The sequence below is a fragment of the uncultured Parabacteroides sp. genome, assembly GCF_905196875.1.
Classification (GTDB): Bacteria; Bacteroidota; Bacteroidia; order Bacteroidales; family Tannerellaceae; genus Parabacteroides.
Genome location: NZ_CAJJWO010000009.1, coordinates 1 through 115,343 on the forward strand (window position 1 = coordinate 1; position 115,343 = coordinate 115,343).

A 115,343-nucleotide genomic window follows, 5' to 3' on the forward strand; every position below is an offset into this window, starting at 1 on the left:
GAAAAGGGAAGTACACATTAGTCGATTTCTGGGCTAGCTGGTGCGGCCCCTGCCGGGCAGAAACGCCTGTTTTAGCCGAAGTATATAACCAATATAAAAACAAAGGGCTGGAAGTACTAGGTGTCGCCGTATGGGATAGTCCCGAAAACACAAAGAAAGCCATTGAAGAGCTGAAAATTAGCTGGCCACAAATTACTAACGCTAGCGATAGCCCAACAACACTATATGGCATCAACGGTATTCCCCATATCATCCTGTTTGGTCCGGACGGCACAATCATAGCCCGCGACCTGCGTGGTGATGGATTAAAGGCAAAGGTAAAAGAAGTAATCGAAACTAAATAAACATAAATGCCACGCAGTATTTCAGCTTCCCGCGCGTTTTTTAAATAAAATGCGGGAAGCTGAACGATTTTAGATGAGCAAAAGATTAATTATATGGATGTTGATATGCCTGAACGGTACGGAATATGTATACGGACAATGGACAGAAAAGGATTCGGTATGGCTTCAAAAGGTTATTTCCGGCAAAGAAAAGATAGAACTGAACCCCGAAGCATTGAAAGCAATAGAATCCGGAACACTCATCAACACAGATAAACCGGCGTCAAACATGATCATGGCACCATCCACCTCTCCTGCTTCATGCGTACTGAAAGATTTCTCCGAATATGTACGCCCGGAGGATGTGGAAGAGCACAATCCAAACCGAAAAGTGGCACTGAAAGACTTACCTCCTGCCGTTTTCATGCGCTATGGACTCGACAAGCCCCTACCCCGGATCAAAATGTTCGGTTCCTTCTACGTCTCCCCCGATATCAGGGCTAACGCTCAAAAACCTTCAGGCATCTCATTCGACGATATGCTTCAACAAGTTTTTATGCCTAGCGCACGCTCCAAAAGAAGAAATGCACAACGCTGGCAAACACAGAAATACTACAACAATTATCCGTAATTTTTTCATACATTTGTTGCCTCATTTACGCGGCTGCTTGTCGTTTTATGTTTAACACACTTGAATGATAAAATGGAAAAAATTATTTCGTACCTGCTTTCGGCCATCTATTATGTGTTATTTGGATTTACACTGGCTTTCTTTCATGTAGTACAGTGGATATGTTTCAACCTGTTTGGCTACAAGTCACACAAAAAAAGCGTGGATATTTTGAGTTTTTTCCTGGTTGCCAACACTTATGTACTAGGCACAAGATACAAAGTTACCGGACTGGAAAAACTTCCGGCCAACCAACCCCTGATTATTGCATCAAACCATCAAAGCCTGTATGATATTACTTCTATCTGTTGGTTCATGCGCAAAGTGCACCCTAAATTTATCAGTAAAATAGAATTGGGAAAAGGTATCCCCAGCATCTCATACAACCTCAATCACGGTGGTTCCGTACTTATCGACCGGAAAGACCCGAAACAAGCATTGTCTGCTATCCGTGTAATGGCTGAATATATCGAACAAAACAAACGTTCAGCCGTGATTTTCCCGGAAGGGACACGAAGCAAAACAGGAAAGCCCCGTCCTTTTGCTGAAAACGGACTGAAAATCCTCTGTAAATATGCACCATCGGCCTACATGGTACCGGTCACCATCAACAACTCATGGAAGATGACGAAATGGGGGTCCTTCCCTCTGGGACTCGGCAACCGTATCGAACTCATCATACACGACCCTGTTCCTGTGAAATCTAAACCCTTCGCTGAACTCTTTACCGAAACAGAACAGATTGTTATCGGAAGTATCACAGTATAAAGACTATCAAAAAGCCCCCCGAAAGTATAACTCCCAGGGGGCATTTCATTTCTACCAGAGGTATTTTACCCGATGGATACTTAGCTGTTACTTCACAATCACTTTAGTACGAATCACATTCGAACCATCTTCCAGTATAACACCATACACACCACTTGCCAACTGAATACGGCCATCACCACTGATCTGTTGACGCTGCATACGACCATCCATGCTGACAATGGTTACTTTACCTTGTGTAACACCTTCGATCACGAGGTAACCTTGAGTACCATATATCCTTGCAGTTACAACAGACTCAATACCTGTCGGTATGCCGCTAAAGAGAGGCTTAATAGTTACATCCTGTGTAAGTTTCAGCGTACGCAACTGGCTCTTCACTTCTTTATCATCCGACCAGCCGTTGAACATCACCCCACTTTCCGGATATGCAACCAATGTAATCACATCGTTGAAATAGCATACACCGTCTGCCGGACCATCCACCTGTACTTTACCCATCACATATCCATTGTCATTCTTCGTAATCGTTTCCACTGAAACTTTCAATGGAGTAGGATTAGCCAACGAGATCTGAACTGTTGTATTTTCGCTTACTTTTGCAATGGTATAGGTTCCGTCTGTCGATTTCAGCTCGGTTCCGTTTACTTTTACAACGATATTGCCAAAATCCGCAGCCAACGCACCAAGTGTAAAACTAAAAGATTTATTTTTAAGAACGGCATTTACTCCCGGTTTACTGATTACAACACCACGCACTTCTCCTGCTTTCGGCAAAGTTACTGCGTATTGACTGTCCGGATCCACCGGATCACCTGGCTTTGGCTCTATCACCTTAGGCTGGAAAGTCGCTTCAATAGCGACAGAGGAAGTTCCCACTGTATAAACGCCTGTATTATTCGAGCCGTTTACTATCAGCGATTTCAGTTCCAGACCTTCACGAGGTTCAACCTTAATAGTAAGCACATCTCCTTTTGTTACAGCACTACCGGTAGGTAATGTTTGTCCCAACTGGTTAGTTACGGTTATTGTTCCTTCCGTCTGTACAAAAGTGACTATTTGCAGATCGGAAACACTAACGGAAACATAATCGACTTGTGCAGTAGTTCCTTCCCCTCCGGTTTCCACAGTCAGATAATTCTTATCATATCCGGTTTCCGGTGTAAATACCACCGGCTGTTTATAAGATCCGGCAACAGAGAAAGATTTCGTACCATCTTTCCAGGAAAATTTACCAGGAATATTGGCAGCACCTCCTGTCAGGTCAGACAAGGAAAGGACCTGTCCTTTCGCAATCACGGAAGCCTTCGGCATTGTGTAAATAACCGGTTTAATCTTGTTGACAATAAAAGCGGCACTTTCAGCAGTAGTCTCCACGTACCCTGTGGCCTTATCTGCTGCAATCGACACACAAACAGTATATGTACCTGCATCGACCGGCTGAGCAACGACTTTACCGGAAGCATCTTTATAAGTTACCGATACAGAAGAGCCAATGGTTACCCAGGAAACAGGCTGGTCATTCTTATCAGAGATCGCCAATCCCGTTTCAGAGTTATATGCAAGCGGTTCGCCCGTGAAATCGGTTTTCTGACTTCCTATTTCAATATTATACGTATCACCGGAGCCCTTGACAACACTAAAGTTTGTATTTTCTTTTATTGTAACAGTATAAACCAACATTCCATCTTCTGTGGTGGTAGGAGTAACCACAGTTGGACTAATATCAGATGTTTTCTTCAACTCAACACCTTTTGTTCCTTTTGGATAAGTAACAATAGCTGTCAATTCTGTATCATCAGCAAAAGTATCCGTCGAAATATCCACCGGTTTATTACCATTCAGCCATTGAATACTGTACAAGGTTGGCAACTCATTCATCGTAATCTTATACAGATCGAGGGAACTTCCCGGAACCATCACATTTACGGTTGCTTCTGCATTTTCAAAGTTTGCATCATCAGCAGGCAAGGTCGGAGTGAAAGTTACTTTTACGGAATGAGATTTACCCGGAGTTGAAGTTGAAGGAGACGATGTTTCAAATGTACCCTTTATCTCAGCATTATTAAAAATTACTTTACCACCGGTTATTTTGTACGTTTTGTCCTTTTCAACCGTTACAGTCGGTAAAGTCTCGATGGTCAATGGAGCTTTCGTTATTTCCAATCCAAAATCCTCAACACCAGCCACTACTTTTGGAATATAAGAATCATTCTCTTCAAATACCAAAGTTGCTTTATATTTACCGGCATTGATAGGAGTATCAACTGGAGTAGAATTTGCATCATCCGTTTTATAAGTAATCTTCACATGTTCATTCAAATTAGCCGGAACGGTACTGAATAAAACAGGTTTCACTTTGCCATCATAAGTCTGTAACTGACCAGTACTACCATCATTAATTACGGGTTTAATATCCACTTCCTGCATGGTCTTTGTTGTGATAGAAATAGTCACATCTGAGGTTTTTACTGTAAATGCAACTGTATATTTCATATCCTGACCAGACTTATCTTTCTCAACAGTCTTCAATTCACCCCCGTTGATAGTTATATCTTTTAAGCGATAAACTCCATCAGGGGCAGTTCCACCGGATAATTTTTTAGTTGTAAAAATAGCCTGATACGTTGTATTCGGTTGTAAATCAACAGCAGTTCCATCAGTAACATCTTGTGAAGAGCCATCCGACTTTTGAATAATCACCTTATTATCAGCGATATAATCGGCCGAAGCTGCAAGTTCCAGTCCATTCACTTTAACTAAAGCCTTTATTGAAGGATTTATAAAAGTAACAGAAACCGTAATAGATGTATTATCTGCATAATTAGCATTAGTAATATCCTCGCTATATGTATAATTTACAACATCGGCTGGATCCGTCTTAACATCAGATGTTTTATCAGTTCCATTTACTGTTAGCTTAAAATCATATCCTGTATTCGGTTTGATCTTAACCAACAGCTTTTCGCCGGTTGCAATCGTTTTACCTGAAGCCAGATCAGATGTTGTTGTACCGGATACTTTCTGAACTGTAAAACTTCCACCTTCCTGCGTTTTGTTTTCGTAAGAAACAGGATGTTCCTTGCCTAAAACAACTGCTGTAATCTGAGGAGCAACAGTTATTGTCTTTGCATCATAAAGCCCCTTAACTATAAATTCAATCGATTTACCTTTATATGGTTCCTGTTGACCGAAGATAGCAGGAACCATGCCTTTTACCGTGTAAACAGCTGTTTCGTAACCATCTTCAGGGTCTAATGTGAAAAGAAGCTTATCCCCTTGCTTTACATTTTGAGGAGTAGTGACAAAATCAGCCGAAGCAACACCATTTATTGATACTTTAAACGAATTCGCTTTCGCATTTACAGGTAACACACCTCCCAGTTTAAACTCAGCAGGCTTCACTTCCAGATCAGTAAGTTTATATTGGCGATCACCCGCTGTCAATGAACATTGGTAAGTGCCTTGAACAAACTCTTTCGTTGTTGCATCGTAGAAACGGTATTCGCCATCCCAGGCATCCGGTTGATGAACGGTTTTATTATTATCTTCTTCGTAAACATTATTCTTCTTTATTTGCCAGGTAACTTTTGAATATTCAGGCTTACCAGTTGAAGGAATATTAGCCTGGGTAATTAATGCTGAAATACGAACCCCGGTATGAGCTTTACAATCACTTATCGAAGATACTGATAATGTCTGTACTCCCCAGGTAATTACACAAGCTGGATTACCAGGATTAGCCGATAATGTCAAAATGTTATTGTCTGAAATATCCAATTTAGCTAATGCAGTCAAAGCTCCAAGATTTGTCAAAGCAGTTAATTTATTCTTAGAGACATTTAACTCAGTTAATACAGTATAGCCAGAAACATCCAAAGCTGCATTTAATGCATTACCGGATAAATTAAGGCTTGTCAACTTTGTTTTAACAGTAGGCAAAGTGACCTTACTAAACACCAACTTATTATCAGAAGCATTCAGCGTTTTCAAAACAGATGCATCAGTTAAAGTCAACGTTTCCAGTCCTAAGCCGGAACAAGTAAGAGATTCCAGAACAGAACCGGAAACAACCAGTTCCTTTACATAATTATCTTTACTCAAATTGAGAGTTTTCAGTTTATCTTCACCTGCTATTTCCAATTTATCCATCCGTCCGGTCACAGTAGCAATTGTAGCAGAAGTTGAAGTTATTTCAACTTCTGCTGTGTACCCTTGCGCAAGGGTAACTGTCTTTTTATCGGCACTCAGTGTGACTTTTCCACTGTGTGTCGTTGATAAATCTGTCACTGTAGCCATCTGATCCAACGTAACCGTTACCGGCATGCCACCGGTAGAAGTCACTTTTATATTTACATCCGCCGCTCTCGCCATTCCCAACACTGCAAATAGCATCAGAACCGCATAAAGTAATCGTTGTTTCATAATCATGATATTTTTAGTTTATAATCTATTTTATGAAAGAAATTTGTGATTTTGTAATAAGGATTTTACCCTGTTAGTTGAAAAAAGCCCCTGCCGGTCAACGACCTGCCGGGGCTTTGTCTTGTGTCTGCTTCCTCGCTTCACAGCGATACCGGCAGATGAACTTTATTTTATTACTTTAGTATTAATAACTACCACTTGTTCGCCCTCACGGGGTAATTGGTTGGTTTAGAAGAGAGACGCACCACCGTGCGCCTCTACCACCACGTGATAATTTAGAATTATTTGATTATAAAAAATCCTTTATTATTTAACCACTGCCTTTACAGCTGCTTCGCCCTCAACAGCTACAACTACGATACCGGCTGGTACTGCGATTGTTGCGTCGTCGGAAGAAAGAACTGTAGAAGCAAGAGTCTGGCCAAGTACGTTGCATACTGTAACTTTCTTAGCAGCTGCACCCTTGATCGTTACGATACCGTTACCACCTTCAACTGTTACGCTGCTTGCAGTAATACCTTCGTTAGCTGTCGGAGCACCTTCAGACTTCTTAGCCTGGAATACTTCAGCTTCCTGAATTTCCGGAGTTACAACCAATACATGGTTAATAGTCTTCAACCAACCGCGAGTGTTCTTATCGTACATTGTTTCGATATAGAAGTTTTCACGTGCTGCATCGCAATAACGGAAGGCGAATGTAGCATAGTTCAAGTTATTTGCTCCCAGAGCTGCATCGCTCAGGTCGTAAACAGCACCACTCTTATCGAATGTCAACTTAGAACCTTCGTGTCTTGCGTTAACGAAGCCCAGACGATAGTACTTAGTAGTGTTCTGATCGATGTTCTTGTACATATAAACAGGATTTGCACTGACAGAGTCGATCATGTTCACCAGATAAGCAGCATCTGTATAAAGATGACGGTTGTGTGAAGCAATGCTTGAATTCTGTTCATAAGTATCAACATTACGCAGACCCAATAAGAAGCGAGGACATTCCGGACGAGATACGTTAGCTGTATCCAGGAAGATAGCATTGTTCTTATTCAGATTCTTATCCAGGCTTTCCAGCAAACCAACGTTAGCACCTTTGACTGTGTTTTCGCTCAACAGGTAGTTACCTGCTGCATCGTCAGCCTTGAAGAATTCCAAAGTATCACGGCTGAATTCGCCACGAAGATCTTTGTAATTGAATGCCTGCTGTTTTTCAACACTGAAAATACTTGAAGCATAGCTGTTAGCATATCCATCAGAGATAAGGCTGCTTGGCTGTACTTCGGCTGTCATCTGGTTAACAAACAAACGTGCACCATAAGCAACCTTTGTAGAAGTACCGTTACCAGTCTGAGTTACAACAAGCGGATCAACCAATACAAACTGAGTAGGATCTTCAGTAGAGATCTGTTTTACATAGAATGCACGACGGTTCTTCACATTTTCTGTTCCAGACATTTCATCTGCATCCAGATTAGTAGAGAACAAGTTATCATCAAACTTAACCTGAATTGAAGTCAAGCGATATTTACCGCTTTCCAGTGTGATATACTGACGAGTCTTTATACTTGAAGGTTCAATACCTGAATTAGCATTTACTTCATCTTTATAGATATAGTATTTAGCGCGAACCAACATTTTAGCAGTATCAACAGCATTTCCTTTTGTAGGAACATAACCATAGATCAACTCATCTGTACCCATAGTTTTCTGAGAATAGATATCTTTATCTTTCACCAGAACTCTTTCCATCTTATATTCGCCCTTAGCATCCTGAACCAGCTTCAATACGCCATCCACGCTAGTCAGGGAGAAATGAGTATCACCCAGGTTCTTCATACCGATAGCATATACACTCGTATCAGCAATAGCTTCAGCCTGTGTCATATCCAGATAACCCATAGTACGGTTAGTCAGTTCTGCCTGCGGGATCATTTCGATACGGATAGTATCACGATATGTCTGCATCAAACCAGCTGCATCGTAATAAGTAGCCATGTTTGCATAAGTATTCGGTTCAGAAGTCTTCCACCAGTAGCTAGTACCCCAGGTACGTCCTGACTCACGGTTGATGATTGTGTAGTAACCACCGTTACCCTTAACATACCACTGAGCAGAAGGAATAACTTTCTTATCTTCAGAGTAAACCAGGTTACCGATATTGCTCAGATCGTTTTTGTGCATATCAGCATTGATACCAGTATTGTTCGGATTATTACCGTTTTGAACATCACCTCTATCCCATTTCTGAGTCATTGCATTCCAATAAGTAAATGTAGCATTGGTAGCAGCTAAATCTTCATAACGATAGTCACCTTCTTTTGTCAGATCAGAAGAAAGTTTCTTCGCATTCCGGATATAATAGAAACCTTCTGCGATATCAGCTACTTCGTTCAAATCCGATTCTGTCTTAGTTGTCTTAATTGTGATGTAAGTCAACAGACCGTTGTATTTATCATCGTTTACATCATGAGGACCAGCTGTCAATACAACATGAGTCGGAGTCAAAGTAACCAGACGAGTCAAGTTGCTATGAGCAGTTGCATACTGAGGTGCATAGATCATCAGACCAGTATAAGTTGCAGAAGTTATCGTATTAGCATTAGCTTTATCAAGCACTGCCATATCACCTGTAAGTACGGCTGCAGCAGCAGGATCTGCGACCCATACATTCAGATCGGTTCCGGCAGCAGTAAATGCAGTTCCCAATGCAAGAGCAGCTGCTTTATTCATCTGCAATACATTACCTACAGCATTCCATAATAAGAAATTATCTGTATTGACATCTGTCAAACCATGTGGTGCATAACCATTACGTTTTTTAGCATCGGTAAGATCTGTTACACTCCACGGAGAAGCATAATGCAACAAACGAGCACCCTGTTTAAATCCGGCTAATTCCTGAGCATAAGAAGGATAATAACCTCTGGCGGCGCCACGTGAAAGAGTCGGGTCAATCGTTGGATTAGCAGCACATTGAGCAATACGCATAACGTTATTAGTACCTACTGTTGCAGCAGTACCATTCCAAGGTGTCGCGTCTGAATTAGAAGCACCAGCAGCATCAATAGCCATCTGTGCCCACCAAGAAGCTGCATCATTCTTATCTGCCTTATACAACATTTCAGCCTGCAAGCGTAAGCTCTGAGTAGACGGATAGAAGATAGGACGGAAGTTTGACTGACGTTTCAACTGCGTATAAGTAGTCATTGTATTAGGAGCAATGCTATTTGAGGAAGCAGACAAATTACCATACATTTCAGCTTCTGTCAACTTAGCACCACTCGCTTTGATCAATTCGCCATTTCCATCAACGTTCAGCCTGTCGGTAGCAACAGCATATCTCGGATACAAGATCTGTCCTATTGTCAACTTCAAATCGTAACGACCATTAGGGTTCGGATCGTAATAAGCAGTATCCACACGCAGATATTCTTTCTTGAATTCCGATGTTTCATCCTTTGTTGCATTAGTTACGAAACGTACGAAACCATCAGGAGCATCACCCGGAACACGGTTGACACCATCCTTAGCAGCTTCTGCTTTGAAAGAGCCTGACAACATAATGTTTGTATCGCCCTGAACGTCCGGATCAAATACGAAGTTGAACTGATTCGGAGTTTTCTTATCCTCAGTTAAGAGTGCTTCATTTCCTAATTCTGCATTAATCTGTTCGGCAGTCAGGATGATAGGGTTAGCTTCCCAACCTTCGAAAGTAATAGGCGTAAAAGTAGTGCCATTTACAGTTTTAGTAGTAAACACCTCATTACTATTCAACAAGATACCAGCCAAAGTAGTTTTACCACTTACAACTTTCTTAGCCAAATACAAAGTCTTACCATTGCTATACTGAGCACGCAACTGATTCTGCAAAACATTACCAGCAGCAGCTTCTACTATAGAAGTTTGTGCGGCAAACTGTCCATCAGCCCAACGCCAAGTAGTCTGACCGTCTACAACAGTCAAAGCAACTTCTGCAGCATCGGCAGTAGGAGTACCTACTATGTTTTCCGGAGAGAATTGCAGAATAGCTTCAGTAGCCTTGTTCTGCAATTGATAATACAATACAGTACCGGCAGCATCTTTCTGAGCTGTAACTTTCCATAAAGTACGATCCAATGTGATACGGTTAGTAGGAACGTTAGCGTTCTGTACGTTCTCAACCTGAACCATATACTTTCCGTTAATATTGGCTTCACCAGTAATCGCTTCGCCATTACCCATCACACCTTCTTTATTCACCCAAACCATTGTCAATACTTCTGTACCTTCCGTATCAGCACCTCCGACAACAAATTGGAAATAACGTCCATCAGCAGTACCGTTAACTTTTGCCAAACTAGAGATAGGCTTTGCACCATATACCGTAGACAATTTGAAAGGAGATACGGCAGGGAATCGGCTATCTCCGCGGCTTGAAGCATTATCCTGAATAAAACGACTAAACTGTCCACCTGCTGCTGCAGCTTGAACCTTGTAAGCGTTATTTCCAGGAAGCGTGACATCCTTGTCAATTGTTACCTGTGCCCATCCGTTTGCTCCCGTGGCCAACATCGCGATGGCCATCAAAGTAGAAAACTTTCTGTTCATAAATCTAAATTTTAATATTAATAATAGTGTTAATGAAATTAGTTCTTATAAACTCTTTATATTATCCTAGTCAGACATGAATGACTAGCTAAAACGATCGTTTATTTTAGTCATGGTTTTTTACTTCCGAAGAGTTGGTATCGGAAATACCCAATTTTGTACAGACTTTGTTATTATCTTGATAAGAAAGAAGATAACAGCATAAAAAATATTTGCAAAATAATTGCAGTTTCAAAACTTATATCTAATTTTGTTGACGAGAATAAACGATCGTTTTCTCTAGCCAGACAGTTTATGATCAAACTAATTGATTTTCATATCATATAATTACTTATATACTCATAATACATTCTCTTTATAATATAATAATGTACGTGCGTACATTAATTATATCTCAGTATTATTCAAACTTACACAGATGCTAAAACAGCCACATAAAACCCTATATACCAAAATATTGCAAGTAGAACAACTGTACTTAACCGAAACCATTCAGCACTTTTCCACGTCACTGACCCAGACACCAAGTAACTAAGTATTTTGATTAGGAATACTAAAAAGAAAAGATAGGATAATTTAGGGTTCTCCTTCAATATTTTAATAAAGTAAGGCTAGCCTTACGTAAAAGAAAAGCATATATTACATATATGTAAGGTAAGCCTTTCATATATAAAACAGACACTATACTTTTTTATAATTAGTATCTTTCAGATATAAAATAGTAGAGGAAAAAAGTTATAATACAGGCTTTCAGATTTAGATAATCGAATAAAGACTCTTACAGAAAGGAATAACTTCACTCCAAAGGTTCGTGCATAAGAAAAATAAATATTTTTTGTTTGTTATGCAGTATTTTTATTTTTTATCCGTTTTATTAATAAAGACAGATAAAACGTGGTAAGTGCAGCTTTTCGCTGTGGTATTGCGTCTTATGATTAAGAAATAAAATAAAAATATACAGACATTTATGACTAAATTGCAAATATTGGCACTTCTGCTTGCCTCAATCGCTCTGATATTCTTTACATCCTGTGATGGTGAAGACTTTCAGGAGCCGGATGTCTATAAAGTCACGCCCGACCTACGGGCCAGGATTAATATGGGGATGAAACTCCCTTCCAAATCTGAAAAGAAACAATTTAATGAGAAATTCGATCTGTTCCTGATAAAATGTGAAGAAATGGCTTATGTAAGCAACCCTCATGTATATATGGAGACTCCCGAATATCAGGAGTTCAAAGACTTCGTATTATCAGCTTCCCCCAACATCTATTACCTGGTGATGGATAAGTTTCTAAAAGGTAATCCGGGCTTTTTTTCATATATCATTTATGACCTGCTTATCGACTCCAAACCAGCTATTGCCGATCAGATATCCGAAAGGATGCAAGCAGTAGGAACTCTTGAAGAAAGTTTTTATCTATATCCGCAGTTATGCCTGGATATATGGGTAGACGCACTGGAAAATCAATAAAAGAATAATGAAGAGTAGCTGCATATATATATGGCCTCTTATTAGTTGCTTCCTGCTAATTCTGGCAGGAACAGTTGGCTGTGACTCTTCTAATCTGGATAAACTTCCCTTCAATGACGATCCGGAAGTAATATTCGTGAACGATGACGTGCCTCAAAGACTTTCTTTGAATAATGCACGGCTGAAACGAATTCATCCTCCTACACTCGATTCCACCTATTCCGGTCAAATTTACGAATATAACAGCGAGGGACGATTATCTAAAATATCCGATTGTATATATAATTATGATCAAGTGACCGACACGATCGGATATAAAATACATCAGTATAACCAGGAAGGACAATTGGTACTGACGTCCAATTTTACGGCGAATAAAAGTATGCCTTCGGGATTTATAAACCTGCAAACAGAGGTATATATCTATTCGGATAATGGCAAACTCGAAAAAGTAATTACCCATTATCCGGTCATTTCCCAATCGGAATACACGTTGTACAAATACAAAAACAACCTGCTCGACAGGAAAGAATATTATGGTAATTCAGGTGCTTTGGAAAGTTATACGACCTACTCTTACGACAAAGTCGGCAAACTGATCCTGGAATGTATTTATGTACCTAATAATCAACTGATCCGTTATACGCAACATTCTTTTATCGACGGGCTGAATACCCGGTCGGTAACCTTCTTATCTACGGGAGAAGCAGAAAGGAAAGTGATTAATACCTTTGATAGCAATTATAACCCCATTCGTTCCGAATCGAAAGAACTTTTGATATACAGTTCAAGAGCGGATTTTACGGCACAATATGAATACGATTAACACTCGGTATTCATATTGTGCCAGTTTTATTTTATTCCCACTCGGGAGGTTCCTGGTTCAATAAATTCTTAACAAAGAAATCGTGGATACGATGCATTTCGTACGGGCCGCCCAAAGAATGGCCTTTACCCGGTAGATAGAGTTGTTCAAACTTTTTATTCGCTTTCATCAAGGCATTGACAACCTGCAACGTGGAGGCCGGATCTACATTGTCATCCAGTTCGCCGTTAATCAGCAACAATTTACCTTTCAGCCGATAAGCATTATCCACATTCGATGAAGCACTATAAGATTCGTCGATAGGATATCCCATCCATTGCTCATTCCACCAAATCTTATCCATACGATTGTCATGGCAACCGCATAAAGCAACTGCCGCCTTGTAAAAGTCATTATGAAACAACAAGGCAGCCATGGCATTCTGTCCGCCTGCCGACCAGCCGTAAATACCGACCCGCGAGGTATCCAACGACGGATATTTCTCAGCCGCCGCTTTTATCCAGGCAATACGATCCGGAAAACCGGCATCTTTCAGGTTCTTCCAACAAACATCATGGAAAGCTTTAGAACGGTTGGATGTACCCATTCCGTCGATCGAAACCACGACAAAGCCTAATTCAACCAAACGGGAAATCAGGTGGTGAGCCGGCTTAAAGTCTTTATCCACATGCGAGTCGTGCGGCCCGGCATAGATCATTTCGACCACCGGATAGGAGCGGGACGGATCAAAACCGGTCGGACGGTAAATATTTCCCCATATATCTGTTTTTCCGTCTCTTCCTTTCGCAGAAAACACCTCAGGCATCTGCCAGCCTTCAGCCACCAGGTCGCTGACATCACATTTTTCAAGTACGGTTACAACCGAAGCATCTTCCGTCTTTTTCAACTGACTGACAGCAGGAAAATCCGGTCGTGAATAAGTATCCACAAAATAAGCCCGGTCTTTAGAGAAAGATATCCGGTGATTCCCGTTTTCAGGTGTCATATCAGTAAATCCTGTTCCATCCAGATTGATACGGCAATAATGCAAGTTATAAGGATCTTCTCCTTTATTGAAACCGGAAGCAAAGAAATAAACCGTACGGTTGGCCTCGTCTACAAAATCAACCTGGCGGACTACCCATTCTCCTTTGGTCACCTGTTGTTTTACGTTTCCTGTATTCCCATCCATCAGGTAAAGATGCCGCCAACCGTCGCGTTCCGAACTCCAAAGCATTTCTTTTCCATCGTTCAGATCGTGACGATAGTTCTGATAATAATGGATAAAAGTATTCGACTGTTCGTCGGCCAGATGACGGATCGTTCCATCGGTAGCATTTACCTCACCCACGATATAACGTTGATGTCCACGTTGATTAAACTCAAAAGTGAAAGCACGGCTATCCTTGCGCCAACCAGTCAGATATAATGTAAACTGATTTGCATAAGGTTCCACATCCAACGGGATCTGCTTACGCGACTCTATATCGAACAAGGCAGGCAGGCATACTTCGATCACATCACCGGGTTTGGCATAATCGCGCCATTGCAGAATTGGCTGACGCTGACTTTCCGGACTCGACTCGATCAGAGGAATACGGCGTTCCTGCACACCACGTACCTTGACAGTGGCCAGTTTACGGGAATCGGGCGACCAGATCATATAAGAACTATAAAACAGGTTTGTTGTCCCGTCGGTTGTCAAGGCAATCGCTTCTTTCTTTTTATCTTTTTCATCCCCGGCAGGACGGATATATACATTGTTATCCCGGATATAGGCTTCCCATTTAGCATCAGGCGATACAACCGGCTTGGCTTCTTCTCCGTTTCTCCGGTAGTTTGTATTCTTCTCTTCCTCCTCCTTCAACAGGATCTCGGCCAACGGCTTCTGCTTGCCAGTCAAGAAAGCGGCAAGTTGCTTTTTATCCGCACCTCGCTGTTTTTTACCGGTTTTTGCATTTACCAGATAATAGAAATCACCGCTCCGTTCATGGTTTTTATACCAGAAATAATGCGAACTGTCAAGCCATGCAGGTATTACTGCAGAAGAATACATTTTACCGGAGCACTTTAGGAAAGTATCCGCACGCAGATAATCCGCCGTGGTAACCTGTGCCGTGACGGTCGCTGCCGGCAATGCCAACAGTAGAAGTCCCAAACAGCAAAAAAAGATAAGTTTTTTACACATAATACTATTTTTTAGGTTGTACAATTATCATTATCAGGGCTGTTCCAGCCACCAGTCGATCATCTTACGGGCCAAACTGAGCTTTCGGGGAAGTTCGGGCAGGTTCTCTTTCGTAAAGAACGCTCCTTCACTCAATTCCTCGTCCTGTAAACGGATCGTCCCTCCGGCATAATCAGCAATAAAGCCGACCATCAGGTTACTCGGATAAGGCCAGGGCTGGTTTCCGAAATAAGTTATATTACTGATTTCGAGTCCGGTTTCTTCCATCACTTCGCGCCTTACACACTCCTCCAAAGTCTCCCCTGTTTCCAGGAAACCGGCTACTAATCCATGAAAAGATCCCCGGAAATTCCGGGCATGTACTAAAAGAATCGAATCTTCTTTACGGATTAAAACCAGAATTGCTGCGGAAACAGCGGGGTAAATCTCATATTTACAAGCAGGACATTGTTTGGAAATAGCCGTTTGCATCACTGTTTTCGTGCCGCATGAAGGACAAAAACGACTGTGCAGATCCCAGTAAACCAGTTCGTATGCTTTCCCTGCCATCTTATGCAAAGCGCCATCCAGAAAATCATACGAAGCACGCAATCCCATCGGCAGACAACCGTCAGTCTCCTCCAAGGGTGTATCTACAGAGGCTGTACGACAGGGTATATCCTGAAGCATACCGACTTCCAACACATTTCCGACTTGAACAGGGGGGTCGATACTATAAGGGATCGTATAAGTTTCACCTTTTTTCTGAAGCAATAACTGGTCGTTAAAGAAAATAAACCAATATGCTGGCGTATTATTTATATTGTTCATCACTTTTTTCGTTTGAATGATACAAATATACAGACTAATGTAAAATATACATCAAAAAAAAGATTCCTATTTAAAATATTCTTCCGCCCCAATCGTCTACCAAAATAGAAGGCATGTCTTACTAAGCAATTTTAATTATTAAATGGAAACAGAAAATGTTCGGAAGAAAGAGAAAAGAAGTAATATCTTTACAAGTCTTTGCATACGAGTGTAGCGGATGCGGGCATTGTGTAAAGAGATGCCGGAGAGATGTATTGAAGATGGTGAACAACGGTAACTGTAGCTACGCTACCGTTATCAATCCGGATAATTGCGTAGGATGTGGCAACTGTGTAAATGTTTGCAATACCCATGCTATCGAATTAATAACAGAGTAAAAAACAACATTAAAAATCAAATCACAATGAGAAATTCAGGAAAACTAAGAGGAGCATTAGCCATATTATTTTTTATCGCCCTGTTTACACTAGCCGGTCTGGCTGTTATGTACCTGTGGAACCTTTTGATCCCAGCTGTTATCGGCTGGTCGGTTATCAACTACTGGCAGGCGCTGGGCTTCATGGTGCTGACCCGCATCTTGTTCGGTGGCTTCGGGAAGTTCGGCCCTTTCGGACACTTCAGACATCACCCGGGTGCATTTTGGGGTAGCCGGGAAGAGCATGAACGCTTCCATGAGCAAATGAGAAATATGCCGTGGGAAGAACGCCGGGAACATATACGCCGCCACATGGCAGAATTCCGCAACGGCAGGAACGGAATGCAGCACCCCGGTTCCGACAATAAACCGGAATGATGGAGCATTCAAACAAGCCCCTCCCGAATGAGGAACGGAGTGTACGCATTGCGGATATCTTCAAGAAATACCAGGCACAGCTGCGAGGTTTTATAGCCCGGCGTGTCTCATCCAAAGAAGACAGCGAAGATATCCTGCAAAACGTATTTTACCAGTTTATGAAGAACGACCAGGCAGACAATCCGATCGAACAAATCTCCGCCTGGCTCTATTCCGTTGCCCGTAACCAAATCATCGATCGCAGTCGCAAGCACCGGGAGGAAGAAATGCCTTATCTTTCGGGATATGATGAGGATGGTACCTTCCTGAAGGAACTGTCCGAACTGATGCCGGATGAAGATCAGTCGCCGGAAATGGATTATCTCCGTGCGATGGTTTGGGAAGAACTGGAAAACGCCCTACTCGAATTACCGGATGAGCAAAGAACCGTTTTCGAACTGACAGAATTGGAAGGCATACCGTTCAAAGAGATCTCCGAATCGACCGGAATACCGGTCAACACGTTGATATCCCGGAAAAGATATGCGGTATTATTCCTTCGGAAAAGGTTATATAATTTGTATGAGGATATATTATAAATGCCCTGTTACCATTTAAAAGTAACAGGGACAATATATTTAGTCCGAAAAAACACACGATAGCCTTTTCCGCCGGAATAGATTCCGCTGATCCATCTTTTTCTAACTATCAAAATGATATTAGTATAGCGACTAATAGGGATTAATATTAAGACTAAAAACAATTAGTCGCAATAGTAATATATTTTAACACATCAAAAGTAATACAAAACATCTGTTTATCTTTACATTCTGATATTTTCACTTATTAAACTTATTCGATATTATTTATGTGCGTTTCCGAACTGAATTCGTGCGGATATGCACAAACACCAATAAGACAAAAGCATACATCTTATTATATACCAATATTTTACAAACGTGGCACAACATTTGTTCTTTCTCTGGCAAATTAAATATCTTTTACTCATGATAAGAACAGTAGCATTAGAGAAAATTTTCCGCACAGAAGAAGTGGAAACATGGGCCTTGAATAAAGTGAATATTGAAGTGAAGGAGGGAGAGTTTGTTGCAATCATGGGGCCTTCCGGTTGCGGTAAGTCTACACTATTGAACATTCTCGGCCTGCTGGATAACCCGACAGCCGGTGAGTATTACCTGAACGGAACGGAAGTATCCAAATATACCGAAGTACAGCGAACTAAACTTCGTAAAGGAATTATCGGTTTCGTATTCCAGAGTTTCAACCTGATAGACGAACTTAACGTATACGAAAATATCGAACTTCCATTGCTTTATATGGGCGTATCGGCCACCGAAAGAAAACAAAAGGTAAGAGAGGCGATGGAACGTATGGCTATCGTTCACCGCGAGAAACATTTTCCCCAGCAGTTATCCGGCGGTCAGCAACAACGTGTGGCCATTGCCCGCGCCGTAGTAGCCAACCCTAAACTGATCCTTGCCGATGAACCTACCGGTAACCTGGATAGTAAGAATGGCCAGGAAGTAATGAACCTGCTTAGTGAGTTGAATAAAGAAGGAACTACTATTGTAATGGTAACCCACAGTCAGCACGATGCCGGATATGCTTCACGCATCATTAATCTGTTCGACGGACAGGTTGTAACGGAATCTGTTGTATAATCCCTCGATATAAGAAAAATAGTGCCGGTATGTATAAAATATATCGACACTATCTTTCTAAAATAAAATCAGCATATTTATCTATGATATTTTTTCTACAAAAATCCGTTTTGCATGAAGAAAATTATATTCTTACTAATCTTATGTATCTATTTCATAAGTAACCTGCAAGCACAGAAAACAAACAGTTCGGCAACGCCTAATTTTGGTCCTCCGATCGTTACTATTGGAGAATATATGCCAGATACCTTTTTACAGGATACTCTTAAGCAATACCATATGATCTCGGAATACCTGGGAAAATATCTGTTAATCAATTTTTGGGCTGGAGACTGTGGCCCATGTGTCAGATCGATGCCGGAGTTAAAAGATATCTATGAAAGATATAGCGACCGGTTTACTATTGTCAGTATCAATCTGGATATTCACAGATACTCTTTTCGAAAAGGAACGGAAGTAAAAGGGTTTACCTGGCCTAGCCTTTGGGATGGCGGCGAAGAGTATAACAGTGGAAAAAGATTTCAAGGATTTGCTGCCCGATATAATGTGAGAGGTATTCCTGCTTATATATGGATATCACCGGAAGGTATTGTTTTAAAGCAGTGGAGCGGATACGGCCCGGGGTCCCTGAAAAAAGCAATAGAAACATTACTGGATAAAAAATAGGTGGAAAAGTTTCCAAATATTAAAATTCGGAGATACTCTGACAACAAACGTTATTTATCTACGATTTTATCGTAATTATTATGATTTACAGTTTTATATACATATATTTCCGATCAAAAAACATTAAACATACTATTTTAAACACAAATTAAATTCTACAGGTATGAAGCAAATCCTATCATTACTCATTGTACTCCTTTATTGTACAACGATACAAGCTAAAGAAAGAGTAGTAGAATTACCGGCATTTGACGCATGGAGTTCCACTTCTATCGAAATTCAAAAGATCGTATTAAACGACACGGCTACAACAGTCTATATCGACGCATTTTATCGTCCCCACAACTGGATAAAGATCGCTAAAGACAGCTATCTGCAAGCAGATGGGAAACAATACAAAATCCTGTCGGGCGTCGGCATGGAACCGGACAAAGAAATATGGATGCCGGAATCGGGTACGTATTCTTTCCAGATGATCTTCCCACCGCTACCTGAAAATACAACGACTGTCGATTTCACCGAAGGAGATTTCGAAGGCTCATTCAGCATCTGGGGAATCCATTTGGATGGAAAACCGGCTTTTTCACCTCTTGCAGGTAAAAAGAACCCGAAAGAGTCTCCTGTTCTGGAGACTCCGGAACTGAAATCCGGTATCGCCACACTAAAAGGCCAAATCGCAGGCTTCCGGCCGGAAATGAAATTACAGGGATCTACATGGGCTTATAACCCGGTGACCGGTGATGTGGATGAAAATAAAATATCGGTAGACAATAAGGGAGATTTCACATTGGAACTACCTCTTAACCATATCTCAGTGGTTAATATATCAGCCAATTTCATGCAGGTTCCGGTCTACTTGAAACCGGGAGAAACGACTTCTGTCGAAATAAACTTCCCTGAGATATGCCGGGCACAATCAAAACTACAGAAAGATAAACCGTCATTGGGAGAGAAATATTATTTCAGTGGTGCTTTGGCTGCATTAAACAATGAAGTATGCAATGGGCCGCTACATGGTCTGCCGGTAGGCATCAGTTCACAGGAAGATTACGATCAAATGTTTAAGGATGTAGCCACCATGAACATCGATCAGTTCAAACAGTACTGGCTGGACCGTAGAGAAAAAGGTCTGAAAGAGCTCGATAAATATCCGCATATCAGTGATGCATATCGTAAAATTCTGGTGTTGAATGCCGATATGGAGACAGCAATGCAATTAATGGGTTACTATGTATTGGAATATGCCTACCGGAAAGCCAACAATATTCCGCGTGACTCGGCAGCGGTTGGATTCGTACAACCGGTTATCACTGCCGGGTATTATGACTTTGTTCCGCGCCTGGTTCCTAACGATCCCATCGGATTATACGCTCCTTATTACAGTAACATTATAAGAAGCCTCCAATATGCAAATATCTCCGGACAGCCTCTTCCGGAAGGAATAAAAGAATTCCCGGACAATACAGCAGATCTTGCCCAATTAATGGGCACAGACAAAGGCAGCCTGTTCGACCTGATAGCAGCTCAAAGACTGGCACGTCCTATCCAGGAATTCAAACCGCTTACCGACAAAGAACTGGCTCAGGCGGATAAAATATCGCCTGTCATTAAAAACATACTGACAACGATGAATAACAAACTTAAGCAGACTATCGAAGAAAATAAAAAGAAATCCGGCTATACGGTCGACCGGGTTAATATCGCAGATATCCCTGCAGAAGAACTATTCAATGCCATTACAACCCCTTACCGTGGAAAAGTTGTATTCGTTGATTTCTGGGCAACGTGGTGCGGCCCTTGTCGTATGGCTATGCAACAATCAGAGCCTGTAAAGAAAGAGTTTGAAGGAAAAGACGTGGTATTCCTTTATCTTGCCGGAGAAAACTCGCCTAAAGGTGCTTGGGAGCAGATGATCCCGGATATTAAAGGTGAACACTATCGCGTAACTTCCGACCAATGGGATTTCTGGGGAAAGAAATTCGGCATCAATGGCGTACCTTCTTATATGCTCCTGTCAAAAGACGGAACACCGGTTCATTTCCAGGTAGGTTTTATGGGAGTAGAGAAGATGAAAGAGATGATCGAAGATGAATTGAAAAAATAAAATTCGGAATATCACATTTTATGAAGGCGGAGACCCGGTAAAGGTCCCCGCTTTTTTTGTAGTAAAACTAAAAACTCGTAATATTGCATTCATAAACATAACATACTTAATCGATCATATGAGGAATCTGAAACAATTGGCATTTTTAATCTGCCTGAGTGCTTATTGCACACTCTCTGCGCAGCAGGCCAAAAAGGCAATGACATTCGACGAGATGGTTAGCTGGAAGCGGATCACTGAACAGACTATTTCACACGATGGGAAATGGGTTGCCTGCAAAATGGAACCCTGGAGAGGGGATGCCAGTATACTGGTTTATAACGCCAAAGGAGAAATGACCGCATCTTTTCGTCCTGCCGGACACGCCGAATTCTCTGCTTCTTCCCGTTATCTGCTGGTCACCAAAAAGCCGGAACTGGAAACTGTAGAAGCATTAAAACTAAAGAAAGTAAAAGAGGAAGAGATGCCCGCCGACGAATTGATTATCTTTAACCTTCCGGATAAGAAGGAGTCGATCGATTCTTTAAAATCATACAAATTATCTGAGACAGCAGACTGGATCGCTTACAAAAGGAGCAGTAAATCTGATAGCGTATTGCACGTCCGTCCACTAGATGGAGCCAAAGAGATACTGCTGGCCGACGTCAAAGAGTTCGGTTTCGCTAAAAAAGGAAATATCTTATATTATACAACCGACTCCACCCTGTCCACTTTTACTCCCGACAAAGGTAGCTCATTGATCTTCGAAGGAAAAGGAGTCATCAAAAAAGTAACATTTGATGAAGCTGGAAGCAAAATCGCTTTCCTGCATAGTCCGGACAAAGATTCCATCAGCACACAATGTTCCCTGTATCTGTCCGAGAACAATATACCTGCCCGCCTGGTTGCAGACCGCAAACAAAGTTTTATTCCTGACGGTTGGGTAATCAGCGAGAATGGCGACCTCCGCTTTTCAAAAAATGCCGAACGGCTTTTTTTCGGTACTGCACCGGCTCCCCAACAGAAAGACACGACTATACTGGCTGAAAACCGTCCTGATGTACAGATATGGAAATGGGATGAAGCGGTACAGTACACCCAACAGGTATATAACAAGCAAAAGGACCTGAAAAAAACGTATGCAGCCGTATATAACATCAACGATAACAAATCGATCCAACTGGCAAACATAGAAATACCTGATCTTCAGATCGCAGCAGAAGGAGATGCCCCAATTGCATTACTGTCGACCAATCTGCCTTATGGCACCGAACAGATGTGGGAAGGAAGAAGCCGTTACGATATCTATACGGTGAACCTAGAAACGGGAAACCGCCAACAGATCAAACAAGCGGCAAATACCAGTATGCGTCTTTCGCCGGAAGGAGCATTTGCTTACTGGTATTGTGCCCAGGATAGTTCATGGTATACGCGTTCGATAAACGATGGTAAAGAATACCGTCTGACAACTCCCAAATCTTTTGCGGCCTGGGATGAAGATAATGATGTTCCCGACTATCCCTCCCCACACGGACTGGCAGGATGGACAGCCGGCGACCGCTTTCTGCTGATCTATGATCGTTACGACATCTGGAAATTCGATCCTACAGCCCTGACTTCTCCTGTCAACCTCACTGTAAACGGACGCAAAGAACAGTTATCCTACCGAGTAGTCCGATTGGATAAGGAAAAGAAATTCATCGATTTAGCCGAATCTCAGTTATTACTGGCTTTCAACGAAAAGACCAAAGGTACAGGATACTACAATGCCCGCTTTTCGACTCCGGCCATTCCCAAAACATTGCTGGCCGGTAACTTCATGTTGAAAACTCCGGTAAAAGCGAAAGAAGCCGATGCCGTGATCTACACCTCTGAAACATTCGAACAATATCCAGATGTCCGCCTGTCTGACCTGACCTTCAAGAAGTCTGTCCGACTGACGAACGGAGGCGAGCAGCAAGCTCAAATAAACTGGGGTACAGCGGAACTGGTTTCATGGATATCACTGGACGGTATACCGTTAGAAGGCGTTGTCTACAAACCTGAAAATTTTGACCCTAACAAGAAATATCCGGTAATCGTAAATTTCTACGAACGTAATTCGGAAACCCTTTACGCTTATCACATGCCGGAGCCACATCGTTCGACGATCGATTATCATTTCTATACCAGCAACGGATATATCATTTTCAACCCGGACGTACGTTATGTAGACGGTTATCCCGGAGAAAGCTGTTTCAACTGCGTTATGCCGGGTATCACCTCTCTGATTGCCAAAGGTTATGTAAACGAGAAAGCAATCGGTGCACAGGGACATAGCTGGGGTGGCTATCAGGTTGCTTATCTGGCCACCCGCACAAACCTGTTCTCTGCCATAGAATCAGGTGCACCGGTAGTCAATATGTTCAGTGCCTACGGTGGAATCCGCTGGGGATCAGGACTGAACCGTTCTTTCCAATACGAGCACGGACAAAGTCGTATCGGAGGTACCTTATGGGATTCTCCGTTGCAATACATGGAAAACTCTCCCCTCTTCAATATGGATAAGGTAACGACTCCTATCCTGATCATGCACAATGACAACGACGGTCATGTGCCCTGGTATCAGGGGATCGAGTATTTTGTAGCACTCAAGCGTTTGCAAAAACCGGTATGGATGCTCAATTATACAGGAGAAATACACTGGCCGCTACGCCTGGCTAACCGTATCGATTTCCAAAAACGTATGTTCCAGTTCTTCCAGCACTACTTAAACAGCCAACCGATGCCTCAATGGATGAGCGAAGGTGTTCCGGCTGTCGATCAGGAGTTTAAATTAGGATATTAATCAAAAGGGGGGATATTTTAATCCCCCCAATATTCCTGCTGTTTCTTTTTTGACAACTTTGCAATCACTTGTTCTATAGAGTGATCGATCAGTTCTTTTATCAATTCATCCGGTACATCACTCTCTAAATAGACAGTTATCCAATGTTTCTTATCTGAATACGGCCCAAACCAGATACCGTTATACCGTTCCATCAACTCGGCCGATTTATCCGGATCACATTTCATATCTGCCCAAAACTTTCCCTCTTTCGGATTTAGGGGAGCAAACGAAGGGAGAACACCCTATTTTCAGTAAAAATCTAACCAACAAGGCATTTACTATTTTTTCGTAAAAATATGAATCTTCCGTACTTCTATAATTGCTTTAGAAATAAATAATATTTACTTTTGAAGCGATCATAATAAACGATACCATGAAAAATTATCTTACCATTATCTGTATCTGTCTTGCATACATCAGTGTGTTAAGTAGTTGTAAAGAAAAAAGTGAGACAAATATCCGTCCGGTCACTCCTCCTAAGTATGAAGGTAAGGTCGATAATTCAGTTATTCCAACCCATATAGACCTCGAAGAAGCACTCAACAAAGATAGGAATCCATTAAAACTCAGTCAGATTGCTTCAGAGATAGATTATTATATTGTGGGAGACGGCAATTATACAGTCACACAAGCTATTGCAATACCGGATAGCAATGCCTTTCTGACATTCAATAATCCGCGTATTTACTACCGGAAAAACGGAAAACCGAGCAAACGTTATGGGTTCAAAGCATTGGCCTATAAATGGAATAATGAAATGAACGGACATAACCTGTTCTACGACAAAAAAACCTCCCGCATGTATTGTGCATTGAGTGGTAAAGATCAGAATAACAGGGGAACCAAAGATCCTTTTTATCCGCAGATCGTCGAACTACCGCCTCTGGATACGATGTTAACAATCAGCAGGTATATTTTCCCGGAAACAGTAGAAAAGAAATATTTAATCAACCAGGGGAACGATAAACTGGTCGGATTCTCTTCTTCCGGATATATGTTAAGCCATTATGAAGATTCAAATGGTATGCCGAATTGTTTACTGACATTTAATATGGAAGGAGAAACACTCTGCAAATTCAAGCTAAAAGAACAATCGGCACTCTCGAGAAAAGAGACGAATAACATTCCGTTTTTCCAGACCTCCTATTGGAATGAAGCACAGGATCAAATGACATTCATGATTCCTTTCTGCGATACGATATATCAGTTACGCGATCCGCGAACAGTCGTTCCGTTATATAATATCCACTTCGGAAAATCTGGTATTTTTTCAGAGTACACGGAAGGGCAAGGCGTGAAAGATGAAAAAATGTGGCTACGTACATTATACGAAAACCCTAAAGGCTTATTCATGGGTATATACCAGAAAAAAGGCCCGAAGATCCTCTCCTGGCTGAATTTCGAATATGAATATAAACCGACACTAAGCTACCAGGCCGTTTACCTGAAAGATAAGGGAGAAACGTATGTACTTCCACGTAGGGAACAAGGCTTTACCAACGATCTCGACGGCGGAATGACTTTCTGGCCGGACGGTCAAACAGACGGTTATCTCTATATGATCCGTACCCTGACGGAAATGCGTGAAAGTGTGGAACGGACCGGTTCTCCGAAGCAACAAAAATTACTGGATATCCTCGATAACAAAAGAATACAGGAAAACCAATATGTAATGATCGTAGTAAAGTGAACAAAAGATCTTTTCAATAAGAAAGATCATATTTCTTCATCTTATTGTAAAGCGTTTGCCGGCTTATATTCAGCTGTTGGGCACAAAGGGTCAGGTTTCCTTTTTTATCAGCCAGCACTTCACGGATAAACTGCTTCTCCATCTCTTCCAACGTAACCGGATGGAAAGCCGGAACCGGATCTTCCATATAGAAATCATCGCAATCCAACAAAGAGGAGTTGGATAGGAGAACGGCACGCTCTATGGTCTGCTGCAAAAGAGCGAGATCTCCATTGAGAATTATATCGGACAATTTATGCAATGCATCGGATGTAATACCGGGAAATGGTTTTCCATAGGCTGTCGCATATTTCCGAAGAAGGGAGTTGACAAGCAGAGTAACCACAGGATCAGTTTCTTCCGAGAGAAATTCGGATTCCTTTCGAGAGGAATTTTGTTTTCTCCCGGAACGAGCGTTCCAGGCCGCTACGACGGTAGATAATAATTTCTCATTATCCCAGGGTTTCACGATAAAATCTGCCGCACCTCTCTTCAATGAGGCAACGGCTAGTTCTATATCGCCAAAAGCAGTGATCAATATCACTTCCGGCGGATTAGCTTGTTCACGGATACGATCCAGCCAAAACAATCCCTCTCCCCCGCTCTGTTTTCCTGTACCGAAATTCATATCCAGCAAAACAACATCCACATCTTCCTCCCGGAGCAAAGCGGGCAACAAAGTGGGCACCGAGACACAGACAACCGTCTTAAACTCACGCGAAAGAATCACCCGCAACGTTTTAAGCACTGCCTCATTATCATCCACTACTATAATTTTACCGTTTATCATACCAACAAAGATACATTTAACCTTCAAATATGTAAAAGTTACCGGATAATACTTTTACCGGCTATGATCCATTGTCAAATATTTAGACAATTTTACCATGAACCCTGATTATTTCGGATTATTCCTTGCCCCGCAAAAAGAAAGAGAATAGATTTGAAATGCCATTCTGAAAGGAACAGCATGAAATACACAATATAAAATCTATGAAACCAGTCGCATTAAAACTTGTATTTCGCAGTTGGTGGCGGAATAAGACATTCTCCATCATTTCTATTGCCAGCCTGGCGATAGGCATTGCCTGTACAAACCTGTTAACCGTCTTTACCATCCATGAATACGGCATAGAAAACGGGAATCCTAATAAAGAACGTATCTGGATGCTTAACCAGAATTCGCCGATGGCATCCGGAGAAAAGGTGCAGTATGCCGACAGATCCATCCCACCTATGCTTAAAGAAAATTACACGGAAGTAGAAAGCATCCTGCAAATGGTAGCAGAATCACCTAAATATATTTCTATCGATCATGTCAAGTATGCACCAATCCACCTTCTATCCGTTGATTCATCCCTACCGGATTTTTTCTCTTACAAAGTGTTGAACGGAAACCTGAAAGAGGTATTAACGCAACCGAATAAGTTGGCCCTCACGGAACAGACAGCCCGGAAACTTTTCGGGAAAACCAATCCGATCGGTAAAATTATTTATTTCAATCTTCCGGATAAAGCCACTAGTACAGAAAGCAGTACAAACAATGAATATGCTTATCAGGTGGCAGCCGTCATAGCCGATAGGGAACAGTCTTTTCTGAATGTGGAAGCTATCACTAAACTATCCGATTCTTTTTATGGTGGCCCCTGTTTGTTACTCATGAACAAAGCCATCGACAGGAAAACTTTTGAAGCCCAATTAAAGAAAGATAAAATTCCTACTTTACAAGGAGATATAGGGAACTATTATCTGCAAACTTTACAGGAAAGCTATTTCCAAACTTCAGAACAACAGACACTACGTTTCATCAATTACCGGCAGCCGACATTACTCTATGTAGGGTTAATTTCTGCCATCCTGATCCTATTGATCGCCTGCTTCAACTATATCAATCTCAACTTCTCCCGCCTGCTTCAACAAGTGCGGATGATTCATACGCAAAAGCTAATGGGGGCCAGCCGGCAGGAGATCAACCGGCAGCTTTTCCTGGATACGTTCTTGACAGTCATCATTGCCTTCTTTTGTTCTTTACTGATTACACATGACTTGCTTCCGGTATTCAACTCGATAGTGAACAGCCGATTACACACTTCTTTCTTCTTCAACTGGCAGACATTACCCGTTATCTGCAGCTTTATCCTATTATTATCCATCGTTCCGGCGGCCTATATGGGACGGAAGATATCCGGATTATCCGGTTCCGGCTATCGTGAGTTTTTTACCGGAAACAAGAAGAGAAAGATCGTGACTTCTTTATCCATAATACAATACGTTATCTCTATCGGACTGATCATCGCGACATTGACGGTAAACGACCAGCTCCATTTTATCCGCCAAGGAGGAGATAACTACAAGAACCTGATCGAGATAGGCGACTGGATGGAAGACGGTTCGTACATACGACCTTTTGCCCGCGAACTGAAAAAACATCCGGAAATAGCCCAGGCATCGATTGCCGGAGGTTCTATCCTGAACAGCTGGATACAACAAGTTGTCCTTACCAATGAAAACGGCAACGAGAAATACACCTCGCAAATCAATTATTTCGGTGAATCCGATTTTCTGGATGCATTGCAACTGAAATTGAAAAGAGGGCTTCCTTCCGACAAGGCGGTAGAGAAATATGCACGTCCGGTCTACGTCAACGAAAAATTTGTCGAGCTATTGGTCACAAAAGGCGAAGACCCTATCGGCAAACCCCTGAATACCATCGATAAAGATCTCAACAAAAGCTACACAGACACTGACAATCTGCCGGTCTCCATCATTGCCGGTATTGTCGATAATCTATACACCAATACGCTCGAACAGGAAGTGAACCCGTTCACTATCCAGATCAACAACAGTCCGGACAATGCCTTCAATTATATCTACATACGCCTCAACGGTAATCAGGAAAAGGCTCTCGCCACCGTACGGGAAGTATGGAACAAGGTAAATCCGGGTCAATATTTCACCTATCGGGATGTGTACAAGACTTTCCTGCAACGGAACGAAAAAACAACCGAACTCTCCCGGCTATTGTTGATGTATTCTGTTATCAGTATCTTTCTGACTTGCTTCGGCCTGTTCGGAATGGCACTCTATGCAACCGAACAGCGTACCAAAGAGATCGGCGTACGAAAAGTGAACGGAGCAACTAGCCCGCAGATCATGCTGTTGCTCAACCGTCAGTTTATCACCTGGATAAGTTCCGCTTTTATCATTGCCATCCCTATCACCTGGTTACTCTTGAACCGTTGGCTGGAAAACTTTGTCTACCGTACGGATATAAGTATCGGGATCTATCTGATAAGCGGGCTTTTTGTCCTGTTCATCACACTGCTTACTGTCAGCTGGCACAGTTACAAAGCTGCATCGAGCAATCCCGTCAAAGTATTAAGGAGCGAATAAACCGATTACAAAATGAAAGCAGTCGCATTCAAACTCGTCCTGCGAAGCTGGTGGCGGAACAAGACATTTTCCCTTATATCGATCGTCAGCCTAGCAATCGGCATTGCCTGTACTAACCTGTTGGCTGTCTTTGTCATCCATGAATATAACCTGGAGGCGGATAATCCGAAACGGAAAACTATTTATATGATGGACCAGGATTCGCCTATCCAACCCGGTGAACGGGTCTGCTACACAGTCGGCAGTATTCCGGGCGAATTAAAAGAAAAATATCCGGAAGTGACGGATTATCTGCGCCTCAATAATATGGGAATGGACTATATAATGGTGGGAAACACCCGCTTCGCCCCTATCACGATAGTAACAGCAGATGCCTCCTTCCCCCGTTTCTTCCCTTACAAAGTATTGTACGGCAATCTGAATGAGGCACTGACCCAACCGAATAAGATCGCCTTGTCGGAAGAGTGCGCCCGAAAATATTTCGGAAAAGAGAATCCGATCGGCCAAACGATCACAACCGGTATGAATAATACAACGGTCCGTGTGCAGAATGATGGTACGGTTGTAGAGGAAAAGAACGAAACGACCTATCAGGTTGCCGCCGTCCTGAAATCGCGTGACCAATCTTATCTCGGATTCGAAGCAGTGACCGGAACCGGCGAATCATTCGGCGGAGGCTTATGCCTCCTGATGACCGACCGGTCTGTCGACACGGAAAAGTTCAGCCGGCAAATGAAAAAAGATGGGATACAAACATTCGTCCCCGAAGGAAAATACCAGTTATATCCTTTACAGGAAAGCTATTTCCGGAAATATACGCAAGAAAGTTTCCTGTTTATGAACAGCCGCCAGAAAACATTGCTTTACGTCGGACTGATTTCTGCCATCCTGATCCTGCTGATCGCCTGTTTCAACTACATCAATCTGAACTTTTCCCGCTTGCTGCAACAAGTACGGATGATCCATACGGAGAAACTGATGGGGGCGACAAAAGGAGATATCAACCGCCAGCTGTTCATCGATACATTCATGACCGTTATCACGGCATTCCTTTTATCCCTGCTGATCACGCACGACCTGATCCCGGTATTCAACTCGATCGTTTCCGGTAACATCCAGACCTCTTTCTTTTTTAATAAACAGGCATTGCCGGTTATCGTCCTGTTCATACTCCTGTTATCTATTATTCCATCCTTCTATATAAGCCGAAAAATATCCAAATTATCGGCCTCCGATTACCGCGAGTTTTTCACCGGAAACAAGAAAAGAAGGATCGTAACCGCACTCTCCATCGCCCAATACACTGTTTCCATCGGTTTGATCATCGCGACACTCACAGTAAACAGCCAGCTCCGTTTTATACAAAAAGGAGGAGAAGGCTATCGCGGACTGATCGAAGTGGGCAATTGGGGAAGTGATAATTCTTATTTGCCCGCCTTTGCACATGAAATCAAAAAAATACCCGGAGTAAAGAATGTTACGCTTGCAGGAGGCCCTCTGCTGAACATGGGGATAACTCCTATGGATATCAAGAACCCGGATGGAAGCGAAAGTCATTATATGAAAGCACAATATCTGGGAGGACGCGATTATCTGAAAACATTAAAAATAAAGATCATACAGGGAATCGATCCTGACAAAGCCCTCGAACAATACCAGAATCCGGTTTATATCACTCAGAAATATGTCGATCTTCTGGTTCCGCCGGGCGAAAACCCTGTCGACCGACAACTAAGCAAATACGATGAAACCCAGAAGGAGTATGAGGCAAACCGAAAGGAACCGGTAGCCATCATAGCCGGTATTGTCGGGAACTTGTATGCCAATTCACTGGAGGAAGAAGTTTTCCCCAGCATCATTTACATTATTCAGGATGATGACAAGAGATATGCTTTTGCAGAGATCAAAACAGGGAAAGAACAGCAACAAACAATCACTGCCGTCAAAAAAATATGGGAAAAGATGAACCCGGGTAAATATTTCACTTACCAGGATGTCTATAAAGAGTTTATGCAGCGTAACAGCCGTACAACCGAGCTGGCGGAACTGATGATCATGTATTCGCTGATCAGTATATTCCTGACTTGTTTCGGTCTGTTCGGGATGGCACTCTACGCAACGGAGCAGCGCACGAAAGAGATAGGCATACGGAAAGTGAACGGGGCCAACACACTAAAGATCATGTTGCTGTTGAACAAACAGTTCGTAATCTGGATCGGAATAGCCTTTGTCATAGCTATTCCTATCACCTGGCTTCTGCTTAACCGATGGCTGGAGAATTTTGTATATCATACAGATATTTCTGTCTTCCATTTCCTTCTTGGTGGGATTACCGTACTGTTCATCACATTGCTAACCGTCAGCTGGCATACCTACAAGGCCGCATCAGGTAATCCGGTTAAGGTATTAAGGAGTGAATAAGCACAAAACAACATGAACAGCCGGCTTTGTTCCGATGAATATACCTTTGCCATTGGAATGGCAAGAGTTTGTCATCATAATGGCAGAGGACTGCCATCCTAATGACAAGACAGTGCCAACAGGGTGGCAAAGTTCTGACATAAGGATGGCAAATATCTGGCAAAAGCAAATCTAGCCGTTCACCTTCTTATAATCAGCCAGGAAAGTCGCCAGACCGCTATCGGTAAGCGGGTGTTTCAACAGGCCTTTAATTGCAGCCAGCGGACAGGTTGCAACATCGGCTCCTGCCTCAATACACTGAATAATATGCTGTGTACTACGGATCGAAGCAGCAAGCACCTGCGTTTCGTAAGCATAATAGGAAAACATGTCGACAATACCTTTCACCAGTTCAATACCGTCACTGGAAATATCATCCAGACGCCCTACAAACGGAGAAACATAACTCGCTCCTGCTTTTGCTGCCAAAAGAGCCTGTCCACGGGAAAAAACCAATGTACAATTAGTGCGGATCCCTTCATCACTGAAATATTTGATCGCTTTGATTCCTGCTTCGATACAAGGGACCTTCACAACGATATGCGGATTCAGAGCAGCAAGCTCCTTACCCTCTTTTATCATCCCTTCATAATCGGTCGCTATCACTTCCGCACTGACATCACCGTCCACAATCTCACAAATCTTCAAATAATGTGCACGCTGGTTCTCTACTCCCTTAATTCCTTCTTTGGCCATTAACGACGGATTGGTCGTCACGCCATCCAATACGCCTAAATCGTTTGCTTCCCGAATCTGATCCAGGTTCGCTGTGTCGATAAAAAATTTCATTGTCTTATATGTTTATAAATGGTTCTATTTAGATAACATATTCACATTCGTATAGTTTATTTTCAGACGAGCTATTTAGAATGTTGAAAAATATTAATATAGAAAACTGTAAACAGCCAAAACATAGAGAAAGAATATGAAGAAATAAATAATACTATAACTATTACCTAAACAACAACTATTTACATAAGGCAAATAAATAACCCAAACATAAACAAATTGCATTAGTTCTATAAGAACTATGTACCACAGGATGCAAATATAGTCTATTTTTGATATAATAGGTTAAATGTTGAAGAATAATCCCACTTTATAATATTCTTTTGTTAACGATCATGTATACTAACAAGTTTCATTCGACAGCCGTTTTCCTCACCGATTAAAGAAACGCTGGTTATCAAATAGTTACATTCAAGCAAAAACATTAGTTCTTATAGAACTAATGCATATAACATAAAAATACACACAATTAAAGTACAAGAAAAGTTTACGATTTCAATAGAAATTCAAAGCAGCAGTGCTAAAGATTGTAGCTAAGACTTACAGATTATTACACAATTTATTAGAGAACAAATTATTTATGCGAATAGCAGACGGACAAATTTTTGAAAAATTATTCCGGGAATATTATTCTCATCTTTGCAATTATGCCGGCAAATATATTGCCGACAGCCAGGTCAGGGAAGATATTGTTCAGGTATTTTTCATTTCTGTCTGGGAGAAAAAACATCTCTCGATATCCCAGGAAACCTTTCTTCCATACGCTTACCGTTCTATAAAGAACAGCTGTATAAACTACTACAAATCAGAGATCATCAAAGAAGATTTCATTGCGACTCTGACGGATGAATGGAGTGAGCAGCTAAATGAAGAAGAGGACTTTTTATATCAGAAAGAGGTACAGCTGGCTTTACAGAAACTTCCTGATAAATGCCGGAAAGTATTCCTCTTGAAATGTGTCGGCGGACTACGTTATAAAGAGATAGCCGAAGTTTCCGAAATATCTGTAAACACTGTAAAATACCACTTAGGGGAAGCTTTCCGCATCATGCGTGAAGAATTGAAACATCTCACTTTTTTATTTTTTCTAATTTTTTTCTGATTCTTCCTACCCATTTCTTCTTCTCCGATTGTCAATAATGAAAAAGAAGAAAAATGAAGTCTGAAACAATATATCAAATCATCCTTTCTGTCTTGGCAGATGAAGCCACTGACACAGAACATCGTATACTCACCCAATGGCTTGAGAAATCGGGAGAGAACCGAAAGGAATATACTAAGTTCAAACAATTGTTTCAGATCACATCACTGCATCCCAAAGAGACGGAAGTCGACACAGAGCTCGCCTGGCAAATAGTGGGCAGTCAGACTGTTTACAAAAAGAGAACAGTCAAGTTCCCGGTATGGATAAGTTATGCGGCAATGATCGTAATTATCGTTTCCATCGGTATAAGCCTGTATAACACAGAACCGGCTCAGAATAACCTGAGTCGAATGGAGAAAGTAGACATTAAAGAGTTTGATGAGCCGACCTTACTCCTTGAAAACGGAGAGAAGATTGCATTAAGCGAAGAGTCTTTTTCAATCGAGCAAGAGCAAGTCACCATTAAAAATGATAAAGACAACAAACTCGTTTATGAATCTCAAAAGGAGACCAATAAAAAGACAGTGTTAAAGAATCACCTGGTTATTCCCAAGGGCAGGACATACCAGTTACATCTTGAAGACGGAAGCCGTATCTGGCTGAATTCCGAGTCGGAACTTATTTATCCGGAACAATTCATCGGAGACAAGCGTGAAGTGACTCTTAGCGGAGAAGCTTTTTTTGAAGTCGCCCAAAATACGGAAAAACCATTTCTTGTAAAAACAAAAGGCATAGAAATAAAAGTCCTGGGCACCTCATTCAATGTTTCTTGTTATGGAAAGGACAATACAATCAATACAACGCTTGTAGAGGGCTCCGTATCCATACATACGGAACAGGGAGAGGAACAAACCATTACCCCTTCCGAACAATTCACATATAACAAGGATAATCACTCGACGAACATTCAAACAGTGAATACAGAACTTTATACTTCCTGGATAGACGGTAAATACATCTTTAAAGATGCGCCCCTGGAAGAGATCATCGACAAATTACAACGTTGGTATGAAATCCATCCGAATTATAAAGAAGAAGACCTGAAATACAGACGATTCTCAATAATAATAGACAGACAATCGACATTAGACCAAATACTGGAAGTGATCAGTTTCACTTCTGATGTAAAATTAGAGAAAGCAGGAAATAGTATTAACATCAAAAAGCAAAGGAGGGAAGAATGACGTAAATCACACAATGGAAAAACAGAAGAGGTAGTATGGATCAGATACTACCCCTGCACAGATCAAAAAATTAAAATCATTTGTTTAACCTGTAAATTACAAATTTATGGAAAAAAGAATATCGGAAGGCTTTTGTAAGACACAAAAAGTCTTAAAACGATTCTTATTTTTAATTTCACTTATTTGTTCATTATCAACTATTTCGTTAGATATATTTGCTTACGAATCTATATTTGAACAAAACTACACCTTAAGTCTATCATTTAAGAATGCCCGGATGGAGCAAATACTCGATGCCATATCGAAGCAGTCCGGAATCAAGTTAGCCTATAGTAACGAAGAACTGGCTTCTAATAAAAAAGTATCTGTCAACCTGAAAACGTCCAATATAGAAGAGGCTTTAAAAGCCGTTCTGGGTAGTGAATATACATTCAGGCAGATTGACGATTATATTGCCATTGCCAAAAAGGCAATAAGTACTAATACCCCGGCAGTACCCAGTGTGAATGACGAGCGTTCATGGACAATTCAGGGACAAACCCTTGAACAAAGCGAACCACCACTCCCCCTTCCCGGCGTAAATATCTCCATCAAAGGGACTCAGTTGGGTACGATCTCAGACATGGGAGGATATTTCTCTCTCAAAGCTAAAAAGGGAGATATCATTGTCTTCTCATACCTGGGTTTTAAAAATTACGAATACGTAGTATCCCGTGCAATCAGTAACCTGAGTGTATCCCTGACGGAAGATATCGAATCATTGGAAGAGGTTATCGTTACCGGTTTCTCGGAAGAAAAGAAACTGAACTCGATATCTTCTATTTCCTCATTGAATGTATCCTCCAACCTGATCAGCAAACCGGTAACTTCCATGTCACAAGCTTTACAGGGAGGGATTACCGGCCTTTCCGTTTCACAGGGTTCCGGTTTACCGGGTGCAGATGCAGCAACCATCAAGATCAGAGGTGTTTCATCCTTACAGACCAATAATGATCCGTTGGTATTGGTAGACGGCGTTCCGATGGATATGAATAACCTCGATCCTAATACGATCGAAAGTGTAACCGTACTGAAAGATGCTGCCGCAGCTGCCATTTATGGAGCACGTGCAGCAAACGGTGTAATCGTAGTAAAAACCAAACGAGGAACACCCGGTAAAGTAAACGTTTCTTACAACGGATATTATGGTATTCAAAAGGCGACATATCTACCGGAGTTCATTGACGGTGCCGGATATATGGAAATGGTAAACGCTGCGAATATAAACATCGGAGGAAACCCGGTTTATTCACAGGAAGCAATCAACAAAACCAGAGATGGCTCCGACCCTGTAAACTATCCTGATACGGACTGGACTGACTTCCTGTTTAAAAACGGTTCTGTTCAAAGCCATTCTGTTTCTGTATCCGGTGGTGGTAACCTGGCACGTTTCGCATTAACGGCCAACTATCTGAAAAATGACGGTCTGGTCGAAAACACAAATTCAGACCGTCTGAATATCCGTGCCAATACTTCCGTCAGCCTGTTGGATAATCTCTCTGTAAACATGGACTTCAACTCATACCGGACAAACAGGGAAAAACCTTTATTCGATAATGGTGGCGATATTTTTACTTATATCTATTCTACGCCACCTAATACCGTTATCCGCTATCCGATGAAAGAAGGTAACGATATCGTGTATTACGGGAACCGCCCGGAACAACGTAATCCGGCCGCCATTCTCGACCGGGGAGGTATTCGTACGAACCTGGAAGACAATATCAGTATCAATATAGCCCCTCGCTGGGAGGTGATCCCGAAGTTGATCCTCAGAGGACAATATTCGTATCGCATCAGCAGTAGCGCACAACGGGATGAGCGCAAAGCCTATAACTTCTTCGATTATAACTCCGAAGCATTTCTTCAAACCTGGGGAGCCTCTTATTCAGCCTCCAAAGACAGGTCCAGCTATTATTATATCGGCGCGACAGCTGAATATACCTGGGAGAAAAAGAAACACCGCTTATTCGGTATCGGAGGTTACAATCAGGAGTTAACCAACCAAGGGGACTGGGACCGCTGGTCGATGACTTCTATCTTTGCAAAAGTGAACTATACATTCGACCGTCGCTATCTGCTGGAGGGAACTATCCGTCGTGACGGTTCTTCCCGATTCGGCAAAGGAAATAAATTCGGAGTATTCCCCTCCATTGCAGCCGGTTGGAACCTACACGAGGAGAATTTTATGAAGTCGTTAAAAAATCAGATCAACGAATTCAAGGTACGAGGTTCATACGGATTATTGGGTAATGAGAATATCGGATTATACAAATATCAGACATTGATCGATGCAGGAAACGGGAACGAAACAGTTTTCGGTAATCCGGATATCACCTGGGAAACAGTCAATATGTTGAATATCGGAGCTGACATCCGCCTGTTTAGGGACTGGACCATCACTTTCGACTATTACGACAAACTGACCAAAGACATGATCATCATTCCACCTATTTCTTTCATTGGAGGAATAAGCGCTGCACCGCTGAACTCAGGAGAAGTAAGAAACCGGGGATGGGAATTCGATGTAAATTATGGCAAACAGTATAAGACATTCGGATTTAATGTTCATGCCGGTTTATCACAAAATAAAAATAAAATCGAAGCTCTTTTCGGAGCTCCTTACGACAATGGAGACCGTATCCATGAGGTTGGCCATGCGTTGAACAGTTATTATGTCTATCCGACAGATGGCCTGCTACAGGAAAGTGACTTTACGAAAGATGCCAATGGAAAATGGATTCCAAAGGAAGGAGTCACGATCTTTGACGGACAACAGCCCGGAGATATAAAATACAAAGATGTATCCGGTCCCGACGGTACACCGGACGGCAAAATCACAACGGACGACCGTGTGATACGTGGAGACGATCAACCGGATCTGAACTATTTTGCCAATCTGTCATTGACTTACAGGAACTGGGATTTTGAAATATTATTCCAGGGTGTTACCGGTGTAGATGCTTACTATAATGAGCCCTATTCATTCGGCCTGAATGTGTCCGGTGACGGGCAAACACCATTAGCAGTACAAACAGATTACTGGACTCCGGAAAACACAGGTGCACGCTATCCGAGAATGGCTCCGAATTCAACTTACGGCAGCAACTATCACACATCCGATTTCTGGCATTTCAATGCAAGTTATTGCCGTGTGAAATATATCCAACTAGGGTATACATTCGATCAACTGGGATTGAAGAAAATAGGTATTTCAAACATCAGGTTATATCTGAATGCGCAAAACCCGTTCACCTTTGCAAAAGAAAAACTGACAGACCCGGAAAGCCGTGGACAGAGAGGTTCTTATCCGCTGATAAAGACTTATTCTGCGGGTATCAGCCTGAATTTCTAATTATAAACCTTAAAAACAGAATATATGAAACTGGATAATCAAATAAGCCCAAAGGTATTCCTGCTTGTGTGTATCTTATTTATATGTAGCAGTTGTTCCGATTTCCTGACGAAAGACCATCCGACAGGAGTCACCGACGAAGACTTTTGGAAAACAATGAATGAATGCGAAAACGCATTAGGACAATGCAAATTATGGGTAAAAGGTGCATACGGAGGTGAAGAACTGGGGCTGGTATTCCTAGAAGGGGCCACCGACAATATGTATTTTCAATCGAACTTTGAACAACGCATTGTAAGTATGGGAAACGGCTCACTCGTTCCCCCTACCGATAACAACAGGCCATCCAGCTGGGAAGCGACTTTGGACAGTTGGAAAAACTACTACGTTCGCATCCGCAGGTGTAACCGTTTCCTCAAGTTTGTCGATAATGCTTATTTTGCAGACGAGAAAGAGAGATTACGTATGAAAGCTGAAGTAAGAGTTTGGAGAGCCTGGTATCACATACGTCTACTGTGTTGGTACGGGCGCAACGATGGTATACCTATTGTCGACACCGAACTGACTCCGACTGAGATCTATAAGCCCCGTAATACCGTTGAAGAATGTCTTGACTTCATCAATAAGGAACTGGACATGGTAATCAATTCCAACGACCTTGAATTCCTGTGGGATGAAGGACGCCGCGACCGTATGTCGATTTCTTCAGCCCTGGCTCTTAAAATGGACGTGAACCTACAATTCAAAAAGTATGATCTGGCCAAAGATGCCGCTAAAAAGCTTATGGATTCAGGCAAGTTTGAGCTATATTATTCAACTGCAACGGATGACGATCCGGGCAAAAACTATCGTGACCTGTTCCGCTATGTAGGTGAACAGAATAAAGAACGGATCATGTTCAAATCTAACGGACTGGATAACATCTGGTTCCGTAACATGGGGACACCGTTAGGAGGACAAGGGGTATCTGCCATCCTAAAATCCTTCGTCGACTGTTACGAAACCATAGATGGTAAAACCATTCAATCTTTATCCGCCGAAGAAAAAAACAACTTCGAAAAGAATCCGTTGTATAAGCCGAGAGATCCACGTTTATACGCAACAGTTTTCTTACCGGGAGACAACACCACTATTTCTAATTATACCTACGAGCCATTCAATGAGAGTGGTAGCGACTATGTTGGAAAGAATGGTGCAGTCCGCTCCGGATATATGATGAAGAAGTTCATCGATGAGCAGGATCGTGCCACAGGCAACGGTAGTCTCGATTATCCGCTTTATCGTTATGCAGAAGTACTGCTCGATTATGTAGAATGTCTGGTTGAATCCGGTGACTGGCAAAATCCGGATGTTGAGAAATACATCAATATGATCCGTCATCGTGCCGGTATGCCGAATATGGACAAGAGCGTTTATAATACGCAGGAAAAAGTACGAGAATTATATCGTCGTGAAAGACGTGTGGAACTTTGCTTCGAAGGAAAACGTTATGACGATATCCGTCGTTGGGGAATAGGTTCGCAAGTAATGACCGGTCCGATCCAAGGTGCATGGAATCCGAATGATAATGCATTCGTTACGATCGAAAACCGTAATTGTACATTCCCGAAATACGATTCATGGCCACTTCCTCAGACAGAAGTTACATCGAATCCGAATATCAGCCAACCGACCGGTTGGTAATAAATACAAAAGAGGAAATCTTTTAACTGGATTTCCTCTTTTCCTTTTGCTACCTACTTATTCCTATAATCTTTAGGAGATACACCATACTGCTTTAAAAACTCACGATAAAAATAAGACTTATTGGAAAAACCGGATTTAAACATAATTTCGGATACGGTAAACTTTGTACTCCGTAATAATTTAGCAGCATATTCCAATCGGATATTTCTAATAAACTCACTGGGAGTTTTATCCATTATTTCCTTGAACTTACGATATAAAGTAGCTTTGCTTACTCCGATGAAATCGGCAACAGCAGAAGGGCTAAGCGCCTCATCATCTATATTTTTATTGATAAAATCAGTTACATTTTGGATAAGAGCCTCGTCTTCCGGATGAAGAATAAATCCGTCTTTAACCTTCAGAGACGACAGACTTGAATTGAAATAGTCTTTCAAAAGCGCCTGCCTTGACAGCAGATTCTCTATAGTCGATATGATTTGTCGCGGATGGAAAGGCTTTCCTATATAGGCATCCGCCCCATGATTATAAGCATTGACCTGATCGCTGACTGATGCTTTCGCCGATATTCCAATAATCGGGATATAGCTTGTCTTTACATCTGATTTCAGGTGATCGATCAAAGTGATCCCGTCCATATCAGGCATAACCATATCACTAATAATGATGTCCGGATGATTTTTTTCTATTTCCCTAAGGGCTTCCAGGCCATTGTTTGCCTCCCGTATAGTATAGTCCGATAAAATATCCCTCAACAAACTCCGGATATTTTTCTCGTCTTCTACGATCAGGACCTTCACTTCCTTATGAAGTTCCGGCTCTTTTCCCGTTTTTTGCTCTTTTTGTATGACTTCTTCATCAATTATAATAGAAGAACTATCCACAGATAAAGATGGAATACTTACCTGGAATTCGACATACTTACCCAATTCGCTATTTACTTTTATTTCTCCTCCCAATAATTCGGTCAGGCTTTTGGTCAGATTCAGACCGATCCCGTTACTGACTGAATTATTCAAACGCGGCATATCAAAGATTTTGAACTTATCGAAAATTTCGGCCATCTGCTGTTCGGTTAACCCTTTCCCCGAATTTCGAATAATCAAATGCAGTCTATTGTTTTGAGTCGCATCCTGAAATACTTCCAACCGGATATATCCATAACCCGGAGTATATTTAAAAGCATTGGATAAAAGATTGAAAACAATCTTCTCCAAAGCATTCCGGTCTGAATAGATCTGAGTAGTATCATGTATATCTATCTTGAAATCAATCTTGTTTTCCTTCAGTATATCTACATAATTGCCGGATACAGACTCTATAAATGACTCGACTTCCATATTTTCCGGATGCAAATCCATATTACCGGACTTAGTCTTACGGAATTCCATAAGTTCACTAATCAGCTTTTGCATCCGCTCTGCGTTATTTTTTATAATCAACAAATATTTCTCCGTCTCTTTATCCAGTCCCGACTGCTCCAACAAATACTGGACAGGAGTATAGATCAATGTTAACGGGGTAAAGAATTCATGAGCCACATTGGTAAAGAAATTCAGTCTCGATTCGTAGAACTTTTGTTCATGCTGTTTCTCTATCTGTGCAATCAACACCTGGCGGTTTAAGCGGATGCGATTCTTTACCACAGACCTGGTAATGAAGAATAGAATTAAACACAAAACCCCATAGACAACCAAAGCCGGAATACTGAACCACCACGGATACCCCATCTTTATAATCAGCTTATAAGTATTGTCACCCCAAACTTTATCGCCATTGGTACTCTTCACTTCAAGCTGATATTTACCCGGTGGAAGTTGGGTAAAAACAATATTGGGGTTATTACCTACATAAATCCAGTTATCCGAATGATTTTTCAACCGATAGGCATATTCACAATTATCATTATTAATAAAGTCTTTAGCGATAAACGTAAAGGTCACGAACTTCTCCTCATAATTGAGTTTCAAGACATCCTGTTTTATCCTGTCATGGATATTCTGGACACTATCGTAAATCTTCAGACTACTGAGAACGAGCGGAGGTGTAAACTCACGTAAATGCATATTTTGCGGATTGAAGTAACTTAATCCACTTACGCCTCCAAAATATAAAAATCCTCTACTGTCTTTAAAATAAGCACCATCCGAAAATTCATCGTTTTGCAGTCCGTTCCTAAATGTATAATTTTCAATCTTATTATCCGGGATATTCAGGTTGGATAATCCCTGATTCGTACTAAACCAGATATTCCCGTCATCGCCCTTCAATATACCATGGATTGTCTTGTTGTTCAGCTGTTCATTGGCATATTGGAAAAGTTGAAGATCACCAGCCCGATTATCCAGCCTGTTCAACCCATAACTAGTTCCTATCCAGATATTATTCTCATCATATAATAAAGACAATACGTCATTATTGGTCAGTAAAATATTCGTATCGATATCTTCCAGTGAACAGATTCCGTTGTTGGGAATATCGATCCGGTTCAATCCGCCACCCCGTGTACCAAACCATAGAAAACGGTCATCGGGGCTTGAGGTTACAGCATAAACCACATCATTATTCAACGAACTGTTTTTATCGGATGAATTATATTGCCGGAAGCCATCTACCTTATATACACCATTTTCCTTCGAAATATTCATTTTAATTAATCCATAACCGGAAGTTCCTATCCAGAGCAGCGAGTCGTTATTCGTAAAACAAATACTGTAAACGGCTTTAAATGCCGGATACTTATCCGGGACTTTCAGTTTCAATAATCGACCGGTTCCAGCCTCCAGGATATTAATACCCGCCCCTTCCGTACCGATAAATACATCATCCGATCCGTTCTTCCTCATCGTGTACACAGAATTGGATATCAACCCTCTACTCTCATCCAGAAAATCAGACAGTTGCTTTGTCTCCGTATTCAGTAATTTTACTCCGCTACCCTTTGTTCCTACCAGTATATTATCATCGACTTCACAGAAACTTCTTACGGGATGGAGCGTGTGAACCGTCCGGAAGATAGAATTATACGAGTACAGTTGTGCTAATCCCTGCCCGTCGGTACCGATCCATAATATATCCTGGCTACCCGGATAAATAGTAAACACAGATAGCTGCCTGGGCAGTTCATCCAGATATGAATAGGTCTTTCCATCCAGATCATAGACGACACATCCTCCTTCTATAAAACTAATATAAAGCTTCTTACCCAATAAGACCGTTTGTGAAACTGAATTACGAATATCCAGTTCTACACGATGAGAAACAGTAAAGTCAGGATTGAGCAGATACAGGATATTCCCCTCGTTCAAAATGAGGGTGCCGTTCGATCTGAATATCTTATTTACAGGGCCACCCGTGGAGACAGACTGTAAATCCGCCTCTTTCAGCTCACCTTGTATCCAGTTGTAATTCAAATATTTTACATTTCCATTCTCAAACAAGAATATAATATTTCCGGCATCATCCGTACAATAATCCTTTACCGTACCCGTAAAAGTCGTTTTTACCGGATCGAATTCATCTGTCTGTTCATCATAACGAAACAAATATTTCCCCCTGACAAAACAAATGATCTCTTTTCCTCCTATGTTTCCCAGAATAAATGATTTTTCCTGATTGGGTATTTTATTATCCGCTTGCAGATAATAGCGGGTTATTTGATGTGTCTTCTTATTCAAGCGGTTTATACCATTATCTGTTGCAATCCACAAATAATCTTCTTTTTCTATAAGCTGCCTGATAATATTATTACTGATCGAGTTCAGATTACTCTTACTATATCTGAAAGTGAGTATATCTCTCCCATTGAACGCATTCAGTCCATCCCATGTTCCTACCCAGATGGTATGCTCATTATCCTCTAAAATACAATTAACCGAATTATTTGTCAACCCGTCTATGTTTGAAATGTATTTCAAAAGGTTAGAAGCACTGATATTTTCCGGGGAGAAACATGAAACAAAAAGAATGAAACATATTTTTATTACCAGCGAACTTTTCATGCAAGTGTATCTTATTTATGGCACTTAGAACAGTGACAAATATAAAGAATATATTTAGAATAAATATGCTAAATACGTTACAGAGAATAATCGATCACATCCTGACCGATCATCAACTTTCCTTTTTTCTTTGTCCTGACAGCCGAAGAAGGGAGGCAAACAATCGTTGCCGCTTGATCGGCCTGTAAGCGAACAGCCACTTTTCCCTGACAATTTTTCCGGAGATACTGCTTCGACACCAGATCATACAGATCGACAGGTGCTTCGACATGCAGGTTCAAAGTAACAGTCTTGTCTTCAAAATAAGGATTGAAGATTAAATAGGTCGGATATTTTCTGTCGGAATAGAAATCGGTGGCATTACAATCCAATTGAAGAATACCTTCCACATCGGTCGTGTCGACAATAGCCGCCAGCATTCCTACCCAGGCCGAACCATACAGACAGATATCTGTCGCAGATGACATCGTTTTTACCTGGTCGCCTATCGCATAAGGACCTTCTTCAGCCAATAATCCCTGAAAAGGTTCGAAATGATTACCATGTTCCAGATCCTTCCTCAAACCTTCATAACATATTACATGTTGTGGGTCTCCCTGCCAGATAGAACTCGACTGACGGTTACGTGGGTGTTCATCCGAATAAAACAAACGACATGCATTAGCCAGGTTCAAGACCCATTTACCGATTGTTGCAGAATAAGCCGGATTATATTTGACAATAGGAACGAGTGCTGCTGCCTGTGAGAAAGTATTCATGGCAAAAGCATACTGTTCTTCTTTCTTTTGCCCTACCAGTCCATGCACATCATATTTATTCCAACGTTCACACATTACTCCCCACCCATCGCGATCGGAATTGTTTCCGTCAAAACACCAATTCAACATTTTCAACTCATCATAATGGGTACCCAGTTCTGCATTCATTCTGACAGCCAGGTATGCACCATAAGGCATCATGATCTCATAAAAGGTTCCTTCCGCTTCCTGACGGTTCTGTAGAAAAGCCATACATTGACGAGCAGCATTCAAATACTTCTGATCACCGTATTTTATCCAGGAAATATATTGCAGCCATGCAAGTCCGGCTGCTGCATCGGGTTCACGCCATACATTATTATGATACCCTTTACGGTTCTTAAAGTCAAATGCCGTAAAGTTAAAATCAGGGTATTCTCTTCCCCGGCTTAAATCATTGATTGCTTCGAGCCAGTTATCCACAGTTATCTTCATCGGCTCCTGCATTTCTTCTTTTGCCGGATATAAATCGACCAGCATGGAATAAGCCATTGCGGGCCATATCTCATACCAGAAACTTTCACCGGCCTTCCTATTTAATCCGTTTAGAATAAGGTTTGTCCCGTTCTTCTTATTAAAGAACTGACGTATCATTGTCACATAATCTTCTCCCTGATAGTTACTTTTATCTATATTGAGCAAGCTCGCGCTAATCAGGGACCCCATTGTCGGCAACGATTCATAAGTATTTCCTCCCAAACGCCTTTTATCCACATAACTGGGAAGCCCGAATGTTCGGAAAGGGAAATTGACCCGTGAGTCATCCCACCAGATAAGAGGAAGGTTTTGCCCTTTAGCATTGAAATCATAGAATAACTTATCCTGCTGTGTAGCAATCTCTTTCCAGTTTTTCATCTTATAAGGGGAAGGCATATTCGGCATATACTGCACAAGACGAATATCTTTTTGCTTCACCTGACTTTGAACGGATGTGCCGGTCGACAAGATTCCGGCCAATAAAATCAATACAATCTTTTTCATGATTAGAAGGTTAAAAAAAGGGCGAATATAATCCGCCCTTCTATTTATAATTAGATTTAATATCCCGGATTTTGTGAAAGAACATTCTGACTCTTATCTCTTTCCCCTTGTGGTATCGGTAAGAGATAGTCTCTTGAATCCTGGAAGTTCGCACCTTTGTCCGTACTGTACTTGGCAGCATATCCGCGCATAACCTCTCCGAAACGTTTCTGCCTCATCAGGTCATCACGTCGCCATCCTTCCATTGCCAACTCACAACGGCGTTCATGCCAGATAATCTCTTTCAGCTTTTCTTTGTTGGTCTCCGTAATATCCGGCAGAGAGGATGATGTAACAGCCGGTACGTAAGCCTGTTTATCTCTACGAGGGTCCAAAGGATTCGTTTCACGGGCTCTTCTTCTTACATCGTTCAGGTAAGTCAATGCCTGCATCGATTTGCCATTTTCATTCAAAACTTCGGCATACATTAAAAGAACATCCGAATAACGGATCAACCGGATATTGTAACTGATCATCCACACATCAAATCCTGTTTTCTCAACCATAGGAACAGTCATCTTATAGTCGTGATATCCGCTCTGTGATTCCGCATTATCCTGATCTTCCGTATCGCCCACATAGCGGTCACCGGTTTGAGTAAAGACATAAGTAATACGAGGATCATCTGCATCGAATGCATCATAGAGGTCTTGTGTCGGAACATGGAAACCATATCCCTGATAACCGCTTACACGACGGCTGGTGAAGAAATGAGGAACATTTGTCCCGGTAGCAATCGTCTTGTCATATACCTTGTTAGATATCTCAAATACAGATTCCGTACCATTTTCATACTCCTGGCGCCAATTCATTCCATAATCTGAAAGCAGGCTATAATCCTTATCTACCTCGACAATATCATGCAATACAGCTTCTGCCAAACTAAAATCACCTTTAAACATATAAGTCTTTGCAAGCATAGTCTTAGCAAAACCACGCGTCACCCGATAAGCATCTTCCGCCCCATAAAATCCCTTTGCTGGAAGTTCAGATGCTGCATTCAGGTCCTCGATAATAAATTCGTATACTTTTTCTACCGAAGAACGGGGAACCATCAAAATTTCAGCGGGCAGCATAGGTTCTGTCAACAAAGGGACTTCACCAAATGTAGTGACAAGGCAATAATAACCAAATGCTCTCAATGCTTTCGCCTCATTTGCATAACGAGTCAACGTCTCTTTGTCACCTATTGCATTCGGGGCATAATAAATAACATCGTTACAGCGATTAATCAACCTATATAAAATTTCCCAGCGGCGACCTACTTCGCCATTGGTTGTATAAACCGTAAAATTCGCCAGATCGCGTACTTCACCACGGTCACCGTCACCACCGCCACCTTTTAATGCATCATCAGTTGTACAATCTCCTATAAAATAATGATTCAATGCATATTCGTTCCAGGTTGTGCGCAATTGCAGGTAAGCCCCGGTCAACGCCTGTTCAATATCACTTTCTTTCTGGTAATAATTATCACTTGTCGTTTTACCATAACTTGGTTCATCAAGAGAGCAGCTGTATAATCCTAACCCTACTAGTGCCCAACAGATTATTAATATTATTTTTTTCATACTTTTTTCTTTTAGCATAGATTTAAAACTGTAAATTAACTCCGAAAGTAAAAGTTCTCGAAGAAGGATAGCGGGTTGCGTCAACTCCCATATTCAAAGGACTGTTAATTCCTAACTCAGGATCAAGACCGGAATAACCAGTCAGAGTAAACACATTCTGTCCGCTTACATAAAACCGGCAACTGGAAAATAATTTTGTTTTCTGACAAACAGCAGCCGGTATCGTATAACCGATTTGCATATTCTGCAGACGTAAATAAGAACCGTCTTCCACATAGAAAGAAGAACCTCTCATATTATTATTGGAACTTGAATTGGTTATACGCGGATAGACAGCACCGAAGTCCCCATCTTTGGTCCATGCCTGCGTATAAGCATCAGCCAATGCATTCTGACGTCCTGCTGAAGCCAGGTTTCCTTTCGCTACATTCCAAATGTCGTTACCGATGGTTCCCTGAAATGCCATACTGATATCGAAGTTCCTGTAGCTGAATCCTAAATTAAAACCATAAATCAAATCCGGGTTCGGGTCACCGATGAATGTGCGGTCATCATCATCATTCAATGCACCGGACTCTCCCAGTTTGGCAAATTTGAAATCACCGGGTTGTGCATTAGGCTGTATCTTCGTTCCATTCTTATCGACATAATTATCGATCTCCGCCTGATTTTGGAATATACCAATCTGTTTATATCCCCAGAAACGTCCGATCGGACCACCGACATACGTACGGCTGACATCTCCACTTAAATAATCGGATGTCAGTTTAGTCACTTCGGTTTTATAAGTAGACATGTTTAAACCGACATTATAATGGAAGTCATTACCTATCTGGTTACGGTAATTGAGTACTAACTCCAAACCTTTATTTTTCAAGTCTCCAGCATTAAAGAACGGGCTATTGGGAAATCCCCCGAAAGAAGGAATAGGCATATTCAGCAACATATCTTTAGTCTGTTTCACATAAAAGTCCAGACTCATATCCAAGCTATTTCCGAAGAACGACATATCCAGGCCGATATTGGTTTGCTGACTGGTTTCCCATTTGATATCCTTATTTCCAACATAGGTCGGAACATACCCCTGCGCATAACCATTACCAAAATACCATTGCATTTCGTCGTTCGTCCCAATCAGGGTCAACGGTGCATCCCTGTCGATGCGCTGGTTACCGTTCTGCCCCCAACCTACACGTACCTTAAGGTTAGAAATCGTGTTTTCAATATTCAAATTCTTGAAAAAAGTTTCATTATTGACTCTCCATCCCAACGATACCGACGGAAAATATCCCCAGCGGTTACTACTTGCAAATCTGGAAGAACCATCAGCACGGAAATTCACCGTAGCCAGGTATCTGTCATCGTAAACATAATTGATACGTCCCAAATAAGACAGCATGGAAGATGTTATTTTATTACCAGAAGTTTTATCACCCAATGTCTGTGCATCCAGAATATGATAAATATCATCATTACCCAATGCATTTCTTTTGAAAGCATTGATGCTTTCCGCACTATTTTTCTCATACGTCATTGCCACCAAAGCGTCAAATTTACTTTTTCCCACACTGGCATTATAGTTAAGCCGCTGTTCAACCTGATAATTGAACGTCAAGGAACTGTTATTATTCAACTGGGTCTCGGTACTGTATTTACTTTCTTTGTTTGCCAGATTATCGTCAGAGAAGATAGATGAATAAACCGGACGAAAATCCTTGAAGGTGTCATGATATCTTTCAAAACTATATTGTACACGATAACTCAATCCTTTTAATAATTTCACCTGTGCAAATACATTTCCAAATGCATTAAATATATCATTATATCTGTCAGGAAGTTCAAGCATGGCAACCGGATTCGGATCATAAGACCATTCCGTAGGAGCATACTTGTTATATTCGTAATTTTCCGAAAGTGGATCTACCAATGGATTTATAACTGGGGTAAAAGGGTCGGCTTTCTGGATGAAATCGAACGAAGGAATTGCGCCTGCATCCCGTTTCTTAATCTTTGCAAGATTAACATTCGCACCTACCGTAATAAAATCATTAATATCGTATTCCTGATTCAGCTTCAATGAAAGTCTTTTAAATTCAGTAGTAATAAGAGCACCTTGATCGTCCACATATCCCAGGCTAAGAGATGACCTGGACTTATCGGTACCTTTACGGATACTCAAATTATAATTCTGATTAAAAGCCGTACGGGTAACTTCATCCCACCAGTTTGTATTATACCCCTTTTTATATTGGTTGGTAAACAGGTTTTTCATAGAAGACTGGAAACTTTCATCATTCTTATAAGCTTCCATAATGAAGTTATAGTACTGATCGCTATTCATCATATTCAGAGCCTTATAACTGTTTTTAATGCCGACATAAGCATCCAGTGTGACGATTGTCTCACCTTTCACGCCTCCCTTGGTCGTTATTAATATTACCCCGTTCGAACCTCTTGAGCCATAGATAGCACAGGCAGAGGCATCTTTCAATACTTCCATCCGTTCAATATCGGAAGGATTCAGGCTGCTTATGTTATCCATAAACTGTCCATCAACAACATATAACGGGTTGTTATCATTGACAGTACCTAATCCCCTGACGCGAATTACTGCGTCAGATCCCGGTTGCCCGGAACTGGCTGCAACAAATACACCGGCTGCTTTACCTGTCAATAATTCGGAAGCATTGGAAACAGCATAGTTCTTAATATCTTTGCTGTTAATAGATACCAGCGATCCGGTAAGGTCGCTTTTTTTCTGAGTACCATAACCAATAACAACCACCTCGTCCAACTTATTGTCGGATATAAGATTGACATTATAGACTCCACCCTTTGCAATATTTAACGTCTCTGTTTGATAACCTACATAAGAGAATGAGACCTGATTTGAAGAGATTGTAAAAGCATATTTCCCATCAATATCAGTTACGCTACCATTCGTCGTCCCTACCTCGAGAACAGTAACCCCGATCAAAGCTTCGCCGGTATTACTATCGTATACCGTACCTGAGATATTCTTTGTTTGCTGTGCAAAAGCATCTAAGCTAAACAAAAGAATAAAAGCTAATAATAATAAATGTTTGCTCATAATAAATTAGTTAGATTAATTATATGAAATGATATTTTGTTTATTGGCAATAATTTTACCATCTGTTAAACTCAAAGTTGTTCCCACCGGCAACTCCACGATAATCCTGGCCTCTTTGCCGGGAATGTCAAAAGAGCCTGTTGTCTTTACGTTTTTCGCTACGTATTCTTTTGCTATAATATCAAATAAATCACATGCTTGTGAAGACGTATAATGAATAGATTCAGACTCTCCATAAGGATTATAATAAAGATAGACCGGATAAGGCTTTTCCGTATAGAAATCTGTTGCATTACAATCCAATTGCAGAATACCTTCTACATTCGTCGTATTGACAATAGCTCCAAGTATACCGACGGGGGAAGAACTATACACACTGAACATGCTCTCCGTCGGATTACCTTCAATCCATTTAGGGCCATCACCGATCGCAACAGGGCTCACACCTTTTAATTCTTCTTTCCCGTAATCATCCTTTTTACGCAACCCTTCATAGGATACATTATTGTTCGTTATATCCTTCAACTCAGGTGCCCACTGATGCTTTTCATCGATATTACCCGGATAGAACAAGCGACAGGCACTGGCATTATTCAACATCCATTTACCTATGGCCTTTGCAAACTGAGGTTGGTATTTGACCATCGGGATAAAAGGCCATGCCGGTTTGATACTATTCATAAAGAAAGCATATCCACCTCCGTCGGTTATACTGCCTTGTAAACCGCTAACATCATAATCACCCCATTTTCCGACTATAATCCCCCAGCCGGTTCTGCCGGTCAGGCTCTGGCAACCATCAAACACCCAGTCCAGTAATCGATGTACATCATAATTCGTTCCTTCGGTTGCATTCAAGCAGGCAGCCGTATAAGCCCCCAGAGGTAAAAGTGCCTCATAAAAACGGCTCTCTTTCTGAGATAACAACGCTTCAACAGCACTTTTACAATGCTTCAAATAACGTGGATCTCCAAATTTATGATAAGCACACAATAATACATAGGCATGGCCACCGGCCGCATCCTGTTGTAACGGGATATTATTTACCATCCCTTTCATCTGTGCGTAATCAAAATAGGAATAGTCATAGTTGCCATTTAAGACAGAGTCAGCCTTGACAAATTGTTCGGCAATGCTCCTTTGTATCTCTTCTGCACCCTCTACTCCCGGGAAAACATCACATACCGCATAATAAAGTGCATTGGGAAGAATATCATACCACCAGTCGCGACCATATCCTCCACCTAATAAGGCGACAGATGGGTTCGTATTATTCATAATTATATTCCAGCCATTATCCGAGTTGAAATAATTCTGTACCATTTTTACATAATTATATCCTCCCTGATTGGTTTTGTCGATGCCAACCAGGCCGGCACCCAGGATCGCTGCCAGAGAATTCAGGCTTTCATGAAATTCCCCGTTATTTGCATTTTTTCCCTGACGAATATCTTTTATGGCAGTATACAAGCCAAAAGTCGTCTGGTCTATATTCCTACGACTATCATCCAGCCAGATCAGAGGACCGACCGCACTCTTATTATCCCAATCAAAAATAAATTGGTCATAACTTTTTGCTTTTTCTTTCCAGTCTAACATTTGATAACTCTCCGGCATGTCAGGCATAGCCTCCACCCTGCTGATAGGAGTTTGTACAACCTTCTCTCCGAAAGCCTCTTCTTTTTCAGAACAAGAAGCCAGGAGACAACAGCAAATAAGTGTCCAAACACTTTTATTCATTACTTTCATGTTCAACAGCATTAGTTTGATTAGTTATATTTTTAGCTAACGGATACGCCAATAATTGCAATCCGGCAACGATTATCAGTGCATATTTCAATGCAAAATCCTGAGAGACGCAATAAGCCAGGAAAATAAACAATAACAATCCGAAGGCTCTTCCGAAAAATAATCCGAATTCATGGCTCAAAATATAAGCATATTCATTGCGGTTTTCAATTTTAGCCACAGCATCGATAGTTTTCATCATGATCGGGAAGTAAGCCAGGTCAAACAGAGGCTGGAATATAACTTTACAGAGCACGAACAAAATGACTCCCATTGCAGAAAAAAGTATGCCGTTGCATAATGTCCCAACAACGAAAATAAGTAATCCCCCTACAAAGATCTTCAGACGATCCTGCGGACGGGCTATACGTCCCAATACATAAACCAATATAGCCGTCAATGCACCGCTGACCCCTTGAATTAAACCCAACGCGCCTTCATTCCCAACCAGCTTCAGGACAAGGATGGCAGGTGCCGTAACCAGAAAACCTTGCACCATCCCTTTCAGTGCCGCCAACCAAAGCATCTTTCTCCAAAGAATATTAAAACGGAAATAAAGGAAATTTGTTTCTTTCGGCTTCTCAAATTTTCCTTTCCATAGTACCATACAGGCCAGAATGGTAATGAAAACCACTACGATCGTCACTACCCGGTAGGATGCATTGACATCAAATAAAAAGCCCAGAATTTCTTTTCCGTCGATCTGGCTGATAAAAGCCCCGATGATTAACGGGACACCGATAGAAGTTATAGAGAAAAAGAACGATTCCAGTCCGAAGAAATAATTCCGGTTATCGTCATTGGTATTATAAAGGGCTAGTAAATAACGGTTAGTCCAGAAAAATCCGGAAGCTGCTCCCATAAAAAATCCAGCCAGTCCCAGTTCTAAAAATCCAAGCGAACGGATGGCCATCATCCCGAACATCGAGATACCGCTGACAAGGATACCGACGGAATAAAGCGTCTTTATACTATATTTCTTCAGGAGAAAACCGTTGACCAGAGAAGTTACAACAATACCGATATACATTGCCAGTTGATAGAAAGCAACCATTACCGGATCGCTGGTGTTCCTCATGATATATGCACCGACAAAAATCTCGACTACCGGTAAGACCAGTGCATAAAGCATATTGGTCATCAACAGTGTCCGCATGTTAGGTGCCTGTTGCTTGAAGAACAGATATTCTTTTTTCAGTTTATTCATTTCAGGCCGGATTTATTTTAAAGTATTCAAGATATCCGTAATAGACAATTGTGCTTTACAAATCACTTCATCACTTGCTCCGTAATACATTATTATGGTATCTCCCTCAACCAGATGCCCATTGGTAAAAATCACATTTCCGAAAAATCCGGTTTGTTCATAAGTGGCAATAGGTTCCATAATAGGTTCTTCACTCCTGGCAATCACCTTGGAGGGATCATTCAGGTCGAGTAACAAAGCGCCCAGACAGTAACGATGATTAAAGTCTGCTCCATGATAAATCTCGAGCCAACCTCTTTCCGTCCTGATAGGAGCGGCACCGGCTCCCACACGTGCACAATCCCATTTTCCCTCACGGGTCGTCGCTACGCATTTATGATTTCCCCAGTGTAACCTGTCGGGAGACTCGGCCAGCCAGATATAATTGCCTCCGAGTTCAGGGCTGCTCGGACGGTGGAAAGCATAGTGCTTTCCATTGATTTTTTCTTCAAACAAAGCACAATCTTTATTATGAGGCGGGAATATCATTCCATACCGGGTATAATCTCTCCAGTCGGAAGTATGTATCAAACCCACGCCTACGGCAACAGAAGATACTTCTGTAAACGTAAGATAAAAACCGTCTTCCGTTGTCGCCACCCGGCAATCCTCAATACCGAAAGCTTCCAGTTTACCTTTACCGAAAATGGCAGGATACCCCGGTTCATCTTTAAAATGAATTCCATCCGTACTTGAAACTAATCTCAAGTAAGACATCGTGGTCAGGTAGTTTTTTCCTTTATAACCTATTACCCGCGGATCTGAAGCATCCAGATCCGGATCATCCTTGGAAAAGGAAACCACTTCTATTTCCCCTTCCTTATTATATACAGGAAAACTTATAACTCCTTCTTTTTGTATAGGACGTTCGGCTACTCGCAGAAGCAGCCAGGTTTTTCCCTGGTATTTAAAAACTCCGGGATTCAATAAACAAGTTATCTCCATCCCATTAATTCCCGCTTTTAAATCTTTCGGAGCAAGTAGCGGATTTTGCTCACATCTTTTAGCGATATCCATAATAATATAAATTAGTCAGATTTCTACGGCTAAAGTAGAGGACTAGTATCCGGGAAGAGTCTACAATGTTCTCAAAGGGGTATATAGTGTTATAGAACATATTTGACAAAGGTCTACAATTAAGGAATGGGGAAGAGAAAAACGTTCTTGTATGGTATAGAAGATGCATTTTATTAAATCGCTAAAAAGCAGGTAATTAACGAACAAATATAGTATATTATAGTTTCATAAACGTATAATATAGTCTCGTCCGGGCTTATAAATTAATAGCCACTTCATAGCTTATTTATAAAAAGAAAAAGAATAAGGTGAAAACAGAAAATATTTTCTAATTTTCCGTTTTCACCTTATTTTGTAATTTGTATCAAGTCGTTATTACTTCTTCACCGCCAGCTTACTCAGCTGTTTGATCTCTTTCAGATTGGAATAATCGTACTGATAGATGCCGTCATCGGCAATCATCATTAAGACGTTATCATGCGGGATCACATCGTAGCCTTCCATGCCGGAGTAATGGGCCAAACGGTTTGCCATCAATGTCTGCGGATCGGAAGCGTTATAGATCTTCAGACCATCGTCGCAGAGGAAGAGTGTTCCGTTGTCGATACCCAGACCTTTGGGTTTGGTCATGGTATAGGATACGATCGGCTGGGGCTTTTTCACATCTTTGACATCCAGGATGATCAGTTCGTTGAAATTCTGCCCGCAATTATTACCAGAATGAACGGTTACATAAGCGATATCATTCTCTACAACTACCGGGTCGCAGCCATATACATGCCACATCATCGACTGATATTCCGGTTTTAACGGATCGGCTACCGAATAAATCATCATACCGGTAGGAGTTCCCATGAACATACAATCCTTATAACTGAAAATGGTTTCCACATTTCCTCCAACACCTATATTCTCGACAGCTTTCTTCGGTTCGTCACCTGCCAGATCAAAGATACTCATCTGATTATTCAATACGACATACAGATAATCCTTATACAAACCGAAACGAGACATCGAACCGTTTACACCGGTTGAACCGCCCGAACTACCGCTCGACGTATTCGCCATGGCATCATTATACACCTGCTGATCCTTATAATACTCGTATGTATGGGTTTCCTCTTCCTGTGTCCAGCCAACAACAATATTCCCTTGTGCCTCTGCCGAATTACACAGACCATAATCTATATACCCCTCTTCGATAGGAGGATAGCTCTCCGGAAATACATTTTCCAACCGGTTTTTCAATACAGGCAAAGCCGGATTACTGATATCGAACCAAACCAGGTCGATATACGAATCGGCATACAACATATTATTGCGGATCGCCACATCGGCATTTCCCATCAACTCTATGAAGCCTACCGAAGCAGGAGAGGCCGGATTACGGTTATCGATGATATGAATACCTTTTCCCGGTTCTGAGATATACAGGTATCCCTCATAAAAACAGATTTTTCCTTTTTCAGCAATCTCTTCCGGCTGGGGGATAACCTTCACTGAAGAACGGAAAACATCGGCCGACATAAATACCGGCTTATTCACCGTGTAAGTAACCGTTTCCTTAACCTTCATATCATCGTTGCACCCACAAAGCAGACAGATCAACGACACACAAAACAGAGTCATTAGTTTTTTCATTTTAAACAAATTTAGAGGATTAATAATTATAATATCTTATTAGAATTCAAAGCGGAAACCAGCGCCCAATCCGACAATCACCGAATTCTCGGTACGGATACTAACCGGCTGGTCATTATCAAAATAGTAGGAGATACGCGGTTCCACATAGAGGCTCCACTCCCGGTAAAGACGATAGGAAACACCCACCGATCCGTTCAGCGACCACTGAACGCCTGGAATGCCTTTCTTTTCCACCAATGTCTCCATGCCGGTCAAAGAAAATGCGTGCTGTGTCTGTTTCGACCTGAGCCCTTTTTCAAGCATCACGCCTCCCGACATATATATATTCCATTTCGGATTATCCCATAAGTTGACAACCAGATTGACCGGTATACCCAGATAATGCAGATTCAGTCTGGAATTGTAAGACACTTTACCGCCCTGGCTCATACGCGATGACAAATAGGTATATATCAAACCTGTTTCCACTCCTATGTACCTGCTGAAATCTTTCCGCACAGTCATACCGAAAGAAAGAGGTAACGAACAATCAACATCGCCATAATCCTCGGGAGGGATTATTCCGTTATTGGTAAAAGGGGGATCAACTGCCGGGGGAAAAATAGGAATTCCCGGACTAACACTGCTGTTAAAATCATTATCATAAATCGCATCATCACTACCTAATAAATTAAGAGAGACATCTCCCCCTGTGCCGAACGAGGCATTTACCGACCAGTCCTTTTTATCCTTCTTCCTTTTATCCGGTGAGACAAACCGATATTTATTCGAGTCATAATGATTCAAATCCATTTGTCGCTCCGACTCTTTCCTCTTTTCTGTTTCAGGTTCCGCAGCAGGGATATCCGCGACATTATCGATATGCTGCTCTGCTTCCGGCTGTCGATCTGCTACGGACTCTTCCGGCCGTTCATCCTCTTTTACAACAGGTTGTTTTACGGAAGCTACAGCTATCAGTTTCTTTGTATGCACTGTTTTATCGACAGGGATCATCGCTTCATCCGGAGAAACTTCAATACTATCCGGTGTGATTCTTTCTTCCGTTAATACGAAAGGAATCTGTTCATTTACCTTATCACTTAGTTTCTCCCCTCTCTGAAAAGGGAGAAGCAAAAGTATTACAGCAACGGCAGCAGCCACAGAGCTACCGATCCACCAAACGAAGTTCCGTTGGCGGGACTTCATACGCGGCTCGATTTCCTCCCAGCAAAGATCATCGACAGGCAACCGGTGATTTTCCAGTTTCCGCTTCATGAATTCGCTGAAATCATCCAACTGTTCTCTATGATCCGTATCACTGCGCATTTTCATGCATGATTAATAATTGAACACTTTTTTGTAACACTTTCCTCGCACGAATGAACTGCGTCCGCGAAGTGACTTCGCTGATATGCAGCATCTCGGCTATTTCGCTATGAGAGTAACCCTCTATGGCATAGAGGTTAAAGACTGTCCGGTAGCCATTAGGCAGACGAGCGATACAGGCATGCAGGTCATCGGCAGATAAACGGTCCAAGACCGATACATCCACCTCATCCGGAAACTCACCGCACTCGTCAAAATTAACGCTTAACCGGATCGCATCGTTCTTTCGAAGATATTCGAGGGCAGTCGTAACAAACACCCTCCGCACCCATCCGGGAAATGCCCCGGAACCGGTATAACTCCCGATCTTGGTAAATATCTTTATAAATCCGTCTTGCAACAAATCGCGGGCCGTTTCCCTGTTATTTACGTACCGCATGCATACACTCATCATCATAGGGGCATATTGCTCGTACAATTCTTTACGAGCCCACGACTCCCCACGCTTGCATCCGGCAATTAACAGCTGTTCGTCCATAGGTAATATTACTCTCTATTTGTATGATGAAAACATTCTCCCGAAAGTTGCAACAACAATGAAGAAAATACAAAATAAATATTTTTTAGAGAAATACCCCTAGAATAAATATCTTATTTTAAAGTAAATAATCTATCTTAGCGTCAATAAAATGATGTTGTGTATGAAGCGGGGATATTTTATAATAGCAGTATTGGTGGCATGTATTTTTCAGAGTCGTGCCCAGTCCACTATGGACTTTGTTCTTAATCGTGAAGGGAAAGTTACGGCTGTTCCCAAGTTTAAACAATTTGACTTCAATATTCCGGAATTTTCCTATAAAACATATACTCCGTCTACCCGGACGGAACTGGAAAAGAAGCTCAGGGAATTTACCCCCGACTTCCCTCCCCAGGTAGACGAGCGTCCGATGGATATGCAAGTATTATCTCTTGCTTACCGTCCTTTCTTTAATGTATTTGCTCCGATGATACGCCGTGTATCGCCGATGGCATTCGATTTCCAGGAGTTTTCATTCACTCCAATCAGTGAGACTACCGGTCTGCTGACAGTCGGTGAACAATACACCTGGCCCGGTGCAGGAGGTCTGACCCAGATCAGTTCATCGTTGGTATGGCAGCAGGATCGCTGGACATTGACGGGAGGGGCCTTTGCCGGACGCTATTTCACTCCATTCAATCCCAGCCCCGATTTTATGGGGGGATTCAATGCGACTGCCAGTTATGAGGCAACCGATTGGCTGACTCTCAGAAGTTGGGCACAATATACCTTTTACGAGAAAAAAGAACGGAGTAATCCGCAAATGCTGCTAAATCCGTTTTATAATCATACGAGCGTAGGTGGTGCTTTCGAATTCAAAGTGAAAGATGATCTTGGCATCGGTATCGGTGTAAACTTCGAATACAATCCGTGGAACAAGCGGATGGATCCCCAGTTCCTCATCTACCCTGCATTAAAAAACAAAAATATAAGAATCGGGTTCAATTGATTTATTCTACATAAATCATCTTTTTTGTCATTCCCCCATCGATGACGATGTTCTGCCCGTTGATGAAATCATTCTCAGGAGCGGCCAGAAAAAGACAGGCGCTTGCAATGTCCGAAGGACGGCCTACACGGCCGGAAGGATGTTGTTTGTGGTCGGCCGGTTTCAACAAACGGTAGTCTTCGTTTTGTATCCAACCAGGACTGATACAGTTTACTGTAATATTATAATCACTGAAAGAAAGCGCTAAGGCATGCGTCAAGGAAACAATTCCACCTTTGGAAGCCGCATATCCCTCCGAGCCCGGTTCACTCTGCAGATAACGGGAAGAAGCAATATTGATGATCCGTCCGTAACGTTTCTTTCCTTCCTCATTGTTCCGGTGAATAGCCAGTGCGCGTGAAGTTATAAACACCGGCCGCAGGTTTGTTGATAGTATTCTGTCGAACTGTTCAATACTTGTATCGACCAATGGAGAAAACTCACTGACCCCCACATTATTAACAATCACATCGACGTCTCCCCACATGTTGATAAGTCTGTTGATAACTTCTTGAAGAGCTTTTTCATCACTTACATCAGCCTTAAAAAACTGCACGTATGACGGCATAAGATCACACAAACGTTCAGCCGCTTTTTCGTCTGTATCACAAAAAGCAACCCGGGCTCCCATTTTACAGAATGCAGAAACAATTGATTCCCCTATGCCCTTGGCACCACCGGTTACAAAGACTCTCTTACCATCCATGATGCGTTGTGTTTGATTGTAGTTTGCAAAGATAAGAAAAGATGACAGTTTGTTCCAATAAATACTTTTATCTTGCCGCAATGATCTGTTAAAATATATTACCCGGTATACTAATACAAATTTATTGGTATAGTAATCCCAAATAGATGGTATAGTCAACTTTCCAATCCACGTACATCCGAAGTATGAATTAAACTTCATAGAACACGCCAAGGGAGCACAACGTATAGTAGGAGATTCCGTTGAAACGATTGGAGACGATAAGTTGGTACTGATTACAAATCCGAAACTGGAACATTCATGGGTAAACCACGAATGCAAATCGCAAAGTATACACGAGATAACCATCCAGTTCCATCGTTCGTCGTTGCCGGACGAATTATTGGGCAGGAGCCAGTTCGAGAGCATCAAGACCCTTTTCGAACGAGCACAGAAAGGATCGGTAGCAGAGATCGGATATGCCTGCGGCTTCAACAACCTGTCGAATTTCAATCGGATCTTCAAAAAGAAGGTAATTGTTTAGTTCAGCCCTGATAAAATAACTAATTTCGCGGAGCTAAATAAAATACATAAAAGACACATATCATGAAAAAGCATTTATTTACAGCACTCGTGTTATTACTCGCTGTTTTTTGTTTTTCATCCTGTCAAAAGACAGAGACATTTAAAGTTCTGCAATTTAATATCTGGCAGGAAGGTGCTGTAGTAAAAGGCGGCTTCGACGCCGTAGCCGACGAGATTGTCCGCAGCAATGCAGATTTCGTTACATTGAGCGAAGTCCGTAATTATCACAACACCCGCTTCTGTGACCGTATCGTCGAAGCTTTGAAAGAACGCGGACAGACGTATTATTCATTTTACACCGAAGACTCCGGCCTGTTAAGCCGCTATCCGATCAGCGACAGCAGTACCGTTTATCCCCTGAATGACGACCGGGGTAGTATTTACCGCCTGGTTACGAAGAAAGGCGATCAGGAATTTGCCGTCTATACAGCCCACCTGGACTATCGGAACTGCGCTTATTACGATGTACGCGGATATGACGGTAACGACTGGGAAAAGATAGAACCGGTTACCAGCCTCGACTCTATCCTGTTGTTAAACCGTGCCTCCGTGAGAGACGACGCAATGGCTCGTTTCATCAGCGTTGCCGAAAAAGACAAAGCTGCCGGCCGTATCGTTATCCTGGGTGGCGACTTCAACGAGCCTTCCCACCTGGACTGGACGGAAGCAACGAAAGATATGCGCGACCATTACGGACTGGTTATCCCCTGGGACGTTTCCGTTATGCTGGAAAAAGCCGGATACAAAGATTCTTATCGTGAAAAATATCCTGATCCGGTTACTCACCCGGGATTTACCTGTCCGGGAGACTGCCCTGATATCGCCTTGGAAAAACTGGTCTGGTCGCCCAAAGCGGATGACCGCGACCGTATCGACTTTATCATGTATGCTCCTTTCGAAGGACTGAGTCTGACAGACGTTACGATCGTCGGACCTAAAGGCGATATCCTGCGTGGCGAACGGGTAACTGAAAATACAGCCGATCCGATTATCGAACCACAAGGAATCTGGCCTACCGACCATAAAGCCGTTCTGGCCACTTTCCAGCTCACAAAATAATCTCAGAAAATGAAAGACACACACAAATACGGCTGGTTAGCCTTTATTCCGGCAGGGATTATTTGCTTTTACTTTTTCCTGCATACCTGCATATCGGTGCCGGATATAAAGGGGGATAATTATCCCCCTGCCTAGAGTAGGGATAAAAAAAGAGTTATTACCTTTACCGGATCAATAAAACAAGGGAACAATTATCATGAAAACATTGAATACACTAGGTTTACTTCTTCTATTCTCTTTATTCGCACTCAAAGGCGTCAGTCAGGAAAAGGCAACAAATAGTATAAAGGTTATCTCATACAATATCTGGAACGGTTTTGAAAAGGATGCGACACGTCAGGCCCGTTTCACCGAATGGATGAATCAGCAAAAGCCGGATATCGTAGCCTTGGAGGAACTTGTCGGCATCAATGAGAAAGACCTCGCTGCACTGGCCGCTTCTTATGGTCATCCGTATGTAGCTATCGTGAAAGAAGAGGGTTATCCGGTTGGGCTTACTTCCCGTAAACCTATCGATGTAGTCAAGAAACAGGTGGAAGGATTTTGGCATGGTATGCTGCATGCGCAAACTTACGGATTAGATATTATCGTTACGCACCTCAGCCCGTTCGAATGGAAATACCGCTTGAAAGAGGCTGAAGCGATCACACAATATATCCGTGAAAACAATTTGGAATCTTGCATGGTCATGGGCGACTTCAATGCCTATTCCCCTTTTGATGCCGACGAAGTCGAAACACATACCCAACTCCGGCAGAATATGCAGGACTGGGATAAGAACCATCCCGAATACGGCAATATGCGTGGTGAACAGTTCGACTACTCGGTGTTGTCCAAATTTCTCTCCATCGGTTTTGCCGATCCCGTCAAGATGTTTGTCCCGGCAGAACAACGGATGTCGTATCCTGCCGCTACCCTCTATGAATGGCAATGGGGCGATCCGCGCCTGAAAATGCTTGGCGAACGGTTGGACTATATCCTGGTTTCACCGGCTCTGGCTCCCAGATGTATCGATGCTGCCGTTCACAACGGAAAGGAGCTGGAAGGGATTTCGGATCATTATCCGGTTAGTATCCGTATGGAACTTCCACAGTAAGGGTATCCACACTGGCCGCCCCCAATATGCCGGTTCCTCCGACTACATTACTGAGAACACGTATCGGTTCGGCCAGTCCGGCATCCACCAGATCATTGTTTAATGACAAGTCGTTTAGCTCGGCTAATGCCATCAAATACTGATAATAGGATTCGGAAAGGGTATACAAATAAACCTTTACATAAGAGGGGGGATCACCGTTAGGATTTTCCTCGGGATAACCTTCTGGAGGATAAGAACTTCCATAAGAATATCCGGCCAATTTCAATGTATATTCCTGTCCGTTAATCAACTCATCAGAGAAAGGCCGTCCACCATAACCTGATAACCAATCATTTCCAAACAACTCATCTAACACAGATATTTTATTTTTAAAAACTGGCTCATAGGAATAATCGATATGGTTACTAGACCAGTAATAGGTTCCCGTAAAAACCCTTTCACCTGACTCTTCATCATATTCCATATCAGGAGAACCAAACATAACACGTACCAAATAACAATCTCCCTCTTGCTGTTTATCTTTGAGTGTCGTTCTATAAACAGTTCGGTAACTATAATATCCATATGAACCGGTATCCTTTTCTCTTACAACCTCTAATTTTAATAATTCCGGTTTTACCGGTAACACACATTCCGCAGATATATCCTTAAAACCATCTTTCTCTACCTCAAGACGTATCTTATCACCATCGGACGGAATATAGGAAGCCTTGTAATAAGCAGCTGAATTGTACTCACTTTCTTCTACATGCCATGTCATATCTTCTCGGTATTGTCCGTTCACATACAAACTGATTTTCGCATCTTCTATTGTTATATTCGGATTTTCATCTGTATAAAACCAGGTACGTGATACCGTTGCTGTCAGCGGCATTCCTGTCTGCGCCACACAGTTCAGTACCAATTTAGGATCCGGACGCAAGTGTTCCAGATCGACATACTTCACACACGAAGAGAAGATTATTGACAACAGGATAAATAAAATAGTATGTTTTATAAGATATTTCATAGCTGATTAGAATTTATATGTATAAGAAACAGAAGGAATAATAGGCATAATACCTATCTGCTTGAAAGCCGGAACAAACCTTCCCCATTTACTATCCGGATCAGGAACAATCTTTTCTGATTTGTAAATCATAAATGGATTCATACGGGAATAGACATTATAGATACTAACTGTCCAGATGCCCATCCTCCCTTTTTTCTTTGGGCGATAAATCTTAATTGCCAAGTCTAAACGATGATAAGACGGCAATTGATAATTATTACGTCTATCATAATAATCAATATTCCCCAAACTACTATTACTCGAATTATAGCCTCCTCCGCCATAAGAATTATTAGGAGGCAAATCAAGTTTTGGAAAACCCGCTTGCTCGTAGTTCTCCAAAGAAAGCGTCGTATGATTGCCTGAAGCAAACGACCAGGCAGCCGATAACTCCACTTTTGGAGTTATCTTATACATAGCCACAATATTCAGTTTATGCCGGTTATCAAAACGGGCCGGATAACGTTCACCTTTATTCAATTCCGAAAATTTACGATCCGACCAGGAAAGAGTGTAACCCAACCAGCCAGTCAGACGCCCTGTTTCTTTGCGCGCCATCAACTCAGCTCCATAAGAACGTCCTTTACCGGATGTCATCTTCTTTTCCCAGTCTTGGAAAGAAGGTGTAAAGGTATGTCCATCACGGTATTCCAATAGATTATTCATTCGTTTATAATATCCTTCAAGCGAGAAATTGTATTCCTTATTCAATGAATAATAAAATCCGGCTGATACCTGATCGCTTACCAACGGCTTCAATGAACGTGTCACTGGCATCCAGGCATCCGTAGGCAAACTGATAAAACTATTACTTATCAGATGTACATACTGATTCATACGGGCAAAAGAGGCTTTGAAACTAATATCTTCCTTCATCAACCAACGAAGCGAAGCACGCGGCTCCAGGCCGGCGTATGTTTTATTCTGGATATTAAACAAGCTGAATCGTAGGCCGGCATTCAATTTTACGGTAGGTGAAAGCGTCCAGTCATCTTCCGCAAAAACACCGGCTTCATGTGCCCATAGCAAATCGTTAGCAAAAACCTTACCTATACGAGTCGTATCCTGGATATTTATTTCAGAAGAAGCGGCTTTATTATATTCGGGGCGGAAGCGATGCAACAGATAATCACCTCCAAACCGGATATGATGGGAAGCTAACGGCAAATAATCGAACGAAGTACGCAAACCCACATCCATGATCCCTGTCTCGGTAGATGTTTCGTTAAATGTATTGGCATAATCGTCATCTCCCTCCTCTCCTATCACATATTTTTCCGTATTTCTCAATTTGGAATGATAACGTGTAAATACACCCGAAATTTTACCAAACAGCTGGTTATTGAACACATACGTCCACCCTGCCGTAGCCATTAAATTACCCCAGCGAAGAGATATATCATTCTCGTCTTTAAAAGTACGATCTTCGTTCGAAGTAGAAAATTCAGTTCCTCCCCCTTTCAATACATCATTACCATTGTAAAGACTCAAATACATCCGGCTACGGTCGCTGAAACGATGATTTATCTTTAAATTCAAGTCATGGAAAGCATACCGTCCGCGAACTTTCGAACCATCCTTCTTGATGATCCCGTTAGTTATGGCAATAGCCGGTGCAGTAAGTACATCCAACCAGGTACGCCGTAAAGCAATCTGGAAAGAGGTACGATCTTTTATAATAGGTCCTTCGAGATTCAAATTACCCGAAATCAAACCTAATGTAGCACTTCCGTGGTATTCTCTCATATTCCCCTCTTTGGTATGCACATCGACCACCGACGACAAACGTCCGCCATAACGAGCCGGAAAACCGGCCTTGAAAAAATCCATACCGCTGATCGCCTCCGAATTAAATGCGGAGAAAACACCTCCGATATGATTGATTTGATATACAGGATTACCATCTATCAGGAATAAATTTTCATCGACATTTCCACCACGTACATACATACCGGCCGTACCTTCCGTACCGGCAGACACACCAGGTGTCAACTGAAGGGTTTTGATAATATCCGCCTCACCGAACATCACCGGTGTTGCATTAATTGTTTTCTGATCGATTTCCAAAGCTCCCATTTGCGTACTGAGTACCGACTGCTTACTATTCGCAGCCCCCGTCACTACCACTTCCTGTAAAGAAGCAGTTGGCACCAGGTCTATTGCCAATGTTGTATCTCGGTCCAATTCTTCCAGATCATACACCTGGCTTCCGTATCCGATATAGGATGCCTGTATCTTAATTTCCCCAGCCGGCAATGTCAGACTAAAGAAACCGAAATTATTCGAAGCCGCCCCCATCCGAGTGTTGGCCTCATAAACCGAGGCCCCGATCAGAGATTCGGCGGACTTAGCATCACGCACAAAACCGCTGACCGTTACCTGCTTTGGTTTACGCTTCAGGATCACCACGTTTCCTGTCAACTTGTACACTACCGGGAGATTAGCGAATAAACGCTTCAGGCAATCCGGCAATGCTTCACTCTCTGCTTTAAAACTGGTTTTCGGAAGCTCTTTCAACAAAGATGATTCATAAGAGAAGGTTACTCCGGTCTGCTTTTGTATCTCGTCGAGAATTTCCCGGACAGGAGCCTTCTGCATGTTCATCGTAACCTTCCGTGTTTCATCCGCACCTTTTGTCTGCGCCTGAAGGGCAAACATCGCTAACATCATCATCATTACAACCATTGTAACACGGGCAAATAGTTTTGCAGGGTATACTTTCTTCATCTTACTTATTGTTGATATCTATCCCTTAGACAGGATTTAAGGAAATACCCCTATCGGGCAGAACAAAAATAATAGAATAATTCGAAAATACCTTCCACTAATATATGCCAACGATTGTATCTTAATTTTAAATCAATACAGAAAAAAGGATTCTTCGATTTATTTTATTATCTTTGTGAAAGAGTTAGAGTTACGAATCATTATTGCACAGTTCTCCTTATTTACACATTATATTAAGCAGGCCTCTCCTTTAATTCTACACCTTACTCCGAATTAGTATTTATCTTATAATAAAATTATTAGCTACATGGCAAGATCCGTCACCGTTGACAAACGTGAAAATGAAAAAAAGAGACTCGCAAAACGAGCAGAAAAACAAAAAAAGAAAGAAGAAAGGAAACTATCTCCTAAAGCGAACAGCTTTGAAGACATGATTGCTTATGTTGATGAGAATGGGGTGATTACCTCGACTCCACCGGAAGAAAATGTCAAAAAAGAAGAGATCAAACAGGAAGAGATACTGATATCGGTACCTAAAAAAGAGAAAGAGGAACCGGTTATCCTAAAAGGAAAAGTAGACTTCTTCAATACCTCCAAAGGATTTGGTTTTATCAAAGAACTTTCAGGAGGTGAAAGATACTTTTTCCATGTAAACAATATCTTGTCTTCGGCAATTACCGAAGGTGATATCGTTACATTCGACCTCGAACGCGGCTTAAAAGGCATGAATGCGATCAACATTCGCCTGGAAAACGAATTACCCGCCGTAGAAGAGGCATCAGAAGATTAATAAACAATCATTTAATAAGAAAAGAATATGCGATCAGAAAGAAGTTTAACAAACCAGCTAATAGAGAATTCACTGAAAGAGTATAAAAAAAGCGTAGGCGAAGTGGTTCTTGTAGCTATCAGCCCAAGGACGACGATTGAACTTCCTGCTCATCTTTCCCCCGAGGAAAGAGCGATTCGCATAGAAAACTACAAAAAATTGCACCCCTCGATGGTATAAGTTCTTACCATTCGAAATAAGGAGGTACACTGCCGATGGGCATGGTGATGCGACGTGTTGCTCTCTGATAGCCAGTCACAACACCGAAGCCGTCGGTTACGTTTGAATAGGTGGAAGTGGGTTCCAGCAAGGCATCCATATTAGCATCTCCCAACGATATGGAGAAGTTACGGATCACTTTCAGATAGTTATAATAAGCCTCCGAAATCGACAAAAGATGAACATCGTAATGTACGGTGGCCGACAAGGTGTCGGTGACAAATGAATAATTGGGAGTAAACGAAGCTGTCACCGTATAATCTTTTCCATTAAACAAGTCATCCGGGAAAATACCTCGGCAATAAGGCCCGTCATAATAAGCTAGTGAAGGAATATCGGGCTGGAATACCGGATCGTCATAAGTCAACCGAAAACTGTAAAAAGAGAATTTCTTAAATGTATCCATCAGATCATCACCGGTTATGGAATTTCTCCACACTTCATCACAAAACGTACTCACCCACATCACACTATCCCCTTTATGAAATTCAACTAATTGTTCCAAAACCAGACGATAGTAATTACGTTCAGCAGGTTTATCGTGCAACGTAATATACATCCTTAAAAGTTGAGAGCTAAAAGAATTAGGTTTGAGAAATCCCACTGTGTCGAGTAAAATAATATCCGTCTTCTGAGGGATCACCGTCTCTGCCGCCACCGGATCGAAACCGGATGCCCCGGCCTCCAACCTCACTTTATCACCTGCCTTTACATGGCAACCGGACAACTTAAACTGTCCTTTGTATTCGGTACTGTCAGCCGGATTATCCGAACGTTGCATACTCCCCCGGAAAGTATCATTTACAAACACATCTATATTCACTCCCTTATCAGGAAGATCGTATTCAGGAACACTATCCAGTAAAAACCAGCTTTTCGAAAGAAATGCAGCCACTTCACGTTCAGGTGTGATAGAGGCATTCAACACCAATACCGGAGGCACCGGATCGAGTTTCAGCACGACATCACGTATACAAGAAATGCATAAAAGCAAAAGTGGCAGTAATATGGATAATATCTTCTTCATCGTATTAGAATTTATAGGTATATGATACGGAAGGCAGGAACAGGAACAAAATAGATTGCTCCAGATAGATCTCACGTTTTCCGGTAGCGGAATCAGTGTAATATTCTGTCTCAACACTAAACGGGTTCGGGTGGCAATAAGCATTACAGAGGCTAAGATTCCAGATTCCCATACGCCCCTTCTTTTTATAACGGTAAAAGTTAAGCCCCAGGTCAAGACGATGATAAGGAGCCAACTGGTAGTTGTTTCGGGAACTGGATGCATAATCGTTACCGTCTCCCCCTGAAATGATACCACTACCGTGTAGATAGCCGTTATTCGTCTGTCCCGTCCCTCCATGATACACCTGATCCTTGATCGTGATATAATTACCGGAGGCAAACATCCAGGCGGCAGTCAGTTCCACCTTGCGAGACAGTTTGTAAGTTGCCACGACGTCTACCTTATGACGGTTATCATATTTGGAAGGAAAACGCCGGCCTTTATTTACACTTCCATCCGGAAAGAGGCGATCTGACCAGGATAATGTATAACCGATCCAGCCCGACAAACGCCCAGTCTTTTTCTGCGCCATAAGTTCCATTCCGTAAGCACGGCCATAGCCTTCCCCTACTCGTTCTTCCCAATTGGAATAATCGGTCCCTACCGGAAAACGATCTTTGTATTCGATCAGGTTATTCATCCGTTTATAATATCCTTCGATAGAGAAGTTATACAGCTTGTTAAGCGTATAGTAAAGCCCGGCGGTATACTGATGCGCATTCATCGGACGGATATTACGGGTTACGGGCACCCAGATATCTGTCGGCTGGCTGATATAGCTGTTGGAAAGAAGGTGGATATACTGGTTCATTTTTGAATATGACAGTTTAGCAGAGAAGTTGCGGGCCAGCAAATAACGTATCGACAAACGCGGTTGAAAAGACTGATAAGTCTCCCCCTGTACAGTAAATAACGTATATCGCAAACCTACATTCGTCTTAAGACGTTCCATCACATGCATCTCTTCTTCGGCAAACAAAGAGACTTCATGGCCGTGAATCAGCGAATTGGCATATATCGTATTTGTCTCTTGCGATTTTACCGAGTCCTTATACCAACTCTTCATCGTATTCTGCTCAGGACGGAAGTTATGAAACAGATAGTCACCACCGAAACGGAGGCGATGTTTCTCATGTATACGGTAATCGAATGATGCACGCAGGCTCATATCTTCCATAGCCGAACGATAGTGGCTTTCCTGATTGTATACTCTCTCTTCATTGATGTTGGAAGACTGCGCATAATCTGCCTTATCTTGTATGATATGCGAACGGTAACGTGTATATCCCGCCGTAAAACTGGCAAAAAGCTTATTATTGAATACATGATTCACTCCCACTGAACCGATCAGATTTCCCCACCGCCAACGAAAATCCTTACCAAGACGATCTCCATAGCTATACTCTTCTCCATTAAGATAACTGTCGCTACCCATATAAAAACTCATATAAAGACGGGTACGGTCGCTAAAAGAATGGTTCACTTTGGCATTCATATCGAAGAAGTGATACCCGCCTTTCAGTTTATCGCTCCTGTCTCTATTTACAGCTTTCAGTATCGGCCATGTGAAAAGTTCCATCCAGGTACGTCTGACGGAAACGTTGAATGAAGATTTTCCTTTTATAATAGGGCCTTCCAAGTTCCCCCGCATAGCGAGCAAACCGATAGAGAAATTTCCATGATATTCGTAACGGTCGCCATCATTTGTCCTCACATCTACAACTGACGAGAGCCTTCCTCCATATTCGGCAGGAAAGCTCCCTTTATAAAATGTCGTATTCTTGACGGCATCAGGATTAAAGGCTGAAAAGAAACCAAGCAGGTGATTGGTGTGATAAACCGGGTTACCGTCAAGCAAGTAAAGGTTTCCGTCGGCATTGCCTCCCCTCACATGGAGACCGGTCATCCCTTCCACCCCTACTGCAACGCCGGGCAGTCGTTGCAGGGTTTTCACCACATCCGTCTCCCCCAGCAAGGCCGGCATCGACTTGATGCGTTGGGAGGGAACCTCCACCACCCCTGTACGTGTGCTTAAGACCTCCGACCGGGGATTCAAGCCCTCTACTACGATCTCCCCTAATGCCCCGATAGCATGCAGAGGTATATCGACCAGCGTATCACGGGATAACTCGAAGGTAACCTCTTTCGCTTCATAACCGACAAAGGAGGCTCGCAAAGTGACTTTCCCGGGAGGCAGCGTAATACTGTAAAAGCCGTAATTATTCGTTGTTGTCCCGCTTCTGGTAGTGCGCTCGAATACCGAAGCGTTAATAAGACTTTCGTAGGATACCGAGTCACGCACGAAACCGCTTATGGTATACAGCCGGGGCTTGCGTTTCAAAATCACGATTTGCCCAGTCATCCGGTAAGTAACAGGCAAAGAGTAAAATAATCTTCTGAGACAATAAGACAGCGATTCGTCCTGCGCCTTGAACGACATCTTCGGGAAGTCGTCGAGCATAGACGATTCGTAAGAAAAGAAGATACCTGTCTGCTTTTCTATTTCCTGCAATATCTCCAACAGGAAAACCTGGCGCATATCCATTGTCACCGTAGGCGTAGGCTCGACCGGTAGCCTGACTACGGCAGCCAGTTCCCCGGCTTTTACCTGCGGAAAAAGCATAAGAATTCCTGTCAGTAATATCCATATACGTCCCATAGGTAAACTTATTTATTAGGATCAGGAGCCAGGCGGGTATCCAATGTCTGGTTGATAACCAGTAAAACATCTTCCAGCGGAAGATCATTGAAAGTGGCCGTCAGTTTCAGATTCGGTGTTTCTGTTTTATTGATTACTTTTACCTGATAGTATTCATTCAAATCGTCGATAACCTTTTCGAGCGGAGTATCATTGAAACGCAACTGCCGGGTTTTCCATGACAGGCTATTAAGGTCTTCTTCGAGTATTGTTATTCCGTTGCTTTCCATAGAATACGAAGCCGACATACCGGCCGTTAATATAACCTTGTCCGTTTCACTTCCGGTAGCACCAAAGCTTACTTTACCGGTCATCACATTCACGTCTGTTCCGCCGGGTTGCTCGTTTATCTGGAAACTGGTACCCAATACGGTCACTTCCGTCCGTTCAGTATACACAGAAAAGGGACGTGCCTCGTTCCGCGTCACCTGGAAAAAGGCTTTTCCTTTCATTTCCACTACACGCCTTTCCTTTCCGTACGTCTTCACATCATATCGTATGGAAGAACTTCCTGCCATCGAAATCAGTGTACTGTCAGGCAGGTAGACTTCTTTCAGTTGCCCCGGTCCGGTTGTTACAGCCACCCATTCGGGGGAATTACGTTCTGTTATAAAATAAGTTCCGAAGCCAATGAGCAGTAAAAATACCGACGCTGCAGCCATCCAGTAGCGGCGGAAAGAAACCGTACGGCGTACCTGATGCTTCCCGGCAAACTGTTGCCAGGCCTTATCAGTATCCAAACGTCCTTCCTCGTAGTGTTTTGCTACGAAACGAATGCGTTGCTCCAATTTATTTTCCTGCTCGTTGTTCATATTTATTCCGTTCTCTAAAATCTATATCCTACTGTAAAGCTTGCGGTATGATATTTCAAATCCACACCATCATATTTATATTCTTTACCCAATCCCATATCGTAAGCAACGTTCAACGTAAAACGCTTTACCTCAACTCCGGCATTGAATGTAAACCCCCAGTCAAAACGTTTAAGGCTACTGCTCTTTCCAAATGGTCTCCAGGAACCATAAGTCGTTGAATATTCGTCTTCCGAGATAATCATTGTCTTATACTTGTTCTTTCCGGAAATTCCATAGGCCAGATAAGGACCGGCAGCCACATGCAATCTCACATCCTCTCCCAGCTTCCAGTTAAAACGGGCCATAACCGGCAACTGAAGATAATCCCTACGGGAACTTCCTTCGCTAAATGTGATACCTTCTACCTGCATATCCAATGGAAAAATGTTGCCACTGGAACCAAAGTATCCCCAATTACCATATCCGCCAAAGCCCAAATAGCCGGGAGAAAAAAACAAATAACAGTCTTCCAGCTTTCCGTCTTCTCCCATACTTTTACCATAGGCTGTCCCCGAATAGGTCTTTCCCTGACCACGCTGTACGTAATACAGGCCGGACTGAAGGGAGAATAATCCTGATCCAAAAGTATAGCTCACAGCTGCACCGGCTTTAAAGCCAATCTGGGCAGGAGAATTTCCCTTGTACTTCGTCACGTTCATACCGGCCTCAGGAGTTACAGACCATTGTGCACTAACTGTCGCCACATACATCATCATCAACATCACAATAGAAACAATCTTCTTCATCATCATTCTCTTTTCTTAGTGAAACAAAATTTGTAATACCTTTTGTCTCTAAGACAGAGAAGATAGAAAAAACCCCTATTCCGGTCAACACTTTTTTATTTGGTCACGCCAGACCAAAGAGAATGTTATAGATACGTACCGCCATCTCTCGCAACGACTTCAACGCCTTCCCCATCTGATTCTCAACTGTTTTTATTGAGATATTCAGTTCTTCGGCGATCTCCTGGTACTTCAGACCGTCGCGCTTCGAAAGTAAAAAGATTTTTTTGCGTTCGGGGGGTAAACCGTCTATCGCGTTCCACAGGCGGGCGTCGCGTTCGGCATTGTATATCTGCTCCTCCTCCGATGAGTCTTCCATATCCGGAAGCTGGTCGGTAGTCTGCAGATCGGTCGGCTGTGTCACAAGCGAAAGGGAACGGTTACGTACGGCCTGATACATATACGACTTCAGATTATCAATCAGTATATTATTGATATTCTTGTCCCACACATCGGCAAAAGCCTGTTGGACAATATCCTCCGCATCATCCAACCGTTCAGTAAACCGGAGCGCAAAAAGACACAAGGGTTTATACAAATCCTTGAAATACCGCTCGAATTCTCCGCTGGAAATGGTTGCCATACGTTTGTTATCTGTAACTATTCGCCGCAAAGTAAAACAGTTTTCCTGATAATCAGATAGAATTTCAGCTTCTTTATCACATATTTAAGAAATAATGAGCTAAAGGATGGTTAATCTGCAATCCACATATTCAAAAAAACAAAAAGGCATGCAGTTCTTTTACCTTCTGCATGCCTTTCTATTTTATATGAAATATATCAATACGGACGGAACCCGATAATCTCGCGTACTTCCGCTAGTGTTCTGGCTGCACTTGCGCTTGCCTTTTCGGCTCCCATGCGGGCAACCTTTTCCATATATTCATCGTTAGAACGGATGTCGAGGATGCGTTCACGGATCGGAGCACAGAAGTTGTTGATGTCCTCGGCCAGTTGCTTCTTCATATCGCCGTAACGGATCTCGCAGTTATTGTATTTCTCGTTGAAGAAATCGTAAGTGTCTTTTGTCGACACGATATCCATCATGGCAAAGAGGTTGGCGATGGGTTCAGGCTTCACGCTATTCGGTTCCGTAGGACCGGCATCGGTAACGGCCTTCATTACCTTTTTCTTGATTGCCTTCTCGTCATCGATCAGGTAGATTGCGTTTCCTTCGCTCTTACCCATCTTACCGGAGCCGTCCAGACCGGGCACTTTCACAGCCTTCTCCGTCAGGTGGAAAGAAGCTGGTTCGGGGAAAAACTCGACCTCAAACGTCGAGTTGAAACGACGGGCAAAACGGCGTGCCATTTCCATATTCTGTTCCTGATCCTTTCCTACCGGCACTTTCAGGGCTTTGTGAATAATGATATCCGCAGCCATCAAAGTAGGGTAAGTCAACAAACCGGCACTTACGCTATGCTTGTTTCCTTCATTGAAAATCTCTTTTTCCACATCTCCTTCAGCCGTATTTACACGGTCGATATGAAGCATCTGACGTGCCTTATCCTTGAATGAGGTCGTGCGCATCAACTCGCCGATACCGGCATTCATATTGAGGTAGAGATACAACTCAGCCACTTCGCGAACATCGCTCTGTATATAGATGGTAGCCTTCTCCGGATCGATACCGCAAGCCAGGTATTCGGCCAGGATCGTCTTTGCACTTTCACGGATATTTGCCGGACGCGGATGTGTAGTCAGGGAGTGCCAGTCTGCAATAAAGAAAAAGCAATTATACTCATTCTGCATTTGCAGAAAACTCTTTACTGCTCCGAAGTAATTCCCCAGATGCAAATTACCTGTTGGCCTGATGCCACTTACTACTGTTTCCATTTCTAAATTCTTTATTTTATTCAAACAGCCGCAAAGATAGTAATTTTAGAATACAAATCCGTCCCAGAAGGTCGAATTGTCTTTCGTCTTCTCCCGTTCCAGCGTCATTTGCTTACGCAGGTTCTTGATAAGCTTTGCCTGTTTTTTATCACCTGCCAGGTTATTCAACTCCCAGGGATCGTTCTTCAGATTGAACAATTGGGTGGTGCGCACGCCTTTCACATGATATTCGCAGAGCTTCCATTCCCCGTCGGATATAGCACGCTGGTTATCCATATAGCAGTAATACAGGTAATCCCTTACAGCTTTATCCTCTTCTATGGCAGGAATAAGGCTCACGCCGTCCACGGATGAGGGGATATCCGTTCCGATCATATCGCACAAGGTCGGGAATACATCGATCAGATAGCATAATTTATCACTCTTCCGTCCCTGGGCGTTACTTCCAGCCCCTTTGATCATCAGAGGGATACGCACGCTATGTTCGTAAACGTTCTGTTTTCCCATCAGACCGTGTTGTCCGACAGCCAAGCCGTTATCGCCGGCAAAAACGATAATCGTATTTTCATACTCTCCGCTTTCTTTCAGGGCCCGGATGATGTCGCCCACACGGCGGTCTACATGTGTCACCATGGCATAATATTCCATGATATGCTTCTTTATTTCATCCGGTACGCGGGGAATGGCGGCCAGCACTTCATCGCGGATCACCAGTTCGCCGTTATCGAACGGATGTTTGTCCATGTAGTTCGGCGGCAACTGGATGTTGTCACGGTCATACTGGCGCATATATTCGTCGGGCATCGTACGCGGATCATGTGGCGACATGTATGCAACGGAAAGGAAGAACGGTTTAGCGGCTCCCTTTTGTTTTTCGATATACCTGACAGCATCATCCGTGAAGATATCCACCGAATGTTTGCCGGAATACATATATTCACCCACTTCGTAGGTTACCTCGTTGCTCTTCGCCCAGTCTTTGACTACCGGACGCTTCTTTCCATAGTTACCATCTGCATTGTAGTTGTAGAGCGGCACGTTCCAATGGTCGTACATTCCACCGAAATAAATGCCTTCCGCATCGTTGAAACAACGGTTCATCGCCTGCGTACCGTTATGCCATTTACCGGTATGGAACGAGTTATATCCGGTCTGTTGCAAGGCTTCCCCGATCAAAATATGATCGTCGGGGACGGTCGATCCCTGTTTTTCCAGCGTATAAAGATATTTACCCGTCATCAGCATGGCACGACTCGGCATACTGACGGCACCGGAAGTTCCTCCCATGATATGGGCATTGGTAAAGACCGTGCTTTCGGAGGCCAACTTGTCCAGGTTCGGGGTGTGTACATCTTCTACACCCAGGAAATCCATCGCTGTTCCGCGCATATCATCCGCCAATATCAGGATGATGTTCGGATTCTTGTCTGCGGACAGCAAGCTCGTTGCAGACAGCATAGCAGTAGTTAATAAGGTTACTTTTTTGTTCATAAGAGAGCAGTTTATAGTTATATGCTTATACTTTTATATTTACCGGGAGATAAATCATTATCAAACCGTATGTTATCTCTATTATCTGCCGATGTAATCTGTTGCCGACAGTGTCGGCTAAATAAACGACAGTGTCGACAAAGCTTTCGACAGTGTCAGCAATATTATCGACAGTGTCGGCAACAGATTACATCGGCAGATAAATATAAATACTCCCCAGCCATTAGAGACTATCTCAAGGAGCGACCGGACTTACCTGGTAGCTCTTCCCAGCTACAGTAGTAAAGACAGTTTCATAGTATTCTTTCCCGTTGGAAGTAACCGGAGAAGAAGTTGCTATCGCTCTACCATCCTGTTTCACTGTAATAGGAAGGGATGTTCTCAACCGGCACTCCTTCCCGCTTCCGGAAAGGATGGAGGCTTCAGACAGACAGCCTTGTTGCCATTTCATAGCGACTTCAAAATTGCCACGCGCCTTCAGTCCTGATACGGAACCTTCACTCCATAAATCGGGCAGGGCGGGCAGCAATTGGATAAACCCGGCATGGCTTTGCAGCAGCATTTCGGCAACACCTGCAGTATAGCCAAAGTTTCCGTCGATCTGGAAAGGCGGATGGGCGTCCAGCATATTCTTGAATAATCCGCCCCCCTTGCGTCCATTGCCGAAACCGACAGGGTTGAAGAGGTTCGAAACGATCTTATAGGCATGGTTGCCATCCTGCAAACGTGCCCAACAGTTGATCTTCCAGCCCATCGACCAGCCGGTAGCTTCATCGCCACGTAGGATCAGTGTTTGTTTGGCTGCATCGAACAGTTCGGGAGTGGCATCTGCAGTGATCTGATTGCCGGGATGAAGACCGTATAAATGGGAGAAATGACGGTGTTTCGGCTCCCACTCTTTAAAGTCATACATCCACTCTTGCAACTGGCCGCGCGCGCCTACCTGATAAGGCAGCAAACGTGAAAGTTTATCTTTCAGTTCAGTACGTAAGGGTTCATCCTGATCCAGCATTTCCGCCGCTTCAAGCGTGCGGGTGAATGTTTCACGGATAATTGCCATATCCATTGTCGGTCCCATCGACATAGCACCTTGTTTACCGTTATCCATGATGAAACGATTTTCAGGAGAGACACCGACAGGAGTTACCAGACGACCGTTGCCATCGTCGATCAGCCAGTCGGCAAAGAATTCGGCGGCACCTTTCATCAAGGGATAAGCACGGTTCTTCAGAAACTCCTCATCTTGTGTGTACAGATAATGTTCCCACAGATGGCTGCATAACCAGCCTTGTACCATCGGCCAGAAAGAGGCGGTCGGCACATTATCGTTCGGCACGGACTCGCGCCAGATAGAGGTATTATGATGACCTACCCAACCGCGGCGGTTATACATGTTGCGAGCCGTTTCTGCTCCAGAAACGGCCAGTTCGTCAATCAGGCGGAAAAGTGGTTCGTGGCATTCCGAAAGATTGGTGAGTTCGGCCGGCCAGTAATTCATTTCCGTATTTATATTAATCGTATATCCGCTGTTCCAGGCGGGAACTACATCTTTATTCCAGATACCTTGCAGGTTCAACGGTTGTCCACCGGGACGCGAACCGCTAATCATCAGATAACGACCGAACTGAAACAACAAAGCAGCCAGATCGGGATCTGAAACAGATTCAAACTGCTGGATACGCTGATCGGTCGGCATTGCTTTCTGCTCGGGAGTAGAGGGCAATTGCAGGTCTACCCGGTCGAACAAGTTCTGATAATCGGTCACATGACGTTGTTTCAACTGTTTGTAATCATAAGCCAGGGCTTTATCCAGGATACCGGCTGCCTTAGCCGACGGATCCACACCTTCGCGGCTGGGACTTTTGTCGAAACCGTTGAAGCTGGTAGCCATACTCAGGACGAAATAGACTTCGCCGGTATTGTAAACATGTATGCCTTTATCAGTTATCTCATAATCTCCCCCTTTAGGCAGAACAGGTTTCAGTTGAGCTTCGAAGAACATACCTTTGTTATCGATCTCATCGCCGTAGAGCACACGTTTATCGAATTTGCGGTTTCCTTTCTCGTCATACAACTCAGGATGTTTATACTGGTCGCCCCATTCTTCCATCTGCTCGAAAGTACGGCGTTCCACATACCCGGGAGCCTGTCCGTGCAGAACCAGACGATCCGAGCCTTCCGACTGCTTGGCCGTAGGATGGGGAGAAGTGAAATTAAGGGAAAGATCGAGGCCGTCGGGCGTATTGCTCTTCAGGTGGAGAATAATGACATCATCCGGGTGGGAGGCAAATACTTCCCGCTCATACTGTACGCCGTTCTGCTGAAAAACCGTACGGGCTACAGCATCCGAAATGTTCAGCTCACGCTTATAACCGGACACTTCACCCGGCTTGTTATTCTCGATAAACAGATCGCCGAAAGGTTGATAATATTGGTGCAAACGGCCCAGCCAGTGTTTGCAGACCAGACCAGAGGCTTCGTCGTACTTCTGCGCCTTCATCAACCCGACTACCTTGTCGAACATTTCGGGGGTGATCTTAATATCTTTGAAGACAGTGGAAGGTTCTCCGCTGTACAACGTATTTTCATTCAGTTGCAGCTGCTCCTTATCCACGCTGCCGAACACCATCGCACCGGCACGACCATTACCGATCGGAAGGGCGTCATTCCAGTTTTCGGAAGGTTCGTTATACCACAGAACGAGTGACTCTTTCTGCTGTGTCTCCGCACACGCAAGACAACAAAAAAATAGAAGAAGAGAAGATAGTAAGCGTATATTCATGATAATTAGGTATTAAATATAAAAATATGTCTCCGGAAGGCAAAAGTAATTGTTTTCCGGAGACATCAAAAGTATTTAAATAGTTTTCTTTTAAAGCAAGTCAAATTCTGCAACGGCTACGACCTTGCCGTTGGCAGCTATTTCAGTCGCTTCGATACGAACGTAACGGGCAGTAACCGGACTCTTGAAGTAATGGTAACGTTTGCTCGGATCGTTGATAAGGTTTCCGAACTCAAAAGCCTCTACCTCTTTCCAGTTCTTGCCGTCATCGCTGATCTTCAGTACGCCTTTAGCCATCATACCTTCCGCATTGCGGGTTTGAGGAGTGTAGGCAAAGCCGTTGAGCGTTTCTTTCGAACCGAGGTCGATCGTTATGAATTGCGGCAGACTACCTTCTTCCGAACGCCAGAAAGTGGCGGGCTTAGCATCGAAAGCGGCTGTAGCGGGATTGCGTTTGGTTTCGCTGCTTGCTTCTACCAGCTTCCAGTTTTGCTTGGTCAGTCCCAGGCGTTCGCTATGCATGGCTCCTTTCTCTCCTTTCAGGACGGCAATGGCTTTGAGTTCGCCACGTTCCATTTTAAAGGGTTCCTTATATTCGGCAGAGTTTTCGTTCGGTTCTTTGCCATCGGTTGTATAATAGATCTTATAGCCTGCGTTCAGGTTGCCGGCAGCATTCTGTCCGTGGGGGTTCCAGCCGAAGTCCTGCAATTTAGGTTCGATCGTAACCAATCCGTTTACATCTTTCCTGAAACTCAACTGAGGCGGACGGGATTTGTAATAATGCGCAGAGATATGGCTGATGGCAGGTGTAAGACGCGACTCGAGCAGACGTACCCGCAGCTTGTCCGTCGTTACTTCCGGAAAGCGGAGGATGCGTTTGTAACCGATATTGGTCGAAACGGCTATTTCTTTCCAGGCTCCGTCTATCCAGGCATCTACGGCATGTTTCTCCACCCGTTCCCCGTTCGTTGCAACAGCTTCCTGGAGCATGATACGGTTGATCGTCACCGGAGAAGGCATAGTTACGGTAAACTCTTTATGCCCTTCATCCATCGACAGCCAGGTATCGGGCTTTCCGTCGAGTACTTGCTCCGGGCCTTCCGCTCCTTGCAACAGATCCGTTCCGTATGTCTCCTTTATCCGTTTACCGGCTTCTTTCAACGATGCCACATCGGCAGGCGAGAAACGGCCGTCGCGGTTGGGTGGAATATTCAGCAGAAAGGTCGAGTTGCCACCTACTGCACGTTCGTAAATATCGAACACGTCGTCGGCACTTCTTACCTTCTGATGGGTGTCGTCGCGGTAGAACCAGCCTTCGCGGATAGAAGTGTTGGTTTCCGCCTGCTGATAGTGCAGATATTTTGCTTTATACAGTTCGTCGCGACCGCCCAGCACAGGGTCTGTCATGTCAGCAAACTGCGTCATCGTATCCGGATCGGCCTGATAAGGGATCACGTTCCATTCGGTCGGCCTTGTTCCTCCGGCTTCGTTACCGCACCAGCGCACGTCTTCACGACCGAATATGACGGCATTCGGAGCTAACGTACGGATCAGTTTCTTCCAGGCCAGATAGTTATAGGTTTGTCCGCCTTTGCGCTTCGGGTGTGCACCGTCGAACCAGACTTCGTGGATCGGTCCGTATTCGGTCAGCAATTCAAACAACTGGTTCAGGAAATATTCGTTATAATCGTCTACCACAAACTCGAACCTTGTCGGATTGGCAAACGGCCTGCCTGGTACTTCGCGAGGAATCGTCCGTTTGGTGTATTTGCTTAAATTTCCGTACAGCCCATCCGGACTTTCTATCTGGAACAGGTCGGCCGGCGAAAGATAAACGCCCAACTTCAATCCGTATTTCTGACAGGAGGCAGACAGTTCCTTCAGGATATCTCCCTTCCCGCCTTCAAAGTCGGAGGACATGATACCGTGTGTCGTATACCGGCTCTGCCACAGGACAAACCCGTCATGGTGCTTCACGGTAATGATAACCATCTTCATCCCGGCCGCTTTCATGGCTTCGCACCACTGGTCGGTATCGAGTTCCTTCAAATCGAACACCTTCGGATCTTCCATCCCGTTCCCCCATTCCATCCGGGTAAACGAATTGGGCCCGAAATGGATAAAGGCAATGTATTCATTTTGCAAAGCACTCAGCTGGTTCGGAGTGGGAACAACATGGGCAGCTTTCTCAATAATGACCTCGTGGCTGTCGCCGGGCTCGATTTTGATGGTGTTTTGAAAGAGGATAGTATTATCCTGCGCACAAAGAGCCGCAGAAAAGAGTATGCTTCCAAACAGGTAAAAGATTCTTTTTTTCATGATTATCCAATTGATTTGAAGTTAATAAATGAATCATCAAAAATACATCTTTGCATTTTGTATATAAAATATATCTCGAAAAAGTTACGCAAAGGTTTGCATGACACTATACAAACAGAGAAAAGATTACTCCATCCAGTTCAATTGCTCCCAGACTTCAGGATCATCATTTTTCTGAGGAATTCCCGGAGTGCTACGCCCTTCCTTAACATAACGTATCAACAATGCTCGCATCTTCTCTGCAATATCAGGAAATGAGCCGTACAGATTATCACTTTCTTCAGGATCCTGTTCCAAATCATACAATTGAAATTCAGGTGCCCCCTCTTTTGGTTTTCTTGGTTCACTCCAACCACCGGAATAAGAAGAAAGCAGTAATTTCCATTTACCTTGACGGATAGCAAACGATCCATTGATGGAATGATGAACTGTAGCCTCACGTATTATTTCAGAATATGCAGAATCAACCAACAACGGTAAAATATCGTAACTATCTTCCGCTTCATTATCCGCTAACGTATATCCTACTATGGAAGCAAACGTTCTCATAAAATCAGTCAAACAAATAGTTTGGTCTACAATATGGGGAGATACTTTACCCGGCCAACTGACAATGCAAGGAATATGATGCCCACCTTCAAACAGATCAGACTTCATTCCACGAAAAATATAACTCGGATCATGTCCTCTCTCTTTCAAAAAGTCAAAATCAGCATTCGGAGAGCAACCATTGTCTGAAGTAAATACGACTATTGTATTTTCTGCTATTCCATTATCCTCCAAAGCCTTCAACAGGCTACCGACTACCGCATCCGTTTGAACAACAAAATCTGCATACAAATTCAACTTCGATTGATCCACATAAGGGGATGAAGGAACAATCGGGGTATGTGGAGAAGTTAGCGGAAAATAGAGAAAGAAAGGTTTATCCTTTCCTGCCGATTGATTGATAAACTCAACAGCTTTATCCGTCAACGCAGGAAGAATATACTCTTGCTTCCAATCCGGTAATCCTCTACCGGCCCGACTATCTATTAACTTATCTTTTCTTACCGGATAGAATGTATCGGGAATCCCTACCGTCTTCCTGTTTTCAATAAAGCAATAAGGCGGATAATTGGGGGCATCCACTCCAAAAAAATAATCAAATCCAATATCACAAGGTCCCCCTGTGATCTCTTTCGTAAAATCCAAATTATATTGTTCTGGTGTATCAACTACACATTCTCCATCCTTAGTAGGGAAACTCATTCCCAAATGCCACTTTCCGATACAAGCAGTATTATAATTCCGGCTACGAAGCATTCCACCCATTGTAGTACGATCTGCAGCAATCAATGGTTTGGCATACCAACCTAACACCCCTCTTTTTAATGTCGAACGCCAATTATATCTTCCCGTTAATACACCATAACGTGTTGGAGTACTAACGGCTGAACTAGAATGGGCATCTCTAAATACAACCCCGTTTTCAGCGAGTCTATCCAAATGAGGAGTCTGTATTTTTCCATCTTTATTTAAGGATGATAAATCTCCATATCCTAAATCGTCTGCCAATATAAAGATTATATTGGGTTGATTGCTTTTCTGTGCAACCGTACCATATGCAAGGCCTGTCGCCAAACATGATATAATAATCGTTCGTTTTTTCATATATTCTTAAATAACGTCCATCCAACTCAATTGTTTCCAGACTTCAGGGCCATCATTCTTCCGAGGAACTCCCGGAGTACTGCGACCTTCTTTAATATATTTAATCATCAAGTTTTTCAATTCTTTGACAATTTCCGGATATTCGGTATAAACATTACTGGTTTCTTCAGGATCATCCTTCATATTGTATAACTGTACTGCAGGCATAGTCTGTATAACTTCGTCATCTTTGCCAGGTCTGGGGAAGCTCCACCCTCCGGAACTTGGAGATAATAAAAGTTTCCATTCACCCTTACGAATAGTAAAATCACCTCTGATCGAATGGTGAACCGTTGCCTCACGGATCACGTCGTTTCCTTCTTCATTGATCAGCAACGACAAAATATTATAACTATCTTCCCCTTCCGAATCTTTCAACTGATAATCGGCAACTGAAGAAAAAGTGGCATAAAAATCAGTAAGACAGACAGTCTGGTTTACCACATGATGTTTTATCCTAGCCGGCCACCTGACCATACAGGGTATACGATGCCCACCATCAAATAAATCAGCTTTATGACCTCGATAGATATAGCTGGGAAAATGTCCTTTCGCCTGAAGTTCATCAAACTTGGCTTCGGGACTACATCCGTTGTCCGTGCTGAACACCAAGATCGTATTGTCTTCCACACCCGCGTCTTTCAGTGCTTTCATTACTTTTCCCACCATATCATCCACCATCAGTACAAAATCGCCATACGGATTCAATCCCGATTTACCTTGATACTCTTTGATTGGCAGGATCGGAGTATGGGGAGCCGGCAACGGAAGATAGAGATAGAATGGCCGACCGCTCTGCGACTTTTCATGAATATAAGTCACTGCTCTGTTTACAAAATTGGGCATTGTCTGTTCATGGTCGAAATCCGAAGCCGTCGGGCCTTTCCGCCAGAATTTCATTCCTGTATTTTCTGTAATCCTGTCTGGTAAAGCGGTTGGCCTGTCATTTTCCACATAGACGTAAGGAGCCATATCCAGAGAACCGGAAATGCCATAAAAATAATCAAACCCCAACGTCGTCGGTCCGTTTGTTACCGGTTTGCTGAAATCGATACTGTCGATACCGGCTTCAATATTATTCCAGTTCCATCCCAAATGCCATTTACCAATACAGGCGGTCTGATATCCTTGATCTTTCAGTACATTGGCAATGGTTCGGCGATCTTGAGAAATCAAAGCTTTGCTATACCCTCCCAATACTCCTGATTTTTCAGTTGAACGCCAGTTATACCGGCCTGTCAGAAGACTGTAACGGGAGGGAGTACTAACAGATGAACTGGAATGTGCATCCGTAAAAATGACTCCTTCATTCGCAATCCTGTCAATATTATATGTTTGTATTCGGGAATGTTCATTTAATGCCGAAACATCCCCATAGCCCATATCATCTGCAAAAATAAAAACGATATTAGGTCTGTCTGGCTTTTTTTCCGCCTGAGTTGTACAGCTCAGGGTAGCCAGTCCCCCTAAAAAGAGGAACAGGCTACGAGTATTTGTTTGTTTAACCATACCTGATAATCACTTATTAATATCCAGGATTCTGTTTGATTTCAGCAAATATATTCCGCTCTATTTCAGAGAATGGTATCGGCCATAAATTATGGAAATCAGAAATAGATGGTCCCGATTTGGGATTATATTTCCGATTTCTGTCAACTAATCTACCCATACGACATAAAGTAACCATACGCATTTCTTCTACATACAATTCACGCAAACGTTCATCCAGAATATAATCGATATCCATTTCCGAAGCTTTTGCCGGTTCGGCGTTCGCCCTTGCACGAATCACATTAATATCAGCAACAGCTTTTTCTTTATCGCCTTTACCGACATATGCTTCAGCACGCAACAAATAAGTTTCTGCCAGACGATACATATATTCATCTTTATAAGAACTGTTTGCATTATTTATCAATAGGTGTTCTCCAAATTCAGTCATAAGAGGTTCACCATTTGAATTCTTCTGATACAAATCTTCCGGGAAATTATTCATACGGGCAACCTTTGTCAAAAACGGAAACCATTGACGAATAGGATCTACTTGTTTGGAATACCCATCTTTTACTAACCATTTACCAAAAGCGGGAGATGCAGGATTATCAATTCTCACATCACGCATAATGTTATACGAAGAATTTCTGATATCATTTTCCGAACCTTTCCACAAATCTCCAAAAAAGAAATCAGTTGGTTGCATCCAACCAACACCACGTCCCCCTTTTCCATCGGTTACGCCTAAAAAAGCGTTAGTCGTTATCTCTTTCCCGGTTTCATCTTTTTCCGTAACCTGAAGATTCTGATAAAATGGAAGGACAACCCAAGGCATATTATAATCTGTGTTTGATGCCGGATTTTGATAATCATATTGAATAACCCACAAACTTTCCGTGTTTCCACTACTTCTGTTCTGATTATCCAATCGGAACAAATCCCAATATACATCCCCTTCTTCATCTTTACGTGAGCCAAAACGAGAAGTCATCAATCCCATTGCCGGATAATCGATCACACGAGTAGCCGCACTGATCGCCTGGTCATATTGTCCAAGACTGATATAAATTTCAGATAACAGATGTTCTGCCATCTGCTTGCTTATTTTTCCGTCTTTTACCTTATCGATGTTATCCAACAACGTTTCTGCATCTTCCAGATCCTTTCTAATCTGATCATACACATCTTCACGGGTTGCTCTCACATAATCGCGGCGCGGTGTCTCAACCTCTTCCAATACCAATGGAACTCCTCCATACAGATTTGCTAAAATCTTATAAGCATACGCTCTAAAGAAAAGTGTTTCTCCACGGAAAGAACTCTTATCACTATCCGTAATAGATTTACTCTGATCCAACCGGTTCAATATCACATTCGCATTTGATACGATCGTATAACACGTCTTCCATATCTCCAACGGAACGGAATAAGTCGGAACCATTACATTCGTATAATCATTCAACTTTGCAGGTTTGTAATAGTCGGTTGCATTAAATGCAAAATCCGTTGCATAACGCAAAGCAAAACGTGCTTCCGTGTTGGTTCCCCACTGTAAATATCTGGTCCTGTTATAAAGATAATTAATAGACGCCTGAAAATGGGCAGATGTTTCCATTGAATTTTCAGGAGAATAAAAATCAAGTGGCTTTTCTTCCAGGAATTTACTTTCATCACATGATACACAAAGCGCACATGCCATCAAAAACAATATACTATATTTTAATGATTTCATATTCATAGATTATTAAAATTCAAGATTAAGACCAACAGAATAACTTCTCATTACAGGATATTTGGAAGAGTCAAGTCCGGCTCCAGTTTCAGGATCCCAACCATCCCAGTCTGTGAAGGTCAGCAAGTTTTTCCCTGAAACATAAGCTTTCAAGCGGTTTACATTGAACTTCTTCAACCAGCTGGCTGGTACATTGTAAGATATGGTGACATCCTGCAAGCGAACAAAGTTACGTTGAACATACGGGGAGAAAGTATATCCTCCTAATGCTTGAGAAAAATACCCCAACTGACGATAGCGGGCATCTGGATTTTCCGGAGTCCAGTAATCAAAATTAAACAGGTTATTCTGATAAATATTATCCGGATTAGGAACAGAGCTGGCTGGCTGACCATAATAATATTTCTTACCTCCTTGTACGGAGTTGATAAAGACTTTCAGTTCCCAGTTTTTATATCTGAATGAGTTTTGGATACTGAAACGATAAGCAGGATCCTCATAACCGATAATTTTACGGTCCTGATCAGCCGTATATTTACCATCGTTATTCACATCCTCAACTTTATATGTACCATACTCAAAACCTTCCGGGATCAGACCATTGTGCTTATCTGCCAATTGCCACATACCAATGATATTATAATCGTATTTCACACCATACGGTTTTCCTATGAATATTTTATTGGCAACCAAGTCATCTTCTTTTCCGTCGCCATCGGCATCGATCCCCAAAATACTTACCACCTTATTTCTGTTGCGTGAAAAATTAAATGTTACATCCCAACTGAAATCTTTAGTTTGTACCGGTACACCTGTTACAGAAAACTCGACACCATGGTTCTTCAACTTTCCAATATTGGTAGGAATCTTTTCCAAACCATTTATTTGCGGAATATCAATATTGAACAATAAGTTATTTGTCTGCGAAACATAATAATCGACATTACCGAAAACACGTCCGTTCAAAGCACTAAAATCGACTCCCATATTGAAAGTATTGGTTGTTTCCCACTTCAAATCGGCATTCGACAAAGCAGTAATCCATTGCATCTGTTCTGCACTGGCACCATCTCCGAATAAATATCCGGCATCGTAAGTAACATCACCTATTTTGACCGATCCGGCCCCTGATCCCAATTGGGCTAGTGTCTGATAGCGTCCCACTGTCCTGTTACCATTCGAACCGTAAGACAGACGTAATTTCAGATTTTCCATCCAATCGACTCTATCCTTGAAGAAATCCTCTTCACTGATTCTCCAGGCAAAAGCCCCCGAAGGGAATACCCCGAACTTATGGTCTTTTCCAAAGCCGGAAAAACCGTCACGACGAACTGTCCCTGTAAAAATATAACGATCATTGAAAGAATAAATAGCACGTAACATGGTATACAAACTCGATTCTTGCCAGGCACCGGATTGTGCTGTTTGTAAATCCGACTGACCGGCCTGCAGTTTGTTGTATCCTAAAATACCGTTCGAGAAATTAACAGCTCCTGCTTTTGTTTCCTCATATTGCCTTTTTTCAACACCGTATACGAAAGTGGCATTAATGGCATGGTTACCAAATGTACGCTTATAAGATACGATATTATCTACCGTCCAGTTATACTGGCTAGTGTTCTTTTTGGAGGCAGAACCCGTATAGTTTTGTCCTAACGCATTGTAATTATACTCTTTCCCTTCAATCAGATTTTGAGAAAAATTCATACGATAGTTTAATCCTTTCACAAAAGGAATATCAACATCCGCATAGAAGTTACCAAACAAATTATAACGCTTGTTTACATCATCCTGCTGGATCTGGAGTAAGGGGTTAGTTGTATTTTTATAAGGTTCTTTGATATATTCGCCATTCTCATCCATGACAGCGACAATCGGCGGCAACCCTACTACCGTTTCCAAAGACGGAGCCGTACCGGAATAATCGCTGACCGTAAAGAAAGACTGTACACCGACTTTCAACCAATCCGTGATCTTGGTATCCATGTTTACTCTGACGTTATAACGCCTATAAGTATCATTGATAATCAGGTTCTGTTGATCCGTATATCCCATGGAAAAATAATAACTGCTCAATTCGTTTTTCCCTCTCACACTCAGATTATGGTTCTGGATATACGGCATTTCTTTTGTCAGCAATCCCCACCAATCGGTTTCCGTTCCGTTCGTATAACCTGCCAATGTATTACCATCCATCAAATGTTTCGTGACGTCCCAGTTGGGGTTTGCAGAAAGCATATCATCGCCGGTTCTGCTCTCTTCCAGAAAACGGTCGGCGATTTTCCGCAAAAAACCGTCGCGTCCTTCCGGGAACATGTCTTTATTTGTCGGTTGCTGATAAGAGAAAGAACCACTATACTCAATAGTCGGCTTACTCATCACCTTACCAGTCTTTGAAGTAATAAGGATTACACCGTTACTGGCTTCCGAACCGTAAATGGCCGCAGCACTGGCATCTTTCAATACATCGATGGATTCTACATCATTCATATTGATATCAACCATATTTCCACGGAATATGATACCATCCAATACGATCAGCGGAGAGTTTCCTCCGCTGATGGACGTACGTCCGCGGATCGACATATCCGGATCTTTACCAGCCTCTGTGACCGCACCCACATTTAGTCCCGGAACAACTCCTTGCAAAGCGGACCCCAAACTGATATTGGGAGATTCCTGTAAAGTTCCTAAGTCTGCGCGCACAACCGAACCGGCCAAATCACTTTTTTTGGCGGTACCATAACCGACAACCACAACCTCATCCAGGGCCTGCATATCGTCTACCAGTTTAACATCGACAATCGACTTACCCTTCACGCTTACACTTTGGCTCAGATAACCGATAAAAGAGAATTGAATAGTCGCATTTTCGTCGACTTCAAGGGAATAGCGACCGTCTATATCAGTAATAATACCATTCGTTGTTCCTGTTTCCACCACATTGGCTCCAATGATCGGCTCACCTTTTGCGTCAGTCACAATCCCAGTCACTTTCTTTTTACCAAGTTCTTCTCTCGCCTGTTTTTTTGAAAGAGTGATGTAATTGCTGGCAAACACGTAATTAATGTTTGCATTCCGGCACATTTCTTCCAACAGATCAGTCACTTTGGCGGAAGTCTTCTTAAAAGAGATGATTTTATCGACATCCACATCCTGGTTACGAAAAACAACCAGATAATCGGTCTGGGACTCGATCTCTTTTATCAACTGCTTAACAGAAATATTATTCTGTTCAATCTTGACAACCGCGTTTTGTGCATCCATATCAGTCGCCATCAACTGACACACACAAACGAATAAAAGGAATAGTGATATTCTCATAATCCTAAAAATTTCTTTAATGCTGTTATTATGCACAGCAAAATACTGTAACAAAGTTTTTCTTTTCATACATTTGTTCAATGTTTAAAGTGAATACTAAATTTTACGACTTGTGTTTGCTTTACATCGGCGGCAGTTGTTGGTAGCTTCTGCCGCTTTTGTTTTCTACTGGTGTTTTTTCTTCATAAGCATCTCTTTTTTAGTTTAACATGTTATTTATTCAAGGTTATAATATTTCTCTCTTTATCTTTTTCCACTTTGAATTTACGGATCTGCTGTAATACACGGAATACATCATCCAGACTGTCACGCTGTCTGAATTTACCTGTATAGGTTTCATTAAACAGGGAGGTATCTTTAACTAAGATCCTGACATCATAATATAATTCCATTTTCTTGAGGATGTCTATCAAGGGTTCATTTTCAAAAGCATAGATACCTTCACGCCATAAAAAATGATCACTCAGGCTAATAGGTGCTACAATCATTTTCCCCAGAGAAACAGTTACCTGCTGATCTGGTTTCAGAGTAATTCCTTCATTTTCTTTTTCAGGAAAAAATACCCTGACAGAACCCTCTAACAAAGAAGTCCGCAGATACCCGGCATCCGGATAGCAAAAGACATTGAACTGTGTCCCCAACACTTTCATATCCACCTCCTGTGTCGAGACGATAAATGGTTTTGATGGATCCTTCGCCACATTAAAAAATGCTTCTCCTTCAACAGTCACTCGTCTTTCTGCTCCTTTAAACTGTGCAGGATAAGTAAGTTTCGACTTCGCGTTCAACCAAACCTCCGTTCCATCCTGCAAAACAAGCTGTGCACGTTGTCCGGCTGGTGTATACAATGTATTCATTACGTTGTCTGACAAATCCTGCTGTCCCAGATTCTGAGTATACAAAAATGTCAATATACTTGAAGATGCCACTAATACTACGATAACTGCAGCATAACTTATCCGGCGCAACCACAATTGCCTGGCGACACCCTGTTCTTTCCGGGAAAGAAACTGATCGAATTTATATTTGCCGGTTTTCCTGTTCTCTACCTGATGTCCCAGATTCAACAACGCATACAGATTTTGATATTCGGCAAATTCTTTTCTCAATGTATCATTCACCTCCACATCATGCAACAAGGATAAACGTTCCTCACGGGAAAGTTCGTCATAAAAGTATTTATGTATTCGTTCGTCCATATTTTCCGTTTTGTATTAAGTAAACGGATGGAGAGAAGAAAACCCCCAAAGGTGAAATTATTTTTTTAGTTATTCAAAAGAAATAAAAGAAGAGGTAAGTAATCTTTCAGTTCGGCCTTTATCTTTTTATATGCTATATTCATTTGGTTTTCAACCGTTTTAAGGGATATATTCAGTTCTAAAGCAATCTCTTTTTGTTTTTTCCCTTCTATTTTGCTTTTAATAAAAATTTCCCGACATTTCTCAGGTAGTGATTCTATTATATCAGTAACAATTCTTTCTATGTCCTGATCTGAAAAAATAGATTGTTCAAATAATTCCAAAGAGGCCAACTTCGCCCTTAAAGTCATCTGATACTCTTCGCGCATTTGGTCAGCAGCTTCCTGTACCACCACCCGATGCCGCAAATGATCGACACATCTGTTTTTAATAGAAGTGAACAGAAAAGCTACCAGATTTATATTGTAAGTAAGTAATTCTTTCTTTTCCCATAGCTCTGTAAATACATCCTGCACAATATTTTCGGCATCTTCTTCGGATAATACATATTCCAAAGCAAAATACTTCATTCTGGAGAAATATGAAACATATATTTCCTCAAAACTATAAGGTATCATCCTCTTTTCTGTTAACATCTTCCTCTTCCTGATAAATAAAATCCCGGAAAACAAAAGTAACTGTTTTCCGGGATTTTCCAAGGATTCAAAATATTTATTCTTCCATCCAGCTTAACTGCTTCCAAACCTCAGGTCCATCATTCTTCTGAGGAGCGCCCGGAGTGCTACGGCCGTCTTTAACGTATTTTATCATCAGGTCTTTCAGTTCTTTTACTATCTCCGGATGTTCGGCGTAGACGTTGTTGGTTTCTGCCGGATCGTCCTTCATGTTAAATAACTGGACAAGTGGTAGTGTCTTGATCACCTCGGCATCTTTACCCGGACGAGGGAAACTCCATCCGCCGGAACTGGGAGACAACAACAATTTCCATTCACCCTTACGGATCGTGAAATCGCCGTTTATGGAATGATGAACAGTCGCTTCACGGATCGTACTGCTCTCCTTTTCATTCAATAATAATGGCAGGATGTTATAGCTGTCCTCCCCCTCCGTCTCCTTCAACTGATAACCGGCAACGGCGGCGAAGGTGGCAAAGAAGTCCGTCAGACACACCGTCTGATTCACAATATGAGGTTTTATCCTGGCAGGCCATCTTACTACACAGGGAATACGGTGTCCTCCATCGAACAAGTCGGCCTTATGCCCGCGATAAATATAACTCGGATAATGCCCTTTTGCCTGAAGCTCATCGAATTTGGCCTCCGGACTACAACCATTATCCGTACTAAAAACGATGATCGTGTTATCTTCAACACCTGCATCTTTCAACGCTTTCATCACCTTTCCGACCATATCGTCCACCATCAGGACAAAATCACCGTAAGGATTCAGACCGGATTTACCCTGATATTCCTTGATCGGAAGGATCGGGGTATGCGGAGCCGGCAGCGGAAGATATAAATAGAAAGGCTTGTCTTCCTTCGACTTCTCATGAATATAATCCACTGCCTTACCGATCAGATGGGGAAGCGTCTGTTCATGGTCGAAATCCGCACCTGTCGGTCCTTTGCGCCACCAGCTAAATGCATCCTTATTCACCGTTTCACGATCCGGCAAAGCGGTTACTTTATCATTTTCCACATATACATAAGGAGCCATATCCAGGGAAGCCGAGATCCCGTAATAGTAGTCGAAGCCACGCGTAGTCGGACCATTGGTGATCGGTTTACTGAAGTCCACACTATCCGGACCTGCGTCGATATTGTTCCAGTCCCATCCCAGATGCCACTTACCGATAGCGGCAGTCTGGTAGCCGCATTCACCCAAAACATTCGCAATTGTTCTCCGCCCCTGTGGGATAAGTGCTTTGTCATACCCGTAAAGCACACCCGATTTCAGGTCGGACCGCCAGTTATAACGGCCTGTCAATACACTATACCGGGACGGGGTACTGACCGACGAACTGGAATGGGCATCCGTAAATATCACCCCTTCATTGGCAATCCGGTCGATATTCGTTGTTTTCAGTTTCGAATTCTCATTCAATGCAGACACATCCCCATAGCCCATATCATCGGCAAAGATGAAAACGATATTGGGTTTCTCAGGCTCTTGTGCTTGTTGGGCACAACCGGCACATAACACCGAAAGCCCTCCAAGCGATAATAACACATTTTTTCTTTTCATGGTATAATAAGTTTATATTTATCATTTGTATCCCGGGTTCTGCTCTCCGAGTTTCGCATTATTTACAAACTCAGTAGACGGCACCGGATATAAATAATAAGGTTTATTCGTTATCGGATGAGTGATCATCTTGCTCTGTGGAAATTTCAATCCCAGATAATCCAGCTGGGGTTGCATAACCGACTGCAAGACACCCAACCTGTTTAGATCGAAATAACGCTTACACTCAAAAGCCAGTTCAATACGCCGTTCTTTCATAATATAGTCCCTGAAAGACTTCTGGTTGGTAACATCCGATCCCTTCAGATCTTCCAGACCGGCTTGTTTCCGTATCTGATTGACCAATGAAAAAGCCTCACCGCCGGCAACATATCCTTTTTCATTCAATGCCTCTGCTTTCGCTAATAGGATCTCGGCATATCGGATCAGAGGGAAGTTCCAGATACTTTTACCTACCGGGTCGGTCGTATTATAATACTTGTTTACATAATACAAACTTCCATCCGGCTGCGATGCATCCACAAAGTTAGCTAAACCATACGTATCCATAATCACACTTTTACGGTTATCTTCCGGTCTATCGTCAAAGAGCTGCACAAAACCGTCACCGGAAGAAGGACCTCCACCCTTACCGTTTAGCCTGTCATCCGTCGGCAAAATAAGGGCACTCCCACTGGGGAAAGAAGTCGGAGAATAAAAAGTACTCAGTGAAGAGGTCGTCGCAGAGGTAACACCTCCATACTGTACCTCCAGAAATGACTGGGAACCATTTTCTGCCGTTCCATTGAAATTTTTCACATAATCGATCAGGGCGCCTTTTCCTATCACCTTATCGGCAGCCTCCACCACCTTATCCCATTGTTCTATTTCAAGATACACCAAAGCTTTCAATGCATTGGCCGAATAGACCGTCGGACGACCGGCTTCCGCCCCCGTTTCTCCCGAATAAGCAGACGGCAAAAGACGTTCCGCTTCATCAAGATCTTTCTCGATCTGGTTATATACATCTTGTATGGAAGCTCTCGGCACCTGGGCATCTTCCAGAAAAACTACCTGATGTTCCAGAATGGGAACGCCACCAAACAGACGGACCAGATTAAAATAATAATAAGCTCTCATAAATTTCGCTTGTCCCTCAAAATGCTGCCGTTGCTGGTCCGATTTATAATTTGTCACCTTCTCCAGATTGTCCAGCACCACATTAGCACGACCTATCCCCATATAATGTTGTTTCCAGACTGTTGCAGCAAAAGAGAAATCCTGTTCAACGATAAAAAGGTCTGTCTCCAGTTCATTCCTCCAGGTCCATCCATCGTCACAAGCCAGGTCTGTCATGCGTTGCATTGTTCCACTGAACAAAGACTGCAAAGGTTGATAAATACCATTCACAGCTGTCAACATACCTTGTTCCGTACTTATAAGCTGTTGCAATTCTGTAGAACCTTTCATCTTTGGCTCCAGAAAGTCCGAGCATCCCGCAAGCAGCAGGATCGATCCCGAAATAAATATTTTATACATTAGTTTTCTCAACATAGCAGTAAATTTTAAAAGGATATTTGTAATGAGAATGAATAGAAACGGGTAGAAGGATACGGAGTATAATCGATACCACCGGACAGCAAGCTCGTCGTACTGGATGCTTCCGGATCCAATCCGGTATACTTGGTAAAAGTAACCAAGTTAGCACCGTTCACCGACACCGTCGCATCACTGATATTCAACTTCGTCAGTAATGTTTTAGGAAGCGCGTACGAGAGTGATACGTTTTTCAGCCTCAGATACTTTCCGTCTTCCAGATAATTCGTAGACACACGGGTTGCCAGGAATGTGGTATTTCCTCCCTGTGACGGACGAGGTATCGTATTCGAAGGATTGTTTTCCGTCCAGAAATCCGATATCTCCGCCAATTGCTGATTGAACGGGACAGCTCTCGCATTCAGGTTTCGCATAGCATGATAAATCTTGTTACCTCCCGCAAAATTAAAAAATACGCTCAGAGAGAACGGACCATACGAGAACGTGTTCGTGAAACCTCCGAAATAGGTAGGCAGAGGAGATCCGACAAAATCCTTATCTCCCGTATCGAGCGATTTGCTGTTATTCCGGTCCACAAACTTAGGATCACCGGGTACGGCACCAAACAAAGCAGCTTCATCCGCCTCATTCTTCTGCCAGATGCCATCAAACTGATACATGTAAAAAGCACCGACCGGATGTCCCTCTTTGGTCAGGTTCGCAAAATCGTTCGGCAACGATATGTTCTCTCCCGGAATTTGCAGGGGTTCGCCCAGGGCATTCGTTCCGATATCGAGCACCTTGTTCTTATTAAAGCTGATATTGAAACTTGTTGTCCAGGAAAATTTCTTTGTTGAAATATTATTGGAATTAATACCGATTTCCACACCTCTGTTCTGCACAGATCCCAGGTTAACATAAGGATTTTCCGAAACTGCGGCAATATAAGGAACCGGAGTCTGAATAAGTAAATCTTTCGATCGCTTATCATAGTAATCGAGAACCAGAGACAATCTGCTGTCCAGGAAAGAAGCATCGATACCGACATTAAATTGCTGGGCCGACTCCCATTGCAATTTAGGATTACCCATATTTACAGAGGAGTTACCCACCACCATACTGTTACCCCAGATATAAGGGCTGGCACCGGCACGGGTCACATAGGCAAAATCTCCGATATTCTGATTTCCGGTCAATCCGTATCCGACACGCAGCTTCAGGTTGGAAAGAAAATCGACATTACGCAGAAAAGCTTCTTCCGACATTCTCCAGGCACCGGATATCGAGGGGAAAATACCATATCGTTTATCCGGCCCGAATTTCGAAGAACCGTCACGTCTAACTGTTCCTGTAAACAAATAACGGTCGTTAAAACTATAATTCAAGCGAACAAAAGTAGACGCTAAAGCAGATGTTACCGAAGTTCCTGTCGCCGTAAAGTTCGTCTGATTCGATAATTGATCCAAAGAATTATCGATAGTCCCCGTACCGGTCGTACTTGTCTTTTTATCTACATGCTGCTGTGCGGAGGCTCCGATCAAAGCACTCAATGAATGCTTCCGCCATTTTTTACTATACTGCAAGGTTGCCTCTGTCACCCAGTTGATCGTTTCCCTGGATGTATTGGTGGTACTGCCTTCCGTCCGGGTATATCGTCCGTACTGATACACGGGTAAATATTGATAGCCATTGATAAAACCGAGGTCCGTACCGGCATTAACCGTAAAAGTCAGTTCTTTCAAGATATTGTAATCGACCTTAATACTCCCCATCATTCTCGATGAACTTTCTTTATTGACATTCATCAACTGATTGATCAGCGGGTTGCTGTTCTCTCCGAAATAAGGGTCCGCAGCCGATGTTACAGCAAAGAAATCGCCAGTTTCATCATAAGCAGGTAAATAACTATGACTACTGATCAGGCGCTGATAAGCTCCACTACCCCAGGCGTCATTACTCAACTTATTCTGGCGCTGGTGTGCTCCGCTGATACTCGATGCGATCTTCACTTTTTCACCGATCGAAATGTCATTGTTCGCACGCAGGAAGAATTCATTCAGGTCGCTGTTCTTCATGGTCCCCAGTCTTCGTGAGAACGAACCGGATACCGCATATTTATTATTCTCGCTTCCTCCCTGTACGCTAAGGTTATAATTCTGCCTTACCCCTGTCCGGGTCCCCTCTTTCTGCCAGTCCGTATCTATCTGCCAAACCGGGTCATTTACATTTTCATATACTTCAGGATTTCTGTTGGTATTCTTAAATGCCTCGACAAACAATAAACGCTGCTGGTCGGTGGTCAATACTTCATACCGTTTAGCGATATTTTCAAATCCCAAATCCATACTGAAAGAAACGACAGGTTTCCCGCTCTGTCCGCGTTTCGTCGTGATAATAACAACACCATTAGAAGCACGCGAACCGTAAATAGCGGAAGCGGAAGCATCTTTCAATACATCGATGGAAACGACGTCTTTTGTATTCAATGTGGAAAGGTCGTCGTTAAAGAGCGGAACCCCGTCCACAATAAGCAGAGGATTATTACTACCGGTCACAGACCCCGTACCACGTACCGAGAACTGGAAACGTCCGGTCAGGTCACCGCCTGTTTCCTGTATCATGACCCCACTCAATTTTCCTTGCAACGAACCGGCCACCGAAGGAACCGAACGGCTCTGTATCTCACTAGCATTGATACTCGATACGGCCCCCGTCAAATCTTTCCTTCTCTGTGTTCCATAACCAACTACCACCACCTCTTCCAGATTCTGGGTGTCTTCTCTCAGTTGTACATTGATCACTTTCTGGTTATTCACCCTTATTTCCCGGGAAATATATCCGATATAAGAAACCTGCAAGATGGAATTAGGCTGTACGTCCAACGAATAACGTCCGTCCATATCAGAGATACAACCGTTTGTCGTCCCTTTTTCAATCACATTCACCCCGATCACTGGCTCTCCGTGTTCATCCGTGATCACTCCTGTCACAGTCAACGACTTTCCTGTATCTTTTGCATTTACTGAAATAACGATGTGATTATTTTTTACTACAAACGAGCAGCCCGTACCTTTTAGCAGGATATTCATCGTTTCTTCCAGGCTTTTCCCCTGAATAGAAGTACTGATCTTTTGATGAAGGTTTATTACAGACTCGTCATAATCGATCGACATGTCCGTCTGTTTCTCTATCTCAGCAAAAGCACTCTTCATAGTCAGGTTATTTCCCGACAGTGTAATTGTTTGTGCCCCTAGCGAAGTATATTGCGAAAAAAGGAGAAGAAAAAGTATTATTGCTACCTTGAATGAAGTAATATTCTTCATCCTTTGTATTTTCTGGTTTATTTCCATATCTTTGTAAATTAGATTTTTAAAGTTGAATATTACATTATTTCTCACCTGTTTCAGGTGACTTATTAATTGGTATTCTACGATTTCAAATCCGGGAAGCTCAGATTGGCGTCGTCTTCCCGGGTTCTTTTTTTCATATAGTTTCCTCCCGTTTTTAGTTAATGTATATTACGTTATCCTTCACCCTGTAATGCAATCCGTTCACCATCTCTTTCAGGATATCCAACACCTGGATCAAACCTTCATCCGGCCTGAACTTCATCGTGAAACTACGTTCTGCAAATTTATTCGTCTCATAATTGATCGTGACATCAAAACGACGCTCGATCGTCTTCACGATATGATCGAAAGAGGATCCCTGGAAAGTCAGATAACCATGTTTCCACTGTAAGACCCTGGCAGCATCGACTTCCTCCCTGGAGACAATACCAAACTGGCTGTTATATATAATCTGCTCATTCGGACACAAAATAATCGGTTTGTCGGAAGCCTGATCTGTCGTTACGCGCACTTTCCCTTCCTCCAGCGTTGCGATAGTCAGCTTAGAATCCGAATAGGCCTCCACATTAAAAAGAGTACCCAAAGCCTCCACTTCCATATGGCCGGTTTTTACAATAAACGGTTTATCCGGATCTTTAGCGACCTTAAAGCTGGCTTCCCCATTCAGGTAGATCGAACGCTTATTTCCTTCAAACCGTGCAGAATAGAGCAATAACGAACCTGAATTCAACCAAACTTCCGATCCGTCCGACAGGAAAATCTGTTTCCTCTCCCCATTCGGCACAAAACATTCCGTCCATTCGGGTTCGGTCATCCGGGGTTCACTCTGCATAACGAAATAAGCAGCTGCAGCTCCCAGCAGAGGCAACAGCAGGATCGCAGCGACACGAACGAATTGTCGAAACAATGTTCTTTTCACTACCGGTTTCGAAGCAGCATGAATACGCCGATGGAGCTTGGCCAGCTCCCGTTTGGTTTGTTCGTTGACTTCACCAGGCACCTTCTCCCAGATATCCAGCATAGCTTCCTCCTTCTCCTGTTGGCAGGTTCCACCAATGAACCATTCCCGAAAAGACAGCTGTATTGACTCCGGAAGATTATTCCCAAAGAATTTTGTTAGTAATGTATGTATGGTTTTATTCGCCATTTTATCCCGTGTTTATAATAAAGACGGGACAACGAAAGCGCACACACAGGCTAAAAAGATCTTTTTTTCAGAAAAGTAATAAAACGGCTCCGCGCAAAGCTTCCCGAAGATCAGCTAGGGCTTGTGTTATATGGTTTTCAACCGTACGTTTATTTATTTCTAACTGTTGGGAAATCTCATCGTTGGATAGCCCTTCTTTCCTGCTCATCTTAAAAATACGGCGTCGTTGCTCGGGCATTTGTTCTATGGCAATATCGATCAGGATCGACAGCTCTTTGGCATAAATATCTTCTTCAATCAAATCTATATACTCATTGGAAGACATTTGTTGTTTCTTCTCATACGACTCTTTTACCAGACTATGTTCATAATAATCGTAGATCATATTCCGGGCCATCCGGTACAGATAGGCTTTCAGGGAGCTTACTTTCGAAATATTTTCCCGGTTCGTCCAGACTTTAAAGAAGATATCCTGCGCCATATCGCATGCCTCTTCCTCATCCTTGATAAAACCTTTGAGAAAGTTCTTTACCCGCGGATGATACAGCATAAACAAGGCATCGAAGGATTTATGATCCCCCTGTCCCAGTTTTTTCATATACTCATATTCCCGATCTCCATCCATAGTACCGCAAATATAAACAATATTAGACCACAACAACTATTTTTCTTGTCACGGCAATATAATTATTCCATCACCCGATTCCTTAACATAACGTCCAATTACTATACATTTCTGTAATTATTTCACGGATAACCAAATTATTAGCATTCTTATGCCTATCTTTAGCAAGTAGTAACTATATCTATAAACCTAATACCTGAATAAAAGATGGATCAATACATAAAAACAATAATCAGTGTAGGCGGCAGTGCCATCATGCTGGTCATGATCGTCTGCGTAATATGGTACGTTATAAAAGACACGTTGAAAGACATAAACAGTAAATCAAAGGATTGATAAAAGCCGGGATCAATGCCTTAAAAAAGAAACAGATCTCTTTCTCTTTTTACTGAATACAGTGGAAAAAAGCAGCCAGAGCGAAACAGCCCAGGCAATCCCCAAAACGAGAATAAACAATGCCGGATCAGCTTCAATACGGTATAAGCTATATCCTCCGGCACAAAACATAATAGTAATAAGCAATGCTGCTACAATAGTGGCTAATAGTGTTTTCATATGCGCAAATATAAAAATATTCACGAAACGCGCTAGTTAAAACGATAAGAAAGTTGACCAATTTTATTTTGTATCATCCAGCTTTCCTCCACAATACTTACAGAATTTAGCTTCTTCTTCATGCCCTGTCCGGAAACAATGGGGACATTGCAGCAGACTACGCTTGCGATGTTCTTTCATCATCGTAGCCGAAACGATCCCCGTCGGAACGGCAATGATCGTATAACCGATCAGCATCACACAAGCCGAAATAAAGCGTCCGACAGGGGTAACAGGTGTTATATCTCCATAACCGACCGTTGTCATGGTAACGATCGCCCAATAGATACAATTGGGAATATTATTGAACTGGGTATCCGGCTGTGTACCCTCTATCATAAACATAATTGTTCCGATCGAAGTAACCAGGATAAGGACAAAAAAGAAAAACACAAAAATCTTCCGGCTGCTCAACCGCAGAGAAACCAGTAACAAATTCCCCTCTTCCAGAAAATTAAACAGCTTGAACACACGAAATACCCGAATCAAACGGAAAGTTCTTATAACTAACAGGTAACGCGCCCCTCTAAAGAAAAAGCCAAGATATAAAGGCAATGTAGCCAGTAAATCCACGATCCCGAAAAAGCTGAATATATATTTCTTCGGTTTAGGACTACAATAGATCCGCACCAGATATTCAAAAGTAAAGAAAGCAGTAAATACATATTCCAGTATCTGAAGGATCAGCTTGAAACGATCGGAAAAGGTCACGACACTCTCCAATATCACCACCAACACACTCGCAATGATAAATCCTATCAGAAAAACATCGAATAACTTTCCTTTAGGCGTATCTGATTCGAATATGATGATATACAACTTCTCCTTCAATTTCTTATTATGAAGAAAAGCATCGATACTGCTCCCTATCCTACCTAAAATGCCGGATTTGGTTCCTTCCTGTTCCATATATCTGAATTTCTTATTTGGAGATTTTTATACGAACTCCTATCTTTGTAACAATTCAATTAGACAAAAATACCATGAAAAAATCAATTCTTTTTACCATTTGTTCATTTTTTGTGCTTACTGCTACCGCACAAAACATCATTAAAGTAAGTCCCGAAAACGGGGATATGACTGCAAAACTTCAGGCCGCTGTAGAGAAAGCCCGGAGTTTTAACGGGAAAGCCGTCGTTATCGAATTGCAGAATGCAGACTATAACATTCATCGGGAAAGTTCGTCGCAGATACTTTACCACATCTCCAATACCGCCTCAGAAAAGGAGAACCTGGATCAGACCAAGCATATCGGGTTATGGCTGAAAGGACTGAAGAACGTAACGGTCGACGGAAAAGGCGCCCACCTCGTGACTCATGGTGAAATGACCAGCTTCGTGATCGACCAGTGCGAAAATATCACTTTACGCAACTTCACTGTAACAGCTGCCGACCCGACTGTCCCGGAACTGACAGTTACCGAAGTAGGAGAACACCACATGACCGTACGTATCCACCCCCGATCACGTTACCAGATCAAAGACGGTAAATTCTCCTTTGTCGGCGATAACTGGTCGCTATCCGGTGGAATCGCACAAAGCTACGACCCGGAAAAGGATATTACCTGGCGCAGCTGGTCACCTCTCGACGGACTTCGCAAAGCGATCGAACTCGAACCTCACCTGCTCCGTTTCGTTTACGATAAGGCACCACAAGCCCGGCCGGGATTGACTTTCCAGATGCGCGACGGCATTCGCGACCAGGCCTGCGGACTGATCCAGTTCAGCAAAAATGTAACATTGGAAAACTTACACCTGGATTTTCTGGGAAACTTCGGTATCGTCGGACAAATGTCTGAAAACATCACTTACCGCAATATGGCTTTCGAACCCGAAGCCGGTAGCGGACGGACCTGCGCCGGATTTGCCGATTTCGTACAGATGTCCGGTTGTAAAGGGAAGATCTCCATCGAGAATTCCCGTTTCTCCGGGGCACACGACGATCCGATTAACATACACGGTACCCATCTGGCCGTAACGGAGTTTCTTGCACCCAACCAGATTGTTGTGAAATATATGCACCATCAAACTTACGGCTTCCAGTCATTCCTGCCGGGCAATACGATCGAATTCATCGACCCGCATTCCCTGTTGTCCCTATCTTCCGCAAAAGTGAAAAAGGCGGAGATGAAAAATGAACGCGAAATCACGATCACCCTCGATAAACCGGTAACATCCAAGGTCAAAGAAACAGAAGGGCTTGTTATCGAAAATGTCACTTACACTCCCGAAGTAGAAATCCGAGGAAACTACTTTTCCCGTATTCCTACCCGTGGAATCCTGGTATCCACCCGCCGCAAAGTCATCATAGAAGACAACACTTTCTTCCGTATGCAGATGAGCGGTATCCTGATCGCCGACGATGCCCGAAGTTGGTTTGAGTCGGGCATGGCACGCGATGTGACTATCCGCAACAACGATTTTATCGAATGTGGTAGCCCGGTGATCTTTATCGCTCCCGAAAACGACCGTAACGAAGGCTACGTCCACCGCAATATCACCATCGATAACAATCGCTTCCGGTTAACAGGGACAGACGCTATCTCCGCCAAATCGGTCAATGGTTTACAAATTACAAACAACCTGTTCCTTACCCCGAAAGTTCTCAAGATCGAAGATCTCATAAAAACACAGGAATGCAAGGATGTTACAGAAAACGGAAATATCATAGAACCAATATCACGCCCCCGGCAATAACCAGCACATCCGAAAAAGGAAGGATAGATCTCTTATTATCAAACAGTAAGAGATCTGTCTTTGCATAAAAACCGTTCTCCCAAAACAAGTTTTTTTATTAAATAAACTAACACACCAATGCACAAACCTTGTTTTTCATGAATTATATTCTTTTTATTTGTTTATTTTAAAAAAAATAGAATTATATTTGAGCATGATAATTCTCAGTAACTAGTATTAAGTGTTAACCAAAAAAATTAAATGATTATGCAAGGAAAGAAAACGATTAGTTCTTTCAGACGCTGCAGAGTAGGGATACTTTCAGCATTAATGTCACTTAGTATGACAGTAGCCTTTGCTCAATCGGGCGCTGTTAAAGGAAAAGTTTTAGATGAACTCGGCGAACCTATCATCGGAACAAACGTAGTGGAAAAAGGTTCGACAAACGGTACTGTCACAGATGTCGACGGTAACTACACCCTCACATTGAACGACCTCTCGAAAGCCGTTCTTCAGTTTTCATTCATCGGTTATAACACCACGGAAGAAGCAGTAAAAGGCCGCAAGACAATCGACGTCAAACTGGCTCCGTCTGTCGTTAACCTGGGCGAAGTCGTAGCCATCGGTTACGGAACGCAGACCCGTAAGGAAATTACAGGTTCCGTAGCCAATGTCTCAGAAGAGAATTTCAACAAAGGCGTAACAAGGGATGCCTCCGACCTGTTGCAAGGGAAAGTGGCCGGTCTGACGATTACGTCCGGTTCCGGCGACGTGACCAAAAGTTCGACTATCCGGCTGCGCGGGACATCCACCCTGCAAAACGACCAGGGACCGCTGATCGTTATCGACGGTATTCCCGGAGGCGACATGACTACAGTAGCACCATCCGATATCGAGTCGATATCGGTGCTGAAGGATGCTTCTTCAGCAGCCATCTACGGTTCGCGTGCAGCGGGCGGCGTTATCCTTATCACCACCAAAAGAGGTTCAGGCTCCAAAACGCAGATTTCTTACGACGGATACGTGGCTATGGATCATCTGGCCAACAAGCCCGATCTGATGAACGCCGACGAATGGAGAGCCTACGCCAAAGAATCCGGCCAGGATCCCATTGTATATGACCAATACGGAGCCGATACCGATTGGTTCGATGCCATGACACGGACAGGTATTTCGCAGAACCATGCCATTTCTCTTTCCGGAGGAGGCTCGAAAAGCAATTATCGTGCCTCATTCACCTACCTCGATCGCAACGGTATCATGCGCGACAACGACATGAACCGTTACAGCTTCCGCTTCCAGTTCCAGCAGCGGGCCATCAACGACCGCCTGCGCATCGGCTTACTAGGATCGGCCACGCTGACGGATGCACGTATCCCCTATGGCGACAATTTCGTGTTAGCTTACAGTATGCTTCCCGTTTATCCGGTTTACAATGCCGACGGTTCCTACTTCACCAAAGTAAATACGGAATATGACCAGGGAAACCCGGTGCAAAACCAGGATCTGAACAGAAAAGACATGAATAATATCTATTTCTATGGTGCAGGAGATATACAATTTACCGTGATCGACGGGCTTAACGTAAAAGCGAATTTATACAAAAGCCGCTATTCCAGTGAGTTCAGCCAATACGACAACTCCGAAACCAAACAGGGACAAAGCAATAACGGATACGCCCAGAAACGGAACCGCACCTGGAACCGCAACCTGATGGAATGGACAGCCGATTACGAGAAAGTATTCGGAACAGCCGAAGAGCACAAGATACAAGGCATGATCGGTTACTCCTGGGAAGATAACAATTATTCGTCATTCACCTCACAGAACCGTAACTTCCTGACCAACGACCTGGGATCGAACAACCTTCAATCGGGTACCGGCCTGAAGACCGGTGACGTGTCTTCCGATAAGAACTCCTATAAACTGATCTCCATGTTCGCACGCGCCCATTACAGCTACGCCGAACGTTATATGATCACGGCTACCGTACGCCGCGACGGTTCCTCCAAATTCGGTGCCAACCATAAATGGGGAACCTTCCCGTCCGCATCCGCAGCCTGGGGTATCTCGCAGGAATCGTTTATGAAGGATGTCAAGTGGGTGAACGATTTAAAATTCCGCGTCGGATATGGTGTCACCGGTAACCAGGACGGCCTTCAACCTTATAAGAGCCTCCAACTATACGGGTCTGAAGGTATCTATTATAACGACGGCAGCTGGCAGACAGCCTATAAGATCAACCAGAATGCCAATCCCGACCTGAAATGGGAATCGACCGCCATGCTCAACGTCGGCCTCGACTTCACCCTGTTCAACAGCCGCCTGAACGGTACTATCGAATGGTACAACAAGAAAACATCCGATATGCTTTACAATTATGAAGTCCCGACCCCTCCGTTCGTGTACAACAAAATGCAGGCCAATGTAGGCGATATGACCAACAAAGGTATCGAGATCATGCTGAACATGGATATCCTGCGTAAGAAAGACTTCTCCTGGAACATGTCATTAAACCTAGCCCACAACAAGAACGAGATCACCAAACTGTCGAGCGACGTATATACGACCAGCCGCCTTTACACCGGCGATCCCTGGCTGCGCGGCGGTTCGGGCGTAACCTCACACGTCATTGAAGAAGGCCGACCGGTAGGGCAATTCTATATGCTGATCTGCGAAGGGATCGACGAAAACGGCAAATACATTATCAAAGACAAAAATAAGGACGGACAGATCACAGATGACGACCGCGATTATTGCGGCGACGCACAGCCGGATCTGACATTCGGATGGAACAACTCATTCAGCTGGAAAAGCTGGGATCTGAGCTTCTTCTTCCGCGGTTCTATCGGCCAGAAGGTATTCAACAACCCGCGTGCCGCCTACGGCAACAACACCTTCCTGATCGGCACCAATGCGTTGAACGACCCGCTGGTCCATCAGCTGACAGAATCTTCCCGCATCTGCTCCTACTACATCGAGAATGCTTCCTTCATGCGCCTCGACAACATGTCGTTGGGCTATACGTTCAACACGAAGAAGATCGACTGGCTGGATAAAGCCCGTGTGTACGTGGCCGGACAGAACCTGTTCGTAATTACCGGCTACAAGGGTGTCGACCCGGAAGTAGAGATTTTCCGCGGAGAAATAACAGATGCGGATGCAGGCCTGTCTCCGGGTATCGAACACCGCCAGTTCTTTCCTAAATCGAGGACTTTCACTTTAGGCGTTAACTTAACATTCTAACTTACTAATCAAGCACATTCTTATGAAAAAGAAATCATCGATATTATTACTAGCCGGAGCAACCCTTCTCCTCTGCTCTATGCCTTCGTGTATGGACCTGGGCGAAAATGTATACGACAAAGTGCAAGCCGACCATTTCGGCAAGAACGAAGCGGAGATAGCCTCCATAGTCGGACCGGTTTACAGAAGTCTGAACCAGTATGTCCCTTACAACTTTATGGCATTGTCCGAATGTAGCGGCGATATGGCCATTGTCCCGACACGCAAAGGCGGCGACTGGTACGACGGCGGACAATACCGCGAATTGCACATGCATTCCTGGACAGCCAACACCAACCAGATAAAAAATTGCTGGAGCATGGCTACCAAATCCATTTCCACCTGCAACCTGGTCTACAGCATTGTCGAAAGCAACACCTTCATCAGCGACGAACTGAAACAAAGAACATTAGCCGAGATCAGGGGCGTCCGTGCCATCTGGTTCTACATCATGATGGACAACTGGGGAAATATTCCTCTTACCACCGACTTTAAAGACACCAGTCTCCCCACCGTGACACCGCGCAAGGAGGTCTATAATTTCATACTGAAAGAGCTTACCGAGATTAAGGATGTCTTACGCGAGGATGTCAGCACAAATTCTTACGGGAAATTCACAAAAGGTGCCGCCTATGCACTATTGGCTAAAATGTATCTGAATGCCGAGGCATGGGGTGTCGACGTTCCACGCTGGCAGGAAGCAGCAGATGCCTGCGATGTAGTGATGAAGCTCGGCTATACCCTCGAATCGGACTGGAAAGCCAATTTCGCAAGTAACAACGAATCGTCAATGGAAACCATTTTCCCTATTTGTTTCAGTGCAAACGATCAGGATCTGAATGGGACTGATTACCGTAACCGTCTATTTGCCTGGACGCTGCACTACAAAGACAATCTGGTTCTCGGACTGAAAGTGACAGGTGATAACGGAGTTTGCGGACAGCCGGATTACGTAAAACTGTTCGACGATGCCGACATCCGTAAAAACGGCTCTTTCCTGCTGGGTGAAATGATCGACCCGGCTACCGGGAAAGTGATCATCACGGCTCACGACCGTCCGTTGATCCACACGGCAGATGTAACGATCATCCCGGGAACCGAACGCGACGGCACCGCCTGGGGCGATGTAAACCAGGAAGACGGCGGCCGTGCCATCAAATGGCCTTTCGACAAATCGACGGTGGACGGTATAGAGAACGATTTTGCATTGTTCCGCCTGGCCGATATCTACCTGATGAAAGCCGAATGCCTGGTACGGATGGGAAAAGACAACGGAGAAGCGACCCGCCTGGTCAATGAGATCCGCCAAAGAGGATTCGAGAATTCGGAGCATAATTATGCATCTGTCACTCTCGATGAAATAGCCCTGGAACGCAAGCTTGAACTTGCCTGGGAATGTTATTCCCGTCAGGATTGCATCCGCTTCGGCACTTTCCAGAATGCCCGTTTCCTCAAACCGGAGACGAAAGGGGAAGATTACAGAAACCTGTTCCCTATCCCGCAGGATGCCTGGCAAACGAATCAAAATCTGAAACAGAATCCGGGTTATCCGGGATTCTGATAAAACAAAAATAACGCGGAACGTCTGAGAATCCAGGCGTTCCGCGCTTCTAACAAATCAGATCGTTTATTTACGTAAAAACCTCATCACGACCCTGACAACAGCACTCAAGACCGTCATCAACCGATACAATTTACTCTTTTTCATCTTTTTCAAATTTAAATTTATAACTATAATCCATTCAAATGCCATACTCCTCCTCCGCATTAAAACAAGGACAGGCTTTCAACCATTCATCCGGCGTAATCCACCCGTCGCCATTCCGGTCAGGCGACAGATCCCGGTGTCCGCAGATCCGGCAGCCCGGGTACTTGTCCAACAATACCATCAGTAACATCCGGATCGCAACCTTTTGATCCTCCGTACGCGTGTCTTTCGGACGCCCTGACGCGTCCAGTCCCCCTTCATAGCAAATCCCCAGGCTGAAACGGTTAAAACCCTTCACATGCGCCGGAATCAGTTCAGGCGGGCGCATCGGCACCACCTTACCCGAGCGGCGGATGTAATAGTTGTAACCGGCAGTAAGGAATCCCTGTGCCCGATGGTCACGCTCCAACTGTTCGGGCGTATACTCCACCGTCTCACGCGTAGCCGAACAATGCAAAACAATCAGATTGATTTTTCTCATACTATAAACTGTTTATTATTTAACGAAAACAAATGTACATCAAGCCTTCAAAGCCTAATAGGAAACTATAGTTATGAGAAGGAATAAGAAGGAGTAAACGGAGAAAAGTGGAAATGGGAAGAGCATAAAAGCCAAACTCCCGTACATGCCAGCACCGGAACTTCGTTAATTATTTATTTCACTCTCCAGGTTTCCGGTTCTCCCAGATGGTCTACCAGGATAGCGACCTGACGAGGTGTATACATACGTTGTCCTTTTTTATAACCAGCTTTCAGCAGGTCGGCCAGCAAATCCTCATCGCGTCTGATCCATTGCGACAACTGCGAAGAGGCCGATTTGGGTTGTATACCCGGGAAATATAACATAGCCAATTGGGTATGGCCCCAAACTCTGTATTTATCCATGATTGTTTTGTTTTTGTTGTTTTTCTTTAAGCAATAAATATTCCTGATACGTGATACCGCCCGACGACTCCTTTTCGGGTTTCTCCTCCACCTTCTTCCGTGCCGCCTCATAGCGTTTGATCTCCGTGCGTCGCTCATCCGTAAACTGCACCAGCGCACTGGCGATGAACAACGCATCCACCATCCCGTAAAAACGGCCGTAACGGCCACATTTCAGACGATGGTAAAAAAGCAGCAACTCGGTGACCTTCAGGTACGGATATTCCGCCAGTATCAGCCGCGACAGTTCCTGCTGCCGGTTGACAGGCATCTTATCCTTTACCCCGGCAAACAAATTGATGTTTTCCAGCAGGATACAATTCCAGACAATAGCCGTCTGTTCCCCATATCCGTCACAGACCGTTTCGAGCGTAGGAGCCGTTCCGAAATAGGCACGTTCCGTATAACGCGCAGCCATCACCTGCATATCCGGATTAAACGTGTTCAGGAATTTCTCCGCATTCCCGTAGCGTGCGTGCATATCAGCAACCTCTTGTTGCTTTTTTCGCCATACGGACAAGTTCCGCCCGTCGGGCCGACTCGCCGTTATCGTTTGAAAATTCAGCTTTATTTGATCTTCCATGTTGTGTTGTTGTTTTTCCTTTTCCATTTACATTTCCATTTGTGGGGGTTATTGCAGCAGAAACAGCAGTTTCCGTTACAATATCCGGAGTTTCCGCAGCAGGAACCCCGGTTTTAGCCGCAGGAACCCCACCATACACCGAATCGTCGGGAATCAGCAGATCCGGATCGATCGTGACTCCGCATCTTTTACTGATCTCCCGGAAACGGCGCTGAATACCCGCCGACGAAAGCACCTGCCTGCACTCCAGCAATTCGTTGTCGAACAGGCGAACCTCCACGCAATAAAGAATGATCCCTTTCACCTCCTCCTCCCCGAGGCCGAGCGTAAAAGCGATATCGAAACAAAAATCATCGTTGTAAGGAATATAGTATCCCCTCTCCCCGTAAATCTCGCAGAGAACAGTCAGATAGGTACAGATGCCCTTACATCCGTAGCGATGGACCAGGCGTTGTATTTTTCGGTCGGACAGCATATTCGTATCCAGCGGAAAATAACCCAGTCCCTTTTTTAATGGACGCGCCATAATTGTAGTTTTTAAATTGTTAGATACTTGAAGCACCAACGGTTTACATACTCGGTGCGAAAGTGAGGAGAGGAAGTTTCACAGGTTAACATATGGCGTTATAAAACAGCAAAAGTTGAACTCCAAACTTTCGTTTAAAATTCAACCTTTATACTCTTTCCAGCAAATATAGGCTTTTTGACTAAATGACAGCCCCAAACACCATATCATCGCCAGCATGATATGTTAAAAAATATTAGTCGTAATACTAATTCAATTTAGTCGCTATATTAATTCCGATTAGTCGGGATAGTAGTATCATTTTGACACATGGGGATTTCCGTTTATACCTATTTTACCCTCTGCATCATGAAAAATCGGATATTTGGGAGAATTTACGAATTTTCCTTTATCTTTGCAAGCAAATGAAACGCCTGAAAGTCATACTAGTATTGGCAGGAATCAGTATTTTGCTTTCCTGCGTATCGAACATCTCTTACCCGGAAGCGATGCAAAAGGCTATACGTTGTATGGAGCAAAACACTGACAGTGCCCGAATATACCTGTCTTTGCTCGACTCCGTTATCCAGTACGAACCGGAAGAGACACGGATGTATTACGGATTACTCACCACGAAAGTGCAGGATAAAAAGTTTATCCCCCACACCACCGATTCTCTTATGAATGAAGTGGTTCGTTTTTACAAATCCTATGGAGATAAAGAAAAACTAATGGAAGCCTATTATTATTTAGGTTCTGTTTATCGAGATATGAAGGATGCACCACAGGCAGTAGCTGCTTTTCAGCAAGCAGCAGATGTCGGGAAGGATAGCCAGAGGTATGATATTTTAGGACGGATTTATGAGCAGATGGGGACTTTATTAGCTTATCAGTCATTGTATGAAGATGCTCTGAAGATTTACAAAATATCCTATGCTCATAACTTAAAACGCAAAACAGGGACGGGACTTGTCTATGCTTTACGCGATCAGGGACGGATGTATAAATCATTGAACCAGCCGGATAGTGCGGAATATTACTACCAGGCTGCTTATAAAAAAGCTTCTGAGATAAATAATCAGCGAGTTATCAATGCGATCTCAATAGAATTGGGGAGCGTTTATCTTGATTTAGAAAAACCAGACTCAGCTAAAAATGTTTTTTCCAGAATATCAGAGTTACAAAATGATGCCATCTACTTACAAGGAATAGCTCAGAGCTATCAGTTAACATCACAACCAGACTCTGCACAATTTTATTATCTACAAACTTTACAAGATGGTAAAAAAAACCAGAATATTTATCTGAAAAGTTCTAGCTATAAAGCATTAGCAAAACTTGAAGCCCACAAAGGGAATTATTATTCAGCCTTCAATTACTCCCAGAAAAGTTTGGAACTTGAGGATTCAATAAAAGCAATTACCCGAACAGATGCCATCGGAAAAATAAACGCGCTCTACAACTATCGACATACAGAAAAAGAAAACCAACAGCTTTTATTGGAAAACGAACATAAGCAAAATCAGGTTTATCTGCTAATTATAGGTTTGCTGATAATCGTTGGAGCAGCTATTTTATACATCAATTATACAAGGAAACAAAAACGACTTGCACAGGAACAGGCCAAACGGTTATCCATGCTAAAGGATGAGCAATACAAGAATAGCCGGACTTATATCCATGAGAATGAAAAGAAAATAGCAGCATTGGAAACACGGTTACAACAAACTGAAGGAGAAAAAGATGCACTGCAAAAAGAACTAATCCAATCCCAAAAAGCACTATTAGAAGTTTCAAATCAAAAAATCGAAATGAGTCTCAATGAAAAAGACTGTTTGGAAGCATCTCTCAGACAATCCGATATATACCAGTTATTTCACCAGGTAGTCCGTCGGGATGATGAATTCAGGTCTTTCACGGAAGAAAGCTGGAGACAACTTCAACAAATCATTGACGAAACTTACAATGATTTCACAACACGATTGTGTGCATTTTATCCACAAATCACCGAACACGAACTCCGTATTTGCTACTTGATCAAGATTCGTATTCGAACGAAAGACATTGCAAAAATCCTTAGTTGCTCCCTCTCCGGCATCAGTAATTCCCGTACCCGTTTGTACAAAAAGATACATAGAAAAGATGGGACTCCTGATATGCTAGATTGCTTTATCATTGATTTATAGCTCATTACAAGCGTGAAGTTTTTGTGAAGTTTTTGTAAACCAAGTTTTACCAATTCTATCCGCCCTTGACTCTACCTTTGCAACCGTAAACAAAAACAAACGCAAAGATGAAAAGGTCTATAACTATTTTATTTATTACAATTGCTTTTATTCTCGTTCCTTTCGTAAAAGCGAATGCAGATAAGAACTGGGCCCAAGAAGAAGATCGTTCAGTTTCTCTATTTCTATCTATAGAAGAAAACAATCTCCATATCCATTCCGACAAACAATGGGATAATATTGGTATTCAAGTAGTCGATCCGAACGGTAGAACAATCTATGTCGATGTAATCGCCATTCCGGCTGAACAAGAGTTGACAATACCTTTATCGTATCTGCTGGAAGGGAACTATCAGGTTACACTGACAAAAGACAACCAACCTGTAACCTGGTATTTGACAAAATAATAATACTCGCTTAGATTTCAACATTTTAATACTCTATTTACAAAAATGAATACTCATCATATCATCGGTTATGTAGGCATAAGCCTTTTACTGCTGGGAAGCTGTCGGATGCCGACACCGACTCCAGGGATAGAGGAAGCTTTGTCGAAAGCCGGTAGCAACCGCAATGAGTTATTTCAGGTAATCAAGCATTACCAAAATGGAACGGACTCATTAAAACTGAAAGCAGCGCTTTTCCTGATCGAAAATATGACGGACAAGGGCTACTTTACCGGAAAAGCGGTGGATGAGTATTACACATTTATCGACTCGGTTTACCAAATCCACCAACAAGAATATGATATTCCTGCCATCTATGATGAATTTAAGAACAAAGCAAAGTACTTGCAGGAAAAGCCGATAGCCAATCAGGATGTACAAACCTTATCTGCTGACTACCTGATAGAAAATATCGAGGATGCTTTCGCCGTATGGGATCGCCCGTGGAACCAACATCTGAACTTCGAAGAATTCTGCGAGTTTATCTTACCTTACCGCGTAGGATCAGAGATACCCGAAAGCTGGCGACAGCTTTATCGGGAACGCTTTGGCGCTATATTACAGTCGGATACGATTCGGACAGCAGTGCAAGCTTGTACAGCAATAAATAATGAATTGATAAAATTGCCGATTCATATTGCTAAATCTTCGGTTATGCCAATAGGATTGCGCCCAAGCACATTAGCCAATATCAAATTCGGCTTATGCGGAGATTATGCGAATCTAGCATTATTTGCTATGCGGGCATCAGGGATACCGGTTGCAGTAGAAATCGTTCCACATTGGGGACGTGGAAATAATTCACATATATTTAATGTGGTATATAACAACGATCAGACATCACACGACTTTTCGGGCGCAGAACAGAATCCAGATGAACATTTGATCCGATTTAAAAACGAAATACCCAAAGTGTACCGGAAAACATTTGGTAAACAGGAGAATTCGTTAGCCATGCTCCACAGGGACGAAGATATTCCACCATTCTTCAAAAACGCCTATCTGGCCGATGTAACAGGAAATTATCCATTCATCGGAGCAAAAAATATAACTATCTCATTACCGGATAAAATAAATCAAAAATTTGCTTACTTATGTGTTTTCGACCCGAACGGATGGACTCCTGTAGGATGGGGAAATATAACGGAAGACAAAGTACAATTTCAAGCTGTCGGACCTAATATCGTTTATCACACAGCATTGTATGCAGACAAGAAACTCGAATTAGTAGGCGATCCGTTTCTATTGGATACTTTGGGACAAATAACCTGTTATAGGCCACAAGTCGAAACAATAGATTATACATTAGAACGGAAACACAAAGACGCAGCACATTTGAACTATCTTCCACCTCTAATGGTTGGCAGTCAGTTTCAGGGAGCAGATAATCCAGAATTTAAAAATGCTGTTACTTTCTACACCATTACAAAAGAGCCAAACTTTAAATATACTACTGTTTCGGCAAAAAATACCAAGCCTGTAAAATATGTTCGATATTTGGCTTCCAACAAAACTTGTGGAAATATAGCGGAATTAGAATTCTATACAGCGGACTCAAACACCCCATTAAAAGGAAAAATTATTAGTGATTATGAACCGAGTATCTATTATCCCCGATATGGAGCGGAAGTTATGTTCGATGGTGATCCGTTAACATTCTTCCACTCAAATGACACTCTTAGCTGGGGTGGCCTAGAATTAGATAAACCTACCGCAATTTCAAAAATTCGTTTCATCATCCGAAACGATGATAATGGCATACGTAAAGGACATGAATATGAACTCTTTTATATGAATCAGGGAAGTTGGAAATCATTGGGAAAACAGATTGCGACAGAAGATGATTACCTGCTTTATAAACTAATACCTAAAGGAGCATTATATTGGCTTCGTGATTATACCAAAGGAAGAGAAGAAAGAATATTTGAGATTAAAGACAATACAATTATTTGGCATTAACACTATGGAAACACTAAGAACATCATCTTATATAATTCCAATCAAATTGGATAAAGAGAATAAGTATATGCTAATTCATGGTTATACCGGAGCGATAGATCTTGTTAACGAACAAATAGCAACAAAGCTCATACAACACGATGTTGTTAACAATGAGACTTTTCCACCTGCTATACAACAAAAATTAGAGAAAAGAGGATACATCACTGTAAAATCTAAAAAGGAAGAATATGATTATGTAGCAAGGATAGCCCATGCTCTTCATAAAAAACATGAGATTTTAAACAAAACATTTACTTGGATTATCACTTATAATTGCAATTTTAGATGTCCATATTGTTTTGAAAATAGGGTATTTAAAGATTCTATTTACTCCATTTCTTTCACACAAGAAATGGTTGATAAAACGTTCAAAGCCATGAACAAAATTGAACCAAGGATGCAATTACAAAGTAAAGTTATTACTTTATATGGTGGAGAACCACTTTTAAAAGAAAATAAAGCCATTATCAAATATATAGTCAATGAGGGAAAGGCAAAAGGTTACAAATTCTATGCCATAACAAATGGATATGATCTTGAAAATTTCGTTGATCTTTTAGCTCCCGATTTGATTTATAAGATCCAAATAACAATTGACGGAACTAAAGAATTACATAATCAGAAAAGAAAACATTTTCAAGATAAAAATTCATTTGATAAAATTATCTCTAATATACAATTAATACTCCGAATGAATCTAGATATTAAGGTTACGATTAGGGTCAATATAGACAATAATAATTTGGATGATTTCATTGAGCTAAAAAAATACTTCATGGAAATAGGATGTTTAAATCATGATAATTTCAACATCTATACGGCTCTTATTTCAGATAATGAATCAATATCGAACCAAGAGAAAGAGGATTTAAGCATATTATCCACAAAAGATTATATTGATAAACATGCAAAAATGGGAATCATATCTTCTTGTAATGGATATGATGCCATCTATAAAAATATATACAATGCGATAATTAATCAAAAAGCAATATCACTTAAAGCGACTCATTGTTCTTCACAAACAGGAGGCCATGTTTTTTCTCC

78 protein-coding genes and 1 pseudogene (1 of these 79 running past the window's edge) are annotated in these 115,343 nt (G+C 42.6%); 33 read left to right on the top strand and 46 right to left on the bottom strand.

Translation table 11 applies throughout. The annotated features are described in order from the left end of the window. From QZ076_RS05160 to QZ076_RS05170, 3 genes are all read left to right on the top strand, one after another. On the top strand, positions 1-344 hold a 344-nt coding region (locus tag QZ076_RS05160), incomplete at its 5' end, for a TlpA disulfide reductase family protein (protein WP_293710920.1). Between the two features lie 73 nt (positions 345-417). After that, the gene (locus QZ076_RS05165) at positions 418-954 is read left to right on the top strand and encodes a DUF4858 domain-containing protein (RefSeq protein ID WP_293710922.1); all 537 of its coding nucleotides are present in this window, start codon (positions 418-420) and stop codon (positions 952-954) included. Positions 955-1,026: 72 nt separating this feature from the next. Continuing rightward, on the top strand, positions 1,027-1,761 hold the full coding sequence (locus QZ076_RS05170) for a lysophospholipid acyltransferase family protein (RefSeq protein ID WP_293710924.1): 735 nt from the start codon (positions 1,027-1,029) through the stop codon (positions 1,759-1,761). 87 nt (positions 1,762-1,848) lie between these two features. Here the strand turns inward: QZ076_RS05170 and QZ076_RS05175 are convergent, their stop codons facing one another. Next, on the bottom strand, positions 1,849-6,186 hold the full coding sequence (locus QZ076_RS05175; protein ID WP_293710926.1) for a leucine-rich repeat domain-containing protein: 4,338 nt from the start codon (positions 6,184-6,186) through the stop codon (positions 1,849-1,851). A gap of 306 nt (positions 6,187-6,492) precedes the next feature. Next, positions 6,493-10,767, bottom strand: coding sequence for a DUF6383 domain-containing protein (locus QZ076_RS05180; protein ID WP_293710927.1), 4,275 nt, complete (start codon positions 10,765-10,767; stop codon positions 6,493-6,495). Between the two features lie 967 nt (positions 10,768-11,734). On the opposite strand from QZ076_RS05180, the gene QZ076_RS05185 reads away from it, so the two are divergent. Both QZ076_RS05185 and QZ076_RS05190 read left to right on the top strand, forming a co-directional pair. Then, positions 11,735-12,241, top strand: a complete 507-nt coding sequence (locus QZ076_RS05185; protein WP_293710928.1) for a hypothetical protein — start codon at positions 11,735-11,737, stop codon at positions 12,239-12,241. 7 nt (positions 12,242-12,248) lie between these two features. Then, entirely contained in the window at positions 12,249-13,067 is an 819-nt protein-coding gene (locus QZ076_RS05190) for a hypothetical protein (RefSeq protein WP_293710929.1), read from the top strand. A 31-nt stretch (positions 13,068-13,098) separates the two neighbouring features. On the opposite strand, the gene QZ076_RS05195 is transcribed toward QZ076_RS05190, so the two are convergent. Together QZ076_RS05195 and nudC are read right to left on the bottom strand one after the other, a co-directional pair. Then, complete coding sequence (locus tag QZ076_RS05195; RefSeq protein WP_293710930.1) at positions 13,099-15,234, bottom strand: S9 family peptidase; 2,136 nt, start codon at positions 15,232-15,234, stop codon at positions 13,099-13,101. A gap of 33 nt (positions 15,235-15,267) precedes the next feature. After that, positions 15,268-16,044: an NAD(+) diphosphatase gene (gene nudC, locus QZ076_RS05200; protein WP_293710932.1), complete on the bottom strand. Its 777-nt coding sequence runs from the start codon at positions 16,042-16,044 to the stop codon at positions 15,268-15,270. A gap of 155 nt (positions 16,045-16,199) precedes the next feature. On the opposite strand from nudC, the gene QZ076_RS05205 reads away from it, so the two are divergent. The 7 genes from QZ076_RS05205 (at position 16,200) to QZ076_RS05235 (ending at position 24,074) form a co-directional block, all read left to right on the top strand. After that, entirely contained in the window at positions 16,200-16,421 is a 222-nt protein-coding gene (locus QZ076_RS05205) for a 4Fe-4S binding protein (protein WP_293710934.1), read from the top strand. Between the two features lie 26 nt (positions 16,422-16,447). Continuing rightward, the gene (locus tag QZ076_RS05210) at positions 16,448-16,837 is read left to right on the top strand and encodes a hypothetical protein (RefSeq protein WP_293710935.1); all 390 of its coding nucleotides are present in this window, start codon (positions 16,448-16,450) and stop codon (positions 16,835-16,837) included. Next, positions 16,837-17,415 carry a sigma-70 family RNA polymerase sigma factor gene (locus tag QZ076_RS05215; RefSeq protein WP_293711069.1) on the top strand — a complete coding sequence of 193 codons (579 nt, stop codon included), beginning with the start codon at positions 16,837-16,839 and terminating at the stop codon, positions 17,413-17,415. Before QZ076_RS05210 ends, QZ076_RS05215 begins: the two co-directional genes overlap by 1 nt. A 390-nt stretch (positions 17,416-17,805) precedes the next feature. Continuing rightward, complete coding sequence (locus QZ076_RS05220; protein ID WP_293711071.1) at positions 17,806-18,498, top strand: ABC transporter ATP-binding protein; 693 nt, start codon at positions 17,806-17,808, stop codon at positions 18,496-18,498. A gap of 114 nt (positions 18,499-18,612) precedes the next feature. Beyond that, the gene (locus QZ076_RS05225) at positions 18,613-19,164 is read left to right on the top strand and encodes a TlpA disulfide reductase family protein (RefSeq protein WP_293710937.1); all 552 of its coding nucleotides are present in this window, start codon (positions 18,613-18,615) and stop codon (positions 19,162-19,164) included. A 163-nt stretch (positions 19,165-19,327) separates the two neighbouring features. Further along, the gene (locus QZ076_RS05230; RefSeq protein ID WP_293710939.1) at positions 19,328-21,268 is read left to right on the top strand and encodes a TlpA disulfide reductase family protein; all 1,941 of its coding nucleotides are present in this window, start codon (positions 19,328-19,330) and stop codon (positions 21,266-21,268) included. Positions 21,269-21,386: 118 nt separating this feature from the next. Then, positions 21,387-24,074, top strand: coding sequence for a prolyl oligopeptidase family serine peptidase (locus tag QZ076_RS05235; protein ID WP_293710941.1), 2,688 nt, complete (start codon positions 21,387-21,389; stop codon positions 24,072-24,074). Between the two features lie 17 nt (positions 24,075-24,091). Here QZ076_RS05235 and QZ076_RS05240 read toward each other — a convergent pair. Further along, positions 24,092-24,343, bottom strand: a pseudogene (locus QZ076_RS05240) (MmcQ/YjbR family DNA-binding protein); the annotation flags it as partial. A 146-nt stretch (positions 24,344-24,489) separates the two neighbouring features. Between QZ076_RS05240 and QZ076_RS05245 the strand changes: the two are divergent. Then, positions 24,490-25,806 (top strand): DUF4933 domain-containing protein, encoded by a 1,317-nt coding sequence (locus QZ076_RS05245; RefSeq protein ID WP_293710943.1) that lies wholly within the window; start codon positions 24,490-24,492, stop codon positions 25,804-25,806. A gap of 13 nt (positions 25,807-25,819) precedes the next feature. On the opposite strand, the gene QZ076_RS05250 is transcribed toward QZ076_RS05245, so the two are convergent. Further along, on the bottom strand, positions 25,820-26,635 hold the full coding sequence (locus tag QZ076_RS05250; protein WP_293710945.1) for a response regulator: 816 nt from the start codon (positions 26,633-26,635) through the stop codon (positions 25,820-25,822). Positions 26,636-26,838: 203 nt separating this feature from the next. Here QZ076_RS05250 and QZ076_RS05255 point away from each other — a divergent pair, with 203 nt between their 5' ends. After that, complete coding sequence (locus tag QZ076_RS05255) at positions 26,839-29,238, top strand: FtsX-like permease family protein (RefSeq protein ID WP_293710947.1); 2,400 nt, start codon at positions 26,839-26,841, stop codon at positions 29,236-29,238. Between the two features lie 12 nt (positions 29,239-29,250). After that, positions 29,251-31,659: an ABC transporter permease gene (locus tag QZ076_RS05260; RefSeq protein WP_293710949.1), complete on the top strand. Its 2,409-nt coding sequence runs from the start codon at positions 29,251-29,253 to the stop codon at positions 31,657-31,659. A 171-nt stretch (positions 31,660-31,830) separates the two neighbouring features. Here the strand turns inward: QZ076_RS05260 and fsa are convergent, their stop codons facing one another. After that, on the bottom strand, positions 31,831-32,487 hold the full coding sequence (fsa, locus tag QZ076_RS05265; protein ID WP_293710951.1) for a fructose-6-phosphate aldolase: 657 nt from the start codon (positions 32,485-32,487) through the stop codon (positions 31,831-31,833). Between the two features lie 580 nt (positions 32,488-33,067). Here fsa and QZ076_RS05270 point away from each other — a divergent pair. The 4 genes from QZ076_RS05270 (at position 33,068) to QZ076_RS05285 (ending at position 39,892) form a co-directional block, all read left to right on the top strand. After that, complete coding sequence (locus QZ076_RS05270; RefSeq protein WP_293710952.1) at positions 33,068-33,589, top strand: RNA polymerase sigma-70 factor; 522 nt, start codon at positions 33,068-33,070, stop codon at positions 33,587-33,589. 53 nt (positions 33,590-33,642) lie between these two features. After that, positions 33,643-34,815 (top strand): FecR family protein, encoded by a 1,173-nt coding sequence (locus QZ076_RS05275; RefSeq protein ID WP_293710954.1) that lies wholly within the window; start codon positions 33,643-33,645, stop codon positions 34,813-34,815. Between the two features lie 277 nt (positions 34,816-35,092). Then, positions 35,093-38,209: a TonB-dependent receptor gene (locus QZ076_RS05280; RefSeq protein WP_293710956.1), complete on the top strand. Its 3,117-nt coding sequence runs from the start codon at positions 35,093-35,095 to the stop codon at positions 38,207-38,209. Between the two features lie 24 nt (positions 38,210-38,233). Then, positions 38,234-39,892: a RagB/SusD family nutrient uptake outer membrane protein gene (locus QZ076_RS05285; RefSeq protein WP_293710958.1), complete on the top strand. Its 1,659-nt coding sequence runs from the start codon at positions 38,234-38,236 to the stop codon at positions 39,890-39,892. A 53-nt stretch (positions 39,893-39,945) separates the two neighbouring features. On the opposite strand, the gene QZ076_RS05290 is transcribed toward QZ076_RS05285, so the two are convergent. The 10 genes from QZ076_RS05290 to QZ076_RS05335 form a co-directional block, all read right to left on the bottom strand. Continuing rightward, a complete protein-coding gene (locus QZ076_RS05290) occupies positions 39,946-43,896 on the bottom strand; it encodes a response regulator (RefSeq protein WP_293710959.1) in 3,951 nt (1,316 codons plus the stop codon). Between the two features lie 77 nt (positions 43,897-43,973). Beyond that, positions 43,974-45,674, bottom strand: a complete 1,701-nt coding sequence (locus QZ076_RS05295; RefSeq protein ID WP_293710961.1) for a hypothetical protein — start codon at positions 45,672-45,674, stop codon at positions 43,974-43,976. Between the two features lie 56 nt (positions 45,675-45,730). Further along, entirely contained in the window at positions 45,731-47,284 is a 1,554-nt protein-coding gene (locus QZ076_RS05300; protein WP_293710963.1) for a RagB/SusD family nutrient uptake outer membrane protein, read from the bottom strand. 22 nt (positions 47,285-47,306) lie between these two features. Next, entirely contained in the window at positions 47,307-50,375 is a 3,069-nt protein-coding gene (locus QZ076_RS05305; protein WP_293710965.1) for a TonB-dependent receptor, read from the bottom strand. 15 nt (positions 50,376-50,390) lie between these two features. After that, entirely contained in the window at positions 50,391-52,124 is a 1,734-nt protein-coding gene (locus QZ076_RS05310) for a hypothetical protein (protein ID WP_293710967.1), read from the bottom strand. Continuing rightward, positions 52,108-53,370, bottom strand: coding sequence for an MFS transporter (locus tag QZ076_RS05315; RefSeq protein WP_293710969.1), 1,263 nt, complete (start codon positions 53,368-53,370; stop codon positions 52,108-52,110). The genes QZ076_RS05310 and QZ076_RS05315 overlap by 17 nt, the downstream gene beginning before the upstream one ends. A gap of 12 nt (positions 53,371-53,382) precedes the next feature. Beyond that, positions 53,383-54,426 (bottom strand): glycoside hydrolase family 130 protein, encoded by a 1,044-nt coding sequence (locus tag QZ076_RS05320; RefSeq protein ID WP_293710971.1) that lies wholly within the window; start codon positions 54,424-54,426, stop codon positions 53,383-53,385. Positions 54,427-54,801: 375 nt separating this feature from the next. Beyond that, positions 54,802-56,067, bottom strand: a complete 1,266-nt coding sequence (locus QZ076_RS05325; protein ID WP_293710973.1) for a hypothetical protein — start codon at positions 56,065-56,067, stop codon at positions 54,802-54,804. Positions 56,068-56,106: 39 nt separating this feature from the next. Then, complete coding sequence (locus tag QZ076_RS05330; protein ID WP_293710975.1) at positions 56,107-57,381, bottom strand: outer membrane beta-barrel protein; 1,275 nt, start codon at positions 57,379-57,381, stop codon at positions 56,107-56,109. Continuing rightward, the gene (locus QZ076_RS05335; RefSeq protein WP_293710977.1) at positions 57,365-57,913 is read right to left on the bottom strand and encodes a sigma-70 family RNA polymerase sigma factor; all 549 of its coding nucleotides are present in this window, start codon (positions 57,911-57,913) and stop codon (positions 57,365-57,367) included. The genes QZ076_RS05330 and QZ076_RS05335 overlap by 17 nt, the downstream gene beginning before the upstream one ends. A 163-nt stretch (positions 57,914-58,076) precedes the next feature. On the opposite strand from QZ076_RS05335, the gene QZ076_RS05340 reads away from it, so the two are divergent. Continuing rightward, positions 58,077-58,901 (top strand): hypothetical protein, encoded by an 825-nt coding sequence (locus QZ076_RS05340; RefSeq protein WP_293710979.1) that lies wholly within the window; start codon positions 58,077-58,079, stop codon positions 58,899-58,901. 1 nt (position 58,902) lies between these two features. Here the strand turns inward: QZ076_RS05340 and QZ076_RS05345 are convergent, their stop codons facing one another. Continuing rightward, positions 58,903-59,646, bottom strand: a complete 744-nt coding sequence (locus QZ076_RS05345) for an SDR family oxidoreductase (RefSeq protein ID WP_293710981.1) — start codon at positions 59,644-59,646, stop codon at positions 58,903-58,905. Positions 59,647-59,911: 265 nt separating this feature from the next. On the opposite strand from QZ076_RS05345, the gene QZ076_RS05350 reads away from it, so the two are divergent. From QZ076_RS05350 to QZ076_RS05360, 3 genes are all read left to right on the top strand, one after another. Continuing rightward, positions 59,912-60,169 carry a hypothetical protein gene (locus tag QZ076_RS05350; protein WP_293710983.1) on the top strand — a complete coding sequence of 86 codons (258 nt, stop codon included), beginning with the start codon at positions 59,912-59,914 and terminating at the stop codon, positions 60,167-60,169. 62 nt (positions 60,170-60,231) lie between these two features. Continuing rightward, complete coding sequence (locus QZ076_RS05355; RefSeq protein WP_293710985.1) at positions 60,232-61,269, top strand: endonuclease/exonuclease/phosphatase family protein; 1,038 nt, start codon at positions 60,232-60,234, stop codon at positions 61,267-61,269. Positions 61,270-61,465: 196 nt separating this feature from the next. Then, the gene (locus tag QZ076_RS05360; protein ID WP_293710987.1) at positions 61,466-62,365 is read left to right on the top strand and encodes an endonuclease/exonuclease/phosphatase family protein; all 900 of its coding nucleotides are present in this window, start codon (positions 61,466-61,468) and stop codon (positions 62,363-62,365) included. Here QZ076_RS05360 and QZ076_RS05365 read toward each other — a convergent pair. Both QZ076_RS05365 and QZ076_RS05370 read right to left on the bottom strand, forming a co-directional pair. Continuing rightward, positions 62,337-63,377: a DUF4249 domain-containing protein gene (locus QZ076_RS05365; RefSeq protein WP_293710989.1), complete on the bottom strand. Its 1,041-nt coding sequence runs from the start codon at positions 63,375-63,377 to the stop codon at positions 62,337-62,339. The two genes, QZ076_RS05360 and QZ076_RS05365, sit on opposite strands and share 29 nt — an antisense overlap. Positions 63,378-63,383: 6 nt before the next feature. Next, positions 63,384-66,092: a TonB-dependent receptor gene (locus QZ076_RS05370; RefSeq protein ID WP_293711073.1), complete on the bottom strand. Its 2,709-nt coding sequence runs from the start codon at positions 66,090-66,092 to the stop codon at positions 63,384-63,386. Between the two features lie 361 nt (positions 66,093-66,453). Between QZ076_RS05370 and QZ076_RS05375 the strand changes: the two genes are divergently transcribed. Both QZ076_RS05375 and QZ076_RS05380 read left to right on the top strand, forming a co-directional pair. Then, positions 66,454-66,936, top strand: coding sequence for a cold shock domain-containing protein (locus QZ076_RS05375; protein WP_293710991.1), 483 nt, complete (start codon positions 66,454-66,456; stop codon positions 66,934-66,936). 27 nt (positions 66,937-66,963) lie between these two features. Continuing rightward, complete coding sequence (locus tag QZ076_RS05380) at positions 66,964-67,155, top strand: hypothetical protein (RefSeq protein ID WP_293710993.1); 192 nt, start codon at positions 66,964-66,966, stop codon at positions 67,153-67,155. A 4-nt stretch (positions 67,156-67,159) separates the two neighbouring features. Here the strand turns inward: QZ076_RS05380 and QZ076_RS05385 are convergent, their stop codons facing one another. The 20 genes from QZ076_RS05385 to QZ076_RS05480 form a co-directional block, all read right to left on the bottom strand. Beyond that, positions 67,160-68,221 (bottom strand): DUF4249 domain-containing protein, encoded by a 1,062-nt coding sequence (locus QZ076_RS05385; protein WP_293710995.1) that lies wholly within the window; start codon positions 68,219-68,221, stop codon positions 67,160-67,162. Positions 68,222-68,225: 4 nt separating this feature from the next. After that, on the bottom strand, positions 68,226-70,922 hold the full coding sequence (locus QZ076_RS05390) for a TonB-dependent receptor (RefSeq protein WP_293710996.1): 2,697 nt from the start codon (positions 70,920-70,922) through the stop codon (positions 68,226-68,228). An 8-nt stretch (positions 70,923-70,930) separates the two neighbouring features. Beyond that, positions 70,931-71,773 (bottom strand): FecR domain-containing protein, encoded by an 843-nt coding sequence (locus QZ076_RS05395; RefSeq protein WP_293710998.1) that lies wholly within the window; start codon positions 71,771-71,773, stop codon positions 70,931-70,933. Positions 71,774-71,787: 14 nt separating this feature from the next. Further along, positions 71,788-72,561 carry a porin family protein gene (locus tag QZ076_RS05400; protein WP_293711001.1) on the bottom strand — a complete coding sequence of 258 codons (774 nt, stop codon included), beginning with the start codon at positions 72,559-72,561 and terminating at the stop codon, positions 71,788-71,790. Between the two features lie 103 nt (positions 72,562-72,664). Continuing rightward, positions 72,665-73,183 (bottom strand): RNA polymerase sigma-70 factor, encoded by a 519-nt coding sequence (locus QZ076_RS05405; RefSeq protein WP_293711003.1) that lies wholly within the window; start codon positions 73,181-73,183, stop codon positions 72,665-72,667. A gap of 197 nt (positions 73,184-73,380) precedes the next feature. After that, positions 73,381-74,436 (bottom strand): tryptophan--tRNA ligase, encoded by a 1,056-nt coding sequence (trpS, locus tag QZ076_RS05410; protein WP_293711004.1) that lies wholly within the window; start codon positions 74,434-74,436, stop codon positions 73,381-73,383. 45 nt (positions 74,437-74,481) lie between these two features. Beyond that, the gene (locus tag QZ076_RS05415) at positions 74,482-75,927 is read right to left on the bottom strand and encodes a sulfatase-like hydrolase/transferase (RefSeq protein WP_293711006.1); all 1,446 of its coding nucleotides are present in this window, start codon (positions 75,925-75,927) and stop codon (positions 74,482-74,484) included. A 235-nt stretch (positions 75,928-76,162) separates the two neighbouring features. Next, the gene (locus tag QZ076_RS05420) at positions 76,163-78,709 is read right to left on the bottom strand and encodes a glycoside hydrolase family 95 protein (protein WP_293711008.1); all 2,547 of its coding nucleotides are present in this window, start codon (positions 78,707-78,709) and stop codon (positions 76,163-76,165) included. Between the two features lie 90 nt (positions 78,710-78,799). Then, complete coding sequence (locus QZ076_RS05425) at positions 78,800-81,028, bottom strand: alpha-L-fucosidase (protein WP_293711010.1); 2,229 nt, start codon at positions 81,026-81,028, stop codon at positions 78,800-78,802. 126 nt (positions 81,029-81,154) lie between these two features. After that, on the bottom strand, positions 81,155-82,681 hold the full coding sequence (locus tag QZ076_RS05430; RefSeq protein ID WP_293711012.1) for an arylsulfatase: 1,527 nt from the start codon (positions 82,679-82,681) through the stop codon (positions 81,155-81,157). A 6-nt stretch (positions 82,682-82,687) separates the two neighbouring features. Further along, positions 82,688-84,229: a sulfatase-like hydrolase/transferase gene (locus tag QZ076_RS05435; protein WP_293711015.1), complete on the bottom strand. Its 1,542-nt coding sequence runs from the start codon at positions 84,227-84,229 to the stop codon at positions 82,688-82,690. Between the two features lie 16 nt (positions 84,230-84,245). After that, a complete protein-coding gene (locus QZ076_RS05440) occupies positions 84,246-85,946 on the bottom strand; it encodes a RagB/SusD family nutrient uptake outer membrane protein (protein WP_293711017.1) in 1,701 nt (566 codons plus the stop codon). A 12-nt stretch (positions 85,947-85,958) separates the two neighbouring features. Next, the gene (locus QZ076_RS05445; RefSeq protein WP_293711019.1) at positions 85,959-89,270 is read right to left on the bottom strand and encodes a TonB-dependent receptor; all 3,312 of its coding nucleotides are present in this window, start codon (positions 89,268-89,270) and stop codon (positions 85,959-85,961) included. A 212-nt stretch (positions 89,271-89,482) separates the two neighbouring features. Continuing rightward, positions 89,483-90,469: a FecR domain-containing protein gene (locus QZ076_RS05450; protein ID WP_293711021.1), complete on the bottom strand. Its 987-nt coding sequence runs from the start codon at positions 90,467-90,469 to the stop codon at positions 89,483-89,485. A 65-nt stretch (positions 90,470-90,534) separates the two neighbouring features. Beyond that, the gene (locus QZ076_RS05455; RefSeq protein WP_293711075.1) at positions 90,535-91,104 is read right to left on the bottom strand and encodes an RNA polymerase sigma-70 factor; all 570 of its coding nucleotides are present in this window, start codon (positions 91,102-91,104) and stop codon (positions 90,535-90,537) included. A 76-nt stretch (positions 91,105-91,180) separates the two neighbouring features. Beyond that, complete coding sequence (locus QZ076_RS05460; protein WP_293711023.1) at positions 91,181-92,713, bottom strand: arylsulfatase; 1,533 nt, start codon at positions 92,711-92,713, stop codon at positions 91,181-91,183. A gap of 21 nt (positions 92,714-92,734) precedes the next feature. Beyond that, complete coding sequence (locus QZ076_RS05465; protein WP_293711025.1) at positions 92,735-94,246, bottom strand: RagB/SusD family nutrient uptake outer membrane protein; 1,512 nt, start codon at positions 94,244-94,246, stop codon at positions 92,735-92,737. Positions 94,247-94,257: 11 nt separating this feature from the next. Then, on the bottom strand, positions 94,258-97,551 hold the full coding sequence (locus QZ076_RS05470) for a TonB-dependent receptor (protein WP_293711027.1): 3,294 nt from the start codon (positions 97,549-97,551) through the stop codon (positions 94,258-94,260). 181 nt (positions 97,552-97,732) lie between these two features. Then, entirely contained in the window at positions 97,733-98,725 is a 993-nt protein-coding gene (locus tag QZ076_RS05475) for a FecR family protein (RefSeq protein ID WP_293711029.1), read from the bottom strand. A gap of 67 nt (positions 98,726-98,792) precedes the next feature. Continuing rightward, positions 98,793-99,350, bottom strand: coding sequence for an RNA polymerase sigma-70 factor (locus QZ076_RS05480; RefSeq protein ID WP_293711031.1), 558 nt, complete (start codon positions 99,348-99,350; stop codon positions 98,793-98,795). A 207-nt stretch (positions 99,351-99,557) separates the two neighbouring features. Between QZ076_RS05480 and QZ076_RS05485 the strand changes: the two genes are divergently transcribed. Further along, on the top strand, positions 99,558-99,686 hold the full coding sequence (locus QZ076_RS05485; protein WP_262497518.1) for a hypothetical protein: 129 nt from the start codon (positions 99,558-99,560) through the stop codon (positions 99,684-99,686). 12 nt (positions 99,687-99,698) lie between these two features. On the opposite strand, the gene QZ076_RS05490 is transcribed toward QZ076_RS05485, so the two are convergent. Together QZ076_RS05490 and QZ076_RS05495 are read right to left on the bottom strand one after the other, a co-directional pair. Continuing rightward, positions 99,699-99,905 (bottom strand): hypothetical protein, encoded by a 207-nt coding sequence (locus QZ076_RS05490; protein WP_293711033.1) that lies wholly within the window; start codon positions 99,903-99,905, stop codon positions 99,699-99,701. A gap of 63 nt (positions 99,906-99,968) precedes the next feature. Beyond that, positions 99,969-100,853 carry an ion transporter gene (locus tag QZ076_RS05495; protein ID WP_293711034.1) on the bottom strand — a complete coding sequence of 295 codons (885 nt, stop codon included), beginning with the start codon at positions 100,851-100,853 and terminating at the stop codon, positions 99,969-99,971. 74 nt (positions 100,854-100,927) lie between these two features. Here QZ076_RS05495 and QZ076_RS05500 point away from each other — a divergent pair, with 74 nt between their 5' ends. The 3 genes from QZ076_RS05500 (at position 100,928) to QZ076_RS05510 (ending at position 107,465) form a co-directional block, all read left to right on the top strand. Further along, a complete protein-coding gene (locus QZ076_RS05500; protein ID WP_293711035.1) occupies positions 100,928-102,640 on the top strand; it encodes a right-handed parallel beta-helix repeat-containing protein in 1,713 nt (570 codons plus the stop codon). Positions 102,641-102,886: 246 nt separating this feature from the next. Beyond that, positions 102,887-105,865 carry a TonB-dependent receptor gene (locus tag QZ076_RS05505; protein ID WP_293711037.1) on the top strand — a complete coding sequence of 993 codons (2,979 nt, stop codon included), beginning with the start codon at positions 102,887-102,889 and terminating at the stop codon, positions 105,863-105,865. 22 nt (positions 105,866-105,887) lie between these two features. Further along, on the top strand, positions 105,888-107,465 hold the full coding sequence (locus QZ076_RS05510) for a RagB/SusD family nutrient uptake outer membrane protein (RefSeq protein WP_293711039.1): 1,578 nt from the start codon (positions 105,888-105,890) through the stop codon (positions 107,463-107,465). 181 nt (positions 107,466-107,646) lie between these two features. Here the strand turns inward: QZ076_RS05510 and QZ076_RS05515 are convergent, their stop codons facing one another. The 4 genes from QZ076_RS05515 to QZ076_RS05530 form a co-directional block, all read right to left on the bottom strand. Beyond that, a complete protein-coding gene (locus QZ076_RS05515) occupies positions 107,647-108,093 on the bottom strand; it encodes an N-acetylmuramoyl-L-alanine amidase (protein WP_293711041.1) in 447 nt (148 codons plus the stop codon). Between the two features lie 173 nt (positions 108,094-108,266). After that, positions 108,267-108,497 (bottom strand): DUF4248 domain-containing protein, encoded by a 231-nt coding sequence (locus QZ076_RS05520; RefSeq protein ID WP_293711043.1) that lies wholly within the window; start codon positions 108,495-108,497, stop codon positions 108,267-108,269. Further along, complete coding sequence (locus QZ076_RS05525) at positions 108,490-109,017, bottom strand: DUF6633 family protein (RefSeq protein ID WP_293711045.1); 528 nt, start codon at positions 109,015-109,017, stop codon at positions 108,490-108,492. Before QZ076_RS05525 ends, QZ076_RS05520 begins: the two co-directional genes overlap by 8 nt. 1 nt (position 109,018) lies before the next feature. After that, a complete protein-coding gene (locus QZ076_RS05530) occupies positions 109,019-109,645 on the bottom strand; it encodes a DUF4373 domain-containing protein (protein ID WP_293711047.1) in 627 nt (208 codons plus the stop codon). 404 nt (positions 109,646-110,049) lie between these two features. On the opposite strand from QZ076_RS05530, the gene QZ076_RS05535 reads away from it, so the two are divergent. From QZ076_RS05535 to QZ076_RS05550, 4 genes are all read left to right on the top strand, one after another. After that, the gene (locus QZ076_RS05535) at positions 110,050-111,810 is read left to right on the top strand and encodes a hypothetical protein (protein ID WP_293711049.1); all 1,761 of its coding nucleotides are present in this window, start codon (positions 110,050-110,052) and stop codon (positions 111,808-111,810) included. 107 nt (positions 111,811-111,917) lie between these two features. Next, a complete protein-coding gene (locus tag QZ076_RS05540; protein ID WP_293711051.1) occupies positions 111,918-112,256 on the top strand; it encodes a DUF3244 domain-containing protein in 339 nt (112 codons plus the stop codon). A 45-nt stretch (positions 112,257-112,301) separates the two neighbouring features. Next, on the top strand, positions 112,302-114,254 hold the full coding sequence (locus QZ076_RS05545) for a hypothetical protein (RefSeq protein ID WP_293711053.1): 1,953 nt from the start codon (positions 112,302-112,304) through the stop codon (positions 114,252-114,254). 4 nt (positions 114,255-114,258) lie between these two features. Further along, positions 114,259-115,343: the 5' portion of a radical SAM protein gene (locus tag QZ076_RS05550; protein WP_293711055.1), read on the top strand. It continues 280 nt past the right edge of the window; only the first 1,085 of its 1,365 coding nucleotides appear in the window; its start codon is at positions 114,259-114,261; its stop codon lies beyond the right edge, outside the window.

Excerpts from the sequence above, each read along its gene's own strand:
- QZ076_RS05165 (WP_293710922.1), top strand. The coding sequence starts at position 418 with ATGAGCAAAAGATTAATTATATGGATGTTGATATGCCTGAACGGTACG.
- QZ076_RS05170 (WP_293710924.1), top strand. The coding sequence starts at position 1,027 with ATGGAAAAAATTATTTCGTACCTGCTTTCGGCCATCTATTATGTGTTA.
- QZ076_RS05175 (WP_293710926.1), bottom strand. The coding sequence starts at position 6,186 with ATGAAACAACGATTACTTTATGCGGTTCTGATGCTATTTGCAGTGTTG.
- QZ076_RS05180 (WP_293710927.1), bottom strand. The coding sequence starts at position 10,767 with ATGAACAGAAAGTTTTCTACTTTGATGGCCATCGCGATGTTGGCCACG.
- QZ076_RS05185 (WP_293710928.1), top strand. The coding sequence starts at position 11,735 with ATGACTAAATTGCAAATATTGGCACTTCTGCTTGCCTCAATCGCTCTG.
- QZ076_RS05190 (WP_293710929.1), top strand. The coding sequence starts at position 12,249 with ATGAAGAGTAGCTGCATATATATATGGCCTCTTATTAGTTGCTTCCTG.
- QZ076_RS05195 (WP_293710930.1), bottom strand. The coding sequence starts at position 15,234 with ATGTGTAAAAAACTTATCTTTTTTTGCTGTTTGGGACTTCTACTGTTG.
- nudC (WP_293710932.1), bottom strand. The coding sequence starts at position 16,044 with ATGAACAATATAAATAATACGCCAGCATATTGGTTTATTTTCTTTAAC.
- QZ076_RS05205 (WP_293710934.1), top strand. The coding sequence starts at position 16,200 with ATGTTCGGAAGAAAGAGAAAAGAAGTAATATCTTTACAAGTCTTTGCA.
- QZ076_RS05210 (WP_293710935.1), top strand. The coding sequence starts at position 16,448 with ATGAGAAATTCAGGAAAACTAAGAGGAGCATTAGCCATATTATTTTTT.
- QZ076_RS05215 (WP_293711069.1), top strand. The coding sequence starts at position 16,837 with ATGGAGCATTCAAACAAGCCCCTCCCGAATGAGGAACGGAGTGTACGC.
- QZ076_RS05225 (WP_293710937.1), top strand. The coding sequence starts at position 18,613 with ATGAAGAAAATTATATTCTTACTAATCTTATGTATCTATTTCATAAGT.
- QZ076_RS05230 (WP_293710939.1), top strand. The coding sequence starts at position 19,328 with ATGAAGCAAATCCTATCATTACTCATTGTACTCCTTTATTGTACAACG.
- QZ076_RS05235 (WP_293710941.1), top strand. The coding sequence starts at position 21,387 with ATGAGGAATCTGAAACAATTGGCATTTTTAATCTGCCTGAGTGCTTAT.
- QZ076_RS05245 (WP_293710943.1), top strand. The coding sequence starts at position 24,490 with ATGAAAAATTATCTTACCATTATCTGTATCTGTCTTGCATACATCAGT.
- QZ076_RS05250 (WP_293710945.1), bottom strand. The coding sequence starts at position 26,635 with ATGATAAACGGTAAAATTATAGTAGTGGATGATAATGAGGCAGTGCTT.
- QZ076_RS05255 (WP_293710947.1), top strand. The coding sequence starts at position 26,839 with ATGAAACCAGTCGCATTAAAACTTGTATTTCGCAGTTGGTGGCGGAAT.
- QZ076_RS05260 (WP_293710949.1), top strand. The coding sequence starts at position 29,251 with ATGAAAGCAGTCGCATTCAAACTCGTCCTGCGAAGCTGGTGGCGGAAC.
- fsa (WP_293710951.1), bottom strand. The coding sequence starts at position 32,487 with ATGAAATTTTTTATCGACACAGCGAACCTGGATCAGATTCGGGAAGCA.
- QZ076_RS05270 (WP_293710952.1), top strand. The coding sequence starts at position 33,068 with ATGCGAATAGCAGACGGACAAATTTTTGAAAAATTATTCCGGGAATAT.
- QZ076_RS05275 (WP_293710954.1), top strand. The coding sequence starts at position 33,643 with ATGAAGTCTGAAACAATATATCAAATCATCCTTTCTGTCTTGGCAGAT.
- QZ076_RS05280 (WP_293710956.1), top strand. The coding sequence starts at position 35,093 with ATGGAGCAAATACTCGATGCCATATCGAAGCAGTCCGGAATCAAGTTA.
- QZ076_RS05285 (WP_293710958.1), top strand. The coding sequence starts at position 38,234 with ATGAAACTGGATAATCAAATAAGCCCAAAGGTATTCCTGCTTGTGTGT.
- QZ076_RS05290 (WP_293710959.1), bottom strand. The coding sequence starts at position 43,896 with ATGAAAAGTTCGCTGGTAATAAAAATATGTTTCATTCTTTTTGTTTCA.
- QZ076_RS05295 (WP_293710961.1), bottom strand. The coding sequence starts at position 45,674 with ATGAAAAAGATTGTATTGATTTTATTGGCCGGAATCTTGTCGACCGGC.
- QZ076_RS05300 (WP_293710963.1), bottom strand. The coding sequence starts at position 47,284 with ATGAAAAAAATAATATTAATAATCTGTTGGGCACTAGTAGGGTTAGGA.
- QZ076_RS05305 (WP_293710965.1), bottom strand. The coding sequence starts at position 50,375 with ATGAGCAAACATTTATTATTATTAGCTTTTATTCTTTTGTTTAGCTTA.
- QZ076_RS05310 (WP_293710967.1), bottom strand. The coding sequence starts at position 52,124 with ATGAAAGTAATGAATAAAAGTGTTTGGACACTTATTTGCTGTTGTCTC.
- QZ076_RS05315 (WP_293710969.1), bottom strand. The coding sequence starts at position 53,370 with ATGAATAAACTGAAAAAAGAATATCTGTTCTTCAAGCAACAGGCACCT.
- QZ076_RS05320 (WP_293710971.1), bottom strand. The coding sequence starts at position 54,426 with ATGGATATCGCTAAAAGATGTGAGCAAAATCCGCTACTTGCTCCGAAA.
- QZ076_RS05325 (WP_293710973.1), bottom strand. The coding sequence starts at position 56,067 with ATGAAAAAACTAATGACTCTGTTTTGTGTGTCGTTGATCTGTCTGCTT.
- QZ076_RS05330 (WP_293710975.1), bottom strand. The coding sequence starts at position 57,381 with ATGAAAATGCGCAGTGATACGGATCATAGAGAACAGTTGGATGATTTC.
- QZ076_RS05335 (WP_293710977.1), bottom strand. The coding sequence starts at position 57,913 with ATGGACGAACAGCTGTTAATTGCCGGATGCAAGCGTGGGGAGTCGTGG.
- QZ076_RS05340 (WP_293710979.1), top strand. The coding sequence starts at position 58,077 with ATGAAGCGGGGATATTTTATAATAGCAGTATTGGTGGCATGTATTTTT.
- QZ076_RS05345 (WP_293710981.1), bottom strand. The coding sequence starts at position 59,646 with ATGGATGGTAAGAGAGTCTTTGTAACCGGTGGTGCCAAGGGCATAGGG.
- QZ076_RS05355 (WP_293710985.1), top strand. The coding sequence starts at position 60,232 with ATGAAAAAGCATTTATTTACAGCACTCGTGTTATTACTCGCTGTTTTT.
- QZ076_RS05360 (WP_293710987.1), top strand. The coding sequence starts at position 61,466 with ATGAAAACATTGAATACACTAGGTTTACTTCTTCTATTCTCTTTATTC.
- QZ076_RS05365 (WP_293710989.1), bottom strand. The coding sequence starts at position 63,377 with ATGAAATATCTTATAAAACATACTATTTTATTTATCCTGTTGTCAATA.
- QZ076_RS05370 (WP_293711073.1), bottom strand. The coding sequence starts at position 66,092 with ATGATGATGTTAGCGATGTTTGCCCTTCAGGCGCAGACAAAAGGTGCG.
- QZ076_RS05375 (WP_293710991.1), top strand. The coding sequence starts at position 66,454 with ATGGCAAGATCCGTCACCGTTGACAAACGTGAAAATGAAAAAAAGAGA.
- QZ076_RS05380 (WP_293710993.1), top strand. The coding sequence starts at position 66,964 with ATGCGATCAGAAAGAAGTTTAACAAACCAGCTAATAGAGAATTCACTG.
- QZ076_RS05385 (WP_293710995.1), bottom strand. The coding sequence starts at position 68,221 with ATGAAGAAGATATTATCCATATTACTGCCACTTTTGCTTTTATGCATT.
- QZ076_RS05390 (WP_293710996.1), bottom strand. The coding sequence starts at position 70,922 with ATGGGACGTATATGGATATTACTGACAGGAATTCTTATGCTTTTTCCG.
- QZ076_RS05395 (WP_293710998.1), bottom strand. The coding sequence starts at position 71,773 with ATGAACAACGAGCAGGAAAATAAATTGGAGCAACGCATTCGTTTCGTA.
- QZ076_RS05400 (WP_293711001.1), bottom strand. The coding sequence starts at position 72,561 with ATGAAGAAGATTGTTTCTATTGTGATGTTGATGATGATGTATGTGGCG.
- QZ076_RS05405 (WP_293711003.1), bottom strand. The coding sequence starts at position 73,183 with ATGGCAACCATTTCCAGCGGAGAATTCGAGCGGTATTTCAAGGATTTG.
- trpS (WP_293711004.1), bottom strand. The coding sequence starts at position 74,436 with ATGGAAACAGTAGTAAGTGGCATCAGGCCAACAGGTAATTTGCATCTG.
- QZ076_RS05415 (WP_293711006.1), bottom strand. The coding sequence starts at position 75,927 with ATGAACAAAAAAGTAACCTTATTAACTACTGCTATGCTGTCTGCAACG.
- QZ076_RS05420 (WP_293711008.1), bottom strand. The coding sequence starts at position 78,709 with ATGAATATACGCTTACTATCTTCTCTTCTTCTATTTTTTTGTTGTCTT.
- QZ076_RS05425 (WP_293711010.1), bottom strand. The coding sequence starts at position 81,028 with ATGAAAAAAAGAATCTTTTACCTGTTTGGAAGCATACTCTTTTCTGCG.
- QZ076_RS05430 (WP_293711012.1), bottom strand. The coding sequence starts at position 82,681 with ATGAAAAAACGAACGATTATTATATCATGTTTGGCGACAGGCCTTGCA.
- QZ076_RS05435 (WP_293711015.1), bottom strand. The coding sequence starts at position 84,229 with ATGGTTAAACAAACAAATACTCGTAGCCTGTTCCTCTTTTTAGGGGGA.
- QZ076_RS05440 (WP_293711017.1), bottom strand. The coding sequence starts at position 85,946 with ATGAAATCATTAAAATATAGTATATTGTTTTTGATGGCATGTGCGCTT.
- QZ076_RS05445 (WP_293711019.1), bottom strand. The coding sequence starts at position 89,270 with ATGAGAATATCACTATTCCTTTTATTCGTTTGTGTGTGTCAGTTGATG.
- QZ076_RS05450 (WP_293711021.1), bottom strand. The coding sequence starts at position 90,469 with ATGGACGAACGAATACATAAATACTTTTATGACGAACTTTCCCGTGAG.
- QZ076_RS05455 (WP_293711075.1), bottom strand. The coding sequence starts at position 91,104 with ATGTTAACAGAAAAGAGGATGATACCTTATAGTTTTGAGGAAATATAT.
- QZ076_RS05460 (WP_293711023.1), bottom strand. The coding sequence starts at position 92,713 with ATGAAAAGAAAAAATGTGTTATTATCGCTTGGAGGGCTTTCGGTGTTA.
- QZ076_RS05465 (WP_293711025.1), bottom strand. The coding sequence starts at position 94,246 with ATGTTGAGAAAACTAATGTATAAAATATTTATTTCGGGATCGATCCTG.
- QZ076_RS05470 (WP_293711027.1), bottom strand. The coding sequence starts at position 97,551 with ATGAAGAATATTACTTCATTCAAGGTAGCAATAATACTTTTTCTTCTC.
- QZ076_RS05475 (WP_293711029.1), bottom strand. The coding sequence starts at position 98,725 with ATGGCGAATAAAACCATACATACATTACTAACAAAATTCTTTGGGAAT.
- QZ076_RS05480 (WP_293711031.1), bottom strand. The coding sequence starts at position 99,350 with ATGGATGGAGATCGGGAATATGAGTATATGAAAAAACTGGGACAGGGG.
- QZ076_RS05485 (WP_262497518.1), top strand. The coding sequence starts at position 99,558 with ATGGATCAATACATAAAAACAATAATCAGTGTAGGCGGCAGTGCCATC.
- QZ076_RS05490 (WP_293711033.1), bottom strand. The coding sequence starts at position 99,905 with ATGAAAACACTATTAGCCACTATTGTAGCAGCATTGCTTATTACTATT.
- QZ076_RS05495 (WP_293711034.1), bottom strand. The coding sequence starts at position 100,853 with ATGGAACAGGAAGGAACCAAATCCGGCATTTTAGGTAGGATAGGGAGC.
- QZ076_RS05500 (WP_293711035.1), top strand. The coding sequence starts at position 100,928 with ATGAAAAAATCAATTCTTTTTACCATTTGTTCATTTTTTGTGCTTACT.
- QZ076_RS05505 (WP_293711037.1), top strand. The coding sequence starts at position 102,887 with ATGCAAGGAAAGAAAACGATTAGTTCTTTCAGACGCTGCAGAGTAGGG.
- QZ076_RS05510 (WP_293711039.1), top strand. The coding sequence starts at position 105,888 with ATGAAAAAGAAATCATCGATATTATTACTAGCCGGAGCAACCCTTCTC.
- QZ076_RS05515 (WP_293711041.1), bottom strand. The coding sequence starts at position 108,093 with ATGAGAAAAATCAATCTGATTGTTTTGCATTGTTCGGCTACGCGTGAG.
- QZ076_RS05520 (WP_293711043.1), bottom strand. The coding sequence starts at position 108,497 with ATGGATAAATACAGAGTTTGGGGCCATACCCAATTGGCTATGTTATAT.
- QZ076_RS05525 (WP_293711045.1), bottom strand. The coding sequence starts at position 109,017 with ATGCACGCACGCTACGGGAATGCGGAGAAATTCCTGAACACGTTTAAT.
- QZ076_RS05530 (WP_293711047.1), bottom strand. The coding sequence starts at position 109,645 with ATGGCGCGTCCATTAAAAAAGGGACTGGGTTATTTTCCGCTGGATACG.
- QZ076_RS05535 (WP_293711049.1), top strand. The coding sequence starts at position 110,050 with ATGAAACGCCTGAAAGTCATACTAGTATTGGCAGGAATCAGTATTTTG.
- QZ076_RS05540 (WP_293711051.1), top strand. The coding sequence starts at position 111,918 with ATGAAAAGGTCTATAACTATTTTATTTATTACAATTGCTTTTATTCTC.
- QZ076_RS05545 (WP_293711053.1), top strand. The coding sequence starts at position 112,302 with ATGAATACTCATCATATCATCGGTTATGTAGGCATAAGCCTTTTACTG.